General features: G+C 67.1%; 102 protein-coding genes and 2 tRNA genes (1 of these 104 running past the window's edge). 50 read left to right on the top strand and 54 right to left on the bottom strand.

All coding sequences use genetic code 11. From position 1 onward, the window contains the following. The 4 genes from ACVOJ1_RS09210 to lpxH form a co-directional block, all read left to right on the top strand. Positions 1 to 2790 carry the 3' portion of a TonB-dependent receptor domain-containing protein gene (locus ACVOJ1_RS09210; protein ID WP_111186885.1) on the top strand. Its footprint begins 141 nt before the window's first position, so 2790 of the gene's 2931 nt are visible here — the last part of the coding sequence; its start codon lies beyond the left edge, outside the window; its stop codon occupies positions 2788 to 2790. Positions 2791 to 2956: 166 nt separating this feature from the next. Continuing rightward, positions 2957 to 4102 carry a glycosyltransferase family 4 protein gene (locus tag ACVOJ1_RS09205; RefSeq protein ID WP_111186886.1) on the top strand — a complete coding sequence of 382 codons (1146 nt, stop codon included), beginning with the start codon at positions 2957 to 2959 and terminating at the stop codon, positions 4100 to 4102. Then, positions 4083 to 4622 (top strand): phosphatase PAP2 family protein, encoded by a 540-nt coding sequence (locus ACVOJ1_RS09200; RefSeq protein ID WP_053519442.1) that lies wholly within the window; start codon positions 4083 to 4085, stop codon positions 4620 to 4622. Before ACVOJ1_RS09205 ends, ACVOJ1_RS09200 begins: the two co-directional genes overlap by 20 nt. A 58-nt stretch (positions 4623 to 4680) precedes the next feature. After that, a complete protein-coding gene (lpxH, locus tag ACVOJ1_RS09195; RefSeq protein ID WP_111186887.1) occupies positions 4681 to 5421 on the top strand; it encodes a UDP-2,3-diacylglucosamine diphosphatase in 741 nt (246 codons plus the stop codon). A gap of 54 nt (positions 5422 to 5475) precedes the next feature. On the opposite strand, the gene ACVOJ1_RS09190 is transcribed toward lpxH, so the two are convergent. Continuing rightward, positions 5476 to 6729, bottom strand: a complete 1254-nt coding sequence (locus ACVOJ1_RS09190; protein ID WP_053519444.1) for a M12 family metallo-peptidase — start codon at positions 6727 to 6729, stop codon at positions 5476 to 5478. Positions 6730 to 6954: 225 nt separating this feature from the next. Here ACVOJ1_RS09190 and ACVOJ1_RS09185 point away from each other — a divergent pair, with 225 nt between their 5' ends. Further along, complete coding sequence (locus tag ACVOJ1_RS09185; RefSeq protein ID WP_346480348.1) at positions 6955 to 8412, top strand: DUF2235 domain-containing protein; 1458 nt, start codon at positions 6955 to 6957, stop codon at positions 8410 to 8412. Between the two features lie 42 nt (positions 8413 to 8454). Here the strand turns inward: ACVOJ1_RS09185 and ACVOJ1_RS09180 are convergent, their stop codons facing one another. The 7 genes from ACVOJ1_RS09180 to ACVOJ1_RS09150 all read right to left on the bottom strand — a co-directional run bounded on the left by ACVOJ1_RS09180 (position 8455) and on the right by ACVOJ1_RS09150 (position 17001). Next, positions 8455 to 9279 carry a ferritin-like domain-containing protein gene (locus ACVOJ1_RS09180; protein ID WP_065175939.1) on the bottom strand — a complete coding sequence of 275 codons (825 nt, stop codon included), beginning with the start codon at positions 9277 to 9279 and terminating at the stop codon, positions 8455 to 8457. Positions 9280 to 9289: 10 nt separating this feature from the next. Continuing rightward, positions 9290 to 10756: an amidophosphoribosyltransferase gene (gene purF / locus ACVOJ1_RS09175; protein WP_065175938.1), complete on the bottom strand. Its 1467-nt coding sequence runs from the start codon at positions 10754 to 10756 to the stop codon at positions 9290 to 9292. 30 nt (positions 10757 to 10786) lie between these two features. After that, positions 10787 to 11548: a CvpA family protein gene (locus tag ACVOJ1_RS09170; RefSeq protein WP_111186888.1), complete on the bottom strand. Its 762-nt coding sequence runs from the start codon at positions 11546 to 11548 to the stop codon at positions 10787 to 10789. A gap of 43 nt (positions 11549 to 11591) precedes the next feature. Then, positions 11592 to 12602 (bottom strand): SPOR domain-containing protein, encoded by a 1011-nt coding sequence (locus tag ACVOJ1_RS09165; protein WP_111186889.1) that lies wholly within the window; start codon positions 12600 to 12602, stop codon positions 11592 to 11594. 81 nt (positions 12603 to 12683) lie between these two features. Continuing rightward, entirely contained in the window at positions 12684 to 13955 is a 1272-nt protein-coding gene (gene folC / locus ACVOJ1_RS09160; protein WP_346480347.1) for a bifunctional tetrahydrofolate synthase/dihydrofolate synthase, read from the bottom strand. 45 nt (positions 13956 to 14000) lie between these two features. After that, positions 14001 to 14645: a histidine phosphatase family protein gene (locus ACVOJ1_RS09155; RefSeq protein WP_053519451.1), complete on the bottom strand. Its 645-nt coding sequence runs from the start codon at positions 14643 to 14645 to the stop codon at positions 14001 to 14003. Positions 14646 to 14838: 193 nt separating this feature from the next. Beyond that, a complete protein-coding gene (locus tag ACVOJ1_RS09150; RefSeq protein WP_346480346.1) occupies positions 14839 to 17001 on the bottom strand; it encodes a S46 family peptidase in 2163 nt (720 codons plus the stop codon). A gap of 335 nt (positions 17002 to 17336) precedes the next feature. On the opposite strand from ACVOJ1_RS09150, the gene tdh reads away from it, so the two are divergent. Continuing rightward, positions 17337 to 18359, top strand: a complete 1023-nt coding sequence (tdh, locus tag ACVOJ1_RS09145) for an L-threonine 3-dehydrogenase (RefSeq protein WP_053520036.1) — start codon at positions 17337 to 17339, stop codon at positions 18357 to 18359. 142 nt (positions 18360 to 18501) lie between these two features. Here the strand turns inward: tdh and ACVOJ1_RS09140 are convergent, their stop codons facing one another. Then, entirely contained in the window at positions 18502 to 19194 is a 693-nt protein-coding gene (locus tag ACVOJ1_RS09140) for a TorF family putative porin (protein WP_053520023.1), read from the bottom strand. 200 nt (positions 19195 to 19394) lie between these two features. Here ACVOJ1_RS09140 and kbl point away from each other — a divergent pair, with 200 nt between their 5' ends. Next, positions 19395 to 20603, top strand: a complete 1209-nt coding sequence (gene kbl, locus ACVOJ1_RS09135; protein WP_346480345.1) for a glycine C-acetyltransferase — start codon at positions 19395 to 19397, stop codon at positions 20601 to 20603. Between the two features lie 105 nt (positions 20604 to 20708). Here the strand turns inward: kbl and ACVOJ1_RS09130 are convergent, their stop codons facing one another. The 4 genes from ACVOJ1_RS09130 to ACVOJ1_RS09115 all read right to left on the bottom strand — a co-directional run bounded on the left by ACVOJ1_RS09130 (position 20709) and on the right by ACVOJ1_RS09115 (position 23776). Then, positions 20709 to 21044: a hypothetical protein gene (locus ACVOJ1_RS09130; RefSeq protein WP_065175931.1), complete on the bottom strand. Its 336-nt coding sequence runs from the start codon at positions 21042 to 21044 to the stop codon at positions 20709 to 20711. Between the two features lie 86 nt (positions 21045 to 21130). Further along, on the bottom strand, positions 21131 to 21937 hold the full coding sequence (locus ACVOJ1_RS09125; RefSeq protein ID WP_481558707.1) for a pseudouridine synthase: 807 nt from the start codon (positions 21935 to 21937) through the stop codon (positions 21131 to 21133). A 20-nt stretch (positions 21938 to 21957) separates the two neighbouring features. Continuing rightward, a complete protein-coding gene (locus ACVOJ1_RS09120) occupies positions 21958 to 22464 on the bottom strand; it encodes a hypothetical protein (protein ID WP_053520026.1) in 507 nt (168 codons plus the stop codon). 220 nt (positions 22465 to 22684) lie between these two features. Beyond that, positions 22685 to 23776 (bottom strand): OmpA family protein, encoded by a 1092-nt coding sequence (locus ACVOJ1_RS09115; protein ID WP_164153140.1) that lies wholly within the window; start codon positions 23774 to 23776, stop codon positions 22685 to 22687. Between the two features lie 357 nt (positions 23777 to 24133). Here ACVOJ1_RS09115 and ACVOJ1_RS09110 point away from each other — a divergent pair, with 357 nt between their 5' ends. From ACVOJ1_RS09110 to ACVOJ1_RS09090, 5 genes are all read left to right on the top strand, one after another. Continuing rightward, positions 24134 to 25153, top strand: a complete 1020-nt coding sequence (locus ACVOJ1_RS09110) for a zinc-binding alcohol dehydrogenase family protein (RefSeq protein ID WP_346480344.1) — start codon at positions 24134 to 24136, stop codon at positions 25151 to 25153. Positions 25154 to 25252: 99 nt separating this feature from the next. Next, complete coding sequence (gene yczE, locus ACVOJ1_RS09105) at positions 25253 to 25897, top strand: membrane protein YczE (protein ID WP_283219430.1); 645 nt, start codon at positions 25253 to 25255, stop codon at positions 25895 to 25897. Positions 25898 to 25999: 102 nt separating this feature from the next. Further along, a complete protein-coding gene (locus ACVOJ1_RS09100; RefSeq protein WP_346480343.1) occupies positions 26000 to 28030 on the top strand; it encodes an FAD-dependent oxidoreductase in 2031 nt (676 codons plus the stop codon). Between the two features lie 301 nt (positions 28031 to 28331). Continuing rightward, positions 28332 to 28790 (top strand): cell wall hydrolase, encoded by a 459-nt coding sequence (locus ACVOJ1_RS09095; RefSeq protein WP_053520031.1) that lies wholly within the window; start codon positions 28332 to 28334, stop codon positions 28788 to 28790. Positions 28791 to 28875: 85 nt separating this feature from the next. Next, entirely contained in the window at positions 28876 to 29487 is a 612-nt protein-coding gene (locus ACVOJ1_RS09090; RefSeq protein WP_053520032.1) for a glutathione S-transferase N-terminal domain-containing protein, read from the top strand. 88 nt (positions 29488 to 29575) lie between these two features. On the opposite strand, the gene ACVOJ1_RS09085 is transcribed toward ACVOJ1_RS09090, so the two are convergent. The 6 genes from ACVOJ1_RS09085 to ACVOJ1_RS09060 all read right to left on the bottom strand — a co-directional run bounded on the left by ACVOJ1_RS09085 (position 29576) and on the right by ACVOJ1_RS09060 (position 36087). Continuing rightward, on the bottom strand, positions 29576 to 30631 hold the full coding sequence (locus ACVOJ1_RS09085; protein ID WP_346480342.1) for a suppressor of fused domain protein: 1056 nt from the start codon (positions 30629 to 30631) through the stop codon (positions 29576 to 29578). Between the two features lie 45 nt (positions 30632 to 30676). Then, positions 30677 to 31180, bottom strand: a complete 504-nt coding sequence (locus ACVOJ1_RS09080; RefSeq protein WP_053520034.1) for a hypothetical protein — start codon at positions 31178 to 31180, stop codon at positions 30677 to 30679. 159 nt (positions 31181 to 31339) lie between these two features. Beyond that, entirely contained in the window at positions 31340 to 33220 is a 1881-nt protein-coding gene (gene prpE, locus ACVOJ1_RS09075) for a propionate--CoA ligase (protein WP_180875745.1), read from the bottom strand. Between the two features lie 565 nt (positions 33221 to 33785). Next, positions 33786 to 34400 carry an RluA family pseudouridine synthase gene (locus tag ACVOJ1_RS09070; RefSeq protein ID WP_128988931.1) on the bottom strand — a complete coding sequence of 205 codons (615 nt, stop codon included), beginning with the start codon at positions 34398 to 34400 and terminating at the stop codon, positions 33786 to 33788. A 90-nt stretch (positions 34401 to 34490) separates the two neighbouring features. Further along, complete coding sequence (locus tag ACVOJ1_RS09065) at positions 34491 to 35477, bottom strand: malate dehydrogenase (protein WP_005415428.1); 987 nt, start codon at positions 35475 to 35477, stop codon at positions 34491 to 34493. A gap of 118 nt (positions 35478 to 35595) precedes the next feature. Then, positions 35596 to 36087, bottom strand: coding sequence for a peptidylprolyl isomerase (locus tag ACVOJ1_RS09060; RefSeq protein ID WP_053520333.1), 492 nt, complete (start codon positions 36085 to 36087; stop codon positions 35596 to 35598). 249 nt (positions 36088 to 36336) lie between these two features. Here ACVOJ1_RS09060 and typA point away from each other — a divergent pair, with 249 nt between their 5' ends. Genes typA through ACVOJ1_RS09045 form a run of 3 tightly spaced genes read left to right on the top strand, consistent with a single transcriptional unit; the run spans position 36337 to position 40324 of the window. Then, a complete protein-coding gene (gene typA / locus ACVOJ1_RS09055; RefSeq protein WP_053520332.1) occupies positions 36337 to 38184 on the top strand; it encodes a translational GTPase TypA in 1848 nt (615 codons plus the stop codon). Positions 38185 to 38192: 8 nt separating this feature from the next. After that, a complete protein-coding gene (locus ACVOJ1_RS09050; RefSeq protein ID WP_065176006.1) occupies positions 38193 to 38660 on the top strand; it encodes a DUF2127 domain-containing protein in 468 nt (155 codons plus the stop codon). 41 nt (positions 38661 to 38701) lie between these two features. Continuing rightward, the gene (locus ACVOJ1_RS09045) at positions 38702 to 40324 is read left to right on the top strand and encodes an amidase (RefSeq protein WP_111187030.1); all 1623 of its coding nucleotides are present in this window, start codon (positions 38702 to 38704) and stop codon (positions 40322 to 40324) included. 61 nt (positions 40325 to 40385) lie between these two features. On the opposite strand, the gene ACVOJ1_RS09040 is transcribed toward ACVOJ1_RS09045, so the two are convergent. The 3 genes from ACVOJ1_RS09040 to ACVOJ1_RS09030 all read right to left on the bottom strand — a co-directional run bounded on the left by ACVOJ1_RS09040 (position 40386) and on the right by ACVOJ1_RS09030 (position 45988). Continuing rightward, a complete protein-coding gene (locus ACVOJ1_RS09040) occupies positions 40386 to 41528 on the bottom strand; it encodes a mechanosensitive ion channel family protein (RefSeq protein ID WP_053520335.1) in 1143 nt (380 codons plus the stop codon). A 427-nt stretch (positions 41529 to 41955) separates the two neighbouring features. After that, positions 41956 to 44061, bottom strand: coding sequence for a phosphoglycerol transferase I (locus tag ACVOJ1_RS09035; RefSeq protein WP_346480341.1), 2106 nt, complete (start codon positions 44059 to 44061; stop codon positions 41956 to 41958). Between the two features lie 283 nt (positions 44062 to 44344). Next, a complete protein-coding gene (locus ACVOJ1_RS09030; protein ID WP_227255316.1) occupies positions 44345 to 45988 on the bottom strand; it encodes an ABC1 kinase family protein in 1644 nt (547 codons plus the stop codon). Between the two features lie 210 nt (positions 45989 to 46198). On the opposite strand from ACVOJ1_RS09030, the gene ACVOJ1_RS09025 reads away from it, so the two are divergent. Continuing rightward, positions 46199 to 47125 carry a DUF808 domain-containing protein gene (locus ACVOJ1_RS09025; RefSeq protein ID WP_053519860.1) on the top strand — a complete coding sequence of 309 codons (927 nt, stop codon included), beginning with the start codon at positions 46199 to 46201 and terminating at the stop codon, positions 47123 to 47125. A gap of 52 nt (positions 47126 to 47177) precedes the next feature. Here ACVOJ1_RS09025 and ACVOJ1_RS09020 read toward each other — a convergent pair whose 3' ends face one another. Beyond that, complete coding sequence (locus ACVOJ1_RS09020; RefSeq protein WP_197600269.1) at positions 47178 to 48716, bottom strand: diguanylate cyclase domain-containing protein; 1539 nt, start codon at positions 48714 to 48716, stop codon at positions 47178 to 47180. A gap of 105 nt (positions 48717 to 48821) precedes the next feature. Between ACVOJ1_RS09020 and ACVOJ1_RS09015 the strand changes: the two genes are divergently transcribed. The 3 genes from ACVOJ1_RS09015 to ACVOJ1_RS09005 all read left to right on the top strand — a co-directional run bounded on the left by ACVOJ1_RS09015 (position 48822) and on the right by ACVOJ1_RS09005 (position 50673). After that, entirely contained in the window at positions 48822 to 49457 is a 636-nt protein-coding gene (locus ACVOJ1_RS09015) for a Rossmann-fold NAD(P)-binding domain-containing protein (protein WP_197600270.1), read from the top strand. Then, complete coding sequence (locus tag ACVOJ1_RS09010; RefSeq protein WP_065174363.1) at positions 49457 to 50164, top strand: helix-turn-helix transcriptional regulator; 708 nt, start codon at positions 49457 to 49459, stop codon at positions 50162 to 50164. Before ACVOJ1_RS09015 ends, ACVOJ1_RS09010 begins: the two co-directional genes overlap by 1 nt. A gap of 122 nt (positions 50165 to 50286) precedes the next feature. Continuing rightward, positions 50287 to 50673 (top strand): VOC family protein, encoded by a 387-nt coding sequence (locus tag ACVOJ1_RS09005; RefSeq protein ID WP_197600271.1) that lies wholly within the window; start codon positions 50287 to 50289, stop codon positions 50671 to 50673. A gap of 169 nt (positions 50674 to 50842) precedes the next feature. Here the strand turns inward: ACVOJ1_RS09005 and ACVOJ1_RS09000 are convergent, their stop codons facing one another. From ACVOJ1_RS09000 to pdhA, 4 genes are read right to left on the bottom strand one after another with little or no spacing between them, the layout of a single operon-like run. Continuing rightward, positions 50843 to 52228, bottom strand: a complete 1386-nt coding sequence (locus ACVOJ1_RS09000; RefSeq protein ID WP_197600272.1) for a 2-oxo acid dehydrogenase subunit E2 — start codon at positions 52226 to 52228, stop codon at positions 50843 to 50845. Further along, positions 52225 to 52578 (bottom strand): SH3 domain-containing protein, encoded by a 354-nt coding sequence (locus ACVOJ1_RS08995; RefSeq protein WP_053519854.1) that lies wholly within the window; start codon positions 52576 to 52578, stop codon positions 52225 to 52227. The genes ACVOJ1_RS09000 and ACVOJ1_RS08995 overlap by 4 nt, the downstream gene beginning before the upstream one ends. A 1-nt stretch (position 52579) precedes the next feature. Further along, positions 52580 to 53647 carry an alpha-ketoacid dehydrogenase subunit beta gene (locus ACVOJ1_RS08990; RefSeq protein WP_053519853.1) on the bottom strand — a complete coding sequence of 356 codons (1068 nt, stop codon included), beginning with the start codon at positions 53645 to 53647 and terminating at the stop codon, positions 52580 to 52582. Next, positions 53640 to 54722, bottom strand: a complete 1083-nt coding sequence (gene pdhA, locus ACVOJ1_RS08985) for a pyruvate dehydrogenase (acetyl-transferring) E1 component subunit alpha (protein ID WP_053519852.1) — start codon at positions 54720 to 54722, stop codon at positions 53640 to 53642. Before pdhA ends, ACVOJ1_RS08990 begins: the two co-directional genes overlap by 8 nt. Before the next feature lie 335 nt (positions 54723 to 55057). Between pdhA and ACVOJ1_RS08980 the strand changes: the two genes are divergently transcribed. From ACVOJ1_RS08980 to ACVOJ1_RS08965, 4 genes are all read left to right on the top strand, one after another. Next, a complete protein-coding gene (locus ACVOJ1_RS08980; RefSeq protein WP_053519851.1) occupies positions 55058 to 55933 on the top strand; it encodes a tryptophan 2,3-dioxygenase in 876 nt (291 codons plus the stop codon). A gap of 179 nt (positions 55934 to 56112) precedes the next feature. Next, complete coding sequence (locus ACVOJ1_RS08975) at positions 56113 to 57612, top strand: peptide MFS transporter (protein ID WP_053519850.1); 1500 nt, start codon at positions 56113 to 56115, stop codon at positions 57610 to 57612. 16 nt (positions 57613 to 57628) lie between these two features. Continuing rightward, complete coding sequence (locus ACVOJ1_RS08970) at positions 57629 to 58228, top strand: thioredoxin family protein (protein ID WP_053519849.1); 600 nt, start codon at positions 57629 to 57631, stop codon at positions 58226 to 58228. A 131-nt stretch (positions 58229 to 58359) separates the two neighbouring features. Continuing rightward, entirely contained in the window at positions 58360 to 59499 is a 1140-nt protein-coding gene (locus ACVOJ1_RS08965; protein ID WP_111186829.1) for a hypothetical protein, read from the top strand. Between the two features lie 43 nt (positions 59500 to 59542). On the opposite strand, the gene ACVOJ1_RS08960 is transcribed toward ACVOJ1_RS08965, so the two are convergent. Then, entirely contained in the window at positions 59543 to 60037 is a 495-nt protein-coding gene (locus ACVOJ1_RS08960) for a MarR family winged helix-turn-helix transcriptional regulator (protein ID WP_065174367.1), read from the bottom strand. A 129-nt stretch (positions 60038 to 60166) separates the two neighbouring features. Between ACVOJ1_RS08960 and hppD the strand changes: the two genes are divergently transcribed. Together hppD and hmgA are read left to right on the top strand one after the other, a co-directional pair. Further along, positions 60167 to 61279, top strand: coding sequence for a 4-hydroxyphenylpyruvate dioxygenase (gene hppD / locus ACVOJ1_RS08955; RefSeq protein WP_227255313.1), 1113 nt, complete (start codon positions 60167 to 60169; stop codon positions 61277 to 61279). Between the two features lie 83 nt (positions 61280 to 61362). Continuing rightward, positions 61363 to 62661 (top strand): homogentisate 1,2-dioxygenase, encoded by a 1299-nt coding sequence (gene hmgA / locus ACVOJ1_RS08950; protein ID WP_346480340.1) that lies wholly within the window; start codon positions 61363 to 61365, stop codon positions 62659 to 62661. A gap of 3 nt (positions 62662 to 62664) precedes the next feature. Here the strand turns inward: hmgA and ACVOJ1_RS08945 are convergent, their stop codons facing one another. Continuing rightward, the gene (locus tag ACVOJ1_RS08945; protein WP_346480339.1) at positions 62665 to 63189 is read right to left on the bottom strand and encodes a hypothetical protein; all 525 of its coding nucleotides are present in this window, start codon (positions 63187 to 63189) and stop codon (positions 62665 to 62667) included. Between the two features lie 121 nt (positions 63190 to 63310). Between ACVOJ1_RS08945 and ACVOJ1_RS08940 the strand changes: the two genes are divergently transcribed. Together ACVOJ1_RS08940 and ACVOJ1_RS08935 are read left to right on the top strand one after the other, a co-directional pair. Then, positions 63311 to 63967: a hypothetical protein gene (locus ACVOJ1_RS08940; protein ID WP_053515542.1), complete on the top strand. Its 657-nt coding sequence runs from the start codon at positions 63311 to 63313 to the stop codon at positions 63965 to 63967. 73 nt (positions 63968 to 64040) lie between these two features. Next, positions 64041 to 65006: a sodium:calcium antiporter gene (locus ACVOJ1_RS08935; protein ID WP_164151953.1), complete on the top strand. Its 966-nt coding sequence runs from the start codon at positions 64041 to 64043 to the stop codon at positions 65004 to 65006. Positions 65007 to 65070: 64 nt separating this feature from the next. On the opposite strand, the gene ACVOJ1_RS08930 is transcribed toward ACVOJ1_RS08935, so the two are convergent. From ACVOJ1_RS08930 to ACVOJ1_RS08895, 8 genes are all read right to left on the bottom strand, one after another. Next, positions 65071 to 65460, bottom strand: a complete 390-nt coding sequence (locus ACVOJ1_RS08930; RefSeq protein WP_053515546.1) for a Na+/H+ antiporter subunit G — start codon at positions 65458 to 65460, stop codon at positions 65071 to 65073. Then, the gene (locus ACVOJ1_RS08925; protein ID WP_053515548.1) at positions 65457 to 65741 is read right to left on the bottom strand and encodes a K+/H+ antiporter subunit F; all 285 of its coding nucleotides are present in this window, start codon (positions 65739 to 65741) and stop codon (positions 65457 to 65459) included. Before ACVOJ1_RS08925 ends, ACVOJ1_RS08930 begins: the two co-directional genes overlap by 4 nt. Continuing rightward, positions 65738 to 66244, bottom strand: coding sequence for a Na+/H+ antiporter subunit E (locus ACVOJ1_RS08920; protein WP_180875583.1), 507 nt, complete (start codon positions 66242 to 66244; stop codon positions 65738 to 65740). The genes ACVOJ1_RS08925 and ACVOJ1_RS08920 overlap by 4 nt, the downstream gene beginning before the upstream one ends. Next, on the bottom strand, positions 66241 to 67776 hold the full coding sequence (locus tag ACVOJ1_RS08915; RefSeq protein WP_053515551.1) for a monovalent cation/H+ antiporter subunit D: 1536 nt from the start codon (positions 67774 to 67776) through the stop codon (positions 66241 to 66243). The genes ACVOJ1_RS08920 and ACVOJ1_RS08915 overlap by 4 nt, the downstream gene beginning before the upstream one ends. Next, on the bottom strand, positions 67773 to 68150 hold the full coding sequence (locus tag ACVOJ1_RS08910; protein WP_053515553.1) for a Na+/H+ antiporter subunit C: 378 nt from the start codon (positions 68148 to 68150) through the stop codon (positions 67773 to 67775). Before ACVOJ1_RS08910 ends, ACVOJ1_RS08915 begins: the two co-directional genes overlap by 4 nt. Further along, on the bottom strand, positions 68150 to 70978 hold the full coding sequence (locus tag ACVOJ1_RS08905; RefSeq protein ID WP_346480338.1) for a monovalent cation/H+ antiporter subunit A: 2829 nt from the start codon (positions 70976 to 70978) through the stop codon (positions 68150 to 68152). Before ACVOJ1_RS08905 ends, ACVOJ1_RS08910 begins: the two co-directional genes overlap by 1 nt. A gap of 322 nt (positions 70979 to 71300) precedes the next feature. After that, complete coding sequence (locus ACVOJ1_RS08900; RefSeq protein ID WP_053515557.1) at positions 71301 to 71786, bottom strand: Mpo1 family 2-hydroxy fatty acid dioxygenase; 486 nt, start codon at positions 71784 to 71786, stop codon at positions 71301 to 71303. 118 nt (positions 71787 to 71904) lie between these two features. Beyond that, positions 71905 to 72831 carry a phosphoribosylaminoimidazolesuccinocarboxamide synthase gene (locus ACVOJ1_RS08895; protein ID WP_053515559.1) on the bottom strand — a complete coding sequence of 309 codons (927 nt, stop codon included), beginning with the start codon at positions 72829 to 72831 and terminating at the stop codon, positions 71905 to 71907. A gap of 141 nt (positions 72832 to 72972) precedes the next feature. Between ACVOJ1_RS08895 and ACVOJ1_RS08890 the strand changes: the two genes are divergently transcribed. From ACVOJ1_RS08890 to ACVOJ1_RS08845, 10 genes are all read left to right on the top strand, one after another. Next, positions 72973 to 73302 (top strand): J domain-containing protein, encoded by a 330-nt coding sequence (locus tag ACVOJ1_RS08890; RefSeq protein WP_005411327.1) that lies wholly within the window; start codon positions 72973 to 72975, stop codon positions 73300 to 73302. Positions 73303 to 73331: 29 nt separating this feature from the next. Beyond that, positions 73332 to 74009 carry a ribulose-phosphate 3-epimerase gene (gene rpe, locus ACVOJ1_RS08885; RefSeq protein WP_065174373.1) on the top strand — a complete coding sequence of 226 codons (678 nt, stop codon included), beginning with the start codon at positions 73332 to 73334 and terminating at the stop codon, positions 74007 to 74009. A 12-nt stretch (positions 74010 to 74021) separates the two neighbouring features. Beyond that, the gene (locus ACVOJ1_RS08880; protein WP_053515753.1) at positions 74022 to 74507 is read left to right on the top strand and encodes a GNAT family N-acetyltransferase; all 486 of its coding nucleotides are present in this window, start codon (positions 74022 to 74024) and stop codon (positions 74505 to 74507) included. Positions 74508 to 74736: 229 nt separating this feature from the next. Then, the gene (locus ACVOJ1_RS08875) at positions 74737 to 74964 is read left to right on the top strand and encodes a hypothetical protein (protein ID WP_146256251.1); all 228 of its coding nucleotides are present in this window, start codon (positions 74737 to 74739) and stop codon (positions 74962 to 74964) included. A gap of 465 nt (positions 74965 to 75429) precedes the next feature. Continuing rightward, complete coding sequence (gene yegS, locus ACVOJ1_RS08870; RefSeq protein ID WP_065181528.1) at positions 75430 to 76359, top strand: lipid kinase YegS; 930 nt, start codon at positions 75430 to 75432, stop codon at positions 76357 to 76359. A 175-nt stretch (positions 76360 to 76534) separates the two neighbouring features. Then, complete coding sequence (gene trpE, locus ACVOJ1_RS08865; RefSeq protein WP_053515567.1) at positions 76535 to 78010, top strand: anthranilate synthase component I; 1476 nt, start codon at positions 76535 to 76537, stop codon at positions 78008 to 78010. A 108-nt stretch (positions 78011 to 78118) separates the two neighbouring features. Beyond that, entirely contained in the window at positions 78119 to 78706 is a 588-nt protein-coding gene (locus ACVOJ1_RS08860) for an anthranilate synthase component II (RefSeq protein ID WP_074900025.1), read from the top strand. Positions 78707 to 78724: 18 nt separating this feature from the next. Continuing rightward, the gene (trpD, locus tag ACVOJ1_RS08855; protein ID WP_065174377.1) at positions 78725 to 79756 is read left to right on the top strand and encodes an anthranilate phosphoribosyltransferase; all 1032 of its coding nucleotides are present in this window, start codon (positions 78725 to 78727) and stop codon (positions 79754 to 79756) included. A gap of 74 nt (positions 79757 to 79830) precedes the next feature. Further along, entirely contained in the window at positions 79831 to 80625 is a 795-nt protein-coding gene (gene trpC / locus ACVOJ1_RS08850) for an indole-3-glycerol phosphate synthase TrpC (RefSeq protein WP_065174378.1), read from the top strand. Then, positions 80622 to 81338 (top strand): haloacid dehalogenase-like hydrolase, encoded by a 717-nt coding sequence (locus ACVOJ1_RS08845; protein WP_053515578.1) that lies wholly within the window; start codon positions 80622 to 80624, stop codon positions 81336 to 81338. Before trpC ends, ACVOJ1_RS08845 begins: the two co-directional genes overlap by 4 nt. A 152-nt stretch (positions 81339 to 81490) precedes the next feature. Here the strand turns inward: ACVOJ1_RS08845 and ACVOJ1_RS08840 are convergent, their stop codons facing one another. Together ACVOJ1_RS08840 and crp are read right to left on the bottom strand one after the other, a co-directional pair. Further along, entirely contained in the window at positions 81491 to 82252 is a 762-nt protein-coding gene (locus ACVOJ1_RS08840; RefSeq protein ID WP_065181533.1) for a sulfite exporter TauE/SafE family protein, read from the bottom strand. Positions 82253 to 82314: 62 nt separating this feature from the next. After that, entirely contained in the window at positions 82315 to 83004 is a 690-nt protein-coding gene (gene crp / locus ACVOJ1_RS08835) for a cAMP-activated global transcriptional regulator CRP (RefSeq protein WP_010482649.1), read from the bottom strand. Between the two features lie 149 nt (positions 83005 to 83153). Here crp and speD point away from each other — a divergent pair, with 149 nt between their 5' ends. Both speD and ACVOJ1_RS08825 read left to right on the top strand, forming a co-directional pair. Continuing rightward, entirely contained in the window at positions 83154 to 83948 is a 795-nt protein-coding gene (gene speD / locus ACVOJ1_RS08830) for an adenosylmethionine decarboxylase (RefSeq protein ID WP_019661504.1), read from the top strand. A gap of 167 nt (positions 83949 to 84115) precedes the next feature. Continuing rightward, entirely contained in the window at positions 84116 to 84436 is a 321-nt protein-coding gene (locus ACVOJ1_RS08825) for a DMT family transporter (RefSeq protein WP_005411314.1), read from the top strand. Positions 84437 to 84497: 61 nt separating this feature from the next. Here ACVOJ1_RS08825 and coq7 read toward each other — a convergent pair whose 3' ends face one another. Further along, positions 84498 to 85142, bottom strand: coding sequence for a 2-polyprenyl-3-methyl-6-methoxy-1,4-benzoquinone monooxygenase (coq7, locus tag ACVOJ1_RS08820; RefSeq protein WP_053515583.1), 645 nt, complete (start codon positions 85140 to 85142; stop codon positions 84498 to 84500). Between the two features lie 195 nt (positions 85143 to 85337). Between coq7 and rplM the strand changes: the two genes are divergently transcribed. Together rplM and rpsI are read left to right on the top strand one after the other, a co-directional pair. Beyond that, a complete protein-coding gene (gene rplM / locus ACVOJ1_RS08815) occupies positions 85338 to 85766 on the top strand; it encodes a 50S ribosomal protein L13 (protein ID WP_005414692.1) in 429 nt (142 codons plus the stop codon). Between the two features lie 2 nt (positions 85767 to 85768). Beyond that, entirely contained in the window at positions 85769 to 86161 is a 393-nt protein-coding gene (rpsI, locus tag ACVOJ1_RS08810) for a 30S ribosomal protein S9 (protein WP_053515585.1), read from the top strand. Between the two features lie 219 nt (positions 86162 to 86380). Here rpsI and ACVOJ1_RS08805 read toward each other — a convergent pair. Further along, a tRNA-Gln gene (locus tag ACVOJ1_RS08805) sits at positions 86381 to 86455 on the bottom strand. A 52-nt stretch (positions 86456 to 86507) separates the two neighbouring features. Next, a tRNA-Met gene (locus tag ACVOJ1_RS08800) sits at positions 86508 to 86584 on the bottom strand. A gap of 121 nt (positions 86585 to 86705) precedes the next feature. On the opposite strand from ACVOJ1_RS08800, the gene ACVOJ1_RS08795 reads away from it, so the two are divergent. The 3 genes from ACVOJ1_RS08795 (at position 86706) to bfr (ending at position 88255) form a co-directional block, all read left to right on the top strand. Then, positions 86706 to 87323: an RNA pyrophosphohydrolase gene (locus ACVOJ1_RS08795; RefSeq protein WP_053515586.1), complete on the top strand. Its 618-nt coding sequence runs from the start codon at positions 86706 to 86708 to the stop codon at positions 87321 to 87323. A 108-nt stretch (positions 87324 to 87431) separates the two neighbouring features. Continuing rightward, positions 87432 to 87641, top strand: coding sequence for a (2Fe-2S)-binding protein (locus ACVOJ1_RS08790; RefSeq protein ID WP_032951724.1), 210 nt, complete (start codon positions 87432 to 87434; stop codon positions 87639 to 87641). Positions 87642 to 87784: 143 nt separating this feature from the next. Then, the gene (gene bfr, locus ACVOJ1_RS08785; RefSeq protein ID WP_005414691.1) at positions 87785 to 88255 is read left to right on the top strand and encodes a bacterioferritin; all 471 of its coding nucleotides are present in this window, start codon (positions 87785 to 87787) and stop codon (positions 88253 to 88255) included. Between the two features lies 1 nt (position 88256). On the opposite strand, the gene ACVOJ1_RS08780 is transcribed toward bfr, so the two are convergent. Genes ACVOJ1_RS08780 through ACVOJ1_RS08770 form a run of 3 tightly spaced genes read right to left on the bottom strand, consistent with a single transcriptional unit; the run spans position 88257 to position 92960 of the window. Next, positions 88257 to 90419 carry an ATP-binding protein gene (locus ACVOJ1_RS08780; RefSeq protein WP_065181535.1) on the bottom strand — a complete coding sequence of 721 codons (2163 nt, stop codon included), beginning with the start codon at positions 90417 to 90419 and terminating at the stop codon, positions 88257 to 88259. A 1-nt stretch (position 90420) separates the two neighbouring features. Beyond that, complete coding sequence (locus tag ACVOJ1_RS08775; RefSeq protein ID WP_065181536.1) at positions 90421 to 92298, bottom strand: EAL domain-containing protein; 1878 nt, start codon at positions 92296 to 92298, stop codon at positions 90421 to 90423. Positions 92299 to 92342: 44 nt separating this feature from the next. Continuing rightward, the gene (locus tag ACVOJ1_RS08770; protein ID WP_277381145.1) at positions 92343 to 92960 is read right to left on the bottom strand and encodes a DUF4126 domain-containing protein; all 618 of its coding nucleotides are present in this window, start codon (positions 92958 to 92960) and stop codon (positions 92343 to 92345) included. 179 nt (positions 92961 to 93139) lie between these two features. Here ACVOJ1_RS08770 and ACVOJ1_RS08765 point away from each other — a divergent pair, with 179 nt between their 5' ends. The 5 genes from ACVOJ1_RS08765 (at position 93140) to ampE (ending at position 96832) form a co-directional block, all read left to right on the top strand. Then, positions 93140 to 93883 (top strand): DUF6776 family protein, encoded by a 744-nt coding sequence (locus ACVOJ1_RS08765; RefSeq protein ID WP_053515594.1) that lies wholly within the window; start codon positions 93140 to 93142, stop codon positions 93881 to 93883. Between the two features lie 4 nt (positions 93884 to 93887). Then, a complete protein-coding gene (locus tag ACVOJ1_RS08760) occupies positions 93888 to 94352 on the top strand; it encodes a bactofilin family protein (RefSeq protein ID WP_053515596.1) in 465 nt (154 codons plus the stop codon). 31 nt (positions 94353 to 94383) lie between these two features. After that, complete coding sequence (gene erpA / locus ACVOJ1_RS08755; RefSeq protein ID WP_053515598.1) at positions 94384 to 94776, top strand: iron-sulfur cluster insertion protein ErpA; 393 nt, start codon at positions 94384 to 94386, stop codon at positions 94774 to 94776. A gap of 118 nt (positions 94777 to 94894) precedes the next feature. Continuing rightward, entirely contained in the window at positions 94895 to 95800 is a 906-nt protein-coding gene (nudC, locus tag ACVOJ1_RS08750; RefSeq protein WP_065174519.1) for an NAD(+) diphosphatase, read from the top strand. A gap of 144 nt (positions 95801 to 95944) precedes the next feature. After that, the gene (ampE, locus tag ACVOJ1_RS08745) at positions 95945 to 96832 is read left to right on the top strand and encodes a regulatory signaling modulator protein AmpE (protein WP_053515600.1); all 888 of its coding nucleotides are present in this window, start codon (positions 95945 to 95947) and stop codon (positions 96830 to 96832) included. Positions 96833 to 96900: 68 nt separating this feature from the next. On the opposite strand, the gene ACVOJ1_RS08740 is transcribed toward ampE, so the two are convergent. The 9 genes from ACVOJ1_RS08740 to ACVOJ1_RS08700 form a co-directional block, all read right to left on the bottom strand. After that, positions 96901 to 97320 carry a DUF2752 domain-containing protein gene (locus ACVOJ1_RS08740; RefSeq protein ID WP_053515602.1) on the bottom strand — a complete coding sequence of 140 codons (420 nt, stop codon included), beginning with the start codon at positions 97318 to 97320 and terminating at the stop codon, positions 96901 to 96903. 52 nt (positions 97321 to 97372) lie between these two features. Beyond that, positions 97373 to 97651 carry a CD225/dispanin family protein gene (locus ACVOJ1_RS08735; RefSeq protein ID WP_065174386.1) on the bottom strand — a complete coding sequence of 93 codons (279 nt, stop codon included), beginning with the start codon at positions 97649 to 97651 and terminating at the stop codon, positions 97373 to 97375. Between the two features lie 30 nt (positions 97652 to 97681). Then, the gene (locus ACVOJ1_RS08730; RefSeq protein ID WP_053515606.1) at positions 97682 to 97969 is read right to left on the bottom strand and encodes a CD225/dispanin family protein; all 288 of its coding nucleotides are present in this window, start codon (positions 97967 to 97969) and stop codon (positions 97682 to 97684) included. A 182-nt stretch (positions 97970 to 98151) separates the two neighbouring features. After that, entirely contained in the window at positions 98152 to 100041 is a 1890-nt protein-coding gene (locus tag ACVOJ1_RS08725) for an MFS transporter (RefSeq protein ID WP_065181538.1), read from the bottom strand. Between the two features lie 75 nt (positions 100042 to 100116). Next, positions 100117 to 102297, bottom strand: a complete 2181-nt coding sequence (yccS, locus tag ACVOJ1_RS08720; protein ID WP_346480337.1) for a YccS family putative transporter — start codon at positions 102295 to 102297, stop codon at positions 100117 to 100119. Between the two features lie 96 nt (positions 102298 to 102393). Then, the gene (locus tag ACVOJ1_RS08715; RefSeq protein ID WP_346480336.1) at positions 102394 to 104451 is read right to left on the bottom strand and encodes a TonB-dependent siderophore receptor; all 2058 of its coding nucleotides are present in this window, start codon (positions 104449 to 104451) and stop codon (positions 102394 to 102396) included. Positions 104452 to 104673: 222 nt separating this feature from the next. Beyond that, positions 104674 to 107796, bottom strand: a complete 3123-nt coding sequence (locus ACVOJ1_RS08710) for an efflux RND transporter permease subunit (protein ID WP_065174390.1) — start codon at positions 107794 to 107796, stop codon at positions 104674 to 104676. 31 nt (positions 107797 to 107827) lie between these two features. Further along, the gene (locus ACVOJ1_RS08705) at positions 107828 to 111061 is read right to left on the bottom strand and encodes an efflux RND transporter permease subunit (RefSeq protein WP_053515615.1); all 3234 of its coding nucleotides are present in this window, start codon (positions 111059 to 111061) and stop codon (positions 107828 to 107830) included. A gap of 74 nt (positions 111062 to 111135) precedes the next feature. Further along, positions 111136 to 112377 carry an efflux RND transporter periplasmic adaptor subunit gene (locus ACVOJ1_RS08700; RefSeq protein ID WP_346475331.1) on the bottom strand — a complete coding sequence of 414 codons (1242 nt, stop codon included), beginning with the start codon at positions 112375 to 112377 and terminating at the stop codon, positions 111136 to 111138. A 185-nt stretch (positions 112378 to 112562) separates the two neighbouring features. Here ACVOJ1_RS08700 and ACVOJ1_RS08695 point away from each other — a divergent pair, with 185 nt between their 5' ends. Further along, the gene (locus ACVOJ1_RS08695) at positions 112563 to 113882 is read left to right on the top strand and encodes a M20 family metallopeptidase (protein WP_053515620.1); all 1320 of its coding nucleotides are present in this window, start codon (positions 112563 to 112565) and stop codon (positions 113880 to 113882) included. The last annotated feature ends 162 nt before the right edge of the window (positions 113883 to 114044 follow it).

Here is a 114044-nt window from a genome sequence, read left to right as displayed (position 1 = left end):
TCGCGTATCCGCCAGGTCGACGTGGAAACCGCCCAGCCGGTGTTCGCGATCAGCCGCAACGATATCGAGCGCCAGGGCTTCAGCTCGGTTGCCGACATCCTGCAGAACGTCACCGCGATGGGCAGCCCGGCAATCAGCCGCGCCAACGCGCTGACCGCGGGCGAGAACGCGGGCGGCACCTACATCGACATGCGCAACCTGGGCACGCAGCGCACGCTGGTGCTGGTCAACGGCAAGCGCCTGGGCATCAGCACGTCCGGCTACCAGGACGTTTCCTCCCTGCCGGTGTCGGCAGTGGAGCGCATCGAGGTGCTGAAGGACGGCGCTTCTGCGATCTATGGTTCGGATGCCATGGCTGGCGTGGTCAACATCATCACCCGCTCCAACGTCACCGGCGTGACCGCCAACGTCTACCACGGCCAGTACAGCGAGGGCGACGGCGCGCGCGACCGCTTCGACGTGGTCGCCGGCTGGAACAACGACCGCATCTCGCTGACCCTGTCGGCCGAGCATGCAGAAGAGAAGGGCGTGTGGGCACGTGACCGCGGCTTCAGCCAGTACGGCATGACCGATCGCCACCCGAACGACAGCAGCAACTGGACCACCATCAGCCAGTACGGCCAGTTCACCGGCGTGCGCGGTCCCGGCTGCAATGCGACGCCTCCGGCAGGCTGTGGCTACTCGCTCAACCGTGGCACGGACCCGACCAATCCGGCCAATTACCACCTCACCAACTCCACGCCCTTCACCGGTGACGTGAGCAACGCCAACGACCAGATGCACGTGATGTACCCGGTCAAGCGCGACTCGATCTACTTCGACGGCCGGTTCAAGATCACCGACAACGTCAACTTCCGCACCGAGCTGGGCTACAACCAGCGCGAGTCCACCCGCCAGATCGCGGGCTATCCGCTGCAGTCGAGCACCGCCGGTGTCGGCTCCATGTCGATCGACAGCTACTTCAACCCGTTCGGCAACCAGCACGGCTTCGCCACCCCGACTGCGGTGGCCTGGAACCGCCGCACCTGGGAAGTGCCGCGCGTGACCACCAGCGAGCTGAAGACCTACCGCGCGGTGGCGTCGTTCGACGGCTCGTTCGATATCGGCGAGCGTTACTTCGACTGGGAAGTGGGCTACCAGTACAACCGCAACGAGCTGGAATCGGTGGCGACCGGCAACCTGCACAAGGGTCGCGTCGCGGCCGGCGTAGGTCCGTCCTTCTTCAACGCCGCCACCGGCAAGGTGCAGTGCGGCACGGCCGCTGCTCCGATCTCCTACGACGTCTGCAAGCCGTGGAACCCGCTGGTTCCGTACGGCACCACCGCTGCCGATGGCATCTATGGCAACGAAGAACTGCAGGCGTGGCTGTTCCCGGATGAGATCACCAAGGGCCGCACCACCTCCAAGAACTTCTTCGCCAGCATCGCGGGCAGCATCGTGACCCTGCCGGCCGGTGACCTCGGCTTCGCCTTCGGCGTGGAAAGCCGCAAGGAAGAAGGCAAGTACACCCCGGATGCCCTGGCCCAGACCGGCGCCACCACCAACCTCGCGGCTGGCCCGACCGGTGGCGACTACACCGTCAATGAAGCCTACCTGGAAGTGAACGTTCCGGTGCTGGCCGATCTGCCGGGCGCGAAGGAACTGAGCTTCAACGGTGCAACCCGTTTCTCGGACTACAACACCTTCGGCAACACCCTCAACAGCAAGTTCGGCTTCAAGTGGAAGCCGATCGACTCGCTGATGGTGCGTGGCACCTGGGCGGAGGGCTTCCGCGCCCCGACCATCAACGATCTGTTCGGTGGTGGCTCCGAGACCTTCGCGCAGTTCAGCGATCCGTGCGACACCCGCTTCGGTTCCTCGGCCTCCAGCGCCGAAGTCCGTTCGCGTTGCGCCCGCGACATCGCCAATGCCGATACCTTCCGCCAGCTGCGCCAGGGCGGCACTCCGGTGAACACCTCCACCGATGCCACGCCGGTGCCGTTCACTTCCGGCTCGAATCCGCTGCTGACTCCGGAAACCTCGACCAGCAAGACGCTGGGCCTGGTCTGGAGCCCGAGCTTCATCCAGGGCTTCAACGCCTCGCTGGACTGGTGGAAGATCCGCATCGACAACACGATCATTGCCGATACGCCGACCCAGATCCTGCAGGACTGCTACGAAGCAGGCATCGATTCGCGCTGCACGCGCTTCCAGCGTGACCCGGTGACGGGCATCGTGACCAACCTGAAGTTCGGCAACCGCAATGCGGGCTTCATGGAAACCGAAGGTTACGACCTGGATGTGAGCTACCGTCTGGACACCCGGTTCGGCAAGTTCAACGTGAATTCGGCCACCACCTACGTGTCCAGTGCGACCTACCGCACCTCGAACGACAGCTCGATCGTTCCGATCGTCACCAATGGCATCGGCAGCGCCTTCCGCGTCCGCTCCAACCTGGCGCTGGGCTACGATCTGGGTGACTTCGGCGTGACCTGGACCGCGCGCTACTACTCGGGCGTGAAGGAGACCTGCTCCAACATCGGTCTGTATCCGGACGAGTGCTCCGATCCGGGCGTGTATGCACCGTGGTACAAGGGCTCGCGCAACTACAACGAGCGTGGTTCGGTGACCTTCCACGACGTGCAGTTCCGCTACAACCTGCCGTGGGATGCGACCGTCGCCGTCGGCGCCAACAACGTGTTCGAGAAGTCCGGCCCGATCATGTACAGCAAGCCGAACTCCGCGTTCTCGTACTACGGTGGCTACGACATCGGTCGTTTCATCTACATGAAGTACCAGCAGCGCTTCTGATCGATCGCACTGCGACGCTCCACGACCACGGCCCTTCGGGGCCGTGGTTTTTTCTGGCCCCGGCCCCGCCGCCGGCACTCCTGCGCGTCTGTCATGCCTGTGTCGCCAAGCCGTCATGTCGGCTACATCGCCAGGCCCGAGCATGCCGGGAAACCGGAGGCCCGCCATGCGCTATGCCATCGTCACCGAGACGTATCCGCCGGAAGTCAACGGCGTCGCACTGACCGTGCAGGGACTGGAACAGGGCCTGCGGACGGCCGGGCACGAGATCGACCTGATCCGGCCACGCCAGGCCAGTGAAGCGCTGGATTCCGCTCCCGGTACCCTGCTGGTGCCCGGCGCCGCCCTGCCCCGCTATCCCGGGTTGCGGTTCGGCCTGCCGGCCCCGATCCGGCTCGGTCGCCACTGGCAGCAGCAGCGCCCGGATGCGATCTATGTCGCTACCGAAGGCCCGCTGGGCTGGTCGGCGCTGCGTACCGCGCGGCGCCTCGGCATCCCGGTAGCCAGTGGCTTTCACACCCGCTTCGACGAGTATCTGCCCGACTACGGGGTCGCCTGGCTGCAGGCCGCCGCGATGCGCTGGATGCGCCGCTTCCACAACCAGGCCGACGCCACCCTCGTGCCCACCCGCGAGCTCCAACAGTTCCTTGCCGAACAGGGCTTCGAGCGCGTCCGGCTGCTGGCCCGCGCGGTCGACAGCCAGCAGTTCGACCCGGGCCGGCGTGACCCCACCCTGCGCGAGGAATGGGGCATCGACGGCAATGGCCTGGCAGCGATCTACGTTGGCCGCATCGCCGCCGAGAAGAACCTCGGACTGGCCGTGAAGGCGTTCCGCCGCCTGCAGCAGATACGGCCGAAGGCACGGTTCGTCTGGGTCGGCGACGGGCCCGCACGGGAGAAGCTGGCGCATGAGAACCCCGACTTCATCTTCTGCGGCATCCAGCGCGGCGAAGCGCTGGCCCGCCATTTCGCCAGCGGCGATCTGTTCCTGTTCCCCAGCCGCAGCGAGACCTTCGGCAACGTGACCCTGGAAAGCATGGCCAGCGGCCTGGCCACGGTGGCCTTCGATTACGGCGCGGCGCGTGAGTACCTGCGCAACGGCGAGAACGGTGCCGCCGTGGACAACGACGAGCAGTTCGTCGAAGCGGCCGTGCAGCTGGCCAGCGATGACACGCTGCGCCGCGAACTGGGCAGCCAGGCCGCACGGGCGATGAAGCGGCTGCATCCGCAGCAGGTGGTGGCCGAGTTCGATGCGCTGCTGGCCGAGCTGGCGAACACCCGGAGGATTGGCCATGCGCACCACGCCGCTTGAACTGCTGCGCGGCAGCGAAACACGCCTGTGCCGGCGGGCGAACCACTATTGCCGGCGCCGCCGCGTGCGCCGTCTGTTCTCGATCATCAGCCGGCTTGGCGACGGCGTGTTCTGGTACGTGCTGATGGGTGTACTGGTGGCGATCGATGGCTTTGACGGGCTGCGCGCATCGGTGCACATGGCCGCCACCGGCCTGGCCGCGCTGCTGCTGTACAAGGGCCTCAAGCGCTGGACCCGGCGCCCCCGCCCGTATGCCGCGGATCTGCGCATCCGGGCCTGGGTGGCCCCGCTGGACGAGTTCAGTTTCCCGTCCGGGCATACCCTGCACGCGGTGTCGTTCACCATCGTGGCGTTGGCCTATTACCCCTGGCTGGCGCCGCTGCTGGTGCCGTTCACCCTCGGCGTGGGCCTGTCGCGGGTCGTGCTGGGCCTGCATTACCCCAGCGATGTGCTGGCCGCCACCGGCATCGCCGCACTGCTGGCGTCGGCCAGCCTGGCCTGGCTGCCGCTGCCGGTGTGATGCGCTCGCCGGCCATGGCCCGGCGCTACCGGTATCCGCGATGACCTAGAATGCAGGCATGACCACGCTGTTCATTTCCGACCTGCACCTGGACCCGAGCCGTCCGGAAATCACCGACCTGTTCCTGCGTTTCCTGCGCGAACAGGCGCCCGGCGCGGACGCGCTGTACATCCTGGGCGATCTGTTCGAGGCCTGGATCGGCGACGACACGCCCTCACCCGCCGCCGATGCGGTGGCGGACGCATTGAGGACGCTCGCCGACAGCGGCGTGCCGGTGTACTTCATCCGCGGCAACCGCGATTTCCTGCTTGGCGAAGACTACGCACGCCGCGCCGGCCTGCGCATCCTGCCCGACCCCTGCGTGATCGAGCTGTACGGCCGTGCCGTGCTGCTGCAGCACGGCGATCTGCTGTGCACCGACGACATTCCCTACCAGCAGTTCCGCGCACAGACGCGCGATCCGGCCTTCCAGGCGCAGTTCCTCTCGCAACCGCTGGCCGCACGCATTGCCTTCGCACAGAAGGCCCGTGAAGCGAGCCAGGCACGGCAGTCGGAAATGAAACAGGGCAACCGCGTGCAGTTCGAGACAGTAACCGACGTGGCCCCGGCCGAAGTGGAGGCCACCTTCATCCGTCACGGCGTGGACACCATGATCCACGGCCACACCCACCGCCCTGCAATCCATGCGCTGCAGGCCGGCGGACGCAGCTGCACCCGCATCGTTCTGGGTGACTGGTACGAGCAGGGCTCGGTACTGCGCGTGACCCCACAGGGCTGGACGCTGGATTCGCTGACCTGAGGCCCGTCCATCCACGGCAGCGCACGACCCCGGGTCGTGCGCCCCGAGTACCGGTTACCGGAAGCCGGCGATGGTGTGCTTGGTATTGACCAGCACGCGCTGGTTGTCGGCGGTGCTGGCAGTGCCCATCGGGATGCCGTTGTAGCTGATGTTCGGATTGGACCAGTAATTCAGGCGCGGGCAGCTGCGGGTGCAGTTGTACGCCATGATGGTGCGCCAGCCGGTACCGCTGGACGGCTCATAGCGATAGCCATGGCCATAGGCGTACGGCGACGTGCTCGGATCGTTGGCGAGATCGTGCCGCGCGCTCTGCAGGTGGCCGATCTCGTGGGCGAACGAGTAGTAGCCGGTCGCGCAATCCCAGTACACCGCCGCGAATGCGGTGGATGCGCTTGAGCCGATGCCCGAGGCCAGGCCGCAGTACGACGCGTTGTTGATCAGCAGCACGCCGACATCGGCCGTGTAGGTATTGCGGCTGCTGTGGATGCTGTCCATGTAGCCGTCGCTGGTGCCGCGGAAACGTGCCAGATCGGTATTGAAGTCGCCGGATTCGCTGTAACTGGTGGTCTCGTAGCGGGCCAGCTGCAGCGTCAGGCCGACATTGCTGTTGGTGTAGCCCTGGTTCGACTCGGCGACCGCCAGCTGCACCAGCGACTGCATGTTGCCGCCATAGGCGGCGACGGCGGCATTGGTGGCCACCACCAGTACGCGGATGGTCGCCGGCGTTCCCGAAGACGCCTGGGCAATGCCGATGCGGTCATCGGCCGGCAGCGGAATCTTCGGCAACTGGTTGTAGTCGGCCGGGTGGTCGGCCGGCATCCGCGATTCATCCACTTCCACCAGGACGTGGCGGTTGCCGAGCGGACGCAACCGGTAGAGTTTGCCGTCCTTGCGGATCGAGCCGGTCAGCGTGTCGCCGGAGCGGACCAGGATCACCGAATTGCCAGGGTCATCCTGTCCATTGGAGGTGGCCGCCTGCAGCCTGCCCGACGCGGAGCGGAGCTGGCCGTACCAGACAGAGCCGCCGTCGGGCAGCGTTTCGACCTTGCTGCGTACCGCCTGCACCCGCTGGCCAAGCAGCTCGAACTCCAGCTGCGGCTGCGCGGTGGCAGCGGCATCGACCCGCACCTCCTGCACGGCGGCCGTGGACGGCGTCGCCAGCAACCGGCCCAGCGCAGGTTCACTGCTTGCCGATGCACGACTGAGTACCGTCACCGGCTCGAACAACGGTGCAGCACCGGCGGCCGCAACCACCGACATTCCCAGCAACAGGCCACCCGCCGTCTTGCCAATCGATCTGGACATCATTTCGTCGCTCCTTGAATGAAGTGAACAGCAGTGATGCAGCACGACCCGTTGTGTCGGGTCCGGCCATCTGGCCTGCGCAGGTCGTGTGAATTCAATAGGCGGTCGGAATGAGAATCTGGATCTGTGATCGACCGCATCTGCGTTCAGTCACGTCAACAGCGTCGCTACACTTCGCCAACACACCGCTTTCGCGCTACCGTGACGTAGCCACGACGGGGAATGCACATGGCACCAGCGCAGGACACCCATGACGATGCCGCCGTGCTGCGGATTGGTCTGTTCTTCGATGGCACCCGCAACAACGCGCACAACCTGGCGCGCGGACACGTCCAGGTGCCGCAACCCCGCCCTGCCGTGCTGCGCGCCGACGATGATTCGACCTATCAGAGCCGGTTGACCAGCAGCTACGACAATGGCCTGACCAACGTCGCACGGCTGCACCGGTTGTATCCGGACAGCCGCCAGGAGACGCTGCCGTTCCCCTCGCTGGCCATCTACGTGGAAGGGGTGGGCACCCGCGATGATGCCGAAGACGATCTGCTGGGACTGGCCTTCGGCATCGGCGCCAGCGGTGTGCGTGCCAAGGTCGAGCGCGCGCTCAACGAGCTGTTGCCGGCAGCATTGACCAGCGTGTCCGCGCGCTGGCACAGGCCCGTGCAGGCCGTGCAGCTGGATCTGTTCGGATACTCGCGCGGGGCGGCGGCGGCGCGCGATGCCGCCAACCGCTTGCAGGCCTGGGATACGGCCCGCTGGCAGCAACTGCTGCAGGACGCGGGGCTGGTGTGCGCCGCCGGCTTCGCGCCGGCACGGCCGCTGCTGCGCTTCATCGGCCTGTTCGACACGGTCGTCGCCGTAAGCGGGGGAAGAGCCGATGAGCGACCACGCGTCGCCCTCGCCGCCGACATCGCCGGACGTGTCGTGCAGCTGGTCGCGCGCGACGAACATCGCCAGCACTACCCGCTCACGCGGGTGGCCGCGGCGCACGTGGAGATCGCACTGCCCGGCGTGCACGCCAACATCGGCGGTGGCTACAACCAGACAGAGGAAGGACCGAAGCTGCTCAGTCGCCCACGCCGGCAGCAGCTGCGCCGGCCAAGCGTGGCCGACTACCAGGTCCCCCCGCTGGCACAGCTTCAGGCCACGACGGTGTACGCCGAGGCGCAGGCGGATGCCGAACGCTGGCGGCAGCAGCTCGGGCTGGGCGAAAAGGAAGTCTGGGTCGATGTCTGGCACCAGTGGCAGCAGCAACGCCGCGCCGGCAGCCGCAGCGTGCTGCTGTCGCCGGTGTTGTACGTCACCGCGGCAGTGGTGCTGCGTCGGCGCATCGACTGGCGTTACCAGCTGGTGGCCCTGCAGGTGATGCAGCAGCAGGCCATCGCCGCCGGCGTACGCTGGCGCGCAGATGCCAACGCGGTTGCCGGCTGGGAACTGCCCGAAGCACTGCTGCCGATCGCGCGCCGGCTGATGGCCGGCCAGGCCCTCACCCCGGCCCAGGAAGCACTGCTGCGCAGGCGCTACCTGATGCAGTCGGCACACTGGAATTTCGACGCTCTGGGCGATACCGCGCTGACCTATGCGGCCGATGCCGGCGTGAGCGAGCTGCCGTATCGACCCGGTCCCGGCCTGTTCTACATCAACCGCCCCACCGTGGATGGCAAGCGGGTGGTGCTGCCGAACACATGAGACGCGCCCGCGCGGGACGGGAAGGGGCTCCCGCGTTGCCGGTCAGCCGGCCTGTTCGACCAGGTTGGCCAGTTCGTCGGCATCGAAACCGGCCAGCAGGCGGGCTTCCAGGTTGAACGGACCGTGCAGGTAACCGCCTGCGAACTCGACCAGCAGTGCCTTGAAGCGTGCGCGCGGTTCAACGCCGGCACGTTCGCAGTACCAGCGGTACCAGCGCGAACCTGCGGCGACGTGCGCCACTTCCTCGCGCAGGATGATCTCCAGCACATCCGCGGTCTCGCCATCGCCGACGTTGCGCAGCTTGTCGATCATGCCCGGTGTCACGTCCAGGCCACGCGCTTCCAGTACGCGGGGCACCAGCGCCATGCGTGCCAGGCCGTCATGTGCGGTCTTCTCGCACATCTCCCACAGGCCGTTATGCGCAGGGAAGTCGGCGTAGTCGTGGCCATGTGCCAGCAGGCGCTCACGCAACAGCATGAAATGCCGCGACTCGTCATCGGCACAACTGACCCAGTCGGCATGGAAGGCTGCGGGCAGGCCGCGGAAGCGATACACGGCATCCCAGGCCAGATCGATCGCATTGAGTTCGATGTGGGCGATGGCATGGATGAACGCGGCGCGCCCTTCCACGCCACCGAGGCCACGCCGCGGCACCTCGCGCGGATGGACCAGTACCAGGCGGTCCGGCCTGCCCGGCATCCGGATCGGCTCCGGTGGCGGCGCATCCACCGCCACCTTCAGCCGCCCCGCGCGGAATGCCGCGGCATGAGCCTGGGTCAAGGCCACCTTGCGCAGCGGATCGGCTTCTGCAAGGCACTGCTGCGCGGCACGCAGCAGGTCGCCACCGACGTCGGCCAGCTCGACCACGCCCTTGGCCTCAGGCGCGGCGCTTGTGCTTGGCGTCGTCCGAACGCAGCTGCTGGATGCGCTCGAAGTAGCCCGGTTCGATGCCGGTGGGATAGTGGCCGTTGAAGCAGGACGAGTCGAAGTTGCGCAGTGCGGGGTTGCCCTCGCTCACGGCCGCTTCCATGTCTTCCAGATCCTGGTAGATCAGCCAGTCGCAGCCCAGGTGGGCCTCGATTTCTTCAACGCTGCGGTTGTGCGCGACCAGTTCTTCGGCGGCCGGCATGTCGATGCCGTAGATGTTCGGGAAGCGCACCGGCGGCGCGGCACTGGCCAGGTAGACCTTGCGTGCGCCCGCATCACGGGCCATCTGCACGATCTGCTGGCTGGTGGTGCCACGCACGATCGAGTCGTCCACCAGCAGCACCACCCGGTTGCGGAACTCCAGGTGGATCGGGTTGAGCTTGCGCCGCACCGACTTCACCCGCTCACCCTGCCCCGGCATGATGAAGGTGCGGCCGATATAGCGGTTCTTGATGAAGCCTTCGCGGTACTTCACCCCGAGCACATTGGAGATTTCCAGCGCGGCATCGCGCGAGGTATCCGGAATCGGGATGATGGTGTCGATGTCGTGGTCCGGGCGCAGGCGCAGGATCTTCTCGCCCAGCTTGATGCCCATGCGCATGCGCGCCTTGTGCACCGAGACATTGTCGATCATCGAATCCGGGCGGGCGAAGTACACGTACTCGAAGATGCACGGCGTATGCTCGGCCGGTTCGGCGCAGATTTCCGAGAACAGCTCGCCACGCGCGGTGATGACCAGCGCTTCGCCCGGCTGCACGTCGCGCACGCGCTGGAAGCCGAGCACGTCCAGTGCGGCCGATTCGGAAGCGACGATGTACTCGTCGCCCTCGGCATGGCTGCGCTTGCCCAGCACCAGCGGACGGATGCCATGCGGATCGCGGAAGGCAACCAGTCCCAGGCCCAGCACCACGCTGACCACCGCGTAGCCGCCCTTGCAGCGACGATGCACCCCGGCCACCGCGCGGATGGCGGCTTCCGGACTGAGCTGGCGCTGCTGTTCCAGTTCGTAGGCGAACACGTTCAGCAGCACTTCGCTGTCCGAATCGGTGTTGACGTTGCGGCGGTCCTGCTCGAACACCTGCTGGCGCAGAGCCTCGGTGTTGATGAGGTTGCCGTTGTGCGCCAGGGCGATGCCATACGGCGAATTGACGTAGAACGGCTGCGCCTCGTCCATGCCTTCCGAACCGGCCGTGGGATACCGCACGTGGGCGATACCGACGCTGCCCTCCAGGGTGGACATGGTGCGTGCGTCGAACACGTCGCGGACCAGGCCGTTGGCCTTCTGCACCCGCAGGCGGCTGCCGTTGGCGGTGGCGATGCCTGCCGCGTCCTGGCCGCGATGCTGGAGGACGGTCAAGCCGTCATACAACTGCCCGGCGACGTTCTGGTTGCCGACGATTCCGACGATGCCACACATGGTGCGAGGTCTCCGCTGGGCTGTGCCCAGTTACAAGGAAGGTGGCCGTGCCTGGCCTGGGGTCCCGCCCGCGGCAGGCGCGGGCCGGGCCGGACGCGCGGGCGCCGGCTCGATGTTGCTGGGCAGTGTGGGGGCCGGCCGGGGCTCCCGCTCCACGTCCACGGGCCGCGGCCATCCGCCGCCCGCCACTACCTCGTTGAGAACGCCATTATCGCCTGTCGGCGCCGGCTTGCCCAATACCTGCGAGGAGGTGGGGGCATTCTCGAGCAGGGGCAAGGGCAGTGCCCCCGGCAGCAGGCCGTCCAGCGGCAGCGCCTGTGGCAGCATGCCGTCCAGCTGCGGCAGCTGGGCCTGCATCCAGGCCACCGCCGGCTGCAGCAACGGCCGCACCTGCGACTGCTGCCATGCCGGCTCAGCCGGCAACGCGGTGAAACCGGCCAGCAGCAACAGCACGCTGGCGAAGAACAGGCCGCGGACCAGGCCCAGGGCACCGCCCAGCAGGCGATCCACGCCGCCCAACAGGGTCAGTTTGATCGCTGCCTTCAGCAACAGCCCGACCAGCCCGACCGCCACCACGGTGAGCACGAACACCCCCAGATAGCCGGCCAGATAGTGACCCGTGCCGGGTGGCTGCGGCGCCGCCCACCAGTGCGATGCCTCATTGCCGAAGGTGAACGCCATCCAGCCGGCCAGCAGCCAGGACACCAGCGCGACCACCGTGCCGATGAAACCGCGGATGAAGCCGAACAGCACCGACGCACCGATCAGCACGCCCAGCACGATGTCGATCACGCTGCCCGCTCCTGCCGACGACAGCGGCGGACAGCGCGCGTGATCACGGGTGCGGTCGGACCATGCCGGCCACGCCGACCTTGGCCGCCACCTGGGCCTTCAGCTGCTCGGCATCGGCGCGGTTGGCCACCGGCCCGACGCGCACGCGATGCAGGGTGCCCTTTTCGGTGCGGACCTGCTCGACAAAGGCACTGAATCCGGCAGCGCGCACCTTGTCGCGCAGCGCGTTGGCGTCGTTGGCCTGGCCGAACGCCCCCAGCTGGACCGCGAAACCAACACCGCCCGCCGCCGGCGCGGCCGGGGTTTGCGGTTGCGGCTTTGGCTCGGGCTTGGCGACCGGCTTCGTCGCCTCCGGCGTCGCCGTTGCCTTCGGTGCTTCAGGCTTGGCGACCGGCGTGCTGGGCGGCAGGCTCTCGCTGCGCACCGGGTTGCCCGTGGCCGACGGCGTGGACGCCGCCGCCGGGGTGCTGGCCGACGGTGCCGCCGGCGCCGCAGCAGCGGCGGCCGGTGCAGCCGCAGCTGCGGGCGCATCCAGCGTGATCACCTCGGCATGGACGTCGGAGCGGATCTTCACCGCCTGCAGGCGGGCCGCCTCGGCCTGGGCGCGATCGGCATACGGTCCGACGCGCACGCGCCACGCCTGCCGGCCGTTGATGGTCGCCGCCTCGGCAAAGCCCGGCAGCTGCGAACGCTTCAGATAGGCGATCACCGCATCGGCGTCGGCCTTGCTGCCATAGGCGCCGAATGTCACCGCATAGTTGCCGGCAGCCACCGCCGGCGAGGTGTCCACGGTCGGCGGCGTGGCGGGCGCGGCTGCGTCCTGCAGCGGTGCGGCCTGGCCACTCTGCAGGCCGGTGGCCCCCCCGGCCGGGGCGACCAGCGGCAGCTCACGGGTCTCGAACTGGCCGTCGGCGGGCGCATTGGGCGCTGCGATCGGCACACTGGCGACGCCACTGTCCGGCGCCGGCCCCTTCACCAGCATCGGCAGGAAGATCACGGCGAGTGCCACCAGCACGATGGCACCAATCAATCGCTGTTTCAGAGGCGTATCCACGTGAGGCAGGCAACTGTCCGGGGGTTGCGGTCGATTATACGGGTGCCGGACCGGACGGCGTCGGCGTTGGCTGAACGTGGATCAGGGCGCGGGCTGCAACCACTGCAGGGCCGCAGCGGCCGTGTGGAACGAACCGAATACCAGTACGCGGTCGCCTGGCTGGGCCTGTGCCAGCACCTGCGTCAGTGCCTGCTCGACAGTGCCGACCAGCCGTGCGGTAACCGCAGCGGTGCCGTGCAGGCGTGCCTGCAGCTGCTGCGCACTCTGTCCGCGCGGACCTTCCAGGCCGGCCAGCGTCCACTCGTCCACCACATCCTGCAGCGCCTGCACCACGCCTTCCGCATCCTTGTCCTGCAACGCGGCATAGACCGCCAGGGTCCGGCCCGGGACAGCTTCGGCCTTCAGCGCGCGTGCCAGCTGGCCAGCCGCCTGCGGGTTGTGACCCACATCGACCCGCACCTGCACGCCATCACGATCGAATGCCTGCAGGCGGCCGTTGATGCGGGCGGCGGCGATGCCAGCCGCCCACGCCGCGCGTGGCAGCGGCCGGTCCAGCGCGCGCAGCGCGGCAATGGCCGCACCCGCATTGGCCAGCTGGATCGGACCGGCCAGCGCGGGGGTCGGCAGTTCCATGCGCAGGCCGACATCGCGCCAGCGCCAGCGCTGGGCATCGATCGGCTCGTAGAAGTAGTCGCTGCCGCCGCGGATGGCGTTCGCGCCCAGCAGATAGGCCCGTGCCAGCACGCTCGACGGCGGGTCGGTCTCGCCCAGGATCACCGGTTTCCAGCCGCGGATGATGCCGGCCTTTTCCGCACCGATCGCTTCACGGTCCTCGCCCAGCCACTCGGCATGGTCGATGTCCACCGTGGTGATCACGGCCACGTCGGCGTCGACGATGTTGACCGCATCCAGGCGCCCTCCCAGCCCGACTTCCAGTACCGCCAGATCCAGCGCTGCCCCCGCGAACAGCTGCAGGGCGGCCAGCGTGCCGTACTCGAAGTAGGTCAGGGTGATGTCGCCACGCGCAGCTTCGACGGCGTTGAATACCGCCACCAGAGCGGCATCCTCCGCATCCTGCCCATTGATGCGCACGCGTTCGTTGTAGCGCAGCAGGTGCGGCGACGTGTAGGCCCCCACCTTCCAGCCTGCAGCGCGGCCGATGGCCTCGATGAAGGCGACCGTGGAGCCCTTGCCGTTGGTCCCACCGACCACGATGGTGCGCTTGGCCGGCGCGCCCAGTCCCATCCTCGTGGCCACGGCGCGGACGCGCTCCAGGCCCATGTCGATCGTCGCCGGGTGCTGGCGTTCAATGTAATCCAGCCATTCGGCCAGGGTGGTCGGCAGGTTCGTCACGGCAGCGGTTCCAGCAGAAGCAGGGTGGTTCGATGTGGACAGGGATCAGAGGGCGCGGTGCTTGGCTTCGCCGAAGAACGGGGTGTGGTGGGCGCAGTCGTTGAGGCGCACGACCTCCAGGCTCTCCAGGTCCGGACCTTCAAGCAGGTTCAACGTGGTCGGTGCCTGGCGGAAGGTCCACAGCCGCGACAGCGGCAGGCCCAGCACCCTGCACAGGATCACCCGGTTGACGGCATCGTGTGCGACCACCAGCAGCGTGTCGTGCTCCCCGAGGCCCTCGCTGGCGCGTGCCAGGCCGCGCCAGCTGCGCTCGAGCACCAGACGCAGCGACTCGCCGCCCGGCATCAGCACGGTATCGGGTTCCTCACGCCACGCCTTCAACCGCGACGGGTCCTTCTCGTTGATCTCGCTGGCCAGCAGGCCTTCCCACTCGCCATGGGCGATTTCCTGCAGATCCGGTTCGGTCTGCAGCGTGCCGGCACGGTCGGCGCCGAGGGCCAGCTGGGCGGTGCGCTGGGCGCGCGACAGCGGCGAGGCCACCGCACGGGTGATGTCCACGGATGCCAGGCGGGCGCCCAGCGCCTGGGCCTGGGCTTCGCCGATGGGCGAAAGCGGGATGTCGATCTGGCCCTGGTAGCGGCCTTCGGCGTTCCACGGGGTTTCACCGTGGCGGGCAAGCAGGATGCGCATGCGTGCAAGGAGTCCTGGGGGGAGGAGATGGCCGCGTTTCGTTCACATCCTGTGAAGTACGCGGAACAGGGATGATACCTGTTCGGCGCATCGCGCCGGTCGGGACATGAAAAAACCCCGCGACGGGGATCGCGGGGTTTCGGGATTGCAGACGGATTCCGCCGGGCATGGCCCGGCGGCGCCAGCATGAACCTTACTGCGCCAGGTTCAATTCCTTCAGCAGCTGCGGCGCGGGGGCCACTTCCTGCATGATCCACTGCATGTAGCGGCTGTCCACCGCGATCATGCGGGTCATCACCGGGTCGAATACCCAGTTGGAGCTGACCGATTCCCAGTTGCCGTCGAAGGCCAGGCCGACCAGCTTGCCGTGCGCATCGAGCACCGGCGAACCGGAGTTGCCACCGGTGATGTCCAGGTTGGACAGGAAGTTCACCGGCACCGAGCCGATCCGCTTGTCCTCCAGGCCGCCATACCGCTTGGCCTTGACCGCATCCAGCAGTGCCTTCGGCGAGTCGAACGGATCGACGCCGGTTTCCTTCGCCGCAACGCCTTCCAGCGTGGTGAACGGGGTGTACTGGACACCGTCCTTGCCATAGCCCATGACATTGCCGAAGGTGATGCGCAGCGACAGGTTGGCATCGGGATAGACGAACTCGCCCTTGCTCTTCTTGTAGTCCGCCACCGCCTGCAGGTACAGCGGACGGGCCGTCAGCGATTCACCTTCGCGGATCTTCCTCTGTTCTTCCTGCTTCAGCAGGGCCGGCATCACGGCCACGGCGTACTGGATGGCCGGATCGGTGCTGGCCTCGAAGGCGGCACGGTCGGCCTTGAACCACTTCAGGCGTTCATCGAGGCTGCCCAGCCCGGTGCCGGCCAGCTTCTTCACCAGGCCGTTGACGGCCCCGGCATCGCTGCCGCCCAGCCACTGGTTGAGAACCTCGTTGTTGCGCTGTGCCGCCGGCAGCGCGACGTACTGGTCCAGCCAGTACTGCTGCAGCTGCTGGTCCATGCCGGCAACGTAGCGACGGTCCATCTGGCGCAGATTGCCTTCCAGGGTCGGCAGGTCGCGCTCCTGATAACCGGCTTCACGCTCGGCGTCCGGCTTGGCGCGTTCGATCGACAGACGGTACAGCGACAGCGCGGCGCCCACGGCCGAGGTGTTGTTGAACTGGCCGACGAACAGATCGCGCTCGCGGGTACTCTTGCTGGTATCCAGGTGCTTGAGCAACTGGGCGTGTGCGGCCAGGGCCGGCTTGCCGGCTGCGCCCTGCTGCTTCAGCCAGGCCAGCACGGCGGCCTCTTCGGCCCGCTTCTGCCCGGCCGCGTCGATGCGCTTGAAGCCTTCCAGCTGGCCGACGTAGTTCTTGGCCACGTTGTTCATGCTGGCCGCCGTGTTGGCGTACTTGACCTTGACGTCGGCGTCGGCCTTGCCGGCCTTGTCGATCAGCGCCAGCACTTCGTTGTAATGGCGGGCGATGGTCGGGTAGGTGAACTCGGCGGTTTCATTGAATTCGCCGGCCAGCGCATAGCGGTTGGTGCGGCCCGGGTAGCCGGCCACCATCACGAAGTCGTCCGCGCCCAGCGGCTGGTCGGCGAACTTCAGGAAGTGCTTCGGCTGGTACGGCACATTGTCGGCCGAGAACGCGGCCGGCTTGCCATCCTTGCCCACGTAGGCGCGATAGAACGAGAAGTCGCCGGTGTGGCGCGGCCACATCCAGTTGTCGACGTCGCCGCCGAACTTGCCGACGCTGCCCGGGGGCGCATAGACCAGGCGCACGTCCTTGATTTCCATGTTGCGGAACAGGCGGTAGGTATTGCCGCCGGAGAAGCTGTACAGACGGCAGCGGAAACCGGCGTCGGCTTCACAGGCGGCGGTCTGGGCCTTGTCGAACGCTTCCAGCGCACGGGTGCGGGCCAGCGGGTCCTTGCCGGCGGCGGCGATGGCGGCCTTGGCCTGGTCGGTGACGTCGGTGATCCGGTCCAGCACGAACACGCGGGCGTTGGGACCGGCGCTGAGTTCGTCCTTCAGGGTCGGCGCGTTGAAACCGTCCTTGATCAGGTTCTTCTCGGCGGTGGAGTTGAGCTGGATCGCGCCGTAGGCACAATGGTGGTTGGTGACCACCAGGCCCTGCGGGGAGACGAAGCTGGCGGTGCAGCCGCCCAGCGCCACCACCGCGCCCATCGGGTCGCCGGTCAGGTCGGACAGCTGTTCCGGCGACAGTTTCAGGCCGGCCTTCTGCAGCGGGCCGGCGATCTCCGGCAGCTGCTGCGGTACCCACATGCCTTCGGCGGCATGGGCGACCTGGACCAGCCCAAGGCTGGCGACGACGGAGAATGCAAGCAGGTTCGAGCGCATGGAGCGGCCCCTGGTAGTGGAACCTTCGATTGTAGCCCGCCCCCCTGCCCTGTCCCGAACCCCGGAAGTCATGGCCCCTGGACCGCCGGGCATGGCCCAGCGCTACCCGCACGATTTCCCGATGGCGCGGGACCATGCCACGCGAGCGAGAGCCGCCCGATTTCCCGGCAGCGCCGGGCCATGCCCGGCGAGCACGCCGGTCACGTTCGAAACGCCCGCCGGCGCACGCCTTTCGTTCCGCCAGCGCGCCCGCAGCGCAACATTGGAATTCCGCGCAGACCTCTATAATCCGCGCTTTCCCCCTGATGAGTTCCACCCCGATGGCGCAGCAAACGATGAAGGCCCTGGTCAAGCGCGAAGCGGCCAAGGGCATCTGGCTCGAAGAGGTCCCGGTGCCGACCCCGGGCCCGAACGAGGTCCTGATCAAGCTGGAAAAGACCGCCATCTGCGGTACCGACCTGCACATCTACCTGTGGGACGAGTGGAGCCAGCGCACCATCAAGCCGGGCCTGACCATCGGCCACGAATTCGTCGGTCGCATCGCCGCGCTTGGCTCGGCGGTGACCGGCTATGAGGTTGGCCAGCGCGTCTCGGCCGAAGGCCACATCGTCTGCGGCCACTGCCGCAACTGCCGTGGCGGCCGCCCGCACCTGTGCCCGAACACCGTCGGCATCGGCGTGAACGTCAATGGCGCCTTCGCCGAGTACATGGTGATGCCCGCCAGCAACCTGTGGCCGATCCCCGACCAGATTCCGTCCGAACTGGCGGCCTTCTTCGACCCGTACGGCAACGCCGCGCACTGCGCGCTGGAGTTCGACGTGATCGGCGAGGACGTGCTGATCACCGGCGCCGGCCCGATCGGCATCATCGCCGCGGGCATCTGCAAGCACATCGGTGCGCGCAACGTGGTGGTGACCGACGTCAACGACTTCCGCCTGAAGCTGGCCGCCGACATGGGCGCGACGCGCGTGGTCAATGTCACCAACACCTCGCTGAAGGACGTGATGAAGGAACTGCACATGGAGGGCTTCGACGTGGGCCTGGAAATGAGCGGCAATCCGCGCGCCTTCAACGACATGCTCGACTGCATGTACCACGGCGGCAAGATCGCCATGCTCGGCATCATGCCCAAGGGTGCCGGCTGCGACTGGGACAAGATCATCTTCAAGGGCCTGACCGTGCAGGGCATCTACGGCCGCAAGATGTACGAGACCTGGTACAAGATGACGCAGCTGGTGCTGTCCGGTTTCCCGCTCGGCAAGGTGATGACCCACCAGCTGCCGATCGACGACTTCCAGAAGGGCTTCGACCTGATGGAAGAAGGCAAGGCCGGCAAGGTGGTACTGAGCTGGAATTGATCACTCGCGCCTCCGGTGCGACTGCCTGATTCCCCCGCATCTCACTTTGTCCCCGGCCGTTGGCCGGCCCACAGAGTGCCCGACGCCAGACACGAAAAAGGCACCTCCAGGGGTGCCTTTTTCGTTTGATGTCATGCGCCGCTTACTGGCCTACCGCCACCGTGAACACCACCCGGTTGTCGGCCAGCTTGCCGCTGTTGTCGCGGCCGTTGCCGTCGGTGCCGTAGTAGCCCAGGCCGAGGGTGAACAGACCCCAGGTACGGGCCACGCCTACGTTCCAGTCGGTGTAATCCTTGGCAATACCCTTTTCGAAGGTGCTGCGCCCGACGCTGGCGCTCAGCGTGAAATCCTGCGGCAGGCCCCACTCGCCGCCCAGCGCGTAATACCAGCCATCGGTGCTGCTGTTCCACACGTCGTTGCTGTAGGCCACCGTCAGCTTGTAGGTGTCATCCAGCGTGGTGGTGGTGATCAGCTCGTTGTAGTTCAGCTCGCTGGCGCCGGGGTAGGTGTAGCGGTTCAGCAGCACATCGAAGTTCACGCGCTCGGTGGCGTCGACGCCGTAGCCGATCTGGTAATCCACTTCGACGCTCGGGTCGCCCGGGCCGAAGTCCACGCCCGATCCCCAGACACCGGCATACAGGCCAACCGGGCTGGTATAGGTGAAACCGGCCTGCAGGGTGGGATCCTCATCGGTCTGCGACACACCACGGAACAGGTAATCCGACACGGCGGTAACGTTCCAGCTGTACGGCGATTCGCTGTCCTGGGCGCTGGCGGCAAACGGGGCCAAGGTCAGGGCGGCGGCAAGGGCGAGGCAGGCACGAGCGTGCTTCATGGTCGTCTCCGGTGGGGGGCGGTGGCGTGCAGGGCAGTTGCGGGAAACCGGAGCCAGAACGGGCCGGTTCACGATTTTTTAACCCGTTTGCTATTGCATTGCAACATGTGCCGGCCATGGCGGTGCCTGCCTGCCGCCGCTCGGCAGCCATCGATGCCCGGTAGAATCGTCGGTTTCCCGTGCTGAGCCGTGCCCACGCCATGACCGACGCCTCCTCCGCCCTGACCCGCCACTATGCCGAGGAACTGGACGCCATCCGCGCCCAGGGCCTGTTCAAGTCCGAGCGGATCATCACCAGTCCGCAATCGGCCGAGATCACGCTGGCCGATGGCCGCAAGGTGCTGAACTTCTGCGCCAACAACTACCTGGGCCTGGCCGATCATCCCGACCTGATCCAGGCCGCCAAGGATGCTCTGGATACCCACGGCTTCGGCATGGCCTCGGTGCGCTTCATCTGCGGCACCCAGGACCTGCACAAGCAGCTTGAGAAACAGATCGCCGATTTCTTCGGCAAGCAGGACACCATCCTGTATGCGGCCTGTTTCGATGCCAACGGCGGCCTGTTCGAGCCGCTGCTCGGCGAGAACGATGCGATCATCTCGGACGCACTGAACCACGCATCGATCATCGACGGTGTGCGCCTGTGCAAGGCCAAGCGCTTCCGCTACGCCAACTGCGACATGGCCGACCTGGAAGCGCAGCTGCAGGCCGCCGACGCCGCCGGTTGCAGGACCAAGCTGATCACCACCGACGGCGTGTTCTCGATGGACGGCTTCATTGCCCCGCTGGACGAGATCACCGCGCTCGCGAAGAAGTACAACGCGCTGGTGCACATCGACGAATGCCATGCCACGGGTTTCCTGGGCGCCACCGGTCGTGGCTCGGCCGAAGTGAAGGGTGTGCTGGAAAAGATCGACATCATCACCGGCACTCTCGGCAAGGCCATGGGGGGCGCACTGGGCGGCTTCACCTGCGCCAGCGCCGAAGTGATCGAACTGCTGCGCCAGCGCTCGCGCCCGTACCTGTTCTCCAACTCGCTGCCGCCGCATGTGGTCGCCGCCGGCATCAAGGCCTTCGAGATGCTGGCTGCCGCCGACGACCTGCGCGACCTGTTGGCCGAAAACACCGCGTACTTCCGCGGGAAGATGACCGCCGCCGGCTTCGACGTGAAGCCGGGCGTGCATCCGATCAGCCCGGTGATGCTGTACGACGCACCGTTGGCGCAGAAGTTCGCCGAGCGCCTGCTAGAGGAAGGCATCTATGCGATCGGCTTCTTCTTCCCGGTGGTGCCCAAGGGACAGGCACGTATCCGCACCCAGATCAGCGCCGCGCACAGCCGCGAGCAGCTGGACCGCGCGATCGACGCCTTCTCCCGCATCGGCGTCGAGCTGGGCGTGATCAAGGGTTGATCGCCCCGAGGGGCAGCGCCGGGCCATGCCCGGCGGTTTCCCGACAGCCGCGCCATGCGCTCGCCGGGCACGGCCCGGCGCTACCGGAATGACGCGCAATGCGCGTCATTTCTTTTTCTTCTTGTCCTTCGGCTCATCCTTGCTGGCCACCACGACCGGCTTGGCGGCAGCGTCCTGGGCATTGCCACGGGCGACGCGGATGCCATTGGCCTTCATCCATGCATCGAACTCGTCGGCGGTCATCTTCCTGTCGCCGTCGCTCATCAGGAAGCGGTAACTGCCGCGACCATCCAGTTCCGGGGTTTTCACTTCCACCACCGGGGTTTCGGCAGGCGTTTCCGTCTTGGCCATTTTCTTGTGGCCACCGCAGGCGGCCAGCAGCACGATCGGCAGCAGCAGGCCGGCACAGCGCAGGGTTCGGTTGAGGGACGAGTGGTACATGGGCAGGCTCCGTTCGGGATTTCGACGACCAGGCGCCCCCTACGCCTGGAACGGTGACCGGCATCCGCCGGCCGCGGGCATGACGCTCAGCCCGGTGCAGCGGCCCCCAGCCGCTGCTGGTCATTGACCTCCAGCATCCGCCACTGGCCCTTGCCGAGATCGTCGAGCGCCAGGTCGCCGATCGCGACCCGGACCAGGCGCAGCACCTGCAGGTCGAAGGCCGCCAGCAGGCGGCGGATGTGGCGGTTGCGGCCCTCGTCGAGGACCACCTCCAGCCACGCGGTCTTGTCACCGCTGCGCAGCACGCGCACGGCCCGGGCGGCCAGGAATTCACCCTCGTCGTCCACCCCGGCCTGCAGCGCCGCCAGCGTGGCCGCATCGGGCAGGCGATCGATCTGCACGTGGTAGGTCTTGTCCGGCCCGGTCTGCGGATCGGTCAGGCGCGCCGCCCACTGCGGATCGTTGCTGAACAGCAACAGGCCCTCACTGGCCTTGTCCAGCCGGCCGACCGGCGCGATCCAGGGCAGGCCGGCGCCGTCGAAGCAGCGGTATACGGTCTCACGGCCGCGCTCGTCCTGCGCGGTGGTCACCACCCCGCGCGGCTTGTTGAGCATCAGGTAAAGCCGCTGCGGCGGCGCCAGCGGCAGGCCATCGACCTCGATGGGAGGTGCCGGGCTGCCGATCGGAAACTCCGGGTCACGGACGATACGGCCGGAGACGCGCACGCGGCCCTCGGCGATCCAGCGCGCGGCTTCGCTGCGCGAGCACACGCCGGCCTTGGAGAGCACACGCGCCAGGCCATGGCGCACACCCGTGGATGCATCCGGATCCGCGCGCCCACGCAGGACGTGGGAGCGGGCGGCGGGGGCGGCAGGTGGGCGGCGCGTACGCAAGCCTCTGCTCCCCGCAACGGTTACTTCTTATCGACCGGCTTGGTCTCAGCCGGTACTTCGGCCGCGGCCGGGGTGGCCACCGGTGCCGGGCGCGCCTTGACCACGCGGACGCCACGCGCCTTCATCCAGGCATCGAATTCCTCGGCGGTCATGCGCTTGCCGTTCTGGCTCATGTCGAAGCGCCACGGCGTATTGTCGAATTCGGTCTGCGGCTTGTACGCCGCCGGATCGTTCGGCTTCACCGCCGGCGCGCTCGGAATCGCCTTGGCGATGTTCTGGCAGCCGTCGATGCGCAGGCGCTGCAGCACCTGGTCCAGCGACTGCGAAGGATCGTAGCTGCTGCTCAGCACACCGGCCGGCATGCCCAGCTGGTTGCCACGGATGTACAGCTCGTCGGCCACCGGCGCGATGGTCGTGGCCGGCAGCGGCAGCGGCGAAGCGCTGGTATTGACCGAGCAATCGACCGCAGCGTGAGCGGCAGGAACCAGGGCCAGCGCCAGGACGGCGGCCGATGCAGAGCGCAGCATGAGAGGCATCCACGGAAGGAAGGTGACGCGGCGAGTGTAGCAATGCGGCGACAGCTTTCAAGCGCCACTTTCAATGAATGCGCCAACTCATTGGTTTTTTGGACAAAAAGCCGACAAACGGTCGGTCCATCGAGGCCCGTTCCGGCTTTTCCCGCCGCAGAAACAACAAGACCCGGCCGAAGCCGGGTCCTGCTGTGTCTTGCGGGCGAAACGTCAGAACTTAGTTCTGGACGTTCAGCTCGGTACGACGGTTCTTGGCGCGACCCTCCGGATTGTCCGAACCATCCGGGTTGGTGTTCGGAGCAATCGGACGGCTCTCGCCGTAGCCGATCGGGCCGACCAGACGCGAAGCGTCCACGCCGTTCTTGGTCAGGTAGTTGTACACCGCGGTGGCGCGGCGCTCCGACAGCTTCTGGTTGTAAGCGTCGGTACCCTTCGAGTCGGTGTGACCGGCGACTTCAACGCGCAGATCCGGGTAACGCTTCAGGATCTCGGTGGCTTCGCTCAGGATGGCCACGGCGTCCGGACGCAGGTTCGACTTGTCGAAGTCGAAGTTCACGCCCTTCAGGTCGATCGAGACCGGCACCGGGCAACCGTCCGGACCGATGGTCTGACCCGGCTGCGAGTTCGGGCACTTGTCATCGCAGTTGTTGACGCCGTCACCGTCGTCATCCAGGTCGGCGCAGCTCGGGGCAACCGGAGCCGGAGCCGGAGCAGCCGCGACCGGAGCCGGGCCCAGCGGGATCACGACGCCGACCGAAGCCAGCACGTCGCCGAACCAGTCTTCGCTGGCAGCGTGGTAGCTCTTGTCGTCGAAGTCAGCGCGGTAGGCCACTTCGGCGCGGACAGCAACGCGCTTGTCGAAGGTGGTCTGCAGGCCGACGCCGAGCTTGGCGGCAACGTTGCCGTCCTTGCGCTCACGCGGACCATTCAGGCTGTTGGCCGGGTACTCTTCTTCCGACTTCTGGTAGCCCAGGCCACCGACGATGTACGGGTTCCAGCCGCGGCCTTCCTTGATGAAGTGGCGACGCAGGTCCAGCGAGATGCCGTACTGCGACCAGTTCAGGTCCTGATTGCTGTCGAAGTTCGGGTTCTGGTAGTTCAGCTCACCGTCCAGCGACCAGTTCGGGCTGATGAACTTACCCAGGCCCAGGGTCACGAACGGAGCGTCGTTGGTCAGACGGTCGCTGTCCTGGAAGTTGAAGCCGGCCGAACCGGTCAGGTACCAGCGGTCATCGAACTCCTGCGCAGAAGCAGCCTGGGCGAAAGCCAGACCACCCAGCAGCGCGGCAGTAAGGATCTTCTTGTTCATTGAGTACAGCTCCTATTTCGGGGGTATGAAACCGGTAGAGGCATGGGCCAGCACTACTGCGTCGATGTTCAGACAGCCGATTCAGCACGCCACCGCCGCGAACATTATGCTCAGGCGGGTGAAGGCCATGTTAACAGTCCCGTAACATGTGAAGTGTTGCGCCCGACCGGCCACCGGTCCGACGTTGAAACCCTATACAGGATGATGAAAATCCGCAAGACCCTCACCCCATAAGGGTTTGACGGTGTTTAGGCAACGCAGGCGACATTCTGCGGAACGCGCGGCGAAGGAGATTCAGCGCGCCCCCGGAAACGTGAGGAACCTTATGATGAAAAGGGAAACCGAGCCGGAGCCGAGATGAAAGCCGTCGCCCTGAGTCGTGAATCCGCCCCCGCCCTGCAGGATCTCCGGCTGCCGCCGCCGCTGCCGCCAGCCGGCCGCGATCTGCTGGTCCGCGTGCAGGCGGTTTCGATCAATCCGGTCGACGGCAAGCAGCGTGCCGCCACCGATCCGGCCACGCTGGACACGCCGCGGGTGCTCGGCTGGGATGCGGCGGGCGTGGTCGAGGCCATCGGCGAGGACGCCCGCCTGTTCGCCTCCGGCGACGAGGTCTACTACGCCGGCGATGTCACCCGCTCCGGCTGCAATGCCCAGTATCAGCTGGTGGATGAGCGGCTGGTCGCACGCAAGCCCACCACGCTGGATTTCGCCGAGGCAGCGGCGCTGCCGCTGACCACGCTGACCGCATGGGAGCTGCTGTTCGAGCGCATGCCGCTGCATCTGGATGACCGCCGCCACGCCGGGCAGCACCTGCTGGTGATCGGCGGCGCCGGCGGCGTCGGCTCGATGGCCATCCAGCTGGCCCGCCATGCCGGCTTCACGGTCATTGCCACCGCCTCCCGCGAGCAGTCGGCCGACTGGTGCCGGCAGATGGGCGCCCATCACGTGATCGACCATCGCCAGCCATTGCAGCCGCAGCTGCAGGCACTGGGCGTCAGCGCCGTGCAGATCGCGCTCAACCTGGCCGACACCGATCACTACTGGGATGAACTGGGCCAGCTGCTGGCGCCGCAGGGGCACGTCGGGCTGATCGTCGAACCCCGTGGCGCGCTGCGCATCGGCGACCCGTACAAGGCCAAATGCATCGGCATCCACTGGGAATTCATGTTCGCGCGATCGCGCTTCCATACCGCCGACCGCATCGAGCAGCACCGCATCCTGAGCCGCGCCGCGAGCATGATCGATGCAGGCCAGCTGCGTGGCACGCTCAGCGAGACACTCGGCACGATCAATGCCGCCAACCTGCAGGCGGCGCATGAGCGGCTGGCCAGCGGCCGCACGCTGGGCAAGCTGGCACTGGCAGGCTGGGACGACTGACGCGCGCGCTGTGGCGCGGGATTCACCCGGATCTGTATCTATGGAAGCGGGCGATTCGGGATTACGGTGGAGACAGATTCCCTCCCCCCGAGCGCTCCCATGCCCACTGCCCTGCCCCTGCGCCTGCTGCAACTGATCGTCGGCCTGTTCCTGTACGGCTTCGGCGCCTCGCTGATGATCCGTGCCGCGATCGGTGTCGCGCCCTGGGACGTGCTGTCACAGGGCGTCGCGGCGCAGACCCCGCTGTCCTTCGGCCTGGCCACGAACGTGATCGGCGCGCTGGTCCTGCTGCTGTGGTGGCCCCTGCGGCAGAAGCCGGGCGTCGGCACCGTGCTCAACGTGCTGCTGATCGGTCCGTCCGCGCAGTTTGGCCTGTGGCTGTTGCCGCCGGCTGTCGGCCTGGTCTGGCAGGTGGCGATGTTCGGTGCCGGCATGCTGCTGGTGGCACTGGCCACCGGCCTGTACATCGGCGCGCGGCTCGGCCCCGGCCCGCGCGACGGGCTGATGACCGGCCTGCATGCCCGCACCGGCTGGCCGATCTGGAAGGTGCGCAGCCTGATCGAAGGCAGCGTCCTGCTGCTGGGCTGGTGGCTGGGAGGCAACGTGGGCGTCGGCACCCTGGCCTTTGCGCTGCTGATCGGCCCGCTGTGCGGGGTGACGCTGGGCTGGTTCGGCATCGGCCGGCCCCTGCCGGCGGATGGCGCCGGGCCACGCCCGGCGAGCGCGCAGCGCGGCCACGGGTAGCCGCATCGCCGGGCATGGCCCGGCGCTACCAATTCGCCCGCCCCTTGCCCCGACCGCCGTTTCGCGGCACGCTTCGCGCTTCCGTACGCAAGCGTATCGACCATGTCGCCAGCCAACGAAAGCGCCTATCCCCACCTGTTCGCCCCGCTCGATCTGGGCTTCACCCAGCTGCGCAACCGGGTGCTGATGGGTTCGATGCATACCGGGCTGGAAGATCGCGCGCGCGATTTCCCGCGCTTGGCCGCCTACTTCGCCGAGCGCGCCGAAGGCGGCGTCGGCCTGATCGTCACCGGCGGCTTCGCCCCCAACGTGGTCGGCTGGCTCAAACCCTTCGGCGGCAAGCTGTCCTGGCCTTGGGAAGTGCGTCCGCACCGGCAACTGACGGCCGCCGCCCACCAGCATGGCGCGAAGATCTGTCTGCAGCTGCTGCACGCCGGCCGCTATGCCTACCACCCCCTGTCGGTGGCGCCCTCGAAGCTCAAGGCGCCGATCAATCCGTTCACCCCGCGCGCACTGTCGGCCAGCCGCGTCGAACGGCACATCGCCGATTACGCGCGCAGCGCCAGGCTGGCACGCGAAGCCGGCTACGACGGTGTCGAAGTGATGGGCTCGGAGGGATACCTCATCAACGAGTTCATCGCCCCCCGCACCAACACGCGCACGGACCGCTGGGGCGGTGATGCCTCCCAGCGCATGCGCTTCGCGGTGGAGATCGTGCGCCGCATCCGCGAAGCCTGCGGCCCGGATTTCATCATCATCTACCGGCTGTCACTGGTGGATCTGGTTGAGGACGGCAGCAACTGGGAGGAAATCGTGCAGCAGGCGCAGGCCATCGAGGCCGCGGGCGCGACGATCATCAATTCCGGCATCGGCTGGCACGAGGCGCGCATTCCCACCATCGCCACCTCGGTGCCCCGCGCCGCCTTCGCCGGGGTCACCGCCAAGCTGAAGCCGCATGTGGCGGTGCCGCTGGTGGCGACCAACCGCATCAACATGCCCGAGGTTGCCGAGCGCATTCTCGCCGACGGCGGTGCGGACATGGTGTCGCTTGCGCGCCCGCTGCTGGCCGACCCGCAATGGCCGAACAAGGCGCGCGCCGGCCGGGCCGACACGATCAACACGTGCATCGCCTGCAACCAGGCATGCCTGGATCACGTCTTCGAGAACAAGCTGGCCAGTTGCCTGGTCAATCCGCGGGCCGCGCACGAAACCGAACTGGTCTACCGCCCGACGTCCACACCGAAGCGGGTGGCGGTGGTGGGCGCGGGCCCGGCCGGCCTGGCCTGCGCCACGGTGGCCGCCGAGCGCGGTCACCAGGTCACCCTGTTCGACGCCAGCGACGAGATCGGTGGCCAGTTCAATGTGGCCAAGCGCATCCCGGGCAAGGAAGAGTTCCACGAGACGCTGCGCTATTTCCGCCACAAGCTGCAGGACACGGGCGTGCAGCTGCGCCTGGGTACCCGGGCAGACGCGACCTGTCTGGCCGGCTTCGACGAGGTCGTGCTGGCGACCGGCATCACGCCGCGCCGGGTCGACTTCCCCGGCGCGGACCACGCCAAGGTCGTCAGCTACCTGGACGTGCTGCAGGGCCGGGTCGAGGTGGGCGCCAGCGCGGCCATCATCGGTGCCGGCGGCATCGGCTTCGATGTCGGGGAATTCCTCAGCCACGAGGGCCCATCGCCGTCGCTGGACCCGCAGCGCTGGATGGCCGAATGGGGGGTGGACGCCACCTTCGAGGCCCGCGGCTCGCTGGCCCGCCCGCAGGTGGACGCTTCGCCACGCCGGCTGTGGCTGCTGCAGCGCAGCCCCGGCAAGCCGGGTGCGCGCCTGGGCAAGACCACCGGTTGGATCCATCGCGCCACGCTGAAGGCCAAGGGCGTGCGGATGCTGGGCGGCGTCGAGTATCTCGGCGTGGACGACCAGGGGCTGCGCATCCGCGTGGAAGGCAGCGAACAGCTGCTGCCGGTGGATCATGTGGTGATCTGTGCAGGGCAGGAACCGAACCGCGCGCTGCAGGCCGAACTGCAGGCGGCGGGCATCAGCGCACAGCTGATCGGCGGTGCCGATGTGGCCGCCGAACTGGACGCCAAACGCGCCATCGATCAGGGCAGCCGGGTGGCGGCCGCCCTTTGATCCAGACCTGAATGGGCGGCGGGACTGTGATTTCCGTCACCCACCTCAAAGCTGAATGTCAAGCCGGGCGATTCATGATGCGTTCGGCCAGCCCCCCCTACCTTGCGCCAACTTTCCGCTCACCACCCAGTTTCCGGTGAGCCGGTGCGGCCCTCCCGGATCGTTCATCGATCCTCTTTTCCCGGGCTGCCCACGGGGCGGCCCCGATGGCCGCCTCCCCATGACGCCAAGTCGTACCCCGCCTCCTGCCCTCTCTTCGGCCGGAACCCCGTGGTGCGGCCCATACGGAGCAAGGAGTTATATGAAACTGGCCTGGATTCTCTGGCTGTCGCAGTTGCTGCCCCAGCCGGCGGCTGATTCATTGTGTTTGAGCACCACCGTATACCTGGAAGCCCGCGACCAGACCCTGCGCGGCCAGCAGGCCGTGGCCGAGGTGGCACTGCGCCGCCTCGACAGCGGCCTGTGGGGCGACTCGATGTGCCAGGTGGTGACCGCACGCAAGCAGTTCGCCCCGACCATCGTCTCCCCCGGCACCCAGCTGGGCAACGACGCGGCCTGGAGCGAGGCCATGAGCGTGGCCTTCGATGCGGAGCGCAACTGGGCGCTGCCGGCCGGCGAGCGCCGCGAGATCGTCCCCGGTGCCAGCCATTTCGCCGCCCTGGCCATCGCCAGCCCGAACTGGCGCAATGCCTACCAGGTGGCCACCATCGGTGATCACACCTTCTATAAGGTGCAGAACCTCAAGCCCCGGCAGTCGTAACGAACTGTTGCCGGCGGCAGCGTTGCCGCGCGCCGGCAGGCTCTGGGATAGTGGGCGATTCCCGCACACCCCGCCTGGAGTTCCCATGAAGCTGTACAGCAAGCCCGGTGCCTGCTCCACCGCCGACCACATCGCCCTGCAGTGGACCGGCCAGCCGTTCGAGGTCGAACTGCTCGACAAGGACACCCTGAAGGGGCCGGAATTCCTCAAGATCAACCCGGCCGGCTCGGTTCCGGCGCTGGTCGATGGCGACTTCATCCTGCTGCAGAACGCGGCCATCATGGGCTACATCGCCGACCGCTTCCCGCAGGCCGGCCTGGCCGGCGACGGCAGCCCGCGCCAGCGTGCCGAGGCCACCCGCTGGCTGGCCTTCGTCAACTCCGATGTGCACCCGGCGTTCTCGCCGCTGTTCGCACCGGGCAAGTTCATCGGCGATGAGAGCCAGTACGACGCGATCCGCGCGGCCGCCCGCAAGCGCCTGCGCGGCCTGTTCGAGACGGCCGACCGGCAGCTGGCGGACAAGCCCTGGCTGGCCGGTTTCCGCAGCTTCGCCGACCCGTACTTCTACATCACCCTGCGCTGGGCAGCCGGCGCCAAGGTCGACCTGTCGGGGCTGGATCATCTGGCCGCCTACAAGGCGCGCATGGACGCCGATGCCGGCGTGCAGGCCGCACTGAAGGCCGAAGGCCTGGCCTGACCGCACACGGAGCCGCCGGCAGCGCAGGCGGCTCCGATCCGGCGTCCCGGCCCCGCACCGGGCATCGCCGGCGCCCCGTGTCCACCGTTCAACCGATCTCGCGGATCACGGCACCCTTGGCGTCACGCAGCAGCGTCGGCACCACCTCGACCTGCAGCTGGCCGCCCAGCGGGTAGATCCCGCGCTCGGCACGCACGTCCTGCCACGCCTGGACCCCCTGTGCATCCAATGCCCAGCGCGCGCTGTCGGCATCGACGTCGTTGGCGCCGCCGCCCGCAGCGGGGGTGAACTCCCATTGGCGCTCACGGCTGACCAGCACCAGCGATGCGCCATGGTGCAGGCGCAGCGGCAGCAGCTTGCGCACGCTCGGCACCTGGCCGGCGCCAAGCACCAGCGTGGTCACGCCCGAGACCTGTCGCCAGTCCAGCGTTTCAATGAACAACATGCCGGTGCTGGAGCCCTCCCGCGCACTGCCCGCCTGCACCTGCGCCGCCAGTGCCGGATCATCCAGCAGGTCGCCCCGATGCAGATCGGTGATCCACAGGGGCATCGCCGGCTCCAGCACGTGCAGCACCCCGCGGGTCGACCAGCGTTTCACTGCAGCCATTTCCCCATCCGTCAGCCCGACCAGCTGCAGGAACTGCAGGCGGCCGTTGGCCGTCTCGCGCGCCGGCAACTGCGGGTCGGCGATGAAAGCCAGATGGCGCAGGCGGGTGTCGGACTCGAGGGCAATCGGGCCGTTTGCGTCAAGGTGGTGGCCGTCCTCGAACACGTTGCCGCTGCCGAACACGTAGCGCGCCAGGTTCTGCAGCAGGTTCATCGGCCATGTCGGCGGTGCCTGTTCGGCGTGCACGCCCTCGCCTGCTGCCAGACGGAAGGTCAGCTCGAATCCGTAGCCACTTGCTTCGGCGTCACTGCTCTCCTTGGCGTACAGCTCGGACAGGCCATAGGTGATGTAGTGCCAGTGCGGTACCGGCACCTCCGCACGGTAGACACTGATGCCATCGAGGGGATCCTGGCCGCCCAGCGTGTACGGCAATGCCGTTCCGAAATGCAGGGGCTCCTGGCCCGCGTACAGCGGCGCCAACGCCGCATTGATCGCGTCCCAGCCCGGGGTGTCGGTGTCGTCGTGGTCGTCCTGCACGAGAGGCTCCTGATGGGAAGAAAACCATCCACTCTACGCGCTGCGTCAGGCCTGCACGACTCCGCGATCGCCGGCTGCCAGCGATGCCTGCGTTTCCTGCCACCAGCGCTGTGCCAGTGCCGGGCTGCGTGCCTTGCCTACCGCCGCCAGCAGTTCCGGGCACAGGCGCTCCAGGGCCGAGGCATCGGTGCAGCGCTCGATCTTCAACTGCATGAAGTAGCCCTTCAGCCCGAGGTGGCGCCGCACGGCTTCGCTCATCGCCTCGTACAGCTGCTGATACAGCGCCGGGTCCTGTTCGCGGCCATTGCTGAGGCCAGCGACCGGCACCGCATCGGCGCTGCCCCCCACCACTTCGATCAGCTCCATCGCGGCCAGCTGTTCCAGCGCATCGGGTGGCGCCCGCAGTCCTTCGAGCAGACTGCGCAGTTCGGTGTCATCGCGGCGACCATCGACCATCAGCAGGATCGAGCGCAGCGCGGCCGGCAGGCGCCGCGCACGATCCTCGATTTCCTGGCGGCCAGCGGCCGTCTTGGCGTGCAGCAGTGCCATAGCTCCCCCGTTCCATGATGCGCATGCCTGCGCGCCCTGACGGACGCGCTCCCCGGCATCGAGCTTAACGCACCGCTGGTACGGTGAACGCTGCGGTGCAGCACCGCTGCATTCCTTGCCTCGGCCCGCTGCACGCGGCCCCGGCAATACAGGACCGGTCTAGCGTCCCAGCGCGCGGCGGATCTCCTCCAGGGCGGCCGGGTCATCCAGGGTCGACAGATCGCCGGGATCGCGCTGCTCGGCCAGCGCCTGCAGCGAGCGCCGCAGCAGTTTGCCCGAGCGCGTCTTCGGCAATGCATTGACCACGTGCACGTGCGCCGGCCGTGCAACCGCCCCCAGCGACGTGGTCACCGTTGCCATCATCTCCGCCACCACCGGTGCAGGGTCTTCGCCCCCCAGCCCCTGCTTGAGGGTGACGAAGACCAGCGGCACCTGTCCCTTCAGTTCATCCTTGACGCCGATCACCGCGGCCTCCGCCACACGCGGGTGGCTGGAGATGGCTTCCTCGATCTCACGTGTCCCCAGGCGATGCCCGGCGACGTTGATGACATCGTCGGTACGGCCGAGGATGAAGGTGTAGCCGTCATCGTCGCGGATCGCCCAGTCCAGCGAGCTGTACAGCAGCTCCTTGAAATGGCTGAAGTAGCTCTGCAGGAAGCGGCTGTCGTCGTTCCACACCGTGCTCATGCAGCCCGGCGGCAATGGCGGGGTGACCACCAGGACTCCCTTCTGCCCGGGTGCGACTTCTTCGCCGGTGTTCTCGTCGATCACCTTCATGCGGTAGCCGAGGTTGGGGAAACCCGGCGAACCAAAGCGCACCGGCTTCATCTCCAGGCCCGGCAACAGGGTCAAGGCCGGCCAGCCGGTTTCGGTCTGCCAGTAGTTGTCGATGATCGGTTTGCCCAGCGCTTCATTGATCCAGTGCGCGGTCGGCTCATCCAGCGGTTCGCCGGCCAGGAACAGGTACTTCAACGCGCGCAGGTCGTGGCGATGGATGAAATCCGCGTCGTGCTTCTTCAGCACGCGGATCGCGGTGGGAGAGGAGAACATCGTGCGCACGTTGTACTGCTCGCACAGGGCCCACCAGATGCCCGGATCCGGATGGGTCGGCAGGCCTTCGTACAACAGCGATGTGCAACCGCCGATCAGCGGTCCATACACGTTGTAGGAATGTCCTACGGCCCAGCCGACATCGGAGGTGGAGAACATCACCTGCCCCGGCTTGCAGTCGAAGACGGTCTCCATCGACTGTGCCATCGCCACCGCGTATCCGCCCACATCACGCTGCACGCCCTTGGGCTTGCCGGTGGTGCCGGAGGTATACAGCAGATAGCTCGGCTCGCTCGCTTCCAGCCACTGCACCGGAACATCGACGGCACCGACTTCCGCGCGCAGCGTCGCGTACTCGACGTCTCGGCCCTCGATGCGCGGCTCGGCCGGATCCAGCCCGCGCGAAACGATCAGCACGTGCGGCGGTGGATGCCCGGCTTCCGCACAGGCGGCGTCCACCATCGGCTTGTAGGGAATGAGCTTGCCTCCGCGCATGCCGGCATCGGCCGCGATCAGCAGCTTGGGTCTGGCATCGTCGATGCGCAGGGCAAGGTTGTGCGCGGCGAAACCACCGAACACCACCGAGTGCACGGCCCCGATGCGCGCGCAGGCCAGCATCGCGAACACGGCTTCGGCCATGTTCGGCATGTAGATGACCACGCGGTCGCCATGGCCGACGCCCAGGCGCAGGAGCACGGCAGCGAAGTCGTTCACTTCTCGGTACAGCTGCCGGTAGGTGATCTCGCGGGTGCTGTTGGTTTCGGTGGAAATGGCTACCAGCGCGAGCTGGTCGGGCCGAGTGTCCAGATGGCGATCGACCGCGTTGTAACAGAGGTTGGTTTCGCCGCCCACATACCAGCGCCGGAACGGCGGGTTGCTGTAGTCGAGCACCTGTTGCGGCGGCTTGTGCCAATGGATGCGCTTGGCTTCCTCGCCCCAGAACGCCTCCGGCTCGTCGATCGAGCGGCGGTAGGTTTCCTCGTAGTTCATGACGCAGCCCTCCCAGACGAAGTCATGGGTTCGAGCATAGTGCCGCGTTGCCGCGCGTTCCGCCCTACCTTGGTAGGGGGTGGGTTTTCCATGCAGGGCTGCCGCCCTGCACCTGCAGAGGCAACGTCAACGTCAAGAGCTGGACTACTGAGGGATGGCGGGGTAGGTCCGGTGGCGGGAGACGCCGTAAACCCGTCCATGGGGGCTTGGCCGCGGCATCCATGCCGCGGACACTCCCGCCACCGGACCCACCCCGCCTTCGACAGTTTTCTGTGATCTGTCGGAACGATCCGACCCAATATCTATTCCGATATCTGACAGATTTCATCCACACGTGGCGTGAATCCATCAGATCGCGGCATTCTGCCGAAGGTGGGGCGGTGTCGGAGTGCGGGGTGTCCGCGGCATGGATGCCGCGGCCAAGCCTACAGGGACGTACTTGCGGCGTCCCCGCACTCCGACACCGCCCCGCCACCCCACGGACAGCGCGCTTTTGACGTTGAATCTGACGTTGCCCTGGCTCGTAGCAGGTGCAGGGCGCAGCCCTGCCGCCCCCTTGCCCTGCTTAGAACGGAGTGGCGGACTCGAACGCCAGCGCGTCGCCCGTCACCGGGTGGGTGAAGTGCAGGCTGCGCGCATGCAGATGCACGCGCTGCGCCGGTGCGGCGCCATACAGCACATCGCCGACGATCGGATGACCCAGGCTGGCCATGTGCAGGCGCAACTGATGGCTGCGCCCGGTCACCGGCTCCAGCGCCACGCGCGTGCGCTGCGCTTCAACATCGCGGGCCAGCACGCGCCAGCGCGTCAGCGCCGGCTTGCCGTGTTCATGGTCGACCTTCTGTTTCGGCCGGTTCGGCCAGTCCACGATCAGCGGCAGATCCACTTCACCGGCATCACCTTCGATCACACCCTGCACGACGGCTTCGTAGCACTTGCCCACCCTGCGCTGCTCGAACTGCATCGACAACGCGGCCTGCGTCGTCTTGCCCCGTGCATGCAGCAGCAGACCGGAGGTGACCTGGTCCAGCCGATGCACGGTCAGCGCGTCCGGGTACAGCACCTGCAGGCGGGCCACCACGCAGTCCTGGTTCTCCGCGCTACGGCCAGGCACGGACAGCAGGCCAGCGGGCTTTTCCACCACCAGCAGCGCGTCATCGATGTAATGCAGGTGGATCATGCGGTTCTGCGGAACTCCATATGAAAACGGGGAAGCCGAAGCTTCCCCGTTTCTGTCAGCTGCGTGCCGGCCAGACCGGCACCCGCGGCATCAGCCCAGCAGGTGGGCAACGCCGGCGCGTTCTTCTTCCAGCTCGGCCAGGGTCTTGTCGATGTACTTCTGGCTGAAGTCGTCGATCGGCAGATCCTTGACCAGGGTGTACTTGCCGTTCTCGGTGGTCACGGCGAAGCCGAAGATCACGCCTTCCGGGATGCCGTAGGAACCATCGGACGGCACGCCCATGGTGACCCACTTGCCGTTGCTGCCCAGCACCCAGTCACGCACGTGGTCGATCGCGGCATTGGCCGCCGAAGCCGCCGAGGACGAGCCACGGGCTTCGATGATCGCCGCGCCGCGCTTGCCGACGGTCGGAATGAAGGTGTTGGCATTCCATTCCTGGTCGTTGATCGCATCGGCGATCGAAGCACCATCGGCGGTGGCGAAACGGTAGTCCGGGTACATGGTCGGGCTGTGGTTGCCCCACACCACCAGCTTTTCCATGCCACCGACCGGCTTGCCGAGCTTGGCCGACAGCTGGCTCAGGGCACGGTTGTGGTCCAGGCGCAGCATGGCGGTGAAGTTTTCCGGCTTCAGGTCCGGTGCCGACTTCATGGCGATGTAGGCGTTGGTGTTGGCCGGGTTGCCGACCACCAGCACCTTCACGTCACGGCTGGCGACCTTGTTCAGCGCCGCGCCCTGCGCGGTGAAGATCTTGGCGTTTTCCAGCAGCAGGTCCTTGCGCTCCATGCCCGGGCCGCGCGGACGCGCGCCGACCAGCAGGGCGATGTCGGCATCCTTGAACGCCACTTCAGCGTCGTCGGTGCCGACCATGCCGGCCAGCAGCGGGAAGGCGCAGTCTTCCAGTTCCATCATCACGCCCTTCAGGGCGGCCTGGGCCTTGTCCACCGGCAGCTCCAGCAGCTGCAGGATGACCGGCTGGTCCTTGCCCAGCATTTCGCCGGAGGCGATGCGGAACAGCAGGGCATAACCGATCTGGCCGGCGGCGCCGGTCACGGCAACACGAACGGGTGCTTTCATGGGGGTTTCCTCTTGCTTGCAAGCGTTTGATGGGACGCCGCGGGCGTGGCCCGGCGGGCCTGGCAGGCGGCGGAGAACAGGGAAACGGCCACCCGTGGGTGGCCGTCTCGGAAGGGGGTCAGGCGGCGAGGATCTTGTTCCACTCGGCCACGCGGTCGGCCTGTGCGGCCAGCGCGGCGTCGACGTCGCCTTCCAGGGTGATCGAATGGATCACGTCGCCCTGCTTGACCGAATCGACGATGGCCTGGCCTTCCAGAACCTTGCCGAACACGGTGTGGCGGCCATCCAGCCAATCGGTCTTGATGTGGGTGATGAAGAACTGGCTGCCATTGGTGTTCGGGCCGGCATTGGCCATCGACAGCGAGCCGACCTCATGCTTCACGCCGTTCTTCTCGTCTTCGAACTTGTAGCCCGGGCCACCGGTACCACGGCCCTGCGGGCAACCGCCCTGGATCATGAAGTCGGCGATCACGCGGTGGAAGATCAGGCCGTCATAGAAGCCGTGCTTGACCAGGTTCACGAAGTTGGCAACGGTCAGCGGCGCCTTGTCAGCGAACAGCTCGACCTTGATCGGGCCCTGGGTGGTGTCGAAAGTGGCGATGAGGGACATGAAGATCCTTGTTGCAAAGGGAAAGGCGTCTAGCCACCTAGTTTACACCCGGCACGTGGCGGCGGCGGCTTCGACCATCGGCGCAGGGCGACGCTTCAGGCTTTGGAGGGTCGCCGCCGGCGGGGCCCCGACGGCCAGCTGAATGGGGCTCCCGGGCGGGCCGGAATCCAGCTTTTCGCGAATCGTCAAGTTCGACGTATAATGTTGGACTTCTTTTTCCAAATCCGGCGCCGACTGGCCCCCTTTCGTATGTCCATCGAAAATCTTCGCAACATCGCCATCGTCGCCCACGTCGACCATGGCAAGACCACCCTGGTCGACCAGCTGCTGAAGCAGTCCGGCACCCTGTCCGAGCGTACCGTCCTCGCCGAGCGCGTGATGGACAGCAACGACCAGGAAAAGGAACGCGGCATCACCATCCTGGCCAAGAACACGGCCATCACCTGGGAAGACAAGAAGACCGGCATCAAGAACCGGATCAACATCGTCGACACCCCCGGCCACGCCGACTTCGGCGGTGAGGTCGAGCGCGTGCTGTCGATGGTCGACACCGTGCTGATCCTGGTCGACGCGATGGACGGCCCGATGCCGCAGACCCGCTTCGTCACCCAGAAGGCCTTCGCGATGGGCTTCAAGCCGATCGTGGTGGTCAACAAGATCGACCGTCCGGGCGCGCGTCCGGACTGGGTGATCGACCAGGTGTTCGATCTGTTCGACAAGCTCGGCGCGACCAACGAGCAGCTGGACTTCCCGATCGTCTACGCGTCGGCCCTGAACGGCTATGCCGGCCTGGAAGACACCGTCCGCGATGGCGACATGACCCCGCTCTACGAAGCGATCATGAAGCACGCGCCGAAGCCCGAAGTGGATCCGGAAGGTGCCTTCCAGATGCGCATCAGCCAGCTGGACTACAACAACTTCGTGGGCGTGATCGGCATCGGCCGCATCCAGCGTGGCACCCTGAAGAAGAACATGCAGGTCACGGTGATCGATCGTGAAGGCAAGAAGCGCAACGGCAAGGTCGCGCAGGTGCTGGGCTTCCTGGGCCTGGAGCGCATCGAGCAGGACACCGCTGAAGCCGGCGACATCGTGGCGATCTCGGGCATTCCGGAGCTGACCATCTCCGACACCCTCTGCCACCCGGACACCCCGGAAGCGCTGCCGGCGCTGACCGTGGACGAGCCGACCATCTCGATGACCTTCCAGGTCAACAACTCGCCGTTCGCGGGCAACAAGGACCTGTCCGGTGGCAAGTTCCTGACCAGCCGCCAGATCAAGGACCGCCTGGACCGTGAAAAGGTCCACAACGTGGCGCTGAAGGTCGAACAGCTGGAGGACGCCGACAAGTTCCTGGTCTCCGGCCGTGGCGAACTGCACCTGTCGGTGCTGATCGAGAACATGCGTCGTGAAGGCTACGAACTGGCCGTGTCGCGTCCGGAAGTGATCATCAAGGAAATCGACGGCCAGCAGATGGAGCCGATCGAACAGCTGGTGGTGGACGTGGAAGAAGTGCACCAGGGCGGCGTGATGGAAAAGCTGGGCACCCGCAAGGGCCAGCTGAAGAACATGGAACCGGACGGCAAGGGCCGCGTGCGCCTGGAATACTCGATCCCGGCCCGTGGCCTGATCGGCTTCCAGAACGAATTCAAGACCCTGACCCAGGGTTCGGGCCTGCTGTTCCACGTGTTCGACCATTACGGTCCGAAGGAACAGGGCGCAATCGCCAAGCGCATCAACGGCGTCATGATCGCCAACGCCCCAGGCGTGACTCCGGCCTACTCCCTGGGCCCGCTGCAGGAACGCGGCAAGCTGTTCGCTGCTGAAGGCGACAATGTGTATGAAGGCCAGCTGGTCGGCATCCACTCCAAGGACAACGACCTGACCGTCAACGCCATCAAGACCAAGCCGCTGACCAACATGCGCGCTTCGGGCAAGGACGATGCGATCCAGCTGACCCCGGCGATCAAGTACTCGCTGGAACAGGCATTGGACTTCATCGAGGACGACGAGCTGGTCGAGATCACTCCGAAGGAAATCCGCCTGCGCAAGAAGTTCCTGACCGAAAGCGACCGCAAGAAGGCTTCGCGCGGCGGCTGAGCCGGACCGTGAGCCAGAGCGGCTACAACCCGGATCCACACCGGCATCCGGGCCTCCACGTCATCGCCCTGCTCGAAGCGAGCAAGGCGGTGCTGGCGTTGCTGGCTGCGACCGGGCTTGAAGTGCTCGGTCCGCAGCCGCTCCGCGATGGGGTCAATGCCCTGATCCGGCGTTTCAGCCTGGACCCGGATCACGGCACCCTGCCCTCCCTCCTGAACATGATCAATCCCGACGCCGTGCACCTGGCGGCGGCGGCGATGATCGGCTACGGCCTGCTGCACCTGGTGGAAGCCTGGGGCCTCTGGCGGGCCAGGGCCTGGGCCTCCTGGCTGGGCTGCCTGACCGCCGCGCTGTATCTGCCCTTCGATGTCTTCGCCATCGTCCGCCACCCCGGCTGGCCCTCCTGGACGATCCTGGCGATCAACCTGCTCGTGGTCTACGTCCTGGCCCGCGACCTGCGCAAGCGCCACCACTGAGCAGCAGCTACACTGGGCATTGGAGCCGACCAAGCCGCCCCATGCGCCCGTCCTTGCCGCCTCTGCTGACCTGCCTGCTCATCGCGCTGCCCGCGTTGTTCATTGTTGGCTGCAGCCCGGCCACGACCAGCGCCCACGCCGCCGAACCCGCGAGCCGCAACGTGCCCTTCCCCTACGCCGAGACCGACCTGGCCGACCTGCAGGCGCGCATGGTGGCCGGCGAACTGGACAGCACCACGCTGACCCACGCCTACCTGCAGCGCATCGCTGCGCTGGATCGCGCCGGGCCGCGCCTGCGTGCCGTCATCGAACTCAACCCGGATGCCCTGCGAGAAGCCGGTGAACGCGATCGCGAGCGCCGGGACGGCCATCTGCGCGGGCCGCTGCATGGCATTCCGGTCCTGCTGAAGGACAACATCAACGCCGCGCCCATGACCACCAGCGCCGGATCGCTCGCGCTGCAGGGTTTCCGCCCCGCCGATGCCTACCTGGTAAGACGCCTGCGCGAGGCCGGCGCGGTCGTGCTGGGCAAGACCAATCTCAGCGAGTGGGCCAACTTCCGCGGCAACGATTCGGTGTCGGGCTGGAGCGCGCGCGGTGGCCAGACCCGCAATCCGTACCGTCTCAGCCATTCGCCCTGTGGCTCCAGCAGCGGCAGCGCGGTAGCGGTGGCCGCCAATCTGGCCAGTGTGGCGATCGGCACCGAGACCGACGGCAGCATCGTCTGCCCGGCCGCGATCAACGGCATCGTCGGCCTGAAACCGACGGTCGGCCTGGTCAGCCGCGAAGGCATCATCCCGATCTCCTTCAGCCAGGACACCGCCGGGCCGATGACGCGCAGCGTCGCCGACGCCGCGGCCGTACTGACGGCGATCGCGGGCCGGGACGATGCCGACCCCGCCACGGCCACCATGCCCGGCCGCGCGGTCTACGACTACACCGCGCGCCTGGACCCCGAAGGCCTGCGCGGCAAACGCATCGGCCTGCTGCAGACCCCTCTGCTGACGTACCGTGGCATGGCACCGCTGATCGATCAGGCCGCCGCCGAACTGCGCCGTGCGGGCGCGGTGGTGGTGCCGGTGGAACTGCCCGACCCGGGTGCCTGGGCCGAAGCCGAGCGGGTCGTGCTGCTGCATGAGTTCAAGGCCGGGCTGGAGCGCTACTTCAAGACCTACCGCGCGCCCCTGCGCAGTCTTGGCGAACTCATCGCCTTCAACCAGGCCCAGGCGCCGCAGGAACTGGGCCTGTTCGGCCAGGAACTGCTGCTGGAGGCCAACGCCACTGCCGGACTGGCCGACCCTGCCTACATCCGTGCGCGCAGCGATGCGCGGCGCCTGGCCGGGCCGGAAGGCATCGACGCCGTCCTGGCTGCCTACCAGCTGGATGCGCTGGTTGCACCGACCACCGGCACAGCCTGGCCCATCCGCCGCGAAGGCGACGATTTCCCGGGTGAGAGCTACAGCGTGGCAGCGGTCGCGGGTTACCCCAGCCTGAGCGTGCCGATGGGACAGATCAACGGCCTGCCGGTCGGCCTGCTGTTCATGGGCACAGCCTGGAGCGAGCCGAAGCTGATCGAAATGGCCTATGCCTACGAGCAACGCACACGTGCGCGTCGCCCGCCTCATTTCGAAACCGACACCCTGATCGACACTGGCGAGCCTTGATCGGCCCCGGGCTGCCCGGCGGACCGGGGGTACCGCTGCGCTCGCCGGGCACGTCCCGGCGCTAGCGGTCGGGGTCCGGTTCCACCGGCGCGATCGCGGCCTCGCCGTCCTCCGCCCCGGGTGAACGTACATCTGCCGTACGTGCACGCGGTGCGCGCGGCATGTCCAGCTCATCCTCGCGCTGCAACCGCGCGCGCAGCTGCGGCAGTGATTGCGGATGCTCGCGCGCCAGGAAATCCAGCATGCGCTCGCGCACCAGGCAGCGAAGATCGAAGGCATCGCCGGAGCTGCGTGCACTGACCAGCAGGCGCACCTGGATTGCCCGCTCGCTGGTTTCGGTCACCTGGGTCACGCAGACCCGTCCATCCCACAGCGCCTCGCCGCGGCAGATGCGCTCCAGTTCACTGCGGATCGCCGCGATCGGCGCGCGGTAGTCCAGCCACAGGAACGCCGTGCCGAGCAGATCGGCGCTGCGCCGGGTCCAGTTCTGGAAGGGGTTCTCGATGAACCAGGTCAGCGGCACCACCATCCGCCGCTCGTCCCAGATGCGTACCACCACATAGCTGCTGCCGATCTCCTCCACGCGCCCCCACTCGCCTTCAACGATCACCACATCATCCAGCCGGATCGGCTGGGTCACGGCGATCTGCAGGCCCGCGATGAGGTTGCCGAACACCGGCTTGGCGGCGATGCCCGCGACCAGCCCGATCAGACCGGCCGAGGCCAGCAGGGCGGCGCCGATCTTCTGCACCATCGGGAATGTCAGCAGCACCAGCGATGCACCGAGCACGATGATGCCGCCCATCAGCACGCGGCTCAGCACCCGCGTCTGGGTCTGGATGCGACGGGCTTCCAGATTGTCCGAGACGTCGATGGGATGACTGCGCAGGATCGCACGCTCGCCGGCGGCCACCGCGCGCACCAGCAGCCAGATGAAACAGGCCGTCAGCGCGATGTGCAGCCCGTGCTGCAGATGCCCCAGCAGAGGCTCCTGCAGTGGCGTGGCCTGCAGCGCCGGGATCAGCAGCAGCAAGGGCCATGCGGTCGCCATTGGCAGACCGAGCACACGACCGATGCGCGCGCGCCGGCGATCACGCCCTTTCAGCCGGTGATAGATCCACAGGATCAGCCAGGCGCCGATGCCGCCTACCAGTGCCGCCAGACCCAGCGGCCATGCATATGCCTGTGCGCTTTGCCAGTGCACGGTTGCCACCTCCACTCGAACAGCAGCGGACAGCCTCGCGCATGGCGCATGAGCGTCACGTCAGCCGTTCGTAAGCAGGGTGTTGGTCTGCAGGGCTTGCAGCCCTGCACCTGCTGCGGGCTGGAGCAACTGCAACTGCAACTGCAACAGCCGAAGCAGAAGCGGATTTCATGTGGGATGGCGGGGTGGGTCCGGTTGCGGGGGACGCCGTAAATCCATCCATGGAGGCTCGGTCGCCGCATCCATGCGGCTCACGCCCCCGCAACCGGACCCACCCCGCCTTCGACAGATTTCCGCGATCTGCTGGAATTGCTTTTGGGGTCAGATCCGTTTTCTTCCGCAGAAAACGGATCTGACCCCAGATTGATTTCGATATCTGGCAGAAGTGTCGACCAAGGTCGACACCTACCCACACCTGCAGAAAACCCTATCCCCGCGGTCGGCTGCGCGAAGGCACCAGCGCGAAGGTATCCACGGCCAGCTTCTCGGCGTGATTCAACCAGGCGCGGATCTCCAGATCGTCCACTTCATGATCCAGTCCGAAGGACACATTGATCTTGCCGTCGGCATCAGGCTGGACCCACTGCTGGGCCAGCACCACCTTGCGCTGCGATGACACGGCCTCGATCCAGAAACCGCGATCCGGGCGCGTGCTTGCCACCAGCTGCAGCATGTACTGGCCGGCGCGGGTGCGGCGGCCCTTCTGGGTGATCATGTGGGCCTGGCGCACGCTCGGGCGTGGTCCCTGGAACGCATCCAGCGGCGCGTCCACCGCGATGCCACCACGCAGGTCGTCGTCGCGGTACAGCTTGATGCCGTTGTCGCGGTTCACCAGCAAGGCGCACCAGTCGCCGTCGGCCGACCCATCCTCGAATGCGGTGCAGCGATCCACATAGGCCAGGGTGTTGTCCGGATCGGCATCGTCGAACTGGCGGGACGTGTTCTCCAGATACACCGACTTCAGGCTCCAGTCCTTGTCGTACTCCAGCAGGACCGGCGGCTGCACGTGCTGCATGCCCACCACCACCTGGTCGTCGTTGTCGATCCTCAGTTCGCGGGTCGGCTCGCCCAGCCACAGCGACCGGGCGAATGCCAGGTACTGCGGGTAATCGCGGCCGCCATCGCGACGCGCCGCGACGCTGGCACTGGGGGCACGCGTTTCGTCCAGCAGCGAGCGGCCGAAGCCCATCGTGCGCAGGCCCGGATCGAGCAGGCCCAGCAGGGTGGCGCCGGAGTCCAGCGTCGAGCCGTTCTCCGCCGCCAGCTGGCGCGGCGCCACGCCATCACCGAGGAACAGCAGCAGGTTCTCGCGCTTCTGCCTGGCCAGCACGTGACTGAGATCGTTGGGCATCGCCAGATGGTCCGAGGCGATCACGATCAGCGTGTCCTTGCCGTACGGACTGGCCTGGATGCGCTGGACCAGCTGCGAGATCAGGCGGTCGGTGCATTTGAGCGCGTTGAGCAGGCCGATGTTGCCGTACTGGCTCTGGTAGCGTTCGCCCTTGCACGACACCGGCAGGTGGCCTGCGGGATGGTGCGTATCCATGGTCAGCGTGGTCAGCATGAACGGTGCGCCGGCGCGCGAGAGCTGCTCGAAGCGCTGGTAGGCGGTGTCCAGCAGCACGTCATCGTGTACGCCCCAAGCAGAGTAGTGAATGCGCCCGATCTTCTTCTGCTGCTTGAACCACGCCAGATCATGTACTTCGTCGAAGCCGTGGCTGGCCAGGAACTGGCCCTTGCCGGCGAACTGGCCGTTGGCGCCGCCCAGATAATGGTTGGTGTAGCCCTGCTGCTTCAGGTAGTCGCCCAGGCACACGGCCTTGGGCAGGAAGCTGCCCATCCGGTCCATGCTGTTCTCATCGCCCTGCGAGGTGGTCAGCGGCACGCCGCACATCGATGCCACCAGCCCGGCGATGGTCCAGCCACTGCCTTCGGCCGATGCCAGGCCGCGCACATCCAACGACCTGGCGGCCAGACGATTGAGATTGGGCATCAACCCGGGAAACACGTTCTCGTCCAGATAAGTGCGTTCAAGACTTTCGCCGTAGATCCAGACGATGTTGCGCGGCCGCTGCAACGGCTGGGTAGGCACCTGGTATTCCGGCGCGATGCGCGCGAAATCAACCGGTCGCAGCTGCTGGTAAAGACGCTGGCCGTCGCGCGCCAGCGGACTGACCATGAGCGTGACCACCCATGCGACGGCGAAGCCGGCGAACCAGGCCGCACCCCGTCCGGGCCGATGCCAGCGGCGGACCCGCGTGGCGAACAGCGGTAGCAGCGAAACCAGGGCCAGCACGATGAAGCCGGCGATGTAGCCCTTGAAGTCGGCGACGCCGGCACCCTCCATGTCCGCACCCAGGTGGTACAGCGTGGCGGCGTTGAGTCCGTCACCGGAGAGCTTGTCGATCAGCCACCACGTGCTGAGCGCCAGCAACAGCAGCGAGAACGAACCGGCCTTCCACCACATCCATTTGTCGGAAGCGAGGAACAGCCAGACCAGCAGCAACAACGACAGCAGAAGGATCCAGAGCATAGGCGGCTTCGGCAGTGAACGGGGTGGTGCGATGGACGTCGTACCGACGCGTGTCCATCCGACCGGCGCTGCCGCTAGCATGTGTGCATGACAGGCCGATGACCCGATAGTGCATGCACGAACCTGACTGAAATGTTTGTTGATCGACCGCGTGCGGTAACAGCGCGATCAAGTAAAACGAGCGTGAAAATGCGCGTTGGATTGCATTAAGAACCGCATGAATGCGGCACTTCGGAGATGGACGTATGGCGCAGGTGCACATATCGCGCACCACGCACTCCGCTCATCGATGGCCGCGTTCCTCGCGTGCCCGCGCGCGCCGATCGAACAACAGCGCGCTGGTGACGATGCCCAGCCCCAACGCCACGCCGATCAGCATCAGCACCAGCGCGATCGCCGGGTAACCGAACACATGCCAGCCGGTATCGAGCTTCATCATCAGCGATGCGGCGAGAATCAGCGCTGCGCTGATGATGCCCGCCGCCACGCGGTTGGCGATCTTCTGCAGGTTCTCCATCAGCCGTGATTCCTCCAGCCCGGTCACCTTCATCTGCAGGCGGTTCTCGGCCAGCAGGGCCATGATGTCCGACAGCTTGCGCGGCCCATCGCGCAGCAGCTGCTGCAGCTCCATTGCCTCGCTGGCGAGGTTGGCGGCCGACAGCGACTTCTTCAGGCGCGCGCGCATCACATGCTGCAGCTGGCGCTCGACGATGCGGCGCGTGTCCAGTTCGGGCGCGAGCAGGCGGCAGACCGTCTCCAGGTTCAGCAGCGCCTTGCCCAGCAGGCTCAGTTCCGGCGGCGTACGCAATCCACAGGCCGTGGCGATGCGCACCATGTCCAGCACCACGCGTCCCTCGGAGAAGTTGCCGCTGGCGGCATAGCGCGCGATCAACTGGCCGGTCTCGCGCAGGTAACGCTCCTCGTCGAAGGCTTCCAGCCGGGTGCTGATGCTGATCAGATCGTCCGCCACTTCTTCGCCGCGGCCATCGACGGCGGCGAACAGGATCTTCAGCAGGCGCTCGCGCAGCCGCGGTGGCATGTGCGCGACCATGCCCAGATCGAAGATGGCGAGGCGACCATCGGGCATCACCCGCAGGTTGCCCGGATGGGGATCGGCGTGGATCTCGCCATGCACGAAGATCTGGTCCAGGTAGCCCCGGATCAGCGCGGCTGCCAGCGGGTCCATCGACTGCTCGGTACGGCGTACGCCGGGTATCGCGTCCACGCGAACGCCGGTGGCCAGCTCCATGGTCAGCACGCGCTGGCTGCTGTAATCCCAGATCGGCTGCGGGACCCACAGGCGCCGGAAGGGCCGCAGATGGCGGCCGAAGCGGGCCAGGTTCTCGGCCTCGGCGTGGTAATCCAGCTCCTGCATCAGGGTCTTGGCGAACTCGTTGAGCCAGTCGCGCAGGCGGACCCGGCGGCCGACCTGGGTCAGGTGATCGGCGGCCAGAGCGAAGCTGCGCAACGCTTCCAGGTCCGAACGCAGCTGCGCGGCGACCTCCGGCTTCTGCACCTTCACCGCGACCTGCCGGCCGTCATGCATCACCGCACGATGGACCTGGGCGATCGAGGCGCAGCCCAGCGGCTCGGGGTCGAAGGCCGCGAACAGCTTGCTCACCGGTGCCCCCAGCTCCTGCTCGACGATGGCATGGATGCGTTCGACCGGAATCTCGGCCACCTTCTCCTGCATGCGCTCCAGTGCCGTGGCGAACTCCACCGGCACCATGTCTGGACGTGTGGACAGCATCTGGCCCAGCTTGACGAACGTCGGCCCCAGCGCTTCCAGGTCACTGACGAACTGCTCGGGATTGCCGTCGGCCGGCACCTCGGCCTGGCTGCCGGCTGCGTCCAGGTTCATGCCGGAGAACACCCCCGAATGACGGTAGCGCATCAGCAGGCGCAGGATCTGGCTGCGTCGGCTCATGCCTTTTACCAGCGGTGGATTGCCAGTGGCGGTGGGCGGATTGTTCAAACGGCACTCCTTGTGGACAACGACCGGTAGTGCCGGGCCATGCCCGGCGGAACGGGATCACCTCGCCAGTCTGGCCGGGGCAGGGTAGGCACGCGGTGAATCCACTTCCTCCCGGGCCGTTGGATCGGTCAGAATCCGTCCATCCTCCCTCCTGGAACCCCCATGGCCGGTGCCAGCCTGTTTGCCCTGCTCGACGATATCGCGACGCTGCTCGATGACGTCTCGATCCTGACCAAGGTGGCCGCGAAGAAGACGGCCGGTGTGCTTGGCGACGACCTGGCGCTGAACGCGCAGCAGGTAACCGGTGTTTCTGCCAACCGTGAACTGCCTGTGGTCTGGGCGGTGGCCAAAGGCTCGCTGCTCAACAAGGTGATCCTGGTTCCGGCCGCGCTGGCGATCAGCGCCCTGGAAGCCTGGCTGCATGGTCGTGGCTGGAACGTGCCGCTGATCGTGCCCTTGATGATGATCGGTGGCGCATTCCTTTGCTTCGAGGGGGTGGAAAAGCTGGCGCACCGTTTCCTGCATTCGGCGGACGAGGACGCCGAGCACCAGGCCGAGCGGCGCAGGGCGCTGGCCGATGCGCAGGTGGACATGGTGGCGTGGGAGAAGGACAAGGTGAAAGGTGCGATCCGTACCGACTTCATCCTCTCTGCCGAGATCATCGTCCTGACACTGGGCGTGGTTGCCGCCGCCTCGTTCTCCCAGCAGGTGCTCACCCTGGTGGTGGTCGCATTGGCGATGACGGTGTTCGTCTACGGACTGGTTGCCGGCATCGTCAAGCTGGACGACGCGGGCCTGTACCTCTCGCGCAAGGGCGGAGCGGTCGCAGCGTTCGGACGCGGCCTGGTCGCATCGGCGCCGTGGTTGATGAAGTTCCTGTCGATCGCCGGCACCGTGGCCATGTTTCTGGTCGGCGGCGGCATTCTGGTGCACAACGTGCCGGCGCTGCACCACGCGGTGCAGGCGCTCGGTGGCCAGGGCCAGTGGGGCTGGCTGATCGGCGCGGTTGCCAACATGGTGGTGGGTATCGTCGCTGGCGCCATCGTGCTGGCGGCGGTGACCGGCATCCAGAAGCTGCGCGGGAAGTAGCCGCGTCGCCGGACGGGCGGCGGTAGCGCCGGGCCATGCCCGGCGGAGCGCTTCAGCCCGCCTGCACGCGGTTCTTGCCCTGCCGCTTGGCCGCGTACAGCGCCTCGTCGGCCCGTCGCAGCAGCGCCTCGCTGTCATCGCCGGGCTGCCATTGCGCCAGTCCGGCACTGAAATGCACCGGCACGCGCCGGTCCTGCACGGTCAGTACCCGATGCGCCAGTGAGCGCTGCAGGCGCTGCACGGTGGCCATGCTGTCCGCACCGGGGGTCTCCGGCAGCACCAGCACGAACTCGTCGCCGCCCAGCCGCGCGATGCCATCGGTGGCGCGCAGCAGCAGCCTGCACACCGCCACCATGTGCTGCAGCAGCGCGTCACCGCCGGCGTGACCATGCGCGTTGTTGGTCTGGTGGAAGTCATCCAGATCGATCACCGCCACGCCCAGCGGCGTGTTGTTGCGTTCGGCGCGCGCCAGCTCGCGCTGCAGCAGTTCGTCCAGGCCCCGGCGGTTCAGTGCCTGGGTCAGCGGATCGATGCGCGCGAGGTCGCCGGCCATGCGCAGTTCCTGTTCCAGCTCGGCGATGCGTTGTTCAGCGCGCTCCACATCCAGCCGTGCGGCGGCCAGGTGGTCGCGTGCCTGCGCGGCCTGCTGCTGCACTTTGCCGGTATCGCGCATCACCTCCTGCAGCAGCTGGTTCAGATCGGCGATGCTGCGCGCCTCGCGCAGCTGCAGTGCGTAGCTGCCGATACGGTCATGGTATTCACCGGTGCTGGTGGCCATGCCATCCATGCGTTCGATGAAATCCCCCATCAGTCCGCGCATCGCCGCCTTGGAGTCGTCGATGCCCTGGCGCAGCAGGCCCTGCCGGTAGATCACCTCGCGCAGCTCGGCACGCGTTCGTTCAACCGCCTCAGCCTGCAGCGGGCCGGACAGCAGTTGCCGCACCGCCGCGATCTGGCCCTGCAGCCAGCTGCGATCGTCCAGCAGTTCGCTCACATTCTCCAGCAGCAGTGCGAACAGCTCCAGCAGCAGCGCCTGCTGTTCCTGCCAGCTGCCGGCACGCACGCCGATCTGATGGCCGAGCTCGCGCACACCCTGCTCGATCGGCTCCAGGGCGCTGCCCGGCTGCCAGTGGCGCAGGCGAAGGGACAGCGCCTGCGCCTGCTCGCGCAGGTCCGGGTCGTGCTGCAGCAGCGCCACTACCGCGCCGCCCAGCAGCAGGCGCAGCTGTTCGGACAGGCGCAGGCTGTCGGGCTGCCCATCCGGTGAATGCTGGTCGATGGTGCGGATGTACTTGTCGATCAGTTGCCGCATCGCCCGCCCGTAGCGTGGCCAGTCGGCGCTGGCCTGCGCGGACTGCAGGCGATCACCCATGTCGCCCAGTTCGCCCGGCAGCGTCGCCATGCCATTGGCGAACGCGGCCAGCAGCGGCTCCGGCGCATCGGCACCGGCAAAGAGCCGTTGCAGGCTTGCGCTGCTGCCGCCCTGCAGGATCACGCGCTCGCCCTCACCCGCGTCGGCCACCGCGCGCACGCGTGCCGGCGGACCGAGGGCGGTGCCGGGGGCGGGGCGCGGGTCGGGGTGGTCCGTCATGGAGCGAATCCTGGGGCTGGCAGGGTCTGGTTCCAGCATATCGGCGCGGCTGCCGATGGCTTGAACGGCTAGGATGGGCGACAGGATGCCGCACGGGAGGTGGTGATGCGCGTGATGTTGCTGGGGGCGACCGGCCTGGTCGGCGGGCTGACCCTGCCCGGGTTGCTGGACGACCCGCGCTGCAGCGCCGTGATCGCGCCCACCCGGCGTCCGCTGGCGTTGACCCATGGGAAGCTGGAGAACCCGGTGCTGGCCTTTGACGCGCTGCCGGCCTCGCCTGAGTGGGCGCGCGTGGACGCGGTCATCTGCGCGCTGGGCAGCACCATCGCCCAGGCCGGCAGCCGCGCGGCCTTCCACCGCATCGACCATGACTATCCGCTGGCGTTCGCCCGCCTCGCACAGGCACAGGGCGCGAAGACCTATGTATTGAATTCCGCCGCCGGTGCCAACCCGCAGTCGTCGATCTTCTATAGCCGGGTGAAGGGCGAGCTGGAGCGTGACCTGCGCGCGCTGGGGTTTGCTTCGCTGACCCTGGTGCGGCCTGGACTGATCGGCGGCGAGCGCACCGAGGTCCGTCGTGGCGAGCGTTTCGCACTGGCGGTGCTCGGTGCCCTGGGGCCGGCACTGCCGCGGGCATGGCGGATCAATCCAGCCGTCGAGATCGCCAGGGCACTGACTGGAGCCGCGCTGGCCCCGCAATCGGGTGAGCACGTGGTGACATCAAGCGCACTGGTCGGCTGATGTCGCGTGCGCTGCGCCTGACCCAGCTGCTGCAGCTGCTGCGCCGCCATCGACGGCCGGTGGCCGGACAGGTGCTGGCCGATGCGCTGGGTATCAGCCTGCGTACGCTGTACCGCGACATCGAGACGCTGCGCGGGCAGGGCGCTGACCTGCGCGGCGAGGCCGGCGTCGGCTACCAGCTCGCGCCGAGCGACACGCTGCCGCCGATGACCCTGCCACCGGCCGAGATCGACGCGCTGGTGCTGGGCCTGCGCTGGGTGGCGGCCCGCACCGAGCCGGCGCTGGCCGAGGCTGCCCGTGATGCGTTGGCGCGCATCGCGCATGTGTTGCCCGCCGCCCGCCGCGAGGCACTGCGTGACAGCGGTCTGCGCGTGGGCCCTTCACGAACAGCGGCCAAGGTGCCGGCGGCCCGGCTCCAGGCGGTGCGCGAAGCCGTAAGCGCACAGCAGCGCCTGAAGTTCGGCTACGAAGATGCGCACGGCCAGCGCAGCGAGCGCATCGTCTGGCCCTTCGCGCTGGGCTACTTCGACGAAGTTCCGATGCTGGCGGCGTGGTGCGAGAGCCGCGAAGACTTCCGCCACTTCCGGCTGGACCGCATCCGCCAGGTGCGCGCGCTGGAGGATCGCTATCACGTGCCACGCGCGATCCTGCTGCGGCGCTGGCAGAAGGCCCAGGGCATCGCACCGGACTGGTTGGATCGTTCGTAGCATCGGGCTTGCTCGACGGCCTTCGAGCTTGGCGAACAGCGGGCGAACAATCGCGATGCTGCTGACAGAATCTGTCAGCAGGGCGGTACCACCATGAAGGCTCCCAACAACGGAGCGTCCCCATGTTCAGGCCCAGCACCCTGCTGCAGTACGCAAGTGATGTCGCTGCCAGCGCCGCCTTCTACAGCGGCATCCTCGGCACGCCCCCCGTCGAGCAGTCGCCCGGCTTTGCTCTGTTCCTGCTCGGCGACGGCGCCGCGCTCGGCCTGTGGCAGCGCGATGACGTGCAGCCGCCGGTGTCCACGCAGGCCGGCGCCGCGGAACTGGCGATGGTGGTCGCCAACCCGGAGGCTGTACAGCAGATGCACGACGCGTGGCGCGCACTCGGCGTGCAGATCGTGCAGGCCCCGGTCACCCTGGAATTCGGGCATACCTTCGTGGGTGTTGATCCGGATGGGCACCGCCTGCGTGTATACAGCCGCGCCGAGGGCCTGCCCGCGAGCGGTTGAAATGAGGGGAGCCGGTACCTGCCGGTTCCGCTGTTCCCGGATGTGGTTCCGCCCACCTTCGGTTGACCAGCAGGAAGCTGCCGAGCATGGGCTCGGCTCTACCGTAGAGCGCGCACAAAAAACGCCGGGCACTGCCCGGCGTCTTCTGTGTTTCAGAGGTGGTGGTCGATCAGCTGGCCAGGGCCAGGTCGTCCATCATCGCGCGCAGGAAGCGGGCAGCTTCGCCGCCGGTGGCTGCGCGGTGGTCGAAGGTGACCGACAGCGGGATGACCTTGTGCGCTTCCACGCCGGCCATCACCGGGGTCATCTGATGGCGGGCACGGCCGGCACCGACGATGGCCACGCACGGCGGCACCACGACCGGGGTCGCGTAGCGGCCGGCGAACATGCCGAAGTTGGACAGCGAGATGGTGTAGCCACTCAGTTCCGAGGCCGCGATCGAGCGCGCTTCCACCTGCTCGCGCAGGCGGTTCACGCCCTCGCGGATGCCACGGGCATCCAGCATGTCGGCGTTGCGCAGGGCCGGCACGAACAGGCCGTCGTCGGTGTCCACGGCGATGCCAATGTCCACCTGCGCGTGCAGGGTGCGGGTCAGCGCTTCGCCATCGAACCAGGCGTTCATCGCCGGCACCTTCTGCGCGGCAACCACGATGGCACGCACCAGGCGGGCGGTGACGTCGTTGCCGGGCAGCCAGGCATGGATGTCGGCGTCGTCGTTGAGCGTGGTCGGTACAACCTTGCTGTGCGCATCGGCCATCACCCGCGCCATGTTGCGGCGCACGCCCTTCAGCGGTTCCGGCTGGCCCTTGGCGACCACGCCCGGCGGTTGCGTGCGCATCGGCTTGCCCGCCGCAGACAAGGGGGTGCGGGTTTCGTTCTGAACCGGCGCAGACACCTGCGCCGGGGCCGGCGCGGCATAGGCCGCAGCGGCAGCCGGGGCCGGCGCGGCGCCGAGCTTGGCGGTGCCGTTGGCGGCGGCCTGCTTGACGTCGGCCATGGTCACCGCGCCATCGCTGCCGGTGGCGCGCACGCGGCTCAGGTCGACGCCCAGCTTGCGGGCCATCGCACGCACCGCCGGTACGGCCTTGACGCCACCGACGGCCAGCGCCTGCTCGGTGTGCACGGCATTGGAGCTCTGCATCGCGCCGACCACTGTGCCGGCGTCATCGCGCTCGGCCTTGGCGTCCTCGGCGGCGGCCGGTGCCGGAGTCGGCAGCGGCGGCGGGGTCGGTGCTGCGGCCGCAGCCGGTGCCGGCGCATGGCCGTGGCTGTGGCCGGTGTCCTGGCCATCGGCACGCTGCGGCAGGTTCGGGTCGATCTCGAAGCTGGCCAGCACCGAGCCGGTCGGAATGATGTCACCGGCCGCACCGGACAGCTTCAGCACCTTGCCGGAGACCGGCGACGGCACTTCCACCACGGCCTTGGCGGTCTCCATCGACACCAGCGGCTCGTCCAGCTTGATCACATCGCCTTCCTTCACGAACCACTCGACGATGGTCGCGTCCGGCAGGCCTTCGCCCAGGTCGGGCAGGTTGAAATTCTTGGTCTGGCTCATTTGCAGTTCTCTTCCAGCAGTTCCAGTTCGCGGGCCGGCAGCCAGCCCGTCGCACCATTGGCGCGCTCGGACCACCACCATCCGCCGTGTTCGTGATGCAGCTTGACCATCTCGCCGCTTTCCACATCCAGCTCGCGGGCGTCGTAATCGCGCAGGGCTTCGGCGCGACCGTCGTCCAGCAGTTGCAGCCAGGCGACGGGCGCCCAGCCGGCGCGTCCATCGCTGGTGCGTACCCAGGCAAACGCCGGCCATTCCTCGTCACGTACGCCTACTTCGACGATCTGGCCGGTGCGGAACCGGAGCGGGTTGGGATACTGGCTGCGGTAAGCCCCAAGGAGGCGGGCCCGCATGTCAGCCTGCCGCCACCGCGCGCTTGGCCGCGGTCACGATCCGGTCCACGCTCGGCAGGTACTTCATCTCCAGGCGGAACAGCGGAATGTGGGTGTCGTAGCCGGTAACGCGCTCGACCGGGGCCAGCAGGTCGTACATCGATTCCTCGGCCAGACGCGCGGCGATTTCCGCACCGAAGCCCGCGGTCTTCGGGGCCTCCTGCACGATCACGCAGCGGCCGGTCTTGGACACCGACTCGGCGATGGTGGCGAAGTCCAGCGGACGCAGCGTGGCCACGTCGATGACTTCGGCACTGATGCCCTCGCCAGCCAGCTTGTCGGCCGCTTCCAGCGCTTCCTTCACCTGCGCACCCCAGGCGACCAGGGTCACGTCGGTGCCGTCGCGCAGCACGAAGCACACGTCCAGCGGCAGGGCTTCGCCGTCGTTGACGACCACTTCCTTGTACTGGCGGTAGATGCGCTTGGGCTCCATGTAGATCACCGGATCGGGATCGCGCATGGCGGCCAGCAGCAGGCCATAGGCGCGCTGCGGGCTGGACGGCAGCACCACGCGCAGGCCCGGCACGTTGGTGAAGATCGATTCGTTGGCTTCGCTGTGGTGTTCCGGCGCACGGATGCCACCGCCCCACGGCACGCGCAGCACCATCGGGCAGTGCAGGCGGCCACGGGTACGGGTGCGCAGGCGCGCGGCGTGGCAGATGATGTGGTCGACCATCGGGTAGACGAAGCCATCGAACTGGGCTTCGGCCACCGGCTTCATGCCCTGCGCGGCCAGGCCGACGGTGAGGCCGGCGATGGTCGTTTCATCCAGCGGGGTGTCGAGGATGCGCTGCGCACCGAAGCGCTGCTGCAGGCCGGCGGTGGCGCGGAACACGCCGCCGTTGACGCCCACGTCCTCGCCCAGCACCAGCACCGACGGGTCGTGTTCCAGCTCCCAGGCCAGCGCCTGGGTGATGGCTTCGATCAGGGTGATGGGGGTAGCGGTCATTGCGATGTCTCCACCGGCGACAGCAGCGCTGTCGGCGGCATTGGCCTGGGAAGCGGAAGCGCCCGTCTTGATGTCATCCATGGCGCTGCTCCAGGGCAATGGCGGCCGCGCGCTGGGCCAGAAGATCCGGCGGCGGATCGGCATACAGGTAGTCGAACATCGCCTCGACCGGCTGCACCGGGGTATTGAGGTACTGGTTCACTTCCTCGTCGACCCTGGCGCCGCACTGCTCCACCCAGGCCTTTTCTTCATCCTCGCTCCACACGCCCTGGGCGGTGAGGTACTTGCGCAGGCGCAGCATCGGCTCACGGGTCCAGGCATCCTTCACTTCGGCGTCGTCGCGGTAGCGGCGCGCGTCGTCGGCGGTGGTGTGGTCGGACAGGCGGTAGGTCATCAGTTCCAGCACGGTGCCGCCTTCGCCGGCGAGGCCGCGCTCGCGCGCCTGTTCCATCGCCGCCAACACCGCGATCAGATCGTTGCCGTCCACCTGCAGGCAGTGCAGGCCGCCAGCCAGGCCCTTCTGTGCCAGCGTTTCGGCGCCGGTCTGCGCCGAGCGCGGCACCGAGATGGCCCAGCCGTTGTTGACGATGCACAGGATCAGCGGCAGCTTGTAGGCACCGGCAGAGTTCAGTGCGGCATAGAAGTCGGTCTTCGAGCTGCCGCCATCGCCACACACCGCCACCGCGACCTGCTGCTCGTTGTTGAGCTTGAACTTCAGCGCGGCGCCCGCAGCGTGCAGGCACTGCGTGGAAATCGGCACGCAGAACGGGAAGTCCTTCACCGCATTGCCGGTGAAGTCGTTGCCGCGCTCGTCGCCGCCCCAGTACATCAGCACGTCGTACGGGCGCACGCCACGCATGAACATCGCGCCGTACTCGCGGTAGCTCGGGCCGAGCACGTCGCCTTCGCGCATGCCGGCGCCGATGCCCACATGCGCCGCCTCGTGACCCAGGCAGGCGGCATAGGTACCCAGCTTGCCGGTGCGCTGCAGGGCGATGGATTTGCTGTCGAACGTGCGGACGTACAGCATCTGCTTGAACAGCGGCACCAGGACGCGCGGATCCTTCAGGGATTCGGGCAGGTCGTCGCGGACGAGCGTGCCGTCCGCATCCAGATACTGCAGGTATTCGATCTTGAATTCAGCGGCAACCGTCATCGCGTACTGCACCTTCGACAGAGAAGTTACAAATGATATGAATCGCCATGTTAAGGAACGCGTACGAAATAGCCTTCCTGCGGCGCAACACGGCGATTCCCCGTTGTACCCCTGCCGGCGGGTGGAGGGCCAATAACAACAACGTATTCAGTCGTTGCTGCATAGCATCAGAATACGCCTCCGGCTGACTGCCCGCGCAACGTCGCAAACGGTTCCACGCGCGGGCGCGCCATTGCCGGGTGATCCACGGTTCACCGCACGGCCCGGTATGGATCCTCCCGCTGCCAGCGCGGCGGCAACGCGCTACCCTTGCCGCCCCCGATCTGGTCCCGCCCATGTCCGTCGACAACAACCAACGCGATCTCGAAGCCGGCATCCACACCGACCTGCACGGCCGGCTGACCTACGGCGGCTACCTGCGGCTGGACCAGCTGCTCAGTGCCCAGCAGCCGCTGTCCAACCCGCCGCACCATGACGAGATGCTCTTCATCATCCAGCACCAGACGTCGGAGCTGTGGTTGAAGCTGCTGGGGCACGAGCTTGGCGCGGCCATCGGCTTCCTGCAGCGCGATGAAGTCTGGCAGTGCCGCAAGGTGCTGGCCCGCAGCAAGCAGGTGCTGCGCCAGCTCACCGAGCAGTGGTCGGTGCTGGAAACCCTGACCCCGTCCGAATACATGGGCTTCCGCGACGTGCTGGGGCCTTCCTCGGGATTCCAGTCGCTGCAGTACCGCTACATCGAGTTCCTGCTGGGCAACAAGAACGCGCAGATGCTGCAGGTGTTCGAGCATGATCCGGCCGGGCAGGCGCAGCTGCGGAGCGTGCTGGAGGCACCCAGCCTGTACGAGGAATTCCTGAAGTACCTGGCCCGCTTCGGCCACGCCGTGCCGGCGATGTACGAGACCCACGACTGGACCCAGCCGCATGTGGCCGACGACGCCCTGCAGCCGGTCTTCGAGCGCATCTACCAGGACACCGACCGCTACTGGCGCGAGTATTCGCTGTGCGAGGACCTGGTGGACCTGGAGACGGCCTTCCAGCTCTGGCGATTCCGCCACATGCGTACGGTGATGCGGGTGATCGGCTTCAAGCGTGGTACCGGAGGCTCGTCCGGGGTCGGCTTCCTGCGCCAGGCGCTGGAGCTGACCTTCTTCCCCGAGCTGTTCCAGGTGCGGACCACGCTGCAGGCCGCGCCCCCGCCGGAGCTGGGCTGATCCCCATTCATCCGGATCCCGGCCGGCGGCTGGATCGTTTCAGATGCAAGTTCAGCGAGCAGGCGGCCACCTGCCTCAAACGGCGTGTATTTGACGTGAACGCCACAAGTCGGTGATCCTCGCGCGTTGCTCCATTGCACATCGGACGTGCTCGTCATCCACCGAACCAGGAATCCCGCATGAGCGTAAACGCCACTGCGAACACCCCGGAGCCGGCGCTGCCGGACTTCAAGACCACGCTGGGCCACCCGCGCCCGCTGTGGATGCTGTTCATGACCGAGTTCTGGGAACGCTTTGCGTTCTACGGCATCCGCTGGGCCTTGGTGCTGTACATCGTCGCCCAGTTCTACAACGGCAACGCCGCCGGCGAGGGCGATGCCAGCCGCATCTACGGTGCCTACCTGGCGCTGGTGTACGCGGCGGCGATCTTCGGCGGCTACGTGGCCGACCGGGTGCTGGGCTACCAGCGCTCGATCCTGACCGGCGCGATCATCATGGCGGCCGGCCTGTTCATGATCTCGCTGCCGGAAGAGCATCTGTTCAAGCTCGGCCTGGCCACGATCATCGTGGGCAACGGCCTGTTCAAGCCGAACATCTCCACCATGGTCGGCAAGCTGTATGGCCTGAAGGACGAGCGCCGCGATTCGGGCTTCACCATCTTCTACATGGGCATCAACATCGGCGCGATGATCGCCCCGGTGCTGACCGAGTACCTGGCCCGCAAGGTGTTCGGCACTTCGGAAATGCCGTCGTACAAGGTCGTGTTCATCGCCTCCGGCGTGGGCATGCTGATCTCGCTGGTGTGGTTCTACATCGGCCGGGCCGGCCTGAAGGGCATCGGCGCACCGCCGGCCGGTGCCGAAGGCTTCGGTCGCATCGTGATGGTGCTGGTGGGCGCGCTGGTGGCCATCCCGGTCGCCTACTTCCTGCTGGCGACCGGCGCCACCGCGCTGGCCTGGATCCTGGGCGTGATGTTCGCTGCGCTGGCCGTGCTGCTGCTGGTCGAAGGCATCCGCGAGGGCAAGGTGCAGCGCGACCGCGTGATCGCCATGCTGATCATCTTCGCGTTCAACGTCATGTTCTGGATGTTCTTCGAACAGGCCGGCAGCTCGTTCACCTTCCTGGCCGAGAACATCGTCAACCGTGACTTCGGCAACTGGACCTTCCCGACCGCGTGGTTCCAGTCGGTGAACTCGGTGGCCATCATCACCCTGGCGCCGCTGATCGCCTGGATCTGGGTGGCCCTGGGTCGCGCCAATCCGTCCATCCCGCGCAAGTTCGGCCTGGGCCTGCTGTTCAACGGCGCGGCCTTCGCCCTGCTGATGTTTGCCCTGTCGCAGATGGTCGTGGACGGCAAGATCCCGTTCTGGACCCTGTTCATGGTCTACGTCATCCAGTCCGTCGGTGAGCTGTGCCTGTCGCCGATCGGCCTGTCGATGGTGACCAAGCTGGCCCCGGTCCGCCTGGTCGGCTTCGGCATGGGTGGCTGGTTCCTGTCCACCGGCATCGGCAACAACCTGTCGGGCATCTTCGCCGGCGCCGTCAGCGGTGAAGGCGGCATGACGATCGATTCGGCACTGAAGGGGTATACCTTCGGCTTCTGGGCCCTGATCGGTTCCGGCGTGGTGCTGTTCCTGATCGCCCCGCTGATCAACAAGCTGATGCACGGCGTCAAGTGATGAGAGGGTAGCTGGCATGCGTACGAAGCTCGGTGGTGCGATGGGGATGGTCTGTGCGGCGCTGATCGGCGCGTGTTCGCAACCCCCGCCACCCGCCGCCACCGGGCCGACGCAGCCACTGGATACCCGTCCCACCGAGCCACCGGTCGCTGACCCCAGCGAACCGGTGGCCTCGGGCAACACCCCGGTGGCGGCGGATATCGCCGCCATCGCCGGGCTCAGTGCGCAGTTCGACCCGGCCCGCGACCCCGCCGACGATCTGGCCACCGCCAAGGTGGAAGCCCAGCGTGGCAAGAAGCGCATCATCCTCGAGGTCGGCAACGCCGGCTGCGACCGCTGTCATGCGCTGGACCAGATCGTGGAGGGGGATGGCGACCTGCGCCGTTTCCGCGATGCCCACTACGTGTGGGTGAAGGTCAACGAGAGCGACGAGAAGCCCAACAGCGCTTTCCTCGGCCAGTTCCCGGAGATGGGCCGCGACTACCCCTACCTGCTGGTGCTCGATGCCGACGGCACCCTGCTGGCACCGCAGGCAACGGCGGCAATGCGCAGGGGCGAGACCTACCTGCCGGCGCAGGTGATGGCCTTCCTCAAGCAGTGGGCGCCTGATCGGTAGCGCCGGGCCATGCCCGGCGGATGCGCGCGCCGTCACATTCCCAGCATCGCCGCCTCAATTTCATCGCACGCACGCCGTTACCGGCAAGGCTCCCGGTCGACCCGACGTCGACGCACCCTACCGGAACGCCCATGCACAGCGACCACGCCGAACGATTGCCCGATCCTGCCAGCAGCCTGGGCGAGGGTGGTGCTGGCGAGGGCGTGACCCTGCCGGCACAGGACGCACTGCTGGATGACGTCGGCATCGGCGACAGTGCCCCCGAAGCGGCCCCGCCGCACCATCGCCTGCCGCAGATCGCACTGCCTGACAACGTCGTGCTGAAGGGCGCGGTGCAGACGCTGGTGGAACAGAAATCGCGGCTCGATGCGCTGGCGTCGCAGGGCCAGCTGGCCGGCCTGCTGCCGCCGGAATGGCAGGGCAACGGCGTACGCGCCATCGAGCTGTCCACCTTCATCCAGGGCGTGCTGCCGTTCCTGCAGCCGGGAGAACGTGGCGAGACCGCGGCCGCACGCCTGCCGGTGCGTCATGTGCTGGGCGACGACAGCCGTTGGGGCCTGCCGGATGTGGCCGAACCGAAGTCGCTGGCGTGGTACCTGGCCAGTGACGAACGCGCCACTGCGGGCGGCAGGGACGTGGCCGAAGCCTTTCTGGTCGGGGCGCTGGGCGTGGCGTGGATGCAGGAGGGGCGCAGCCGCGCGGGCTTCCTGCGTGCCGTGGGGCAGGACAGCCTGGCCGCGCGGGTGACCATGCTGGGCTATCCGGCGGCCACCGAGCTGGCGCTGTACAGCGTGGTCGCGCATGGCCAGTCGCAGGTCTGGTGCGTGCACGCTCGCCGTCGCATGCGTCCACTGGTCGCACCGTGGCTGAGCGTGCCGTTGTTGACGGCCTACGGCGTGCCCGCACCGGTGCCATGGCCGTCCGGTTTTCCGCCCGTGGACGCCGTTGCCGAGGCGCTGGCGACCGCGCGCCAGGGACGCGCGCTGCCCGAGGTGGATCTGGGCAAGGTGGTGGCGAAGATGGCCGAAGACGCAGCCGGCGAAGCATGGCAGCCGGTCAGCCTGCTGCAGCTCAACACGTGGTCGCCGCGCTGGCATTTCTTCCTCGGCACCTTCGTCGGCGTGCCGTCCCTGCTGCTGGTGGCTGCCGCGCTGGCCCTGCCGGGTGCGGTCGAAGCGGCCACGGTTGCCGCGTCGCTGGGCTTTGCCGGTGGCGCGATCGGTGCACTCGCGGTGCCGTGGATCCATGCGCGGCGCAAGCACCTGAGCTGAACCGTGCTGTCCTGAGACCGGGGCCGAGCCCCGGCGGCACGCCTCAGACGCCTTCGCCCATCCGTTCCAGGCCATCGCCCGCCAGGCGCAGGATCAGCGTCTCCAGCAGCTGTTCCTCCTCCTCGCTCAGGACCGACATCAGCTTGCGGGTAATCTCGATCACCAGCGGCGCGATGGTCTCGTACACCTCGAAGCCCGCTGCCGACAGGGCCAGGACCGAGCGGCGACGGTCGTCGCCATGGGTCTCGCGCTTGATGAAGCCACGCTCGAGCAGGCGCGCCACCGCGCGGCTGACCGCCACCTTGTCCATCGCCGTGCGGTCGGAGACCTCGCTGGCCGACGACCCGGGATACAGCGCCAGGATGGTGATGACCCGCCATTCCGGAATGGCCAGACCGTAGCGATCACCGTACAGCTTGGCGATGTTGCCGCTGACCCGGTTGGACAGCACGCTCAGCCGGTAGGGCAGGAACTGTTCCAGGTCGAGCAGGACGTGCGATGCACGCAGGCGTGTCGAAGCGGGATCGGCGGGGCTCATGTTGCGGTGCACCTTGCTGGTGGTTTCAAGTGTAACTATAAGGGTTGGGTCCAGACCCTGCATTCTCGCCGGGTCGTTACCTGCCCGCACCTGGTTTGTACCGATGCGGTACCGATTCGGAGCCCCGCCATGAATACCGCAGTCCAGCCCTCCTCGCATCCCAATCCGGGCATGCAGGTCACCACCTTCGAGAACCCGATGGGCATCGATGGTTTCGAGTTCGTCGAGTTTGCTGCCCCGGCCGGCCGCGGCCAGGAGCTGCACGACTACTTCCGCAGGATGGGCTTCACGGCGGTGCTCAGGCACAAGCAGCGTCCGATTACCGTCTATCGCCAGGGCGACGTCAACTTCCTGGTCAATGAAGACCCGGATTCGTTCGCTGCCGACTTCGCCGAAAAGCATGGTCCGTGCGCCTGCGGCTTCGCCATCCGCTTCAAGAAGCCGGGCCAGGAGGTCTACCAGACCGCGCTGGGCAACGGTGCCGAGGCCATCGGCTTCAAGCCGGACAGCAAGGCGGTCGGCGCGCCGGTCATCAAGGGCATCGGTGACTGCATGCTGTACCTGGTCGACCGCTATGGCAGCGCCGGCAGCATCTACGACGGCGACTACGAGCCGATCGCCGGCGTCGATCAGCATCCGGTGGGCTTCGGCCTGACCTTCATCGACCACCTGACCCACAACCTGTACTTCGGCAACATGCAGCAGTGGTCGGACTACTACGAGCGGCTGTTCAACTTCCGCGAGATCCGCTACTTCGACATCAAGGGCCTGAAGACCGGCCTGGTGTCCAAGGCCATGACCGCGCCGGACGGCATCGTGCGCATTCCGCTCAACGAATCGTCCGATCCGAAGAGCCAGATCAACGAATACCTGGATGCCTACAAGGGCGAGGGCATCCAGCACATCGCCTGCTTCACCGAGAACATCTACGAGACCGTCGAGGCGATGCGTGCGCAGGGTGTGGATTTCCTCGACACACCGGACACCTACTTCGACGTGATCGACCAGCGCGTGCCGAACCATGGCGAGGACGTGCCGCGCCTGGCGAAGAACAAGATCCTGATCGACGCCGATCCGGAAACCCACCAGCGCAAGCTGCTGCAGATCTTCACCCAGAACTGCATCGGCCCGATCTTCTTCGAGATCATCCAGCGCAAGGGCAATGAAGGTTTCGGCGAAGGCAACTTCACTGCGCTGTTCGAGAGCATCGAGCGCGACCAGATCCGCCGCGGCGTGCTGTAACGTTTCAGACCTGCACCCTCAGCGGTAGCGCCGGGCCATGCCCGGCGGCCTTCCGTTCCGGCCTTGCCGTTCCAGGAGCCCCCATGTCCACCTCCATCACCACCCGTGGCTACCAGTCCGGTTTCGGCAACGAATTCGCCACCGAAGCCGTGGCCGGCGCGCTGCCGGTCGGGCAGAATTCGCCGCAGAAGGTGGCCCATGGCCTGTATGCCGAGCAGCTGTCCGGCACCGCCTTCACCGCGCCGCGCGGCAGCAACCGGCGCAGCTGGCTGTACCGGATCCGCCCGGCGGTGACCCATGGTGAGTTCACCCCGTTCGCGCAATCGCGCCTGCAGTGCGATTTCGGCTCGCAGCCGGCCTCGCCGAACCAGCTGCGCTGGAGCCCGCTGCCGCTGCCGGAACTGCCCACCGACTTCGTCGAAGGGCTGTACACCATGGGCGGCAATGGTTCGCCGGATGCCCACGCCGGCGTCGGCATTCATCTGTATGCCGCGAACCGGGACATGGTTGGCCGCTACTTCTACGATGCCGACGGCGAACTGCTGATCGTGCCCCAGCTGGGTGGGCTGCGCCTGCTGACCGAGCTTGGCGTGATCGAGATCGAACCGCAGCAGATCGCGGTGATTCCGCGTGGCGTGCGCTTCCGCGTCGAGCTGCCTGATGGCCCGAGCCGGGGCTACATCTGCGAGAACTACGGCGCCCTGCTGAAGCTGCCCGATCTGGGGCCGATCGGCGCCAACGGCCTGGCCAATCCGCGCGACTTTGAAACCCCGCATGCGGCCTTCGAGGACCTCGACGGTGAGTTCGAACTGATCGCCAAGTTCGAAGGACGCCTGTGGCGCGCGCCGATCGACCATTCGCCGCTGGACGTGGTCGCCTGGCACGGCAATTACGCGCCGTACCGCTACGATCTGCGCCGCTTCAACACCCTCGGTTCGATCAGCTACGACCACCCGGACCCGTCGATCTTCCTGGTACTGCATTCGCCCAGCGACACAGCAGGGACCAGCAACATGGATTTCGCCATCTTCCCGCCGCGCTGGCTGGTGGCGCAGAACACCTTCCGGCCACCGTGGTTCCACCGCAACATCGCCAGCGAGTTCATGGGCCTGGTGCACGGTGCCTACGATGCCAAGGCCGAAGGCTTCGTGCCGGGCGGCGCCTCCCTGCACAACTGCATGAGCGGCCACGGACCGGATGCACCGACCTTCGACAGGGCCTCCAGTGCCGATCTGTCCAGGCCCGACGTGGTCAAGGACACCATGGCCTTCATGTTCGAGACCCGCGCGGTGATCCGCCCGACCGCCCAGGCGCTTGATGCCGGGCACCGGCAGGCCGATTACCAGCAGTGCTGGGCAGGGCTGCGCAACAACTTCCGATGAGCCTCATGCGGCATCGGTGAAGGCGTCGCAGTGCTCCAGCGGCAGGACTTCCAGCAGCCGCTGCCGTACGCGTTCGCAGTAGCCTTCGGAGGTCAGCGCGGGCAGTACCTGCAACGCCGAGTGCAGCACCTGCAGCACATCGGTCTGCGCACGTGCCTGCTGCAGGTCGCGGAACAGAGCCGCTGCCTGCGGATGCCGCTGCATCTCCAGGATGCCCAGCAGATAGATCCGTGAGGCGACCAGCGAGCGGCGCCGTTCGATCGGCGTGGCCGCAGGCGCGGGTGCCTGCGGCCGTGCAGGGGTGGGCCCGGATGCCGCCACTGCGGGAGGAGGGGCGTCGGCTTCCAGATAGCCGGCATGGATCAGCTGGATCAGCATGGCCGGCGTCTCCTGGCCCATCAGCCCGCTCAGCTCGGTGACGCTGCGCTGGCCATCGCACAGGATCAGCAACCGGCGCTGGCGCATGTCCAGCGGCGCGCGGTGCGCCTGCAGCGCGGTTCGGGCGAGATCGGTCTTGCGCGGTTGCATGGATGGGACAGCCAGGACGGTGCACGCCGAGCCTGAACGAAGGCGATGAAACAGCGATGACAATGCAGCGCCTGCACGCGGCCTGCGGTAGCGTCCGCCCATCCCTCCTGGAGCGATACCGATGAAGCTGCTGCCATTGGCTGGCCTGATGCTGCTGTCCCTGACCGCCTGTGGCGGTGGTTCGGACAAACAGGGAGCGGCCGGCAGCGGCAGCGACTCGCCGGCCGAGACCGCCAGTGCCACCGGCCCGGCACAATCGGCCGATCCGGACCTGGCGTCACGGCCGGCCAACGATGCCCGCGCCGACAGCCCCGCGCGCCTGGACGGTTTCGGCGGGGTGGCGCTGGGTGCGGGCATCGCCGAGGTGCGCAGCGGCTTCGGCGCGCCGCTGCAGGGGCTGGGCAGTGATGCGGCAGGCAGGCCATTGCCGGCCGACGACGGCAACGAGGACTGCTATTTCCTGCGTCCGCAGCAGGCCGATGACCCACGCCTGATGATCGAAGGCCGCAAGCTGGTCCGCTATGACGTGCGCAGCGCCGCCATCACCGCGCCGGGCGGCGGCAGGGTCGGCATGACCCTGGGCGAGTTGCAGGTGCTGTACCCGGAGCGTGCCGATGTCGGTCCCGACAAGTACGACGACAAGGCCCAGCACCTGCGCGTGCGTCCGGCGCAGGAAGGTGCGGCGGTGATCGATTTCGCCCTGGGGCCCGACGGCCGGGTCAGCGCGTGGCGGGTCGGCCAGACCCCGCAGGTCGATTACACCGAAGGTTGTGGCTGATCCTTGATGCAGCGCCCAGCCTCGCGGCCGGGCCAAGCGTAGAATCGCGCGACGACCGCTGGGGGAGTGCTCGATGATCGCCATTGCCATCGCCTGGTTTCTGCTTGGCCTGCTGCTGCTGGGGCTCGGCGGAGACTCCATCGTCAAGGCCGTTTCCGGCCTGGCCCAGCGCTTCGGTGCCCGCCCGTTCACGGCGGGTCTGCTGCTGCTCGGCGTGGCGACGTCGATGCCGGAGCTGGTGGTCAACGCCCGCGCGCTGGCCGTGGGCCAGCCGGAACTGGCGCTGGGCAACGCGGTGGGCAGCAGCATCGCCAACCTGGGCCTGACCCTGGCGATCGCGGCGATCGCGGCCCCGTTGCTGCTGCGCGCGCGCCTGCAGGCCGTGCTCTGGTGGTCGCTGCTGGGGGCCGGCGTTCTGTTGATCCTGTTCGGGCTGGATGGCCGCCTCGCGCGCTGGGAAGGTGTCGTGCTGCTGGCCGGCTTCGTCGTCATGCAGGCCGTGCTGATGCGCCGTGGCCGCAGTGAGACCGCCGATGTGCAGGCGGCCATCGCACGATCGGCGCTGAGCCGCACCAGCCTGCCGTTGAATATGCTGCGTGTGCTGGTGGCCGTGGTGGCCCTTTACTGGGGGGCGCGGCTGGTCGTTGGCGCGGCGGCCGACTTCGGCGTCGCACTTGGATGGACGCCGCTGCTGGTCGGCCTGCTGCCGCTTGCGATCGGCACGGCCTTGCCGGAGGTGGCCACCGCCATCGCCGCCGCGCGGCGTGGCCATGGCGACATGGTGCTGGGCCACGTGCTCGGCTCCAGCGCGGTCAATCTGCTGCTGGTGATCGGCGCGATGGCGGCGCTGCAGCCGCTGGCCCTGCCGGCATCGTTCGTGCGCCTGGAACTGCCCGCGCTGCTGGCCTTTGCCCTGGTGCTGTATCCGATGCTGCGTGGCGACCTGAAGATCAGCCGTGGCGAAGGCGTGATCCTGCTGGTGGCGTTCGTCGGCTGGTTCGTATTGGAACTGCTGCTGGTGGGTGCACCGGCACTGTAGCGCCGAGCCCATGCACGGCTCGGCAGTAGATCCCCGCCCTGAGTGGATGCGGGGAGTCGTGTGATCAGCGTGTCGGGCTCTGCTCTTCTTTCCGCGCCGGCTCCGGCGGCGGCAGCTGCTCTTCGGCAGCCCGTTCGTTGCCGGGCAGGGTAGGACGGGTTTCCATCAGCAGCGACAACGCAGCCTTGGCCATCATGTGCGCGCTGATCGGCGCGGTGATGAACAGGAAGACGGTGATCAGCAGCTCGCGCGGCTGCGGATCCTGGCCGAGGAAGATGTGGTAGCAGACCGAACACACCAGCACGCAGCCCACGCCCAGCGTGCTGGCCTTGGTCGGCGCATGCAGCCGCTTGAAGAAGGTCGACAGCTTCACCAGGCCCAGCGCACCGACCAGGATGAAGAAGCAGCCGAACAGCAGCAGGACCGACAGGCCGATCTGGATCGCGGTGATCATTCGACGATGTCCCGGCGCAGCACGAACTTGCTCAGCACCACGGTGCTGCCGAAGCCGAGCATGGCGATCACCAGTGCGGCCTCGAAGTAGATCGGCGAGTTGAGGTACATGCCGAACAGCATCAGTTCGGCGATGGCAGTCACTGAAAGTGTGTCGAGGGCGAGGATGCGGTCAGGCACGCTCGGGCCGCGCAGCAGGCGCCAGGTCGCCAGCAGCATGGCCAGTCCGACCACGTGCATGCATACCACCAGGGTGGTCTGGATGACTTCAAAACCGGTCATGGGAAGATCTCCATCAACGGGGCTTCGTAACGTTGCTTGATCGTGTCGATCAGCGCCTGTGGATCCTCCAGGTGCAGCACGTGCACCAGCAGGAACCTGCGGTCGTCGCTGAGTGCCGCCGACACCGTACCCGGGGTCAGGGTGATCATGCTGGTCAGCGCGGCGATGCCGTGGATGTTGGCGATGTCCAGCGGCAGCCAGATGAAGCCCGGATGGATGTTCTTCTCCGGGCCGAGCACCTGCAGGGCCACCCGGATGTTGGACATCAGGATGTCCCACAGGGTGACGCACAGCAGCTTCGGTACCGGGCGCAACGTACCGATGCGGGCGAACTCGCGATCCAGGCGCGCGGCGAACAGCGGCACGACCACGCCCAGCACAAGGCCCAGCAGGATCTGGCCAAGGTTGAAGCTGTCGGACATCAGCAGCCAGAACGCCACCACCATCATGCTCAGTGCGGGCGACGGTACCAGGCGGCGGAACAGGGGGCGTTGCGCGGTCATGGCTGGCGGATCTCCGGTGTGGTCGCGCGCAACTGCTGCACGTACTCGCCCGGCTGCAGCAGCTGGGCGGCGGTGGCGTCGGTATGGCGCATCAGCGGGGCGGCGGCCAGGGTCATGCCGATGCCGTAGGCCAGCAGGATGCAGGCAGCGAACAGCTCGACCCTGCGCAGCTTGGCCTTGCGGGGCGGCGGCGCGTCCGGCTCGGGCAGCGGCACGCGCCAGAACAGGCGGATGCCTCCTCGGGTCAGGCCCATGATGACCAGCAGGCTGCTGACCAGCACGGCCGTCCATACCGCGCCGGTGTACTGCGCCGGCATCCCGGCCAGCAGGGCGGCCTTGGCCAGGAAGCCCGACAGCGGCGGAAGTCCGGCGACCGACACGGCGCCGATCAGGAACAGTACCGCCGGCGTTTCCTTGCCCGGCATCGGTGCGATCACTTCCTTGCGGTCGCTGGCACCGCCGCGTCGGCGTCGGATCAGGTCGGCCACCAGGAACAGCGCGGCAGCGACGAAACTGCTGTGTGGCAGATAGTACAGACCGGCGGAGAGCACCTTCGGCGTGCCCACCGAGAAGGCAATGAACAGGGTCGCGGCCGAGACGATCACCAGGTAGGAGATCAGCACGCGCAGGCGCGCGGCGGCCAGCGCGCCCAAGCCGCCCAGTACCAGCGTGGCCACGCCGGCCCACAGCAGCCAGTCGCGTCCGTATCCGGCCATCGCGCCGGCGTCCTCGCCGAACCACAGCATCTGCACGCGCAGCACGGCGTACAGGCCGACCTTGGTCATGATCGCAAACAGCGCAGCGACCGCAGCAGGTGCGCGCGCGTACGATTCGGGCAGCCAAAGGTACAGCGGCATCAGGGCGGCCTTGGCGCAGAACACCAGCAGCAGCAGGCCCATCGTGGCCTTCACCAGGGTCAGCTGTGCCGGCGGAACCTCGGCGATGCGCTGCGACAGCTCCGCCATGTTCAACGAGCCGAGCGAGGCGTACAGCAGGCCGAGTGCGATCAGGAACAGCGTCGATGCGGTGACATTGAACACCACGTAGTGCAGGCCGATGCGCATGCGCAGGCCACGGCCGCCGCTCAGCAGCAGGCCGTAGGAAGCGATCAGCATCACCTCGAAGAACACGAACAGGTTGAAGATGTCGCCGGTGAGGAACGCACCGTTGAGGCCGACCAGCTGGAACTGGAACAGCGCATGGAAGTGCGGCGCGCGCCGGTCCCAGCCCGAGCAGGCATGCAGCAGGCAGGGGATGGCCAGCAGCAGGGTGGTCAGCAGCATCCACGCCGACAGCCGGTCGGCCACCAGCGCGATGCCCAGGCGCGAGGGCCAGTCACCCAGCAGGTAGACGCGGATGTCACCGCCTGCCGTATCGGCGAACAGCAGCCCGACCACCACGGCCAGGGCCGCCAGTGCCGTCCAGGCCACGGTCCGCTGTACCTTCGGACCATAGCGGCGATGCTCGACGAACAGTGACAGTGCGGCGCCGAGCAGGGGAACCAGGATCGGCAGGATCACCAGATGGTTCATGCGCGGTCCTCGCCCTGGCGCGGCGGCGCATCGTCATCGGGCTCGTGCGCGTCCACGTGGTCGCTGTGGTTGTCGCTGCGGCTGCGCATGGCCAGCACGATGCTCACTGCGGTCATCGCGAAGGCGATCACGATGGCCGTCAGTACCAGCGCCTGTGGCAACGGGTCGGTGTAGTTGCCCAGGTGGCTTTCGACGCCTTCCTGCAGCACCGGTGCCTTGCCCTGCACCAGGCGCCCACCGGCAAAGATCAGCAGGTTGGTGGCGTAGGACAGGAAGGTCATGCCAAGGATCACGTCGAAGCTGCGCGCCCGCAGCAGCAGGTACACGCCGATGGCGGTCAGCACGCCGATCGCGGTGGCCAGGGCCAGTTCCATCAGTGCATCTCCCCGGTGCGGGCCGAACGGCGTTGCAGATCGATCTCGCCCTTGCGGGCGGTGCGGGTTCGAGAGGGCTTGACCGTGCCCATCATCGACAGCATCAGCATGGCGCCACCGAACACCACCAGGTACACGCCGATGTCGAAGCCGATCGCGCTGGCCAGCGGCACGTCGCCGATCAGCGGCAGGTGCAGGTCGAGGTGCCCGCTGGTCAGGAACGGCACGCCGAACAGCATCGAAGCACTGCCACTGAGCAGGGCGATCAGCAGGCCGGTACCGATGCACCGGATGTAGTCGAAGCCGAAGCGCGACTCCACCGATGCCGTACCCTGGATCACGTACTGGATCAGCAGCGGCACCGCCAGTACCAGGCCGGCGATGAACCCGCCGCCCGGGGCGTTGTGACCGCGCAGGAACAGGAAGATGGAGACCGTCAGCGTCAGCGGGAACATGATCTGCGCCAGGTCGGCCGGTACCGGCAGCTTGATCGGCGGCCCGGGCATGATCTGCTCCGGGGCCATCCGCGTGCGGCGCAGCAGCGCGTGCACCACCAGCGCGGCGATGCCGAACACGGTGATCTCGCCGAAGGTATCAAAGCCGCGGAAGTCGACCAGGATCACGTTGACCACGTTCTGGCCATACGCTTCGGGCAGGGCACGCGCCACCAGCTCACCGGCCATGGTGTTCGGCGGCAGGGTCATCGCGGTATAGGCCAGCGCGCCGAGACCGGAACCGGCGATGACCGCGATCAGCGCGTCGCGGCGCTTGCGCCAGCGCGGCCGCTCCGGTCCGGACTGCGCGGGCAGATAGTTCATCCCCAGCAGCATCAGGACCAGGGTCACCATCTCCACCAGCAGCTGGGTCAGTGCCAGATCCGGTGCCGACAGGAACACGAAGGTCAGCGCCACCATCAGGCCGACGCCGCCCACCAGCAGCACCGCCAGCAGGCGCTGCTTGTACACACGCAGCGTGGCGATCGCGCAGCCCATCATCACCAGCCACAACGCCCAGCCCAGCAGTGGAATCGGCTGCGGCGCGGTCCAGTTCGGGGACGCCGGGTTCGCCACGAACGGCGCGGCGGCCACCACGATCGCGACCAGCACCAGGCCCAGCAGCATCCGCTGCAGGCTGCCGTTGGCAATGCCGTTGGTCAGACGCATGGCCAGTGCGGAAACCGCATCCAGCTGCGCATGGAACACGTTGCGGCCGGTGGTGGTATTGGTCACGGCGTGCAGGTTGATCAGCTTGCGCAGGCCGAAGTACAGGGCGATACCGCCCACCACGCCGATCGCGCTCATCGCCAGCGGCAGGTTGAAGCCATGCCATACCGACAGGCTGTACTCGGGCATGGCGCTGCCGAGGATGGAGGCGGCAGCGGCATGCAGGACCGGCGCCACCGTCAGCGCGGGCGCGATGCCGACTGCCACGCAGACCACCACCAGCAGTTCCACCGGTACCTTCATCCAGCGCGGCGGTTCATGGGGAACGCGGTCCAGCCCGTGCGGGCCGGGGCCGAAGAAGGTGTCGTGCACGAAGCGCAGGCTGTAGGCCACGCCGAACACGCCGGCCAGCAACGCCGCGATCGACACCGCCATGCGCATGGTCTCGGTGCCGCCGGCGCTGATCGCCTCGGCGAACAGCATTTCCTTGGACAGGAAGCCGTTGAGCAGCGGAATGCCGGCCATGGCCAGCGAGGCGATGATCGCCAGTGCGCTGGTGAAGGGCATCAGTTTCCGCAGTCCGCCCAGCTTGCGCATGTCGCGGGTGCCGGTCTCATGGTCGATGATGCCGGCGGCCATGAACAGCGAGGCCTTGAAGGTGGCGTGGTTGAGGATGTGGAACACGCCGGCGACCACCGCCATCGGCGTGGACAGGCCGAACAGCAGGGTGATCAGGCCCAGGTGGGAGATCGTCGAATACGCCAGCAGCCCTTTCAGGTCGTGCTGGAAGATCGCGTTCCAGGCGCCGATCAGCAGGGTCAGCGCGCCGATGCCGCTCACCGTATAGAAGAACAGGTCGCTGCCGGCCAGTGCCGGATGCAGGCGCGCCAGCAGGAACACGCCTGCTTTGACCATGGTGGCCGAGTGCAGGTAGGCCGAGACCGGTGTCGGCGCCGCCATCGCATGCGGCAACCAGAAATGGAACGGGAACTGCGCGCTTTTGGTGAAGATGCCGGCCAGCACCAGGAACAGGGCATAGGGATACAGCGCGCTGGCGCGGATCTGTTCACCGGCCGCCAGCACCACATCCAGGTCGAAGCTGCCGACGATGCGCCCGATCAGCAGCACGCCACCGAGCAGGGCCAGCCCGCCGCCGCCGGTGATCACCAGCGCCATGCGTGCGCCCTCGCGCGCATCCTGGCGATGCGACCAGAAGCCGATCAGCAGGAACGAGCTGATGCTGGTCATTTCCCAGAAGATCATCAGCAACAGCAGGTTGCCCGACAGCACCATGCCGAGCATGGCGCCCATGAACAGCAGCAGGTAGCAGTAGAAGCGGTGGGCGTTGTCCTGCGCACTGAGGTAGTACCGCGCGTACAGCACCACCAGCGCGCCGATGCCCAGCACCAGGCCGGCAAACATCCAGGCCAGGCCGTCCAGCCGCAGATGGAAGTCCAGGCCGATCTGCGGCAGCCAGGGCAGCAGGGAGCGGACGATCTGGCCGTCGAGCACCGCCGGGGTGAGCCAGCCGAGAATGGCCAAGCCGCCCAACGGCGCCAGCGCCGCCAGCCAGGCAGCAGTCGAGCGCGAACTACGGGGGAAGGCCGCAACAGCCGCTGCCATCAGGAACGGCAGGGCCAGCAGCAGAGGCAGGCTGGGGAGCATGCAGGGAATCCATGATTCACGAGCAGGTCAGTGAGGATAACAGGCTGCGAAATGTCGCCGAAAGCCATCGAACGGCGATCAATTGCCTGTAACGTTCGCTGATTCATTTTTTTTGCAGTGCAGCATCTACTCCGCGGTGCCGGCCAGGGGCCGCACCCTACGCCCGCGCACGGCGACCGCAGGCCCTGTCGCACAGGGGCTGCCGCTGCGACAGACGCCCCGGCAGAGGGGCAGAGCGTGCAGGCTGGCAGGCCGGCGGTGGACCGCAGGTGAGGAAACCCGCCCGTTCAGGAAGCGAGGGTGACGCTCGCCCGGAGGCGTGTCAGTAACGCCAGTCGAGCCTGCGATAGAGCTTGGCCATCACCCAGGCCGGGCCGATCAGCAGGTAAGTCAGGTCGGTCAGGAAGCTGGGCTTGCGGCCCTCGAACTTGTGCCCGATGAACTGCGCGATCCAGGCCACGACGAACACCGTCACCGCCAGCCAGAACAGGTTGTGCAGGCCGATCTCGGCCTCCAGCAGGCGGCACAGGCAGCCGAACACGAAGAACTGGATGAGCATGCCGATGCCCAGCGGACGCGACAGCTTGTTGTAGAAGCACCAGGCACTGAACATCGCGAACGCCGACCAGATGCCGTACTGGAACCAGGTGATCAGGGGGGGCAGGCACCACAGCAGGGCCACGGCCGACCACAGGATGGCCGGTACCGCGACCACGTGGATGCGCTGGTTGATCGTATTGCGGTGATCGTCGGAGTAGCTGGCGAAGTAGCGGTCGATCGGCCGCGCGAGCTCGGTGGTGGTCTGCATGCTTCTTCGCTTCCTCCGGTGAGGCCGACAGCATACTCCCGGGCGCCTTCGCACAGCGCCACCCTGGGCGCTGCCGGGCACGACGCCCCCGGTCGCTGCGACCGGGGGGCGCAGGGGATCAGTCGACGCTGATCCCGGCCAAACGCTGCAGCGCCTCGGCGTACTTGGCGCGGGTGCGCTCGATGATCTCCGCCGGGATGTTCGGGCCCGGGGCGGTCTTGCCCCAGTCCAGCGTCTCCAGGTAATCGCGCACGAACTGCTTGTCGTAGCTGGGCGGGCTGGTGCCCACTTCGTACTCGTCGGCCGGCCAGTAACGCGATGAATCCGGCGTCAGCATCTCGTCCATGATGTACAGGCGGCCGTCGGCATCGGTGCCGAACTCGAACTTGGTGTCGGCCAGGATGATGCCGCGCTCGCGGGCGTAATCGGCGGCGAACTTGTAGATGCGCAGGGTGGCATCGCGCACGCGCTCGGCCAGTTCGGCGCCGACCTGCCGCACCATCGCATCGAAATCGATGTTCTCGTCATGGTCGCCCACCGCGGCCTTGGTCGAGGGGGTAAAGATCGGTTCGGGCAGCTGCTCGGCCTGGCGCAGCCCATCGGGCAGGTCGATGCCGCTGACCTTGCCGGTGCGCTGGTAGTCCTTCCAGCCGCTGCCGATCAGGTAGCCGCGGGCGATCGCTTCCACCGGCACCGGCTTCAGCTTGCGGGTGACCACGGCGCGCCGGGCGTACAGCGCCGGGTCCACGCCTTCAGGCAGCACGCTGGCCACGTCGATGCCGGTCAGGTGATTGGGCATCAGGTGCGCGGTCTTGGCGAACCAGAAATTGGAGACCTGGCAGAGCATTTCGCCCTTGCCCGGGATCGGGTCGGGCAGCACCACGTCGAACGCCGACAGGCGATCGGTGGCGACCATCAGCAGGTAGTCGCCCGGCGGGGTCCCTGCAGGCAGCCGCTCGCGCGGGATATCGAACACATCACGCACCTTGCCGCGGTGGCGCAAGGGCAGGCCGGGGAGATCGGATTGCAACAGCGTGGTTGGCACGGGCACTCCTGGGGCGTTGTCGATACGGCTGCCCAACGGACCCGGCGGGCCCGCTGACCAGCGGGCGGCCTAGTGTAAAGCCGTCCGGGCCCGCTGTGACGTAAAATGAGCGTCCATTTCGTCGGTCGACCCCGGAGCGCCATGCGCTGGTACGGAAAACTGCTCGGATTCATCGCCGGCGCCCTGCTGTTCCGGCCCAATCCGCTGTTCGGCGCGGTGGTCGGCCTGCTGATCGGCCATGCCTTTGATTCGGATTGGTTCCGCCTGAACAAGGAGAACCCGTACCGGGAGCTGGGGCTGACCTCCGAGGCCACCGATGCCGAGGTCGAGCGCGCCTACCGCAAGCTGATCTCGCAGTACCACCCGGACAAGCTTGGCGGCGCCGCCCCCGAGCTGCAGCAGCAGGCCGAGCAGAAGTCGCGGCGCATCAACGCCGCCTACGACCGCATCAAGACCCTGCGCAAGCGCTGACCCCTTTCCCCTCGTTGCAAGGCCCGGCCATGTCCCACTGCCTCATCGCCCCCTCCATCCTGTCCGCCGATTTCGCCCGCCTCGGCGAGGAAGTCGACAACGTCCTGGCCGCCGGTGCGGACTGGGTCCACTTCGACGTGATGGACAACCATTACGTACCCAACCTGACCATCGGCCCGATGGTCTGCCAGGCACTGCGCAAGCACGGCGTGACCGCGCCGATCGACGTGCACCTGATGGTCGAGCCGGTGGACCGCATCATCCCGGACTTCGCCGAAGCCGGTGCCACCTACATCAGCTTCCATCCGGAGGCCAGCCGCCACGTGCACCGCACGATCCAGCTGATCCGTTCGCTGGGCTGCAAGCCGGGCATCGTGCTGAACCCGGCCACGCCGGTGGACATCCTCGACTGGGTGCTGGATGACCTGGACCTGGTGCTGCTGATGTCGGTCAACCCGGGATTCGGCGGCCAGGCCTTCATTCCTTCGGCGCTGGACAAGCTGCGCGTGGTCCGCCAGAAGATCGATGCCAGCGGCAAGGACATCCGCCTGGAAATCGACGGTGGCGTGAAGGCCGACAACATCGGCGAGATCGCGGCTGCGGGCGCCGACACCTTCGTCGCCGGCTCGGCCATCTTCAATGCCAAGACCCCTTACCAGGATGTGATCGCGCAGATGCGCGCCAACGTCGCTGCGGCGCGAGGCTGAGGCATGAGCACGGTGGCCGTGTTGAACATCCGCCCGGCCACTGCCGCCGACGCGGGCCTGATCCTGCGCTTCATCCGTGAGCTGGCCATCTATGAGCGGGCCGAGCATTCGGTGCAGACCGACGAGATCGGCATCGCCGAAAGCCTGTTCGGTCCCGACGCAACCGCCCGCGCGCTGATCTGTGAAGCCGATGGCGAGGCCATCGGCTATGCGGTGTATTTCTACAACTACTCCACCTGGCTGGGCCGCAAGGGCATCTACCTGGAAGACCTGTATGTCAGCCCGCAGCAGCGAGGCGCGGGCGCTGGCAAGGCGCTGCTGAAATACATCGCGCGGCAGGCGGTCGCCGAAGGCTGCGGTCGCTTCGAATGGTCGGTGCTGGACTGGAACACGCCGGCCATCGAGTTCTACACCGCGGCGGGCGCGAAACCGCAGGATGAGTGGACTGTATACCGGCTCGACGGCGACGCACTGAAGGCGTTTGCGGGAAGCCGGTAGCGCCGACCGGTGGCCGGCCAGCAGAAAGTCATCATCCCGCGTTGTGATTCCTTACGTAGGCAGGTCCGACGGCGCAGGATGCGCAGAGCAGAGAACTCCTAGTTTTCAAGCTGGATTTTCCTGATTCCTTGGAAAGGCCGTCGGTGCCACTGTAGCGGCACACCGGCATGCAACTCATCAAACGGATGATTGTCGAATGCTGGTTTGCTGGACTATCAGGAGACGTGGCGTGAGGGAAATCACTTTCGAAGAAATGCGCAGCGTGTCCGGTGGCGCAGGTGTTTCTGCAGAAACCATCGGTTGCGCTGTTGGAGGCGCCCTCGGCTCACGAGGCGGCGCATTGGGGAGCGCCGCAGGCTGTATTGCGGGCGCTTACATTGCAAACAACTGGGGCAGCGGTGGCGGCATCAGGATCGGACCAGCACAGGCACTGGCAATCCTGACGATGGCTCGCTGATTCCCCGTCAGTCCAGTAACCACGACGTGTCCCGGCTGAAGAGCGCGTATGAACATCATCTGCTGTCTTCTTGTCGCCGCGTCGGTGTTGCTGGCATCCGCGGTGTTGTCGCCGATCGTCTCCGAGGGATCGCTCGTCTGGTATCTGGCTGCCGTTGCAGGCTTGGTCACTTTCCTGTGTCGCGCGATTCATCGGAGAACGGGTAACAAGAGGTAGCCCGAAATGTCGGGGTCGCCTCTCACACTGATCGTGGATGGCCGATGCCCCAGCGGTTGACCGGGCTGAAGCAGGAAGGCCGCACTCCTGCGAGTGCGGCCCTGGAAGCTGTCGGAGGCTGATCCTGCCTCCATCCGTCGTCCCTGCTATGGCCTTCCATTCTCCGGGAGCTGAATGACACGCATGTGACATTCACTGCCGGCAAACGGTGCGTTGCTAGCCTGTGCCACCCCACACCGGAATCCCCGCATGACCGCACCGCGCTGGCGCCTGATCCTCAACGGCAAGTCCGCAGGCAATGACGAGCTGCGCGACGCGGTGCGCCATTGGCGGGAGCGGGGCGTGCAGCTGGAGGTACGTGTCACCTGGGAAGAAGGTGACGCCGAGCGTTACGTGGCCGAGGCCATCGACCACGGGGTAGACGTGATCGTGGCGGCAGGCGGCGACGGCACGCTCAGTGCGGTGGCCGAAACGCTGGCCCACCGCGATGAATCCGCCGATGCCCTGCCTTCGCTGGCATTGGTCCCGATGGGCACGGCCAATGACTTCGCCACCTCGGCGAACCTTCCGACCGAGCCGGAGGCCGCGCTCGCACTGATCGGGCAGACCACGGCACTTGCCATCGATCTGCTGCGCGTGGATGCCGACGGCACGCCCTGGTGGTGCGCCAACCTGGCCAGTGGCGGTTTCGGCACGCAGGTCACCGTGGAAACCGATGCCGGCCTGAAGAAGATGCTCGGTGGCCTGGCCTACGTGATCACCGGCATCGCCAAGCTGGGGCGGATAGAGCCGATTACCGCGCGTCTGCACGGTCCGGACTTCGCCTGGGAAGGCGGCTTCATCGCGCTGGGGATCGGCAACGGCCGGCAGGCCGGTGGTGGCCAGCAGCTGTGCCCACAGGCACTGATCGATGACGGCCTGCTGGATGTCACCGTCGTACCCGAACTGGAGGGGGAGGTGGCGTCGACGCTGGGGCAGATGCTGACCGGTGGCAAGGAAGCGGCGCTGGAACGGGTGGCCACCCGCGTCCGGCTGCCCTGGCTGCAGCTCGAGTCGGCGCAGCCACTGACCCTGAACCTGGACGGTGAGCCCGTGCAGGCGCGACGGTTCCGCATCGACTGCGTGGCTGGCCGGGTGCGTATGCATCTGCCGGCCGATTGCCCGCTGCTGGCCACGTAAGGTGGCTGCCACGCCTGGCGCTGCGGGGTTCCACTCCCGTCCAAGCTGCGATACAGTCAAGGGGTGTCCAGCCTGACGACCCCGCATACCCTTTCTTCCGCACGCCGTTGGTGGCGATGGTGGCCCGTTGCCGTCGTCCGCCCCCATAACGCTGTGTCCCGGAAGGAAAGTCGTCTTGAACTCGCACGCTCAGTTTCAGCTGCAGGCCGCTGAAGGCCACACCCACATTCCCGTTGTCCGCGAAGTGCTGTCCGACCTGGACACGCCGCTTTCGGTCTATCTGAAGCTCGCCGACGGCCCCAATACCTACCTGTTTGAATCCGTCGAAGGCGGCGAACGCTTTGGTCGTTACTCGATCATTGGCCTGCCGGCGCGCCGCGTGTATGCCTTCCATGGCCATACGCTGACCGTGCGCGAAGACGGCCAGGTGGTGGAAACCCGCGAGGTGGCCGACCCGTTTGCCGAAGTCGAGGCGCTGCGCAGCGCCCACTCGGTGCCGAAGCTGGAGGGCCTGCCGGGCTTCACCGGTGGCCTGGTCGGCTGGTTCGGTTTCGAGTGCATCGGCTATATCGAGCCGCGCCTGGCACCGCCGGCCGGCCGCGATGAACTGGGCACGCCGGACATCCTGCTGCTGCACTCCAACGAGCTGGCGGTATTCGACAATCTCAAGGGCCGCCTGTACCTGATCGTGCACGCGGACCCGCGCGTCGACGGCGCGTTCGAGCAGGCGCAGGCGCGCCTGGATGCGCTCACCGCAAAGCTGCGTGCACCGGGTGCCGGTTATCCCGCACCGCTCAACAGCGATGTGCTGGATGAATCCGATTTCGTCTCCGGTTTCACCCGCGATGGCTTCGTCGATGCGGTCCAGCGCAGCAAGGAATACATCCGCGCCGGCGACATCTTCCAGGTGGTGCTCAGCCAGCGCCTGAGCGTGCCGTTCAACGCACGCCCGGTGGACGTGTACCGCGCGCTGCGCGCATTGAACCCGTCGCCGTACATGTATTTCCTGGATGTCGGCGACCTGCAGGTGGTTGGCTCCTCGCCGGAAATCCTGGTGCGCCTGCAGGACGGCGAAGTCACCGTACGCCCGATCGCCGGCACGCGTCCGCGCGGCGCCACCGTCGAGCAGGACCTGGCGCTGGAAGCCGAGTTGCTGGCCGATCCGAAGGAACGCGCCGAGCACCTGATGCTGATCGATCTCGGCCGCAACGATGCCGGTCGCGTATCAAAGGCCGGCACGGTGGAAGTGGGCGAGCAGTTCGTGATCGAACGCTACAGCCACGTCATGCACATCGTCAGCGAGGTGACCGGGCAGCTGCAGCCGGGCCTGAGCTATGCCGACGTGCTGCGCGCCACCTTCCCGGCCGGCACCGTCAGCGGCGCACCGAAGATCCGCGCGCTGGAAGTGATCCGCGAACTGGAGCCGATCAAGCGCAATGTGTACGCCGGCAGCATCGGCTACATCGGTTGGCACGGCGATGCCGATACCGCGATCGCGATCCGCACCGCGGTGATCAAGGACGGCCGCCTGTACGTGCAGGCTGGCGCCGGCATCGTCTACGACTCGGACCCGGACAAGGAATGGGACGAGACGATGAACAAGGGCCGCGCGCTGTTCCGCGCCGTCGCCCAGGCTGCCAAGGGCCTGTAAGGCACTCCGTGCCGTGGCCTGCGCTGCGGCACCCTCCGCTGTACCTGACCCTCTCCCTGTGCGGCACCGACGTGTACGCCCACTCCCGATAAGCGACGGAACCCGACCATGTTGTGGATGATCGACAACTACGACAGCTTCACCTACAACCTCGTGCAGTACCTGCAGACGCTGGGTGCCGAGGTGAAGGTGGTGCGCAACGATGCAATGAGCGTGGATGAGATCGCCGCGCAGAAGCCCGAACGCATCGTCATCTCGCCGGGCCCGTGCACGCCCAACGAGGCGGGTGTGTCGCTGGAACTGATCCAGCGCCTCGGTCCGACCACGCCGATCCTTGGAGTGTGCCTGGGCCACCAGGGCATCGGCCAGGTCTACGGCGGCACGGTGATCCGCGCGGGCAACATCATGCACGGCAAGACTTCGCCGATCCGCCATGAAGGCAAGGGCGTCTTCGCCGGCCTGCCGGACCGCTACCAGGCCACCCGTTACCACTCGCTGGTGGTGGACAAGAACAGCCTGCCCGATGTGCTGGAAGTGACCGCCTGGACGGAGAACGACGACGGCTCGATCGAAGAGATCATGGGCCTGCGCCATCGCCACTTCCCGGTGGAAGGCGTGCAGTTCCACCCCGAATCCATCCTCACCGAACACGGCCACGCCCTGCTGCGCAATTTCCTGCAGCGACCGGCCGCCTGAGTCCAAGGAGCAATCCCGATGAGCTTCTCCCCCCAGGAAGCCCTGCACCGCACCATCGAGCACCGCGAGATCTTCTTCGACGAGATGGTCGACCTGATGCGGCAGATCATGCGTGGCGATGTTTCGCCGATGATGACGGCAGCCATCCTCACCGGCCTGCGCGTGAAGAAGGAGACCGTGGACGAAATCGCCGCGGCGGCCACCGTGATGCGTGAATTCGCCCGGCCGGTGCCGGTGGCCGATACCTCCAACCTGGTCGATATCGTCGGCACGGGGGGCGATGGTTCGCATACCTTCAACATCTCCACCTGCGCGATGTTCGTCGCGGCGGCTGCCGGCGCGCGCGTGGCCAAGCATGGCAACCGCAGCGTGTCGTCCAAGTCCGGCAGCGCCGACGCGCTGGAGGCACTGGGCGCGGTGATCGAGCTGCAGCCGGAGCAGGTGGCCGCGGCCATCGAGCGGACCGGGATCGGTTTCATGTTCGCGCCGATCCACCACCCGTCGATGAAGGTGGTGGCGCCGGTGCGCCGCGAGATGGGCGTGCGCACCATCTTCAACATCCTCGGCCCGCTCACCAATCCGGCCAGCGCACCGTCGGTGCTGATGGGCGTGTTCCACCCCGATCTGGTGGGCATCCAGGCGCGCGTGCTGCGCGAGCTGGGCACCGAGCGCGCCATGGTGGTCTGGGGCCGCGACAACATGGACGAGATCTCGCTGGGCGCCGGCACCCTGGTCGGCGAATTGCGCGACGGCAAGGTGCGCGAGTACGAGATCCACCCGGAGGACTTCGGCATCGCCATGTCGGCCAGCCGCAACCTGCGCGTGGATGGCCCGGAGCAGTCCATTGCCCTGCTGCGCGCGGTGCTGGACAACGAGCCCGGCCCGGCGCTGGACATCGTCGCGCTCAATGCCGGCGCCGCGCTGTACGTGGCCGGCGTGGCCAGTGACATCGGTGACGGCCTGGCCCGTGCCCGCGCCGCCATCGCCAATGGCAGCGCCCGCCAGCGCCTGCAGCAGTATGTTGAGACCACCCGCGCGCTGGTTGCCTGAGCGCGTGGTTCAGCCTGACCCCGTCGATGGCCGATAATGGCCGTCCTCACCGCCCCCGCACCGAACCGAAGACGATGAGCGACATCCTGCAGACGATCCTGGCCCGCAAGGCCGAAGAAGTAGCCCAGCGCCGCGCCCAGCGCCCGCTCGAGGAGCTGCAGGCCGCCCTGGCCGGCGCCCCGCCGGTGCGTGGTTTCGTGCGTGCGCTGCAGGCCGCCGTGGCCAACGGCGACCCCGCGGTGATCGCCGAAGTGAAGAAGGCCAGCCCCTCCAAAGGCGTGATCCGCCCGGATTTCCGCCCGGCCGACATCGCGGTCAGCTACGAGTTCGGTGGTGCCAGCTGCCTGTCGGTGCTGACCGACGTGGATTTCTTCCAGGGCGCCGACGCCTACCTGCAGCAGGCCCGCGAGGCCTGCACGCTGCCGGTGCTGCGCAAGGACTTCGTGATCGATGCCTACCAGGTGTACGAGGCGCGCGTGCTGGGCGCTGACTGCATCCTGCTGATCGTGGCGGCGCTGGACGATACCCAGCTGGCCACGCTGTCGGAACTGGCACTGTCGCTGGGCATGGACGTGCTGGTGGAAGTGCACGACATCGACGAGCTGGAGCGTGCGCTGCAGGTGCCGGCGCCGATGATCGGCATCAACAACCGCAACCTGCGCACCTTCGAGGTCTCGCTGCAGACCACCCTGGACATGCGCCTGGCCGTGCCGCGCGACCGCCTGCTGGTGACCGAGAGCGGCATCCTCGGGCCCCAGGACGTGGCGCTGATGCGTGATGCCGGCATCCACGCGTTCCTGGTCGGCGAGGCCTTCATGCGCGTGGAAGAGCCGGGCGAGGGCCTGCGTCAGCTATTCTTCGCGGCATGAAAACGCATTACCCGACGCCACGCGCGGATGCGCCGCTGGTGGTCTTCGACTTCGATCACACCCTGTACGACGGTGATTCGGGCACGCACCTGTTCGCCTCGCTGATCAAGCGCAACCCGTTGCGCATGCTCGCGGCGCTGCTGGTCACCCCGATTGCCGGGCCGATGGTGGCGATGCTGCCGACCCGCCGTGCCGGCATTTCGATCTACGTGTGGATCGGCAGCTTCGGCCTGCATCGTGCGCGCGAGTTCAACCGGGTGATCGACGCCTACGTGATCAGGAACGAGGCGCAGATGCGCGCCAAGCTGCTGCCGCAGGCGCTGGAGGTGTTCGCCGCGCACCGTGCAAAGGGGGATCGCGTGGTGGTGGCCACGGGCGCCCCGCCCGAACTGGCCCGCGCGATCCTGGCCTTCGTTGCGCACCAGGACGTGCCGGTCATCGGCACGGAGGTCGGGCCGCGCCTGGGAGGGGTGGGGCCGACCCGTCACTGCCACAACGAAGAGAAGATGCGCATGCTGCGTGAACGTGGCTATGGCGACATCGACATTGCCTACTCCGACAGCACTGCGGATCTGCCGCTGCTGCTGGCGGCGAAGGCGCCGGTAGTGGTCAACCCGAAGCCGGGCAAGGTGGCGTTCTTCCGCAGCGTACTGCCGGCGGGCACCCGCATCCTCAACTGGGGCTGCGTCGACCGCGGCGGCGACAAGGCCTGATCCACCGGGCCCGCCGGGCATGGCCCGGTGCTACCCCTTGCCGCCCGATGGCGCCGTGCCATTGCACGCCATCCCGCAGCGCGGGGCCATGCCCGGCGAATCCGCAAGCCATCCGGTCGCGCCGGGCCATGCCCGGCGAGCGCGGAGCGCGGTCAGCGCGCCAGGTACCCGGTCACCGCGTGGCCGATCTGGAACAGGCTGATGCCCAGTACCAGCACGCCAACCGCGACCAGTACCCAGCGTTCCTTGACCCGCTTGACCAGGATCGCGGCCACCGGCGCGGCCATCATGCCGCCGATCAGCAGCCCGGCGACGATCTGCAGGTGCTGCACCCCCATCGACAGCAGGAAGGTGGCCGAGATGGTCAGGGTGACCACGAACTCGGCTGCGTTGACAGTGCCGATCGTGGTACGGGCCTGGCCGCCACGCGCCAGCAGGGTGGACGTGGCGATCGGGCCCCAGCCACCGCCGCCGCTGGCGTCCAGAAGGCCGGCGAAGAAGCCCAGAACCGGCACGCGGCGGATCTCGCCGCTGGGCATCCAGCGCCCGGCAGCACGGGCCAGGATGACGATGGCAAGCACCAGCAGGTACAGGTAGATCAACGGGCGAATGAAATCGCCGGGCAGTTGGGCGAGTACATAGGCACCGATCGCACCCCCGATCGCGCCGGGCAGTGCCAGGCGCACGAACAGGCGCTTATCGACATTGCCAGCCGCAAGATGCGACACACCGGAGGCGCCGGTGGTGAACACTTCGGCGGTGTGGATGCTGGCGCTGACCTGGGCCGGCGGCAATCCCATGCTCAGCATCACCGACGAGGAGACCAGGCCGAAGGCCATGCCCAGCGCGCCATCGACGAGCTGCGCACCGAGGCCGATGAGAATGAACCACCAGAATTCGCTGCTCAGTTCCATGCACCGAGCCTAGCGCGCGAAGGAGTGCGGACCAAGGTCCGCACCCACCGGGTGCTCAACGTTCAACGGGTGCCGTAAAGCACCACGGTCTTGCCGCGGGCATGCAGCAGCCCGTCGGTCTGCAGCTTCTTCAGCACGCGGCCGGCCATCTCACGCGAGCAGCCGACCAGGCGCGCCAGTTCCTGCCGCGAGACGCGCAGCTGGCTGCCCTGCGGGTGGCTCATCGCCTCCGGCTCCTGGGCCAGATCGTGCAGGGTGCGCACGATGCGGTCGGTGACGTCCAGGAACGCCAGGCGGCTGGCCTTGCGGCTGGTGTCGAGCAGACGCTTGGAGATCTGCTGGCCCAGCGCGTACAGCAGGCGCGGGGCGTCGGCCGACAGCGGGCCAAGGAACAGCTGATGCAGGCGCTCGTAGCTGATCTCGGCCAGCTCGCAGGCGGTGCGGGTCCGCAGGATCACTTCGCGGCGGTCCGATTCCACGAACAGGCCCATCTCGCCGACGAACTCGCCGGCACCGAAGTAGCCCAGCACCAGCTCACGATCGTCATCTTCCTCGGCCATGATCGAAACCGAGCCGCTGATGACGTAATACAGGGTTCCCGCCGGGTCTCCTGGTCGGAAGACGTCGGTCCGGGTGGGATATCGCCGCCTGTGGCTGTGCGCCAGGAAACGATCGATTGTTGCGATATCCAGGGCCAGTGGACTGCTAGCTAGGCGCACGGTTGACACGATAGGGGCGCTCCCTCTGCGCATGAACGGATTCACGGGGTCGATAGCGGAGCTTAACCAGCGCAATTGTTAAGGGCAAACAGTGTGCCAGAACTCTTGCGTCTTCACGTTCCCCCCGGGGGCGGTTTGCCCCATAATTCACCCTTTCTCTTCTTACACAGGAATCGACCGCCGTGGTCAAGCCGTTGCCTCGCCTGAGGTTGCAGGGTTTCAACAACCTCACCAAGGCGCTGAGCTTCAACATCTATGACGTGTGTTACGCGCGCACCGAAGAGGAGCGTCAGCGTTACATTGAATACATCGATGAAGAGTACAACGCCGACAGGCTGACTCAAATCTTGACCGATGTCGCCGAGATCATCGGCGCCAACATCCTGAACGTGGCCCGCCAGGACTACGATCCGCAGGGTGCCTCGGTGACCATCCTGATCTCCGAAGAGCCGGTGATCGACAAGAAGCTGGCGGGCAAGGAGCTGATCTCCGACGCCGTGGTCGCGCACATGGACAAGAGCCACATCACCGTCCATACCTACCCGGAAACCCATCCGCAGGAAGGCATCGCGACGTTCCGCGCGGACATCGACGTGGCCACCTGTGGCGTCATTTCGCCGCTGAAGGCCCTGAACTACCTGATCGAGAGCCTGGAATCGGACATCGTGATCATGGACTACCGCGTCCGTGGCTTCACCCGCGATGTGAAGGGCAAGAAGCACTTCATCGATCACAAGATCAATTCGATCCAGAACTTCCTGGCCAAGAACATCAAGTCGCGTTACGAGATGTTCGACGTCAACGTCTACCAGGAGAACATCTTCCACACGAAGATGCACCTGAAGGACTTCGACCTGGATCAGTACCTGTTCGAGGAAAAGGCCAGGAACCTGTCGTTCAAGGAACGCATGAAGATCGAGGCGCTGCTCAAGCGCGAGATCGAAGAGCTGTTCCACGGTCGCAACCTGTCCGAGTAACACCCCTGTGCGATGCCGGCAGGCATCGTCACCCAGGCGGGACGACCCGCCCCGTGGAACCTGCGTGCTGCGCAATTCATAGTTCCACGGCGATGTACCGACCTACGGCCCGGTGTGAAGACACCGGGCCGTTTCGTTTTTCAACCACTAGGTAAGGACCCCCACCCATGCCCTGGATCTACCTGCTGCTGGCCGGCCTGTTCGAGATCGGCTTCGCGCTTGGAATGAAGTACTCCGAAGGCTTCAGCAAGCCACTGCCCACGGCCGCCACGGTCGTTTCCGCGCTGATCAGCCTGTACCTGATGAGCCAGGCCATGAAGAGCATTCCGGTCGGCACGGCCTATGCCATCTGGACCGGCATCGGGGCCATGGGCGTGGCAGTGCTGGGCATCTACCTGTTCAACGACAGTGCTTCACCGGCCCGCCTGGCCTGCGTGGGCCTGATCGTCGCCGGTGTGATCGGCCTGAAGCTGGTGTCGCCGAACTGAGCCGGCGCCGAGGCGTCCGATGCCGCGTAGCCGGCAGCGCCGGGCCATGCGCGGCGGCCGTTCAGAGGCGGTACGCGATGGTCTTCATCACCTTCGAGGCCAGCGCCATCGCCCCCGGAATCGGGAAGGGCAGGCGGCGGGCGCCGGCCTGCTCGGCATGGTCCGCATGCCGGGCCTCGTCCTGCTTCATCACTTCGATGACCGCGCGGCTGCGCAGGTCGGCGGCCGGGAGATCGACCAGATGCTCATCCAGGTGGGCCTCGACCTGGCGTTCGGTCTCGACCACAAAACCCAGGTTCCAGCCATCACCGCGCAGCCCGGCCAGGGTGCCGATGGTGTAACTGCCTGCGTACCAGAGCGGGTTGAACAGGCTCGGCCGGCTGTCCAGTTCGGCCAGGCGGGTGGCACACCACGCCAGGTGGTCGGTTTCCTCCTGCGCTGCCTCCAGCAGATGCTCGCGGGTGGCCGGGTCGCGGGCGACGGCGGCCTGGCCGAAATACAGGCCCTGCGCGCAGACCTCGCCGACGTGGTTGATCCGCATCAGCCCGGCCGCATGGCGGCGCTGGCGGGCGTCCATGCCCGGCTCGTCGGTGTCCACCGCCGGATAGGGGCGGCTGGCCGGCGGGTTGCCGAACACCGTGTCCAGGGCGCGCTGGGCTTCGGTCAGCAGGTGGTCCAGCGGGGTGGTCTGGCGGAGCACGGTCATGGCGATACGGTGGGGCGGGAGACCCGCCGATTCTCGCCCGCGCCCGCGCCCCTGCCAACCCGGGACAGGGGGCGGCTTGCGCCGGGGCCTGGACCTGCGTACAATCCCGCCTCTTGCGCTTCACCTTTCACAACGCGTGGCAGAGTTCCGGCGAGTCCTTCGCCGCAATGAGCCCGACCTAACCTAGAGTTCTTCATGAGCACTTTCACTGCCAAGAACGAGACCGTCCAGCGCGACTGGTACCTCGTCGACGCCGAGGGCAAGACCCTGGGCCGTCTCGCCACCGAGCTGGCCCGCCGTCTGCGTGGCAAGCACAAGCCGGTCTACACCCCGCACGTTGATACCGGCGACTACCTGGTCGTCATCAATGCAGAAAAGATTGCCGTCACCGGCAAGAAGCTGCAGGACAAGATGTATCACCGTTTCACCGGTTACATCGGCAACCTGAAGACCGAGTCCCTGGCCCAGGCGCTGGAGCGCCACCCGGAGCGCGTGATCGAGATCGCCGTGAAGGGCATGCTGCCGAAGGGCCCGCTGGGTCGCCAGATGTACCGCAAGCTCAAGGTCTACGCCGGCACTGAGCATCCGCACGCCGCACAGCAGCCGCAGGTTCTGGATATCTAATCATGGCTATCACTCAAAACTACGGCACTGGCCGCCGCAAGTCCTCCACCGCTCGCGTGTTCCTGCGCAAGGGTTCGGGCAACATCACCGTCAATGGCCGTCCGCTGGACGAGTTCTTCGGTCGTGAGACCGCGCGCATGATCGTGCGCCAGCCGCTCGAGCTGACCAAGAACACCGAAAGCTTCGACATCCTGGTCACCGCCACCGGCGGCGGCACCACCGGCCAGGCCGGTGCGATCCGTCTGGGCATCGCCCGTGCGCTGGTCGAGTATGACGAAACCCTGAAGTCCGAGCTGCGCAAGGCTGGCTTCATGACCCGTGACGCCCGTGAAGTCGAGCGTAAGAAGGTCGGTCTGCACAAGGCCCGTCGCGCCACCCAGTTCTCCAAGCGCTGATCCACTGCGCCTGGCTGGGCTCCTCCGGGAGCCCGCTGGTTGGAAAAAGCAGAAGCCCGGCTTTGGCCGGGCTTTTGCCGTTTCGGGGTTGTGCATTGGAGAGAGTGGGGTCAGGGCCCATTCCTGCGAACAACCGGGGTTCTCTCTGGAGGGGAGCCCCCGCGGAGCCCAGAAAACGCAGAAGGCCAGATCTTTCGATCTGGCCTTCTGCGTTTAATTTGGCTGCCCCGGATGGATTCGAACCACCGAATGCCTGAGTCAGAGTCAGGTGCCTTACCGCTTGGCGACGGGGCAATGTATCGTGTAACTATTTTCTCACTTTTCACGCTGAAAAACAACTTCAGCATGGTGGCTATGGGTGGACTCGAACCACCGACCCCAGCATTATGAGTGCTGTGCTCTAACCGGCTGAGCTACATAGCCTTGGTGAGCCCGCTATTCTGCTGATACGCCGTGGGACTGTCAACACATTTGTGCCGCGCTTGTCGCCTGACAGGCGGCGTGGGATAGTCCTGACCAGTAGATTTTTTTAGGAGTCCGCATCGTGATCGATCCGGACGGCTATCGACCGAACGTCGGCATCGTGCTGATGCGGCAGGACGGGCAGGTGTTCTGGGCACGACGCGTGCGCCGGGATGGCTGGCAGTTCCCGCAGGGTGGGATGAACACCGACGAGACGCCCGTCGAGGCCATGTATCGCGAACTGCAGGAAGAGACCGGCCTGCTGCCAGAGCACGTGGAAGTGCTGGGGGCAACGCCCGGCTGGCTGCGCTACAAGCTGCCGGCGCGGGCTGTCCGCCGCAATGAACGGCAGGTCTGCATCGGCCAGAAGCAGGTCTGGTTCCTGCTGCGCCTGACCGGTGACGAATCCCATGTGTGCCTGGACCATACCGATTCGCCGGAGTTCGATCACTGGCGCTGGGTGGATTTCTGGTATCCGGTAGAGCATGTGGTGATGTTCAAGCGCGGCGTCTACGCGCGCGCGCTGCGACACCTGGCGCCGTTGGCGCGCGGGGTGGCGGGGCAGGGCGTCACTGCCATGCCGAAGAGCGCAGCGGAAGCGTGGATGCCCGGCAACACCGCGGGCCACGACCGTCCGCGCAAGCGGCCGCGCAGCAGGGGCTACTGGCCCAAAAAGGCGCAGGAAGGGCCGACGAGCTGACCGCCTGAACGGTATCGAGAATGGTTCAGGTCTCTGATTGACAACCATTCTCGTTTCCATTGGAATAGCGACCAGGCCGCTTCTGGCCTGTCAGCCCGGTTCCCGCCTGTGTACGTCTGCATCTGCAACGGAGTCACCGACCACCAGATCCGCGAAGCCGCCAGCCATGGCGTGACGTCGGTGGCCGAGCTGACCATGCGCACCGGATGCGGCGCTACCTGCGGGTCCTGTCTGGACATGGCCGGCGAGCTGCTGGCCAAGGCACGTGCCACCCACGATCTGCCGCTGCCGGTACTCGGTCTGGCCCAGGTCGCCTGACTGTCTTTTCCGCGGTGCGTTGATACCGCGCCTGCGCATCCCTCACGTGCGGCCGCACAGGCCAATGCGCACGATTCGCGTTCCTTCACGACCGCACGCAAGGCGGTAAAGTGCCTGCGTTTTCAGCGTGCAGGAGTATCCCCATGAAGGGCGACACCAAGGTCATCGAATTCCTCAACAAGGTCCTCTACAACGAGCTGACCGCGATCAACCAGTATTTCCTGCACGCCAAGATGCTGAAGAACTGGGGGATCAAGGAACTCGCCGAGCATGAGTACAAGGAATCGATCGACGAGATGAAGCATGCCGACATGCTCGCCGACCGCATCCTGTTCCTTGAAGGACTGCCGAACTTCCAGGCGCTGGGCAAGCTGCGCATCGGCGAGAACCCGACCGAGATCCTGCAGTGTGACCTCTCGCTCGAGCGTGATGGCGTGGTCACCCTGCGCGAGGCGGTGGCCTATGCCGATTCGGTCGGCGACTATGTGAGCCGCCAGCTGTTCGTGAAGATCCTCGATTCGGAGGAAGAGCATATCGACTGGCTGGAAACGCAGCTGGACCTGATCGAGCGCATCGGCGAACCGAAGTACCTGCTGAGCAAGCTCGAAGAGTGAGTCAGCCCGCCTGGCCGGCGCGATGCTGTGCCAGGTACCCGCCCAGCGCCACCCGTGCCCGGGCGAATTCGGCCACCAGCAGCGCAACCGCAACGGCGGGGCGCTGCAGACTGCCGGCGCGGGCCTCGTGCTCGATCCGCTGTGCGACCGCCGACAGCGACATCGCGCCGACATTCGCACTGGAGGACTTCAGGCTGTGCGCGACTGCCTGCAGGCGCTGGCCATCGTGGTCCTGCGCCGCCTGCTGCAGCGCCTGCACCATCGCCGGTGCGTCTTCCAGGTACACCGATACGATCTGCGTGGCGGCATCACCGATGACCGCCTGCAGCTCGTCCAGCACGTTCCGGTCCAGAACCGGGTGGGCGACAGGTTCTGGACCGGCCTTCGCTGCCGCCGCCGGAACTGCCGGCGTGGGGAGGGCTTTGGGGCCCCAGCGCAGCAGCAGCGCGTGCAGCGTGTCGCGCGCGATCGGTTTGGACAGGTAATCGTCCATGCCTGCTCGCAGGCAGCGTTCGCGATCACCGGCCATGGCATTGGCGGTCATGGCGATGATCGGCAGGCGCCGGCCTCCGGCTGCGATCTCTTCCTCGCGCCACTGGCGCGTCGCGGCGTAACCGTCCAGCACCGGCATCTGGCAGTCCATCAGCACCACGTCCACACCGCCTTCGCGCAGCGCGACCAGTGCCTGCTCGCCATCGGCGGCGTTGCGGACCTCGCACTGGAATACCCGCAGCAGGTGTTCGGCCACCATGCGGTTGACCGTGTTGTCCTCCACCAGCAGCACGCGTAGACCGAGCGCTGGCAGGGCAGCCGGTGCCTGGCCCTCTTCGGCGGCAGCCAGCCAGGCGGACGGGCGCGCGCTGGCGGTGGGCGTGGCAAGCAGGGCGTGCAGGGCGGCATCCTCGAAGGCGACCGGCAGCTGGCGATGGCGCTCCTGCGCGGGCAGCGGCTCGTCCTGCAGCCACAGCACCTGCAGCGTGTCGTCCTCACCGCGCGCAGCCAGCGCCTGCCGCAGGCGGGTTCCGCCGCTGCGGCGCGCAGGCGCATCGATCAGCAGCCAGGCCGGCGCAGCGTGCCCGGGGCGGGGCACGGCTCGCAGCCGCTCGGCCAGCGCGTCCATCCCGTCGATGACCTGCACCTGCAGCTCGTGATGGGCGGCAATGCGTTCGATGCGCGCCTGCAGGTGGCTGTCGGCACTGAACAGCAGCAGGGTGGCCGGTGCGCGTGCCATCGCCGGCAGGTCGCCGGGAACCTTCAACAACGGAATCTCGAACCAGAAGCGGGCGCCCTGGCCGGGGGTCGACTGGACGCCGATGTGGCCGTGCATCAGGTCGATGATGCGTTTGCAGATGGCCAGGCCCAGGCCGGTGCCACCATAGATGCGGGTGGTTGACGCATCGGCCTGGCTGAAGGACTGGAACAGGCGTGCCTGCTGGGCCTCGTCGATGCCGATGCCGGTGTCGATCACTTCGAAGCGCAACTGGTGCTGGGCCGGACCTTCGCCCAGCCGTTGCACGCGCAGCTGCACCTGGCCGCGTGCCGTGAACTTGATGGCATTGGCCAGAAGGTTGCTCAGCACCTGCCGCAGGCGCACCGGATCGCCGCGCACGGGAAGGCGGACCGTCGGATCCAGTTGCAGCACCAGTGCCAGTCCCTTGGCGTCGGCAGCGCGCTGCATCAGCTGCACCACGGCGTCGAGCAGCTCGCGCAGATTGAAGCTGGTGATCTCCAGCTCCAGTGCCTGTGCTTCCAACCGCGAGTAATCGAGGATGTCGTCGACGATACGCAGCAGCTGCTGCGAGCTGGCCGATGCGGTGGCCAGCATCTGCCGCTGGTCCTCGCCCAGCGGGCCACGCGCGATCAGCTCCAGCATCGGCAGGATGCCGTTGAGCGGCGTGCGGATCTCGTGGCTCATCGTGGCCAGGAACTCGCCCTTGGCCAGCACCGCCGCCTCGGCCGCCTGCTTGGCCTGCAGCAACTGCTGTTCGAGCTGGCCCTGGCGCTCGGTGGTGCGGCGCAGCTGGTCGCGCTCGCTGGCCAGCGCGGCACGATCCCGTTGCAGTGCGGCCAGCGCCTGGCTGCGCGTGCGCAGGCGCAGCCCCGCCAGCAGCAGCGCGATGGCCGCCACGGCCAGGGCCACCAGCAGCACCGCCCACAGCGGCATGTCAGAGCACCGCGTTGTGGAAGTCGAAGTTCAGGTCGCTGCCGGCGGACTGCACCATGTTGCCCTGGATGTAGTCGACCCCTCCCACCCACATCGCGGCCGCTGCCTGCGGATCTTCGATCTGCTGCCCGATGATCTGCAGACCGGCGCCGTGCGCCCGCTCGATCGCCCTGCGCAGTTCTTCGCGCGTGCCTGGATTGGCGTGGCTGCTGGAGAAGCGTGCAGCCATGCGTACGAACGAAAGCGGCAGCTGGCCCAGCAGCGCGTCGGCATCGTTGCCGGGCTCGAACTGGCTCAGGCAGAAGCGCACGCCGGCCTGCGCCATGCGCTGACAGAACTGCTGCAGCGGCACGGTGTGGATCAGCGCATCAGGCAGGCGCACGTCGATGACCAGCGCACTGCCTGGCAGGTCGCGCTGCTGCAGCGACTCCAGCAGCCAGTCGGCGAAGGCGTCGCGCTGCAGGGTACGCAGCGACTGCGAGACGAACAGATTGAGCGGCTGGGTGGCATGCCGGTACAGATCCAGCAGGCCCAGCGCATGATCGAGCACCTGCTGGTCGAGGTCGGCGATGCGGCCGGCGGCTTCGGCGGCCGGAATCACCTGGCCGGCGGTCAGCACGGTGCCGTCGGCCTGGCGCAGCCGCAGCAGGACCTGGTACTGCGCGCTGCCTCCACCGGCGACGGCGACGATGGGTTGGTAAGCCAGTTCCAGCTGGCCTTCCAGCAGGGCCAGATGCTCCTGTTCGCTGATGGCCTGCCGATGCACGTGGCCGGCCACGCCGGCACTGAGCAGGCGCGCCTGCAGGGTCGTGCGCTCGACGGCTTCCAGCGCACTGGCGGCATCCTCGAAGCCGGGCGACAGCGGTGCATAGCCGACCACGCCACGCAGGTGCACCGATTCGTCATCGCGGATCACGAAGGCCCTCGCGGAGAGCTGCTCGCGCAGGGCGGCGGCCACGTTCTCCAGCCTGTCCTCATCGGCATCACGCGCCAGCAGCAGGAAACTGTTGTCGTTCAGGCGCGCCAGCAGGTGCGGATGGCCGGCTTCGGCCAAGCGCTGTCCGGCCTGCACCATCAGCCGTTCGAACGCAGCGTAGCCATAGCGCTCGCGCAGGCCCAGCGCGCTGGCCACCTCGATGAAGAACAGGCCGCCACGATCATGGTGGGCCAGGGCGGCGTTGAGCTGCTGCAGCACATGATGGCGCGTCGGCAGGCCGGTTTCAGGATTGCTGGTGGCCGGCGTGCCGGAGGCGCCGGGCAAGGTTGCCGCCTGCGCGCGGGCACGGCGGATGCGGTTGGCGACCGCCGCGATCAGGTGCCGCGGCCGGATCGGCTTGCTCAGGTAGTCGTCGGCACCGCTGTCGAGCACTTCGAACTGGCGCTCCGGGTCGGGATCGCCGCTGAGGAACACGATGGGCAGCAACTGCAGGCCGGGCTGCTGGCGAATCATCGCCGTCAGCCGCATGCCGTCCAGGCCGGGCAGGTGCAGGTCCATCAGGATCAGGTCAGGGCGATGGTCCTTGATCGATTGCTGGACGCCTTCGGCATCGCTGAGCACGATGGCCTGCATGCCGGCGCCGTGCAGCACGCTCTGCGCGAACAGGGCCTGCGCACGGTCGTCCTCGACGATCAGCACGCGGTAGGGTGAATCCGCCGGCGCCGGTGCCGGGTCGTGGTTGCCCGCCTCGGGCTGTGAGGTGACGCCCGGCAGCGGCGGCGGAGCACCGCCGGAGGCAGGCCCACTGTCAGCGACGCTGGACGGAACCGAGGGGGAGGCACCCGCGTCCACCACCGCAGTGGCCCAGCGTTGCCAATGATCGGCCGGTGGCGTTTCAGCGCGACCCGGGCGGACGCCTGCGGGGGATTCAATTGCGGCCATGGGGGCTCCTGATGATCGCAGCCATTATGCGACACGCCCGGCGTTCATCTGGTGCGTGGCTGTTGCCGGTCAGTGCCGTTGCCGGCACGGGCAAGCCAACGCACGCCGCGCCACAGAGCGCGCCATGCCAGCCAGACCAGCAATGCGCCGGCCAGGCTGCATACCAGCACCACGACCAGCGCGATCCAGGGGTGTGCCAGGGCCAATGCCAGGCCGCCAACCACCACGGTGTCTTCGGCGATCGAGGCGACCCAGTTGCTGGCCGGCTCCGGCGAGGTGTTGAGCAGGGCACGGGTGCCCGCCTTCAGGCCATGGCTGGCCAGGGCAACGCCGGCGCCGGCAGCGAGCGCACCGGTACCCAGCTGCCCATCCGGCGACAGGGTGGCGGCGGCGAGGAAGGCTCCGGCGGGGACCCGGGCAAGGGTCTGCACCAGGTCCCAGACCGAATCCACGCCGGGAATCTTGTCGGCAAAGAACTCGGTCACGGCCAGCGCCGCTGAGGTACCCAGCACCCACCACGACTCGGTCGCCTGCAGGGCGGGCGGCAGGTCGACCCAGCCGAGCAGGCCGGCCAGGCCGACACCGAAGACGGTGAGGTAGACACGGATGCCGGCCAGCCAGGCCAGCAGGATGCCGATCACGAACAGGTGGGCTTCGGTCATGGCGATGCTCCGACGGCGGAACTGTGCGAGGGGCCACACTATCGACGATGGCGTGCCTGAACGCCACAGACCTCGGTCGCCTCCAGCGCAGGAATCCTGCCGATCCTGTCATACACTAGCCCGTCGTTTGCCACACGGGCCGTGCCGGTGTCGCGCCCGCGATGCCACGGGATCTACCCATGACCAACCGTCCTCCCATGCGCGTGCAGGTCCGCCTGCCCGGCGCGTCACATCCGCCCGCGGACCGCCGTCGCCTGTGGGTGATTGGAGGCATCTGGCTGCTCAGCCTGGTGCTGGCCACGATCGGAGGCTGCTGGATGGGGGCGCCGCGTGGCGAGCAGGGACAACGGTTGCAGGCAGCCGAGAAGCGTGCCGAGAGCCTGCAGGCGCAGCTGACTGAACTGCGCCAGAAGCAGGCCACGCTGGAAGCCTCCGACCGCATCAGCCGCGCCGCCAACAACGAAGTGCAGTCCTCGCTCGCCGAGCGCGACGAAGAGATCGCCGGGTTGCGCGCGGACGTCGCCTTCTATGAGCGCCTGGTCGGTTCGACCAGCCAGCGCAAGGGCCTGAACACCCACTCGATCGAGTTCAGCCCGGAATCGGCCGGCACCTGGCAGTACACCGCCGTGCTGACCCAGAATCTCAACCGCGGGGCCATCAGCCAGGGGCAGATGCGTTTCACCGTGGAAGGCGTGAAGAACGGCAAGCTGGCCACGATCAGCTGGGATGATCTGCACCAGCGCAGCAAGGTGCCGGGACAGGACTATTCGTTCCGGTACTTCCAGCAGCTCACCGGCAGCGTGATGCTGCCGGCTGACTTCACTCCGCAACGCGTGCGGGTGACATTGGGGAGTGGTGCGGGGGGCGCCACCCAGGTATTCGACTGGAAACAGGCCGGCGCGCCGGCCAGCAAAGGGGAGTAGGCAGATGTTCGGAAACAGCAAATCCAACCGTGACGGCCAGCTGGTGGTGGATGCCTTGATCGGCAACCAGGTGGTGATCCGCGGTGATGTGGAGTTCAGTGGTGGCCTGTACGTGGAAGGTCGCATCCATGGCAAGGTGATCGCCGCCGAAGGCGCCAGCACCGCGACCCTGACGCTCGCCGAGCATGGCGTGATCGAAGGGGAGATCCGTGCCCAGGTGGTGGTCATCAGCGGCCGCCTGGAGGGGGATGTCCACGCCACCGAAAAGGTCGAACTGACCCCGAGCGCGCGGGTCAACGGCAATGTCCACTACGAGGTGGTGGAGATGAACGCCGGGGCCCAGCTGAATGGACGCCTGATCCATGCCAGCGCACCGCTGGCGGCCCTGCCTGCACCCGAAAGCGGGGATCCCGCCAGTGGCAAGGGCGACACTGCGGCGCGACGCAAGCTGGCCGAAGCGATGGCTTGAAAGCCACCGCCGGTGCCCCCATGCTGATGCCATGAGCACGCTAGTCTCCCTGCCCGGCGCCCCCACGGCGGCCGCGCCCGATTACCAGTCGCTGGAGCGGCCGCTGAACTTCACCGAAGCAGCGGCCTCCAAGGTCAAGTCGTTGATCCAGGAAGAGGGCAACCCCGATCTGGCGCTCCGTGTGTATATCGAGGGTGGCGGCTGTTCGGGCTTCCAGTACGGTTTCGAGTTCGACGAGAACCGTGCCGAGGACGATCTGGCGGTACAGACCAGCGGGGTGACCCTGCTGGTCGACCCGCTCAGCCTGCAGTACCTGATGGGGGCTGAAGTGGATTACACCGAGAGCCTGACCGGTGCGCAGTTCGTGATCCGCAATCCGAACGCGAAGACCACCTGCGGTTGTGGCAGCAGCTTCAGCATGTGATGGCAGGGCGCGGGGCCTGCGCTCCGCGCCAGGTGTGTCGAGCGGTCTCCACACCTCACAGCACAATGCGCACAGCGCCGACCTTGCCACCCGCATCGAATGGCGGCAGGCTTGCTGGATGTCCAATATTCTTTCGCCGCTGTCCGGTTTCGCCTTCATTGGCGAACCGCTGGAGCGCGCCGATGCCCTGCGCGAAGATGCCGATGTGCTGGCACGCCTGTGGCCGGATGCGCGGGTTCTCGTGCTTGACCAGGACGGCAGTGCCTTCACTGGTGCTGATGACCAGCCACTGGCGCTGACCGGCGCCGACATCGGGGGCGGCCCCGGTGCCGCGATCTTCCTGGGTCTGCGGGGTGAGCAGGCCTGGTTCTCGGTGGAAGCGTCCGCGGTTGCCGTCACTGCGCCTGGCCGGCTCGACCTGCGCCAGGCGGCACTGCTGTGGCCGGTGGCCGATGCGACCGCTTTCAGCTACGCGCGCGGCATGTCCTACTGGCATTCGCGCACGCGCTTCTGCGGCGTCTGCGGGGGGGCGGTGGCCTTTGCCCGCGGTGGCTTCGTTGGCCGCTGCGGGCAGTGCGCGACCGAACACTATCCCCGGGTGGACCCGGCGGTGATCGTCGCGGTGGAAAACCAGGGCCGGTTGCTGCTGGGGCGGCAGTCCAACTGGGCGCCGCGCCGCTATTCGGTACTGGCGGGTTTCGTCGAACCAGGCGAGACCTTCGAACAGACCGTGGTGCGGGAAGTGCACGAGGAGAGCCGGGTGCGCATCACTGCCTGCCAGTATCTCGGTTCACAGCCCTGGCCGTTCCCGGGCGCGCTGATGGTGGGGTTCCGCGCGCAGGCGCAGGACGATGTGCCGACCGTGGATGGCGAACTGGAGGATGCGCGCTGGTTCAGTGCCGACGAGGTGGGCGCGGCGCTGGCACGTGATGTCGAAGATGATGGTCAGGGCATCCGCCTGTCGCCGCCGATCTCGATTTCGCGGGGGCTGATCGAGCACTGGTATCGCCAACAGCGGGGTTGAAGAACGCACCGGCCTGTCAGAACGGCGGCGACCATTGCCGCCACCTGAACACGGCCCGGGTTACAGTGCGGCAGACCGCTGATGGCGGCGTCGCGACGGGTAAGGTAGCGACGCCGAGCGCCTTGTTTCGTAGGGAGACCTGCCATGTTCACCACTCTGGCTGCCGTGCTGGTTGCACTGGCCCTGGGCCATGTCGCCCCGGCCGCTGCCGCCTCGCTGCGCCGCTTTGACAGCTTCCGGCGCTGGCTGGGCTGGCTGGATGCGCACGGCGGCAAGGCCTGGCAGGGCCCCATGGGCGTGGTGCTGGCGCTTCTGCCGCCGCTGGTGTTGATGGCGCTGCTGGCCTGGCTGCTGCGGGGCGTGCTGTTCGGGCTGCCCTCGTTGCTGCTGGGCGTGGCGGTTCTGGCCTGGTGCTGGGGGCCGCGCGACCTGGACCGTGACATCGAAGCGATCATCGATGCCGATGATGCACCGACCCGGCAGGCGGCCGTGCGCCATCTGCAGGCGGCCGGTGGCAGCCTGCGCGAGGATGTACCCTCGCTGGTGGAGGCGACCGTACTCAATGCGCTGCGCCGCTGGTTTGCGGTGCTGTTCTGGTTCCTGCTGCTGGGCCCGGTGGGCGCGCTGGGCTATCGCCTGCTGGCGCTGATGTCCGAAAGCCCGATGCGTGCACGCGTACCGGTGGAACCGCTGGCAGTGGCCCAGCGCCTGCTGGGCTGGATCGAATGGCCGGTGGCACAGTTGATGGCGTTCTCGATGGCACTGGTCGGCAACTTCGACACGGCGTGGAAGGCATGGCGGCAAGCGCATGGCGAGCGCCTGGTCGGAGGCATCGGATTCCTGGGTGCGGTGGCGCGGGCCAGCGTCAATGCCGAGCTGCGCGAGGACGCGCATGACTACACCGAGGCGGGCCTGCTGCCGGTCTGGCAACGTCTGCCCGACCTGCGCGATGCCATGAGTCTGGTGTGGCGGATGCTGCTGCTGTGGCTGGCGGTGCTGGCCGTGCTGGTGATCGCCGGCTGGGTGACGTAGCCGCTGGCCAGGCGCGTGCGGCCTGACCGCAGCACGCTTCGCGACGCGCCTGGACGCGAAGTGGGAATCTAGACCGGCGCCAGTGCGGTGAACGGTGCCCACGGCAGGTTGCGCAGCAGTGCGTAACCGGGCAGCAGCCACAGCCAGAACATGGGATTGGCCAGAATCCGCATCAGCGGATCAAGCACACGCGGGCGGATGCCAGCGATGTTCAGCAGCATCAGCAGTAGCAGGGGCAGGCTGATGACCAGCAGCGGGTTCATCGCCATCGCGCCGGCCAGATCGAAATGGACCAGCGAGTAAAGGCAGCGCGTGCTGCCGCAGCCGGGGCAATACAGGCCGGTGAGTGCGTACAGCGGGCAGCCCGGCAGGGGATTGCCGGCCACGTAGGGATTGACGTTACGCAGCACCACGGCCGCGCCAGCGGCCAGGCCGGTGGAGGCCAGCAAGGGTGCCCAGCGGGCGAGCCGGGAAGGAAGAGCGGACACGATCAGGCGAAGACGGATCCGGCGCGGACGCCGCCGGATCCGTCCGCAGGCCTCAGTAGCTGCCGTTGCTCATCGCGCCGATGCCACCGAGCACGACGAAGAACAGCACGTACAGCACGACCATGATGACCCAGGCGATGGCCGACCAGATGGCCCACTTCTTGGCCTTGGCGGACGAGTCCTGGGCACCGGCGATATCGCCAGCGGCCAGCTTGCCGTTGACCTGTGCCGCATAGACGATCGACACGATGCCGACCGGCAGGCAGCAGAGCAGGGTGCTCAGGATCGCCCAGACCAGGTTGTTCGGGACCTGCGGAGTAGCGGTGTTCATGATTCAAGCTCCTTGATGGGTGGTGGTGGATCAATGGTCGGAAAGAGCGCCCAGTGCGGCCAGGCCGCCGAAGAGCCCGAACCACAACAGCAACAGGACCGGCAGGGCCGCGGCCGAAGCCGCCGCCCACCAGCCCGCCTTGCGTGACGCGCTATAGGCTCCCGCCAGATCGCCGGCCGCGCGGCGGCCATCGACCTGGGCGGCATACACGATCGACACCACGCCCAACGGCAGGCAGCAGAACAGCGTCGTCAGGATCGCCCACACCAGATGGTTGGGGATGTAGACCGGACGGCCGAGTGGTGGCGGTTGATTCAACGTGAGACTCCATTCCTTGGTGGCCGACCGTTGTGAACGGGCCGGACCTCCCCCCTGTGGGTGCGTAATCTACCGCAACCTGCGTCGCATGTATGCGTTTTCAGCCCGGCAATGACGGGCATGGCGCTTGACGCTGGCGTATGTGGGGCGGGGGCCGGCTACGCGCGAACGGGGGGATTGCGTCAGGCGTGATCGCCGCGAAGGGCGCGGACCTGGGCTTCCAGTGCCGGCGCGTCGGTGCTGCGACCATCGATGGCAGGCGCCGCCACCACCTCGACGGTGGCCCGGAAGCGGCGCGGAACCCGCATGCGGCCAAGCCGGCTGTCGCGCCGGCTCCACATGCTCGACCACATCCCGCGCAGGGCCATCGGCACCACCGGCACCGGCCGGCGTTCGAGGATCTTCTCGACGCCGGACTTGAACGGCGCCATCTGCCCATCGCGGGTGAGTGCTCCCTCCGGGAAGATGCAGACCAGCTCACCCTCCGCCAGCGCCGCATCGATCTCCTCGAACGCGCGCTGCATCAAGGCCTCGTCCTCGCGAGCCCCGGCAATCGGGATGGCCTTGGCGGTGCGGAAGATCCAGCGCATCACCGGGATGTTGAAGATCCTGTAGTACATGACGAAGCGTACGGGGCGCGGAATCGTCGCCGACAGGATCAGTGCATCCATGTAGCTGACATGATTGCAGACGATCAGTGCTGCGCCTTCATCCGGCACATTGGCTTCGATGCCATGCGGGCGCAGCCGGTACAGGGTGCGCACCATCACCCAGCTCAGGAAGCGCATCAGGAATTCGGGGACGATGGTGAAGATGTAGATCGCCACCACGGCATTGGCGATCGCCAGCGCCAGGAACAGCTGCGGGATGCTCCAGTGCAGCAGTTCGCGCGCGGCCAGCGACAGCAGTGCGGCGGAGACGATGAAACCGGAGTTCTGGATGTTCAACGCGGCGAACACGCGTGACATCTGCGCCTTCGGCGTGCGGCTCTGGATCAGGGCGAACAGCGGAACGACGAAGATGCCGGTGAACAGGCCGATTCCGACAAGGTCGATGACGATGCGCACACTGCCGGGCTGCTGCAGGAACTGGGTGATGCTCAGCCCCTGCACGGTGGCCTCGCCGCTGCGGGCGAAGTAGAGATCGAGCAGGAACGCGGTCATGCCGAACGCGCCCAGCGGCACCAGGCCGATCTCCACTGTGCGCGCCGACAGCCTCTCGCACAGCAGCGAGCCAACGCCGGTGCCGATGGAAAACAGCGCCAGTGCCAGCAGGTACAGCTTGGGTTCGCCGCCCAGGTTGGCCAGCGCATAATTCGGCAGCTGCGAGGTCAGCACGGTGCCGACGAACCAGAACCAGGACACGCCCAGGATCGCGTTGCGCACCGCCTTCTGCTGGCGTGCCATGCGCAGCACCACCAGCGACTCCGGTAATGGGTTCCAGTTGATCTTCAGGCCCGGGTCGCCGGCATCGACCCTGGGAATCAACCGCGCCGCGATGTTGCCGCAGACCGCCAGAGCGATGACCAGCGATGCCGCGAACACGGGCCCGTGGCTGCCGGCCAGCAGGAACACGGCGCCGCCGATGATCATCCCTGACAGGATCGAGATCGATGTGCCCATCTCCACCAGCCCGTTGCCACCGGTCAGCTCCTCGGGTTTGAGTACCGAGGGCAGCACCGAGTACTTCACCGGGCCGAACAGGGTCGACTGCATGCCGGTGCAGAACAGCGCCACCAGCAGGAACGGCAGGTTCTCGGTGAGGAAGCCGATCGCTGCCAGCGACATGATCACGATCTCCATCGTGGTGGTGATCACGATCAGCCGCGACTTCTCCAGTTTGTCGGCGATCTGCCCGGCCAATGCCGAGAACAGGAAATAGGGAAGAATGAAGATCGCCGGCGCCAGCGTGGTGTACAGCGAACGCTGCTCTTCGGACACGCCCAGGTAGAACAGCAGGCCGATGATGGCCTGCCGGTATACGTTGTCGTTGAAAGCGCCCAGCGCCTGCACGATGAAGAACGGCAGGAAGCGGCGCTGGCGCAGCAGGGCGAACTGGTTGTGACCGGACATGGAATCTCCTTGACCGGCGCAGCCTAGCATTCCTGCCCGCCGGCCGGGCCCGGATCCAGTGCTGCCGGGCGGCGGTCAGGTCAGGCTGCGTACGGCCTCGTTGGCGGCGGCACGCAGCTTCGGCAGCAGGCGCAGCACCAGCGCCATCTGGGTGCGGATCAACTGCAGCTTCGGTGGCATCACGTCCTCGATCTGCTCCAGCTCCGCGGCGACGGCGCGGTCGGCATCATTGTCATTCTCTGCAACCGCCTGCCGTGCGGCCAGCGCGCCGGCCAGCTGCTGCAGCGCCTTGCGCACCCGGTCGCCGGCGGCCAGTGCCAGCGGGTCGCCGGCGTAGCTGTCGACCTGGTCGCGGTGGGCACCCAGTGCCGACAGATGACCGAGCAGGGTGTTGGACAATGCCAGGAAGTGGAAGCCGGCATCCAGGTTGCGGCGTACATGGCCGGGCTCGCGCAGCATGTTCGACAGTGCAGTGGACAGCGCCGCATCGGCGTTATGCATGTCGCGGCGGGCGATGCGGTAGGCCAGGTCATCGTGCATGCCACTGCGGTACTGGCCCAGCACCGCATCCAGGTAACGCGCGGCGGTATCCAGTACCCGTGACAGGACCCGATGCAGCTGGCGTCCCTGCCAGTCCGGCAGGATCAGGAAGGCGGCCGCCGCAGCGATCGCACAGCCCAGGATCGTGTCCACCATGCGCGGCACGATCAGCACGAAGCCATCGCCGATCAGGTTGAAGCAGGTCAGCGCCATCACCGTGATCGCGGCCGAGGCCACCAGGTAGCGATCGGTGCGGGTGAAGAAGAACAGCAGCGCCGACAGCAAGGCGATCAGCAGCTGCACGTGCAGCTGTGGGAACAGCTGCAGCAGCGCCCAGGTCAATACCAGGCCGGCCAGGGTGCCGACGATGCGCTGTGCCAGGCGCTGGCGCGTGGCGCCGAAGTTCGGCCGGCACACGAAGACGATGGTCAACAGCACCCATGAACCGTTCTGGGCATTGAACAGGCGGATCGCCAGGAAGCCGGCGATCAGCGCCAGCGCCATGCGCAGGCCATGGCGGAACAGCACCGAGCCGGGCGTGAGCTGCTGGCGCAGCCGTACCCCCATCTCGCGCAGGGTGTGCGGGTTGCTGTCGCGCAGGCGCGTGTCGACATTGTCCAGGCTGGCCTCGGAGCGTTCGGCGTCGAGCAGCCGGCGCTCGATGCTGCGCAGGTTGTGCACCAGCAGATCCAGCGAACCGAGCAGGCGCTGCCATTGCGGACGCTGCTGTTCGCGCAGGTAGGCCAGCGCGTCGGCGAGGTCGCGTCCGGCCTGCTGGTTGCTCTCGCCATACACGAACGGGCGGCGCAGGCGGATGGCTTCGCCCAGACGCGCGCAGGCCTGCCCCTGCAGATCGAGCAGGCGCTGGCAGCGGTACAGCACGTCGCTGTGGAAGAACGCATCCACCAGTGCGCCATAGGGATAGTGCGAAGAGCTGGCGCGCTCGTGGAAATCCTGCGCCATGTAGTACAGGCGCAGGTACAGGCCGGAGTTGACCCCGGGCCGGCCGGAACGGCCGAAGCGCGCAAGGATCGCCGTCTTTGCTTCGTTCAGGGCTCCCACCACACGCCGGTTCTGTTCGGCCAGATCCAGCTGGCGGCGCTGCAGGTCGGCCTCACGCACCGGCTCGAACAAGGCGGCTTTCAGCTGCAGGTAGCGGCCCAGTTCCTGGTAAAGACGGGCCACGCGTTCGCGCACCGGGCGGTTGGCGAACAGCGCGGTCCAGACGATGGACAGCAGGCCATACCAGACGGCACCGGCCAGCAGGTGGCTGACCGCATGCAACGCACGTGGCAGATCTCCGGCGCCGCCATGCTGTTCCAGCCCGATCATGGTGTAGATGGCCAGGGTGACCGTGGCCTGGGCGATGGAGGCGTAGCGTTCGCCCAGAGCGCCCAGCAGGGTCAGGCCGAAGGTGGACAGCGCCAGTGCGCCGATGAACAGCCACGGCCACGGGAACAGCGCGATCACCGAGGCGGCGGCGATGCAGAAGCACAGCAGCGACAGCAGCACCGCCTTGGTGCGGCCCCACCAGTTGTCGTCGGTTTCGGCGATCGCGCTGGCGATGATGCCAAGGAACGCCCCGGGCAGCGCGGGGAGCGCGTCCAGCTGCCAGCACACGGCCATCGCCGCCGACAGGGCGATGAACACGCGCAGGCCATAGCTGGCTTTCTCGTGCGCCCACAGGCGGCTGAGGCGGGAATGGGACGCGGACATGCAGGCTCGGGCGGCGGATTGCCTCCATTATGGCGGTGTGCGCGTGGGTGCGGTGTTCAATGTGCGGACCCACGGTCCGCACCCGCACAAGCCGGGTTACATCTCCCAGCGCACGCTCACCGCGAAGGTGCGCGGCAGGCCGACGCCCGCGTTCGACCAGTACCTGCGATTGGCCAGGTTCTCCACGCTGGCGCGCAGGGTGACCGGGTGCCCCGACGCCATCAGGCGGTAGCCCACACCGGCATTGACCAGGGTGTAGTCGGGCAGCTTCAGGGTATTGTCGGCGTCGTACCAGACATCGCCGTAGTAGCGCACGGCAGCATAGGTTTCCAGTCCATCGACCCACGGCAGCTGGTAGCTGGCATGCAGCACACCGCTCCAGCGCGCGGCGCCGACGGTGCGGTTGCCTTCCTGCGCGGCATTGTCGGGCGACAGCCTGTCGTAGGTCGGGTCCAGCCAGGTCACGCCGCCACCCACGGTCAGCGCATCGGTCAGGTGCAGGTCGGCGCTGGCTTCCACGCCTTCGTACAGGGTGATGCCATCCTGCACCAGGCGCAGGCCGGCGTCGGTGGGCTGGTCGATGTTGGCACCGCGTTCCAGGCGGAATGCGGCCACGTTCGCATTCCAGCGCGAGGCTTCTACCTTGGCGCCGACCTCGTACTGCTTGCTGATGGTCGGACCCAGCACATCACCGGCGTTGATGTAGGGGTTGCCCACGCGGCTGCCGGCTTCCAGCGATTCAATGTAGCTGGCGTACAGGGTCACGGCCTCGCTGGGCTTGAACATCACCGCATAGGTCGGGGTGACCGGGTAGGTGTGGTAACGGCCCTTGGTCTCGAAGTCGTTGTAGCGCCAGCCGGCCAGCACCGACCAGCCCCCGCCGAAGTCCACGGTATCGCTGGCGAATACGGCCTGCTGCACGGTTTCATCGCCGCGGGTCATCACCCGCGAACCCACCGCGTCGTGGCGGATGGCCGAACGCTGGTACAGGTTGGCGCGACCAATGGTGTTCCACTCGTAGGGGCGGTCCCAGCCCAGCCCGGTCTGGTGGCTGACGCCGGCCACCAGCTGGTGCTGCAGCGGGCCGGTGCGGAAGCCGCCCTGCACCAGCGCCTGCGCCAGTTTCCATTGGCTCTTGCCGCCCAGCTCATACACATTCACGTTGTAGTCGCCGTTCGGATCGTCGATGTAGGCGAAGATCTTGTTGACGTCGTTCCAGGAGGTGGTGACGCCGTAGCTCAGGCTGGCCTTCCAGCCGCTGTTGATCTGCCAGGTGAACGCCGTGGACAGCAGGCTGGAACGGGTATCGTAGTAGGTGCCCGGCACGCTGTTGTCGACGTCGCCGGCAATCGGCCGCGGCAGCGAGGTCATGCCGATGAAGTAGTACTGCGGCGACTCTTCGCTCAGGTCGCGCGACTGGAACACGCCGTCGAAGGTCCAGGTGAGCGCATCGCTCAGGCGCGCGTCCAGCGACAGCGCGCCGACCTTGCGGTCGACATGGCCACCGTTGAAGGTTTCGCCCTTCTCCTGATACGCGTTGAAGCGATAGCCGAGCATATCTTCGTTGCCGAAGCGGCCACCGGCATCGACACCACCACTGATGATGGCCTGTTCGCGCCAGCCCAGCTGCGCCGAGAAGGTGCGGGTATCGGTCGGCTTCTTGGTGATGTAGTTGACGATGCCGCCGGGCGCGCCGAAGCCGTACAGGAAGCCGCCGGGGCCCTTCAGCAGGTCCACCTGTTCCATCACTTCCAGCGGCCATTCGGTGCCCCACGAGGACACCTGCAGACCGTTCACGCGGTAGCTGTCGTAGTTCAGATCGATGCCGCGGTTGCGGATGGGCGAGCTCCAGCCGCTGGCGTAGGCGCTTACCTGGGTGGTGACCGATGGATCGAACAGGAAGGCTTCGCCCAGCGATACGACCTGGCGCTGCTCGAGCTGTTCGCGGCCGACCGCAGTAATGGCGAACGGGGTATCGCGCAGGACACGGTCACCCAGCGCGCCGGCTTCGGTGTGGGTGCGTTCGCCGACCACCTTGATGGCGTCCAGGTCGGTGGCGCTGCGGGCATCAGCCGGGGCTTGCGCATGGGCTGCGCAGGCGGTGGACAGGGCGGCGGCCAGCAGGGCCAGGCGCGGGGTGCGGAACGAAGGCATCGATCGGATTCCTCGGCGGACGGCCACAGGCCATCCACCCATGGTTGGGGGAAGAGGCAGTGGCTGGGATCACGCAGGCTGTCCGTGAACTGGGAGCGGGGCGCCGCAGGGGCGCAGGACCATGGCTGGTTGCGAATTGTTCTCTTTTCGTTACAGCGCGTCAAACCGTGAGCGTCGCCCGGGTGGTAGCGGCGCGCCGGGCGTGGCCCGGCGCTACCGAGGCTAGGCGCGCTGCGCGCGCTTGAGCAGTTTCGCCTCGCGCCTGCGCGCGCGCCGCGCCCGCCAACGCTCGGCCAGGCAGGAGAAGATCACGTACAGGGCCGGCGTGCTGAGCAGGGTCAGACTCTGCGAGAACAGCAGGCCACCGATCATCGCGATGCCCAGCGGCCGGCGCAGCTCCGACCCTTCGCCCAGGCCGATTGCCAGCGGAACCGCAGCCAGGATGGCCACCATCGTGGTCATCATGATCGGCCGGAAGCGGACGATGCTGGCCTCGCGTGCGGCCTCGCGCGGGGTCAGTCCGTGCTCGCGCTGCGCCACCAGCGCGAAGTCGATCATCATGATCGCGTTCTTCTTGACGATGCCGATCAGCAGCACCAGCGCGATCATCGAGATGACCGACAGCTCGGTGTTGGTACCGAACAGGGCCAGCAGCGCGCCTACGCCTGCCGCCGGCAGCGTGGACAGGATCGTCACCGGATGGATCAGGCTTTCGTACAGCATGCCCAGCACCAGGTACACGGTCAGGATCGCCGCCAATACCAGGATCAGCATGTCGCTGGGATCGGAATTGAAGCCAAAGCCCGCATCGTCGGCCAGGCGGATGTCGCCCGGCATGCGCATGCCGGCCACGGTCGCATCGATGATCGCCTTTGCCTCGCCCATGCTGACGCCGGGGGCGAGGTTGTAGCTCAGGTCCATCGTCGTGTACTGGTTCTCATGCGTGATCTGCGAAGGCGCCAGCCCCGGTACCTGGGTGGCCACCGCAGTGATCGGCACCATCTCGCCATTGCCTGCGCGCACATGGACCTCGTCCAGTGCGGTGGGGGTCGCCGTCTGCGAAGGCAGGGCATTGACCACGACGCTGTACTGGTTGATGTCCGAGTAGATCGTCGAGATCTGGCGCTGGCCGAATGCACCGTACAGCGCACCGTCGATGGCACCGACCGAGACGCCCAGTCGCGCGGCCTTGGCGCGGTCGATCACGATGTTCTGGCGCAGGCCGGCGTTGTCCACGTCGGTGCCGACATCGCGCAGCTTGGGGTTCTTCTTCAGTTCCGCCTGCAGCTTCGGCAACCACTCCTGCAGCGCCGCCAGATCGTTGCCCTGCAGCGAGATGCGGTACTGCGCGCCCTGGCTGGAGCCGCCGCCGTCGTTGCTGGGCAGATCCTGGATGGCGCGCAGCCGCAGCTGCAGGTCGGGATAGCGGTCGGCCTTGGCGCTCAGTCGCGCCAGTGCATGCGCGGTGGTCTCGCGGCGGCCTTCCTTGCGTGACTTCAGTTCGACATTGAACTGCGCGCTGGAACCCTGGCGGCCACTGCCCAGGCGCACGCCGACGGTCTTCACCGCCGGGTCGGCCATCAGCATGTCGGTGATGCGGCGCTGGCGGTTGACCATGTCCTCGAAGGACACGGTCGCGCTGGAGTTGGCGCGGCCCCAGATGAGCCCGGTGTCCTGTGGCGGGAAGGCTCCCTTCTTCACCGCGCCGAACAGGAAGACGGTCACGCCGATCAGGATCAGCGGCGTGAGCGAGAGCAGCAACGCGTGGCGCAGGGAGAAATCGAGGAACACCGTGTAGATGCGCAGCATGCGTTCGTGGCCGGCGTCCAGCCAGCGGCCCAGGCGCGAGGGTGCCGCGCGATGGTCGTGCGCACTGAGGAACCGGCTGCACAGCGCCGGCGTCAGCGTCAGCGAGACGATCATCGAGACCACGATCGCCGCCACCAGGGTGACGGTGAACTCACGGAAGAACGCGCCCATCATGCCGCTGGCGAACAGCAGCGGGATGAACACCGCAACCAGCGAGGCGGTAATCGAGACGATCGTGAAGCCGATCTCGCGTGCGCCGGTGAACGCTGCCTGCAGGCGCGGCATGCCTTCGTCGAGGTGGCGCATGATGTTCTCGATCACCACGATCGCATCGTCCACCACGAAGCCGATCGCGATCACCAGCGCCAGCAGGCTCAGGTTGTTCAGGGTGAAGCCCAGCGCATACATCACCAGTGCGGCGCCGGCCAGCGACAGCGGCACCGTCACGGCCGCGATCAGGGTCGGGGCGAGCCGGCGCAGGAACAGCGCCATGGTCAGCACCACCATCGCCAGGCTGATCAGCAGGGTGATCTGCACTTCGTGCAGCGACGAGCGGATCGTCGGCGTGCGGTCGAAGTATGGCGTCATCGTGGTTCCCGGCTGCAGGTAGTCACGCAGCGTCGGGATCTGCGCCTTCACCCGGTCGACGGTCTCCACGATGTTGGCGCCGGCGCGGGTGAACACATACATGACCACCGCGGGCTTGTGGTCGAACCATGCCGCCTGGTAGGCGTCCTGCTGGCCGTCGTAGACGTTGGCGACGTCCTTCAGGCGGATCACCCGGCCGTCGCCTTCGGTCTTCACCACCAGGTTGGCGAAGTCCGCAGCGCGGGCCACCGAATCGTTGGTAATGATCGCGGTGGTGGAGTTGCCATCGCTGAGGAAGCCGGTCGGCGAGGTCACATTGGCCGCGCGCACCGCGTTGCGCAGGTCGTCGGCGGTCAGGCCCAGCGCGTTCATCAGCCGCAGGTTGACGTCCACGCGCACTGCCGGCGTCGACGCGCCGGCGATGTCCACCGAGGCCACGCCGCTGATCTGGCGGATGCGCTGGGCCAGCAGCGAGTCGGCCACGTTGTACAGCTCATCGGCCGACTGCGTCTGCGAGGTCAGTGCGATGGCGATCACCGGGTCGTCGTTCGGATTCGCCTTCTGGTACATCGGCGAGCCCATGCCCGAGGGCAGATCGGCCTGCGCGGAATTGATCGCGGTCTGCACGTCCAGCGCCGCCGAATCGATGTCACGGTCGCTCTGGAAGATCATGAACACCAGCGAGCTGCCTTCCGAGCTCGACGAGCGCATGCGATCGATGCCCGGCAGCTGGCCCAGATGACGCTCCAGTGGTGCGGTGACCGTGGAGGCCATCGTCGCCGCGTCGGCACCGGCCTGGCTGGCATGCACGAAGATCACCGGAATCTGGATGTTCGGCAGTGCCGATACACCCAGCCTCAGGTAGCAGATCAGGCCCACCATGAACAGGCCGATGGCCAGCAGGGCGGTACCGATCGGGCGGCGGATGAAGGGGCCGGACAGGTTCATCGCGCGGCCCCCCGCAGCAGCGGGGCAGGGGTCATGCCTGCGGCTCCTGCAGCGTGCCCTCGCGCAGTGCGCGCTGCTCGCGGCGGCGCGCCAGCCACTCGGAGAAGCGCTCCATGTACAGGTAGATCACCGGCGTGGTGTACAGCGTCACCAGCTGCGAGAGCAGCAGGCCGCCGACGATGGCGATGCCCAGCGGACGGCGCAGTTCCGAGCCGATGCCGGTACCCAGCGCGAGTGGCAGCGCACCGAGCATGGCCGCAGCCGTGGTCATCATGATCGGGCGGAAGCGCAGCAGGCAGGCGCGGCGGATCGCTTCATGCGCGTTGGCACCGGCGCGGCGTGCTTCGATCGCGAAGTCCACCATCATGATGCCGTTCTTCTTGACGATGCCGATCAGCAGCACGATGCCGACGATGCCGTCCACCGACAGGCTCAGGCCACACAGCATCAGCGCCAGCAGCGCGCCGACGCCTGCCGGCGGGAGGGTCGAGATGATCGTGATCGGATGGATGTAGCTCTCGTACAGCACGCCCAGCACGATGTAGATGACCACCAGCGAGGCCAGCAGCAGCCACACCACATCGGTCTGGCTGCCGGTGAACTCGGCGGCCTTGCCGATGAACTCGGCATGCAGGTGCGCGGGCATGTCCAGACTGTCCTTGGTCTCCTGGATCGCGCGTACCGCTTCGGACAGCGAATAGCCCGGCGCGACGTTGAACGAGACGGTCACGGCCGGCAGCTGCTGCTGGTGGCTGACCACCAGCGGCGCGCTGGTCACCTGGCCTTCGGCCAGCGCCGACAACGGAATGATGTTGCCGGCACCGACCGTGATGCCGGTGTTCTGCGCGCCGATGCCGGTGGCCGTGGAGGAGTTGGAGGAGGTGACCTGGCCGAAGCTGGTGGCGTTGGTGCCGGTCAGCGCGCCAGCACCGTTGGAGGCCACCGCCAGCTGCTCCATCAGCGCGGTGCTGGTGCGGAACTCCGGTGCCACTTCCAGCACCACGCGGTACTGGTTGAGCTCGGTGAAGATGGTCGAGATCTGGCGCTGGCCGAACGCATCGTAGAGCGTGTCGTCGATGGTCTGCATCGGCACGCCCAGCACGCTGGCCTTGTCACGATCGATCGTCAGCTGCAGGGCACGGCCCTGGTTGGACAGGTTGTTGTCCACGTCGGCCAGCTCCGGCCGCTGGCGCAGGGCCTCGGTCAGGCGCGTGGCCTGGGTGGCGACGGTGGCCGCGTCCACGTCCGACAGGGAGTACTGGTACTCGGTCGCGGCCACGCGGGTGTCGAGGGTGACGTCCTGCACCGGCTTCAGATACAACGCTACGCCGGGAATCCCGGCGACGGCCTCCTGCAGGCGCGGCAGGATCCGGTCCAGCCCATCACGCTGGCTGCGCTCCTTCAGCACGATCGACAACTGGCCCTGGTTGAGCGTGGGGTTCATGCTGCCAGCGCCGATGAAAGCCGACACGCCAGTCACATCCGGATCCTTGCGCAGCGCTTCGGCCACCTGCCTGGTGCGCTGCTCCATCTGCGGGAACGCGATGTTCTGGTCGGCCTGCACCACGCCGGTGATCAGGCCGGTGTCCTGCTCGGGCAGCAGGCCCTTGGGAATCAGCACGTACAGCAGAACGGTCAGCACAAGGGCGCCGCCGGCCACGGCCAGGGTCAGGCGCTGGTGGTCCAGCACCCAGTCCAGGCTGCGCTCATACAGGCCGACGGTGCGGCTCCACACGGTCTGCTTGCCGGCCGCGTGCGCCCGTTCATGCGCGTCCTCGCCTTCCGGCAGCGCGTCGGGCTTGAGCAGGTAGGCGCACATCATCGGGGTGAGCGTCAGCGAGATCAGCATCGACAGCACGACCGCGATGCTCAGCACCCAGGCGAACTCATGGAACAGGCGGCCGGTGACGCCGGGCATCAGCAGCAGCGGCAGGAACACTGCCACCAGCGATACCGTCAGCGACAGCACGGTGAAGCCGATCTGGCGCGCACCGATCTCGGCCGCTTCCTTGCCGCTCTTGCCCTGCTCGATGTAACGGACGATGTTCTCGATCATGACGATGGCATCGTCGACAACGAAGCCGGTGGCGACCACCAGTGCCATCAGCGAAAGGTTGTCCAGCGACATGCCGGTGAACGCCATCACCGCGAACGTGCCGGCCAGCGACAACGGTACCGCCACCGAAGGAATGATCGTGGCCCACAGGCGGCGCAGGAACACGAAGATCACCGCCACGACCAGGCCGATGGTCAGTACCAGGGTGAACTGCACTTCGTGCACGGAGGCGCGGATGGTCTCGGTACGGTCGTTGAAGATCTCCAGATGCACGTCGGCCGGCAGCACGCCCTGCAACTGCGGCAGGATCGCGCGGATGCGCTCGACGGTCTGCACGATGTTGGCGCCCGGCTGGCGGCGCACTTCGAGAAGGACAGCCGGCTTGCCGTCGGCCCATGCGGCCAGCTGGTCGTTCTCCACGCCGTCCACCACCGCGGCCACGTCCGACAGCCGCACCGGGCGGCCGTTCTTGTAGCTGATGATGGTGTCGCGGTATTCGGCGGCACTGGACAGCTGGTCATTGGTGCCGATGCTGTAGGACTGCGTCTTGCCGTTCAGCGAGCCTTTCGGCGCATTGACGTTGGCCTGGGTGAGCGCGCTGCGCAGTTCTTCCAGGGTCAGGCCCATGTTCGACAGCTGCGCCGGATTGACCTGGATGCGCACCGCCGGGCGGACATTGCCGGCGATCGACACCAAGCCCACGCCCTGCACCTGCGACAGGCGCTGGGCCAGGATCGAATCGGCGTAGTTGTTGACCTCCCGCAGCGGGCGCGTGTCCGAGGTGAGCTTCAGGGTGACGATGGCCGCATCGGCGGGGTTCACCCGGTTGTAGACCGGCTGGTAGGGCAGCGACGAGGGCAGGGTGGCCTGGCGGATCGCCGCCTGCACGTCCTGCGCGGCGATATCGATGTCGCGGTCCATCGAGAACTGCAGGATGATCGTCGACAGCCCGGCCGACGAATCGGACGTCATCAGGTCCAGGCCGGAGATCTGGCCGAACTGCCGCTCCAGCGGGGTGGTGACCAGCGAGGCCATCGTGGTGGCATTGGCACCCGGGTACTGGGTGGTGACCACCAGGCTGGGCGCATCGATTTCCGGCAGTGCCGACACCGGCAGCTTGCGATAACCGAGAATGCCCAGCAGCAACAGGCCCGCCATCAGCAGCGAGGTGGCGATCGGGCGGCGGATGAAGATCGTCGAAAAACCCACGGACTGATCCTTGCTGGCGCTTCAATGGCAGCGCCGGCGTCGATGCCGGCGCGAAAGGAATCGGTGGCCTGCGCTCAGCGCGGGCCACCACCGCGGCGGCCTGCGCCGCCACTCTTCTGTTCGGCGGCCTTCAATTCGGCCTCGGTGGGTGCAGCCGGGGTCTCACCGGGCTTCAGGGCCTTGACCTTGCTGCCGGGCTTCAGGCGGAACTGGCCTTCACTGACCACCCGCTCGCCTCCCTTCAGGCCCTCGGCGATCTGCACGTGGCTGTCGCCCACTTCCACGCCGCTGCGCACGGTCTGCATCTTCACCGTGTTGTCGCCCTGCACGACGTAGACATACTCGCCGTCCGGGCCACGCAGCACGGCCTGGGTCGGAATCACCACGCCGCCGCCGATGGTGCGCAGCTGCATGCGCACATTGACGAACTGGCCCGGCCACAGGCCGTTGTCCGCATTGTCGAACACCGCGCGTGCCTTGAAGGTGCCGCTGTCGGCGCTGATCAGGTTGTCGACCACATCGAGCTTGCCGTCGCCGGACAGCACGTGCGAATCGGCACGGTCCAGCGCAGCCACCGGAACGCTGCCGGCCGCCTGTGCCTGGCGCACATCGCCGAGCTGGCGTTCGGGCAGGTTGAACAGCACGTGGATCGGGTGGATCTGGGTCAGGGTGACCAGGGCGGTGCCCGCGTTGACCACGTTGCCGGCATCGACTGCACGGATGCCGGCGATGCCCGAGATCGGCGCAGTGACCTTGGTGTACTGCAGCTGCACCTGCGCCGAGCGCATGCTCGCCTCGTTGGCGGCCACTGCGCTTTCGTACTGTGCCACCTGGTTGCGTTGTGTATCCAGATCGGTCTTGGCGACGTACTGGCGGTACTCGGGGGCATTGGAGCGCTGGTAGTTGGAGCGCGCGGTCGCCAGCAGCGCCTCGTTCTGGCGCTTGGCGGCAGCGGCCTGGTCATAGCTGGCCTGGGCGGTACGTGGGTCGATCACCGCCAGCACGTCGCCCTGCTTCACTTCCTGGCCTTCGCGGAAGTTCAGGCTCATCAGCTGGCCGCCGACCTGAGGGCTGACCGTGACGGTATTCATCGCGGTGACCGTACCGAGCGCACTGGCGTAGACGGGCACGTCCTGGCGCACGGCGTCGACCACGGTCACCGGTACCGGTGCGGCATCGGCGTCATCGCCACCTTGGCCGGCGGCGACGCCGGGCCTGCCGGCCTTGTCCTTGCCACCGCCCAGCACGCGCAGGCCCACCACGGCCAGCACCAGTACCGCCACGACCAGCAGCACGATCTTCCAAACACGTGACATTCAAGGACTCCAAGAGGGCTGGACGGGCGGGGCCCGGTGGGCAATGCGCAAAGCATACCTGTGCCACATCACGTTTCCTGCATGACGGATGGGACGGGCGCTAGGACCGGTGCCGGCCGTGGAGGTTCCCGTAAAGGCAGCGTTGCCCTACATTCAGGTGCAGAACCCTGCCGTGGAGTACCGAGATGCGCCGTTCGTTGCTGCTGTCCGCCCTGATCCTGGCCCTGCCGGCCCTTGCCCATGCCCAGGACGGGCAGCGTCCCGAGGTGACCGCGGCCGCACAGCGGCTGCAGGCCAAAGTGGTGGAGTGGCGCCGTGATTTCCACCAGCATCCGGAGCTGTCCAACCGCGAAGTACGGACCTCGGCCGAGGTCGCCAAGCACCTGCGCGCAATGGGCCTGAAGCCGAAGACCGGCATTGCCCATCATGGCGTGGTGGCGATCATCGAAGGCGGCAGGCCGGGTCCGAAGATCGCCCTGCGCGCCGACATGGACGCGCTGCCGGTGACCGAACAGACCGGCCTGCCGTTCGCCTCGAAGGCGACCGATCAGTACCGCGGGCAGACGGTGGGCGTGATGCATGCCTGCGGCCATGATGCCCATACCGCCACCCTGCTGGGTGTGGCCGAGGCGCTGGTGGCAATGAAGAAGGACCTGCCGGGCCAGGTCATGCTGATCTTCCAGCCGGCAGAGGAGGGCGCGCCGCCGCCGGAAGAAGGCGGTGCCGCGCTGATGCTGAAGGAGGGCCTGTTCGCCGACTTCAAGCCGGAAGCCGTGTTCGGCCTGCATGTGTTCTCCAGCGTGCAGGCCGGTCAGATCGCCGTGCGTGGCGGTCCGCTGATGGCCGCCTCGGACCGCTTCGGCATCAAGGTGATCGGTCGCCAGACGCATGGCTCCGCGCCGTGGAACGGTGTCGACCCGATCGTTGCCACGGCCGATCTGGTCGGTACCGCGCAGACCATCGTCAGCCGTCGCGCGAATCTGTCCAAGCAGCCGGCGGTGCTCACCTTCGGTGCGATCAACGGCGGCATCCGCTACAACATCATTCCGGACGAGGTGGAGATGGTCGGCACCATCCGCACGTTCGACGAGGGCATGCGCCAGCAGATCTTCGCCGACCTGCGCAACGTCGCAGAGCACACTGCGGCCGCGCACGGGGCAAAGGCGGTCACCGACATCTACGAATCAGAGGGCAACCCGGCCACGGTCAACGATCCGGCGCTGACGGCACGCATGCTGCCGAGCCTGCAGGCGGTGGTGGGCAAGGACAACGTGTACGAACCGCCCCTGCAGATGGGCGCGGAGGACTTCTCGCTGTATGCCAAGGAGGTGCCGGGCATGTTCTTCTTCGTCGGCTCCACCAGCGTGGGCATCGATCCGGCGACGGCACCGGCCAATCATTCGCCGAAGTTCCTGCTGGATGAGAAGGCGCTGGACGTGGGACTGCGTGCGTTGCTGCAGGTGAGCCTGGATTACCTGCACGGTGCCGGCACTCCGGCAGGGTGAGGGTTTCCGGCAGGGCTTGCAGCCCTGCACCCCTGAAGCAACGGCAACGTCAACGGCAAAAGCGGTGCTGGATTTCTGTTGGTTGGGCGGGGCGGTGTGGGCCTGCAGGACACGCCGTAAACCCGTCCATGGGGGCTCGATGGCGCCATCCATGGCGCCAAC

Source organism: Stenotrophomonas sp. STEN225, assembly GCF_056756445.1.
The sequence above is the reverse complement of the archived record's forward strand: the minus strand, read 5'-3'. Positions and strand labels throughout refer to the sequence as shown.

Bases quoted from the DNA above. Each gene is read 5' to 3' on its own strand.
- ACVOJ1_RS09205 (WP_111186886.1), top strand. From the start codon at position 2,957: ATGCGCTATGCCATCGTCACCGAGACGTATCCGCCGGAAGTCAACGGC.
- ACVOJ1_RS09200 (WP_053519442.1), top strand. From the start codon at position 4,083: ATGCGCACCACGCCGCTTGAACTGCTGCGCGGCAGCGAAACACGCCTG.
- lpxH (WP_111186887.1), top strand. From the start codon at position 4,681: ATGACCACGCTGTTCATTTCCGACCTGCACCTGGACCCGAGCCGTCCG.
- ACVOJ1_RS09190 (WP_053519444.1), bottom strand. From the start codon at position 6,729: ATGATGTCCAGATCGATTGGCAAGACGGCGGGTGGCCTGTTGCTGGGA.
- ACVOJ1_RS09185 (WP_346480348.1), top strand. From the start codon at position 6,955: ATGGCACCAGCGCAGGACACCCATGACGATGCCGCCGTGCTGCGGATT.
- purF (WP_065175938.1), bottom strand. From the start codon at position 10,756: ATGTGTGGCATCGTCGGAATCGTCGGCAACCAGAACGTCGCCGGGCAG.
- ACVOJ1_RS09155 (WP_053519451.1), bottom strand. From the start codon at position 14,645: ATGCGCATCCTGCTTGCCCGCCACGGTGAAACCCCGTGGAACGCCGAA.
- ACVOJ1_RS09150 (WP_346480346.1), bottom strand. From the start codon at position 17,001: ATGCGCTCGAACCTGCTTGCATTCTCCGTCGTCGCCAGCCTTGGGCTG.
- tdh (WP_053520036.1), top strand. From the start codon at position 17,337: ATGAAGGCCCTGGTCAAGCGCGAAGCGGCCAAGGGCATCTGGCTCGAA.
- ACVOJ1_RS09140 (WP_053520023.1), bottom strand. From the start codon at position 19,194: ATGAAGCACGCTCGTGCCTGCCTCGCCCTTGCCGCCGCCCTGACCTTG.
- kbl (WP_346480345.1), top strand. From the start codon at position 19,395: ATGACCGACGCCTCCTCCGCCCTGACCCGCCACTATGCCGAGGAACTG.
- ACVOJ1_RS09130 (WP_065175931.1), bottom strand. From the start codon at position 21,044: ATGTACCACTCGTCCCTCAACCGAACCCTGCGCTGTGCCGGCCTGCTG.
- ACVOJ1_RS09120 (WP_053520026.1), bottom strand. From the start codon at position 22,464: ATGCTGCGCTCTGCATCGGCCGCCGTCCTGGCGCTGGCCCTGGTTCCT.
- ACVOJ1_RS09115 (WP_164153140.1), bottom strand. From the start codon at position 23,776: ATGAACAAGAAGATCCTTACTGCCGCGCTGCTGGGTGGTCTGGCTTTC.
- ACVOJ1_RS09110 (WP_346480344.1), top strand. From the start codon at position 24,134: ATGAAAGCCGTCGCCCTGAGTCGTGAATCCGCCCCCGCCCTGCAGGAT.
- yczE (WP_283219430.1), top strand. From the start codon at position 25,253: ATGCCCACTGCCCTGCCCCTGCGCCTGCTGCAACTGATCGTCGGCCTG.
- ACVOJ1_RS09100 (WP_346480343.1), top strand. From the start codon at position 26,000: ATGTCGCCAGCCAACGAAAGCGCCTATCCCCACCTGTTCGCCCCGCTC.
- ACVOJ1_RS09095 (WP_053520031.1), top strand. From the start codon at position 28,332: ATGAAACTGGCCTGGATTCTCTGGCTGTCGCAGTTGCTGCCCCAGCCG.
- ACVOJ1_RS09090 (WP_053520032.1), top strand. From the start codon at position 28,876: ATGAAGCTGTACAGCAAGCCCGGTGCCTGCTCCACCGCCGACCACATC.
- ACVOJ1_RS09080 (WP_053520034.1), bottom strand. From the start codon at position 31,180: ATGGCACTGCTGCACGCCAAGACGGCCGCTGGCCGCCAGGAAATCGAG.
- prpE (WP_180875745.1), bottom strand. From the start codon at position 33,220: ATGAACTACGAGGAAACCTACCGCCGCTCGATCGACGAGCCGGAGGCG.
- ACVOJ1_RS09070 (WP_128988931.1), bottom strand. From the start codon at position 34,400: ATGATCCACCTGCATTACATCGATGACGCGCTGCTGGTGGTGGAAAAG.
- ACVOJ1_RS09065 (WP_005415428.1), bottom strand. From the start codon at position 35,477: ATGAAAGCACCCGTTCGTGTTGCCGTGACCGGCGCCGCCGGCCAGATC.
- ACVOJ1_RS09060 (WP_053520333.1), bottom strand. From the start codon at position 36,087: ATGTCCCTCATCGCCACTTTCGACACCACCCAGGGCCCGATCAAGGTC.
- typA (WP_053520332.1), top strand. From the start codon at position 36,337: ATGTCCATCGAAAATCTTCGCAACATCGCCATCGTCGCCCACGTCGAC.
- ACVOJ1_RS09045 (WP_111187030.1), top strand. From the start codon at position 38,702: ATGCGCCCGTCCTTGCCGCCTCTGCTGACCTGCCTGCTCATCGCGCTG.
- ACVOJ1_RS09035 (WP_346480341.1), bottom strand. From the start codon at position 44,061: ATGCTCTGGATCCTTCTGCTGTCGTTGTTGCTGCTGGTCTGGCTGTTC.
- ACVOJ1_RS09030 (WP_227255316.1), bottom strand. From the start codon at position 45,988: ATGAGCCGACGCAGCCAGATCCTGCGCCTGCTGATGCGCTACCGTCAT.
- ACVOJ1_RS09025 (WP_053519860.1), top strand. From the start codon at position 46,199: ATGGCCGGTGCCAGCCTGTTTGCCCTGCTCGACGATATCGCGACGCTG.
- ACVOJ1_RS09020 (WP_197600269.1), bottom strand. From the start codon at position 48,716: ATGACGGACCACCCCGACCCGCGCCCCGCCCCCGGCACCGCCCTCGGT.
- ACVOJ1_RS09015 (WP_197600270.1), top strand. From the start codon at position 48,822: ATGCGCGTGATGTTGCTGGGGGCGACCGGCCTGGTCGGCGGGCTGACC.
- ACVOJ1_RS09010 (WP_065174363.1), top strand. From the start codon at position 49,457: ATGTCGCGTGCGCTGCGCCTGACCCAGCTGCTGCAGCTGCTGCGCCGC.
- ACVOJ1_RS09005 (WP_197600271.1), top strand. From the start codon at position 50,287: ATGTTCAGGCCCAGCACCCTGCTGCAGTACGCAAGTGATGTCGCTGCC.
- ACVOJ1_RS09000 (WP_197600272.1), bottom strand. From the start codon at position 52,228: ATGAGCCAGACCAAGAATTTCAACCTGCCCGACCTGGGCGAAGGCCTG.
- ACVOJ1_RS08995 (WP_053519854.1), bottom strand. From the start codon at position 52,578: ATGCGGGCCCGCCTCCTTGGGGCTTACCGCAGCCAGTATCCCAACCCG.
- ACVOJ1_RS08990 (WP_053519853.1), bottom strand. From the start codon at position 53,647: ATGGATGACATCAAGACGGGCGCTTCCGCTTCCCAGGCCAATGCCGCC.
- pdhA (WP_053519852.1), bottom strand. From the start codon at position 54,722: ATGACGGTTGCCGCTGAATTCAAGATCGAATACCTGCAGTATCTGGAT.
- ACVOJ1_RS08980 (WP_053519851.1), top strand. From the start codon at position 55,058: ATGTCCGTCGACAACAACCAACGCGATCTCGAAGCCGGCATCCACACC.
- ACVOJ1_RS08975 (WP_053519850.1), top strand. From the start codon at position 56,113: ATGAGCGTAAACGCCACTGCGAACACCCCGGAGCCGGCGCTGCCGGAC.
- ACVOJ1_RS08970 (WP_053519849.1), top strand. From the start codon at position 57,629: ATGCGTACGAAGCTCGGTGGTGCGATGGGGATGGTCTGTGCGGCGCTG.
- ACVOJ1_RS08965 (WP_111186829.1), top strand. From the start codon at position 58,360: ATGCACAGCGACCACGCCGAACGATTGCCCGATCCTGCCAGCAGCCTG.
- ACVOJ1_RS08960 (WP_065174367.1), bottom strand. From the start codon at position 60,037: ATGAGCCCCGCCGATCCCGCTTCGACACGCCTGCGTGCATCGCACGTC.
- hppD (WP_227255313.1), top strand. From the start codon at position 60,167: ATGAATACCGCAGTCCAGCCCTCCTCGCATCCCAATCCGGGCATGCAG.
- hmgA (WP_346480340.1), top strand. From the start codon at position 61,363: ATGTCCACCTCCATCACCACCCGTGGCTACCAGTCCGGTTTCGGCAAC.
- ACVOJ1_RS08945 (WP_346480339.1), bottom strand. From the start codon at position 63,189: ATGCAACCGCGCAAGACCGATCTCGCCCGAACCGCGCTGCAGGCGCAC.
- ACVOJ1_RS08940 (WP_053515542.1), top strand. From the start codon at position 63,311: ATGAAGCTGCTGCCATTGGCTGGCCTGATGCTGCTGTCCCTGACCGCC.
- ACVOJ1_RS08935 (WP_164151953.1), top strand. From the start codon at position 64,041: ATGATCGCCATTGCCATCGCCTGGTTTCTGCTTGGCCTGCTGCTGCTG.
- ACVOJ1_RS08930 (WP_053515546.1), bottom strand. From the start codon at position 65,460: ATGATCACCGCGATCCAGATCGGCCTGTCGGTCCTGCTGCTGTTCGGC.
- ACVOJ1_RS08925 (WP_053515548.1), bottom strand. From the start codon at position 65,741: ATGACCGGTTTTGAAGTCATCCAGACCACCCTGGTGGTATGCATGCAC.
- ACVOJ1_RS08920 (WP_180875583.1), bottom strand. From the start codon at position 66,244: ATGACCGCGCAACGCCCCCTGTTCCGCCGCCTGGTACCGTCGCCCGCA.
- ACVOJ1_RS08915 (WP_053515551.1), bottom strand. From the start codon at position 67,776: ATGAACCATCTGGTGATCCTGCCGATCCTGGTTCCCCTGCTCGGCGCC.
- ACVOJ1_RS08910 (WP_053515553.1), bottom strand. From the start codon at position 68,150: ATGGAACTGGCCCTGGCCACCGCGATCGGCGTGCTGACCGCCATCGGC.
- ACVOJ1_RS08905 (WP_346480338.1), bottom strand. From the start codon at position 70,978: ATGCTCCCCAGCCTGCCTCTGCTGCTGGCCCTGCCGTTCCTGATGGCA.
- ACVOJ1_RS08900 (WP_053515557.1), bottom strand. From the start codon at position 71,786: ATGCAGACCACCACCGAGCTCGCGCGGCCGATCGACCGCTACTTCGCC.
- ACVOJ1_RS08890 (WP_005411327.1), top strand. From the start codon at position 72,973: ATGCGCTGGTACGGAAAACTGCTCGGATTCATCGCCGGCGCCCTGCTG.
- rpe (WP_065174373.1), top strand. From the start codon at position 73,332: ATGTCCCACTGCCTCATCGCCCCCTCCATCCTGTCCGCCGATTTCGCC.
- yegS (WP_065181528.1), top strand. From the start codon at position 75,430: ATGACCGCACCGCGCTGGCGCCTGATCCTCAACGGCAAGTCCGCAGGC.
- ACVOJ1_RS08860 (WP_074900025.1), top strand. From the start codon at position 78,119: ATGTTGTGGATGATCGACAACTACGACAGCTTCACCTACAACCTCGTG.
- trpD (WP_065174377.1), top strand. From the start codon at position 78,725: ATGAGCTTCTCCCCCCAGGAAGCCCTGCACCGCACCATCGAGCACCGC.
- trpC (WP_065174378.1), top strand. From the start codon at position 79,831: ATGAGCGACATCCTGCAGACGATCCTGGCCCGCAAGGCCGAAGAAGTA.
- ACVOJ1_RS08845 (WP_053515578.1), top strand. From the start codon at position 80,622: ATGAAAACGCATTACCCGACGCCACGCGCGGATGCGCCGCTGGTGGTC.
- ACVOJ1_RS08840 (WP_065181533.1), bottom strand. From the start codon at position 82,252: ATGGAACTGAGCAGCGAATTCTGGTGGTTCATTCTCATCGGCCTCGGT.
- crp (WP_010482649.1), bottom strand. From the start codon at position 83,004: ATGCGCAGAGGGAGCGCCCCTATCGTGTCAACCGTGCGCCTAGCTAGC.
- ACVOJ1_RS08825 (WP_005411314.1), top strand. From the start codon at position 84,116: ATGCCCTGGATCTACCTGCTGCTGGCCGGCCTGTTCGAGATCGGCTTC.
- coq7 (WP_053515583.1), bottom strand. From the start codon at position 85,142: ATGACCGTGCTCCGCCAGACCACCCCGCTGGACCACCTGCTGACCGAA.
- rplM (WP_005414692.1), top strand. From the start codon at position 85,338: ATGAGCACTTTCACTGCCAAGAACGAGACCGTCCAGCGCGACTGGTAC.
- rpsI (WP_053515585.1), top strand. From the start codon at position 85,769: ATGGCTATCACTCAAAACTACGGCACTGGCCGCCGCAAGTCCTCCACC.
- bfr (WP_005414691.1), top strand. From the start codon at position 87,785: ATGAAGGGCGACACCAAGGTCATCGAATTCCTCAACAAGGTCCTCTAC.
- ACVOJ1_RS08780 (WP_065181535.1), bottom strand. From the start codon at position 90,419: ATGCCGCTGTGGGCGGTGCTGCTGGTGGCCCTGGCCGTGGCGGCCATC.
- ACVOJ1_RS08775 (WP_065181536.1), bottom strand. From the start codon at position 92,298: ATGGCCGCAATTGAATCCCCCGCAGGCGTCCGCCCGGGTCGCGCTGAA.
- ACVOJ1_RS08770 (WP_277381145.1), bottom strand. From the start codon at position 92,960: ATGACCGAAGCCCACCTGTTCGTGATCGGCATCCTGCTGGCCTGGCTG.
- ACVOJ1_RS08765 (WP_053515594.1), top strand. From the start codon at position 93,140: ATGACCAACCGTCCTCCCATGCGCGTGCAGGTCCGCCTGCCCGGCGCG.
- ACVOJ1_RS08760 (WP_053515596.1), top strand. From the start codon at position 93,888: ATGTTCGGAAACAGCAAATCCAACCGTGACGGCCAGCTGGTGGTGGAT.
- erpA (WP_053515598.1), top strand. From the start codon at position 94,384: ATGAGCACGCTAGTCTCCCTGCCCGGCGCCCCCACGGCGGCCGCGCCC.
- nudC (WP_065174519.1), top strand. From the start codon at position 94,895: ATGTCCAATATTCTTTCGCCGCTGTCCGGTTTCGCCTTCATTGGCGAA.
- ampE (WP_053515600.1), top strand. From the start codon at position 95,945: ATGTTCACCACTCTGGCTGCCGTGCTGGTTGCACTGGCCCTGGGCCAT.
- ACVOJ1_RS08735 (WP_065174386.1), bottom strand. From the start codon at position 97,651: ATGAACACCGCTACTCCGCAGGTCCCGAACAACCTGGTCTGGGCGATC.
- ACVOJ1_RS08725 (WP_065181538.1), bottom strand. From the start codon at position 100,041: ATGTCCGGTCACAACCAGTTCGCCCTGCTGCGCCAGCGCCGCTTCCTG.
- yccS (WP_346480337.1), bottom strand. From the start codon at position 102,297: ATGTCCGCGTCCCATTCCCGCCTCAGCCGCCTGTGGGCGCACGAGAAA.
- ACVOJ1_RS08715 (WP_346480336.1), bottom strand. From the start codon at position 104,451: ATGCCTTCGTTCCGCACCCCGCGCCTGGCCCTGCTGGCCGCCGCCCTG.
- ACVOJ1_RS08710 (WP_065174390.1), bottom strand. From the start codon at position 107,796: ATGAACCTGTCCGGCCCCTTCATCCGCCGCCCGATCGGTACCGCCCTG.
- ACVOJ1_RS08700 (WP_346475331.1), bottom strand. From the start codon at position 112,377: ATGTCACGTGTTTGGAAGATCGTGCTGCTGGTCGTGGCGGTACTGGTG.
- ACVOJ1_RS08695 (WP_053515620.1), top strand. From the start codon at position 112,563: ATGCGCCGTTCGTTGCTGCTGTCCGCCCTGATCCTGGCCCTGCCGGCC.